We start from the raw sequence: 112,977 nt of genomic DNA on the forward strand, positions 1-112,977 counted from the left end.
CAGATGGTCCTGTTCTCCCTGTTCGATCTGCTCGACGAAGGCCAGCGGTACAAGCTACGGCTCCGGCAGGTCGTACGCAACCGGCTGAACCTGCTGCTCGACGGCAGCGAGCAACAGGTCCACCTCGACGCCGACAGTGCTTGCTACTACGTCGAACTCGACCTGATGGCCTGGGCACGCCGCGTGCACGGCGAGGAGTTCGTCCGGTACCTCACGGCCAACTACGAACCGGTCGACGTGGTGTTCCGGCTGGCGCAGCGCACCTCGGTGGTGCTGCTCAGCGGAGCCGGATTCGGCGGCCCCGACTGGTCGGTGCGGGTGTCGCTGGCCAACCTCGACGACATCGACTACCTGCGGATCGGCTATCACCTGCGGGCGATCAGCGAGGAATACGTCCAGGAATGGCGCGGGAATCGCTGACCGTCAGCCGATGAACTGCGAGAGCAACAGGCCTACGGCGACGCCCACCACGATGAACACCACCGTGGGCACCAGGAACGAGTGGTTGATGACGTACTTGCCGATCCTGGTCGTCCCGGTCTGGTCGAAGCCGACGGTGGCGATCTGGGAACCGTTGGCCGGCAACAGGTAGATCCCCATGGTCGCCGGCCACATGCCGACGATCGCCGCCGACGACAGCCCGATGCTGAGTCCAATGGGGACGATCGCGTTGGTGGCGCTGGACTGGCTGGTGGTGAGCATCGCGACCAGCGCGAGCGCGACAGCGAACAACAGCGGCGCCTGGCCGACCACACCGCCGAGCGAATGGGTGATCGCCTTGCTGTTGGCCGCGACGAACGTGTTGGCCAGCCAGGCGATGCCGAACAGCGCGATGGCGCCGACGATGCCCGCCGGGAACGTCGACTGCTTGGTGACCTCGCCGGCCTTGACCCGGCAGGCGAGGAACGTAACCGCGGCGACCAGGCCCATCACCATCTCGATGACCAGCGTGATGTCCACGCCGTGGCCGCTGCTGTTCTTGAGCGCCGGCAGGACTTTGGCCGCCAGCCCGGAAAACAGCCCGGCGGCGACAATGATCAGCACACCGGCCAGGAAGATCAGTGCCGAGGTGCGAGCCGCCGCGGGCAGCGGGGCGCTCAGATCGGTCTTCGCCGGCGGCGGCACCCGGCCCTCCGCGAGGCGCTTCTGGTATTCGAGGTCCTTCTCCAGCGGTTTGCCGATCTTCGTCATCACGAACGCGGCGACCAGCAGGCCCACCACGGACGCCGGCCACATGATCAGCAGGATCTTGCCGAGGGTGAACCCCTTCGGACCGAGGAGAGCCGTCATCGACGCGGTCGCGGCGGACACCGGGCTCGCCAGGATGCCGACCTGGGAGGCGACGGCGGACACCGCGAGCGCGCGTTCCGGGCGGATCTGCTGGCTATAGGAAACGTCGTAGATCACTGGCAACAGCGGATAGTAAATGTTCCCGGTACCCGCCCCGACGGTGAACAGAAAGGCCATGAACGGGGCGTAGTAGACGACCCGGTGCGGGTTCTTCGAGATGGCCTTCGCCGCCTGCCGCACCATCCAGTCGATGCCGCCGGCGGCTTGCATCACCGAGGCCGCCACGATCACCGCGGCGACGATCAGCACCGCCTCCACCGGCGGCGACCCGGGTTTCAACTGGAAGCCCACGACCAGCACGAGAGTGCCGACCAGACCCCAGACCCCCAGGCCGATCCCGCCGGTGCGCACCCCCATGAACAATGCCGCCGCGACCACCGCGGCTTCGAGGATGATCTTGACCGTTTCCATCCGGCCCAGTGCAGCAGCGGCACGACGGCGCCGCCACTTGAACACCCACAATGGGGGAATTCGGTTTTCTTTTCACGAAATACCGGGAAGAACGGTGCGGGCGGCCGCGCCACCCGCACCGTCGGTGATCTACAGCCGGATCTTCACGATGGTGCCCGCCGGTCCTGGGCAACCGCCGCAGTTCGAGACGTAGGCGTTGCCGTCCTTGATGGTCAAGCCGCCCGGGAGCGTGAGGTCGCGCGAAACGATCGCCGGTGCACCATGCTTGTCCACCCGCAGTAGCGCACCCGACGGGTCCGCGTCGGCGCCCAGTAACCCGTTGTGCGCGATCTCCAGCACATACAGTGTGCCGCGGTCGAACCCGATGTCGATGATGTTCGTGAACCCCTGCGCATAGACCTGCGGTGCGTGTCCTGGCACCACCCGCCACACCCTGGCCGCTCCCTGCTGGAACGGGAAGCCCGTCAGCTCACCGACGTAGAACGCGCCGTCGGGGCCGCGGACGACCGACGTCGGCACGGCCTGCATCGGGATCTGCGTGCCCGGTGGCAGGCCGAGGTCCGGCGGTGCGACGACCATCCGGTCCGGGAACCTGGCGATCGTCGTGATCTTGCCGTTGGACGCGACCCACAGCAGGTCGTTCCCGCCGGCGTCGGCCACCGCCTGGCCCCCGGGCAGCGCCGCGACCGAGTTCGGGTTCGTGTCGATCTGACCGCCGTCCGGGTTCGCCTTCACCTCGTAGCCCGAGATGTCCGAGGCCCGTTTCCCGTTGCGCAGCAACCAGCCGAGCTGCTGCCCCGCCGCCGGTAGCTGCGGCCGCAACGTCGCCGGGTTCCCGCCGAGCCCGACCGTCACGTACATGCCGCCCTCGCCCTGGAAGGAAACGTCGGACGGCCCGACCGCTTGCGCGCCGCCCGGGCCCGCCAGCGACGGCAGTCCGGTCAGCACGCGTTTCTGTCCGTGACCGATCCGCGTCACCGAGCCGGTCGTGCCGAAGCACACCTGCCCGCCTTCGGGTCCGGGCACGCACGGACCCGCGCCGCCGGTCCCGGCCTCCGCGACGTAGAGCGAGCCGTCCGGGGCGAAGGCCAGCCCCCTGGGCGCGTTCAGGCCGCTCGCAATCGTCGATTGACGCGGACCGCCGGCTTCGGCGACGGTCACCGGGATGAGCAATGCCGCGAACACGGTCACGGCAGTCACCAAGAGTCGGGTTGTCCGCATGGGCCCGTCCTTTCACGCCGTTTTGTCCCGGTTGTCGAAGACGAGCCGGTTCTCGAAAGCGTTACGGCCGGATTTCATCAGGGTGAAAGTCCGCGCTGGGCGGCAAATAACCGCGACGATCCCACGGTCCGTCATTTCTTCGCGAAGAGGTCCACTTTGGACAGTGAAAGGGTAGGCCCGGGTTGTGATCTAGCGCGGGGAGCCAATAGTGTTCCGCAATGGCCACCGAGCAGCTGACACCGGCCCCGGGCCAGGTCGAGGACACCGAGGACGCCCGGCTCGCCGCCGTGCGCCGCTATGACATCCTCGACACCCCACCCGATGGGGCGTTCGACCGGATCGCGCTGGTCGCGGCCCGGTTGCTCGGCACACCCATCGCCACGGTGTCCATAGTGGACACAGACCGGATCTGGTTCAAGGCCACCACCGGGCTCGCCGTCCGGCAGATCGGCCGCGACCCGGGGCTGTGCTCCACGGCCATCCTCGCCGATGTGCCCTACGTGGTACGGGACGCGCTCACCGACCCGCGCACGGTGGACAACCCGCTGATCCAGAGTGAGCTGGGCATCCGGTTCTACGCCGCGGCGCCGATCATCACCGCCGACGGGCACCGGCTGGGCACGGTCAACGTGCTCGACACGAAGCCACGCGGAACAGGGCCGGTCGACACGGCGACACTCGCGGACCTCGCGGCGGTCGTGATGGACGAGCTCGAGCTGCGGCTGTCCGCGCTGACGACCCTGCGCAAGGAGCGTGAGCTGCGGAAACGCAGTGAGCAGGACCGCGCCACGATCACCGCCATCGCCGCCACGCTGCGTCAGACGCTCCTGCCGCCGACGCTGCCGCGGGTGCCGGGCCTCGAACTGGCCTGCCACTACCACTCGGCGACCACGGGCGACGTGACCGGCGACTTCTACGACGTGCTGTCGCTCGGCGGTGGCCGGTGGGCGTTCTTCGTCGGCGACGTCGCCGGGCACGGCCCGCCCGCCGCGGCGGTCACCTCGCTGGTGCGCTACACCCTGCGGTCGGCCCTCTTCCGCGGGCTCGAACCCGCCGAAGCGCTCGCCGAGTTGAACGACGCCCTGCTCCGGGACGCGCACCTGCGGGAATGCTGCACACTGCTGGCCGGCGTCTTCACGGAGGACACCGCCGAAATCACGCTCGCCAGCGGCGGTCACTGCCCGGCGCTGTGGCTGCGCGACGACGTGACCCAGGTCTGGCCCGAGGGCGGGATGCTCGTCGGCGCGCTGCACGACGCCACTTTCGTCACCCGGAAACTGCGCCTGGAGCCCGGGCAGACGCTACTGCTGCACACCGACGGCCTGACCGAGGCCCGGCCGGGCGGAACGCCGTTCGGCGAGGACGGGCTGCTCGCCTTCCTCACCGAACGGAAACCGCTGGGCGCGCGGGAAACCGTCGCCGCGCTCATCGAGCTCATCGACGGCTTCGTCCCCGCGCCCACCGACGACGTGGCGCTGCTGGCACTCAGCCGGTCAGCGCGTCGTCCCGCGTTGTGAACACCGGGATCTCCTGATCCAGACCGGTCAGCTGCAGCGGCCGCGCCGTGGTGCTGCTCTGCGCGACGACCCGGAACTTGGTGCGCTCACCGGCTTCCCGGTACGCGACGACGAGCGCGCTCAACCCGGCGGAGCCCAGGAAGTCGACGCCACAGAGGTCGACGATCAGGGTGGCCGGCTGCTCGCGCACGGCACTCAGCAGGTGATCCTCGAACTCGGGGGCCGTCACCATGTCGATCTCACCGGAAACCGCGAGGACCGCCGCCTCGCCATGCTTCTCCACCGCGACGTGCACGGTCTGCCCGTTCGGGAGTTCGCCTGGACTCACCGCGCAAATATCTCACAGGTGAAGGGAGAACTCACCCTGCCCCGGGCAGCAGAAAGCCCGCTGCCCGAACCGGGTCAGCGGGCTTTCCTCGTCTCAGGCAGCCTCGGCACGCGTGCGGCGAAACAGTTTCCGTCGCTCGGTGTCCGTCGTGCCGCCGAAGATTCCGTGGTCCAGGCCGGCGTCCAGTGCGTACTGGAGACACTCGGCGCGGACCGGACAGCGTGCGCAGACGGCTTTCGCCTGCGCGACCTGCCGGGCTCCCGGCCCCATCTGGGACACGGGGAAGAACAGCTCGGGGTCCTCGTCCCGGCAGGCGGCCTGCTCCTGCCAGTCGCCCTGATATGACATTCGGTACCGCCTCCTCTCGTTGGCCAGGCATGGCTCGACCGCTTCGCGATCGGTGAGAATGCACGAGACGTGCGAACCATCCGGATGTCCAACGCGGGCCGATCCCGTTTTCTTCCCGGGTCAGCGGCCGACCACTTTCACGGTCTTCTTCGGGAAGCGGCGCTCGACGTGCTCCTTGGCCGCGGAACCGTCGTGCACGTAGATCGTTTCTTCCTTGTCCTGCAACGGCTGCAGCACCGTCCGCATGAACTGTTTGCGGTCTTCGAGATATGGCTCGAGCACGTCCTCGCCGGCCGGGCAGACCGCCATGCAGTAGGCCGCCTTGTAGTTCGCCTTGAACGACAGGCTCTGCCACATCGACGCGTTCTCGGACTCGGTCACGCGCGAACGGAAGTCGGCGGCGTCCGCGCTGTCGGCCACGGTGGCGACCCAGTCGGTGAAGCCCGACATGAACTCGCGGTAGTTGTGCGTGGCGCAGGCGCGCGCGTCGAACGCGCCGTCCTTGCCGATCGCGCCGACCGGGCACGCGGCGACGCACAGTTTGCATTCGAGGCACGGGTTGTAGTCCAGCGGCTCGCCGTGCTCGCTGACCTCGGCGTCGACGAGGAGGGTGGCCAGCAGGACGAAGTTGCCGAAGCGGGGATGGATCACGTTGCGGTGGATGCCCATCGCGCCGAGCCCGGCGGCGACCGCGACGGTCTTGTGCGCCACCACCCAGATCCGCCCGGGAAACCGGTCCATCTCCATCGGGAACGTGGCCGACGGGTTGATCACGCGGTGACCGGCGTCCTGCAGGGCGCGGGTGATGTCGTGGGCGGCCTCGTTGATGATCTCGCCACTGCGATGGAACTCCTGGTTCGCGACGCTGCGCGCGGGGCTGCGCACGTTGTCGCGGTTCATCCGGACGACGAGCGAGATCAGGCTGCGAGTGCCGGGCAGCGCCTCCTCGACGTACGGCCGTTCGCCGGCGAGATCGGGATGGTCGAGCGAGACGGCCGCGACATCGTCGGCACCCGCGGCGAGGCACAGCTCGCGCAGCCAGGCCGCGTCGATGGCACCGGGCTTCTCGGTCCTGCCGCGAGCGAGCATGTTGCGCACCGACGGGTGCCCGGCGATCTTCGACGGTAGCTCGGCCATGCGTCCTCCCCGGTAAGTTTGATTTTCCGACTTACCTTCTCACGTGCTAAGTTGGAATACAAGACGAGGAGATGGGGATGCCTGTACGGGAGTGCTCGATTGCCAACGCGCTCAGTGTCGTCGGCGAGCGCTGGACCCTGCTCGCACTCCGTGAGGTGATGCTCGGCCAGCGGCGGTTCGACCAGATAGCGGCGAACACCGGCGCGAGCCGGGACATCCTGGCGGCACGGCTGCGCAAGCTCGTCGACCACGGCGTGCTCGAGAAGGTGCGCTACGAGGAGCATCCGCCGCGCTACGAGTACGTGCCGACCGAGGCCGGCCGCGCGTTGCAGCCGATCCTGCAGGGGCTGATGCAGTGGGGTGACCGGTACGTCACCGAGGGTCCGGCGCCGACGGTGTGGGAGCACTCGTGTGGCGCCGAGCTGCATACGAAACCGGTGTGCGAGCACTGCGGCGGCCCGATCGACTCAGGACAGCTCACGCTCGTCCGCCTGGGCGGAGTCCCCCAGTAACCGACACGGGTCAGGCCGTCTTCGCGAGCCCGAGGTCTCGATAGGCCGAGAGGTCGACATTCTCCGTGCGGCGGTGATATTCCCACACGAGGCCCGGCCAGTTCGTGGAGATCCGGCCGCTCTCGTCGCGATACCAGCTCTGACAGGTCGTCCACACACTGGTGCGCAACCGGTCCTGCACCTCGTGGTCGAACTCGTCGGCAACCTCCCTGCGAACGTCCACACAGGACATTCGCCCGGCCGCCATCTCAGCCAGGATCTGCAGCACGTACCGGAACTGGTGCTCCATCATGTAGATGATCGAGTTGCCGCCGAGGTTGGTGTTAGGGCCGTAGATGACGAACATGTTGGGGAAGTCCGGCACGCTCATCCCCAGGTACGCGTGCGCGCCCTCGGCCCACTCGTCGGCCAGTTCGCGCCCGCCGAGGCCACGGATCCGCATCGGCGCCAGCATTTCCGACGCCTTGAAGCCGGTGCCGTAGATGATCACGTCAGCGTCGTGCACGCCGGACTCCGTGCGCACACCGCCCGGTGTGATACCGGTGATCCGGTCCGTCACGACGTCCACATTGGACTTCATGAGGGTCGGGAACCAGTTGTTGGAGAACAGCACGCGCTTGCAGCCGGGCCGGTAGTCCGGGATCAGCTTGGCGCGTAGTGCCTTGTCGCGCACCTGCAACCACAGCTGCGTCCGGAACGTCACCTCGACGATCTTGCCGAGCGCCTGCACCGAGGTCAGCGCCAAGGTCAGCACCTCACCGGCGGTCCAGATGCTCGCCCGCCCGGCCTGCTGGGTGAACGGCAGCGCCTTGAACATCCGGTGGTGCCAGCGCCGGTAGGTCCGGTCGGGCTTCGGGATCACGTACGGCGCGGACCGCTGGAAGACGGTCACCCGGGCGACCTCGGGCTGGATCTGCGGCACGAACTGGATCACGCTCCCGCCGGTGCCGATCACGGCGACCCGCTTGCCGGCCAGGTCGACGTCGTGCCGCCACCGGGCCGAGTGGAACGCCGGTCCGGCGAAGGTCTCGGCCCCCGGAATTTCCGGGATCGAGGGCCGCGACAGCTGGCCGACTGCGGGGATCAGCACGTCCACCTCGACCGTCTCGCCGTCGCTCGTCTCGACCCGCCACTTCCCGGTACCGGAGTCGAACTCGGCGCCGGTGACCTCGGTGTTGAGCCTGACCCGGTCCAGCACCCCGGCGTCCTTCGCGGTCTGACGAAGGTAGTCGAGGATGTCCGGCTGCCGCGAGTAGCGGCGTGGCCACGCCCGGTTGGGCGCGAACGAATACGAGTACAGCGGCGACGGGATGTCACAGCCCGCTCCGGGATAGGTGTTGTCCCGCCACACCCCGCCGATGTCCGAGCCCCGCTCGAATATCATGTAGTCGGTGAAGCCGGCCCGCTCGAGCATGATCGCCATGCCGAGGCCCCCGAACCCGGCGCCGATGATGGCGACCGACGGACGGTGCGGGGACGCCTTCAGCTCGTGCACAAAACAACGGTAAGCGTTTGGTCTGCGCGACCCAAGACAACAGCGGACAGCCGATCCATAATTTCGGCCATGATGCAGCTGGCCGAACCGGCCATCAGGCACTGGGACTTCCCGCGCGGAACGGGGAGCGTCCGCCTCCTCGCCCGGTTCGCGAACGAGTACGGAGTGGACGATGTGCTGGCCGGCAGCGGGCTGACCCCGAAGTTGCTGTACGATCCCACAACCGAGGTGGAGGCGCGCCAGGAGCTGCGCGTCGTGCGGAACCTCGCGGCGGCACTGCCCGACGCAGGGCTCACCCTCGGACGCGAGTACCGCGCCACCACATTCGGTATCTTCGGTTTCGCGTTCCTCAGTAGCCCCACCGTGCGCGACGCGGTCAATCTCGCGCTGCGCTATTTGGATCTCAGTTTCGCGTTCAGTATTCCGCGGGCGATATTGGTGGACGACCGGGTGCGAATGGAACTGGACGACACCGCGCTGCCCGACGATCTCGCCCGCTTCCTCGTCGAGCGCGACCTCGCGGCGATCTGCGGCTTGCTCGCCGAGCTGTTGCGGATCCCAGTTCCGTTGATATCACTTGATCTTCGCTATGCTCAACCATCCACTGTGGATGAGTACGAAGCATTCTTCGGGGTACGGCCCCGATTCGGCCAGGCGGCCAATGTCGGCACTTTCGACGCCACGTTCCTGGACACCCCGTTGCCGCTCGCGAACGCGCACGCCGTCGCCGTGTGTGAGGCGCAGTGCCGGGCGCTGGTCTCGCGGCGGCGCAGGCGGGTGGGCATCGCGCACGACGTGCGCGAGCGGCTGACCCGCTTCGGCGCGCTGACCGGCGGGATGCCGGCCGTCGCGCACGAGCTGGGCATGAGCACCCGGACCCTGCGGCGCAAGCTCGCCGAGTCCGGCACCAGCTACCGCGTGCTGCTGGACGAGGTGCGGGCGGCGCTCGCCGAGGAGATGCTGACGAGCGGCGCGCTGTCGATCGAGGACGTGGCGATCCGGCTCGGCTACGCGGAGGCGTCCAGCTTCATCCACGCGTTCAAACGCTGGAAGGGCACCACGCCGACCGAGTACGTCGGGCGTGTTTGACCTGTCGCGCACACTCCCATTCTGCGTAGACCCCCCGTAACAGCCGGTGTGCCCAACGCGACTACCAGGAGAAACAGGTTTCGGCGGCCAGTGTCGCGGGCATTCCGGCGTGGATCGGAATCGGGAGGAACGATGGCCAGACACCGCTTGGACGACAACGACAACGACGACAAATGGGGCGGCCCCGAGCTGGCTGAGAAGCAGGACCACCAGCCCCAGCGGCACCGCCGCGAACGCGACAAGGCGCAGTCGCTCGACGCGGACAGTGAGCGCACCCAGCCACCACCACGCTGAGGTAGCGCGCCCGGCACGTCATCGGGTGATCCGTACTGCTCCGGTTACGCTTGGTTCGTAGCCGATGGAAGGGGCAGCACGTGGCGGTCAGCACCCGATGGTGGCGCAGCGCGGCGATTTACCAGATCTACATCCGGAGCCTGACCGACGCGAGCGGGGACGGCGTCGGCGACCTCGCCGGCATCCGGTCCCGGCTGCCCTACCTGCGTGACCTCGGCGTGGACGCCGTATGGATCACCCCGTGGTACCCGTCGCCGATGGAAGACGGCGGATACGACGTCGCCGACTACCGCGATATCGACCCGCTCTTCGGCACGCTCGCCGAGGCCGAGACCCTGATCAGGGAAACGCACGAGCACGGCCTGCGGCTGATCATCGACCTCGTGCCCAACCACACCTCCACGCGGCATCGCTGGTTCCAGGAGGCGCTCGCCGCCGGCCCGGGCTCGGCGGCGCGCGAACGCTACATCTTCCGGCAGGGCAAGGAATCCGGCGCGCCACCGAACGACTGGAAGAGCGTGTTCGGCGGTCCGGCGTGGACCCAGGTGCCCGACGGCGAGTGGTACCTGCACCTGTTCGACGTGTCCCAGCCGGACCTGAACTGGGAACTGCCGCAGGTGCGCGCCGAGTTCGAGGACGTGATCCGGTTCTGGCTGGACCGCGGCGTCGACGGTTTCCGCATCGACGTGGCGCACGGCCTGATCAAACAGGCGGGGCTGCCCGACCTGGGCCTGACCGGCCACGAGCGCATCGGGGCGGCGGACCGCGTAGACCACCCGCATTGGGATCGCGACGGCGTGCACGAGATCTACCGGTCGTGGCGCAAGGTCATCGAACCCTATGGGGAGGACCGGATCTTCGTCGCCGAGGCCTGGGTGAGCACGCCCGAACGGCTCGCCCGGTACGTGCGCTCCGATGAGCTGCACAGCGCGTTCAACTTCGACTTTCTGCGCTGTGAATGGGATTCCGCCGCGCTGCGTAAGGTGATCGACACCAGTATCGGTGCGCTGCACGCGGTTGGCGCGCCCGCGACCTGGGTACTGTCCAATCACGACGTTGTCCGGCACGTAACCCGTTACGGGCGGGCGAATCCCGACGCGCCCGTGGACCTCGAAACCGGCCGGCGTCGCGCCCGCGCCGCGCTGCTGCTGATGCACGCGCTGCCCGGCGGCGTTTATCACTACCAGGGCGAGGAACTCGGCCTGGAGGAGGTCGAGGACCTGCCGGAAGAAGTGCTGCAGGACCCGACGTGGGAACGGTCCGGTCACACCGACCGCGGCCGCGACGGCTCCCGGGTTCCGTTGCCGTGGCAGGGAACCGAGCCGCCGTTCGGGTTCGGCCCGGACGGTTCATGGCTGCCGCAGCCGCCGCATTGGCGTGACCTCACGGTGGCAGCCCAGCAACGGGACGAGAACTCGATGCTTTCCTTGTACCGCACGGCTTTGCACCTGCGCCGGGAGCATCCCGCACTGGGCGAAGGCGAACTGTCCTGGTTGGACTCTCCCGAGGACGTGCTGCTGTTCCGCCGGGAGCCGGGACTGGTGTGTGCGGTCAACCTCTCCCGCACGCCGTTCCCGTTGCCACCGCACGAGCGGGTCGTACTGGCGAGCGAACCGATGCCGGACGGCAAGCTCCTGACCGACACCGCGGTCTGGCTGGAGGTTTAGGGCGCGTACGCACCGAGCCCGAACAGCTCGAACAACTGCTGTTGGGTGGCGTCGCGCGCGGTGAGAATGCGGCGGGTGCGCGGGCGGCCGCCGGTGGACGGGTAGCGCAGCACGGTCTCGCCGATGCCCGAAAGCTGGTCGAGCAGCTCGCGCACGGACAGGTCGAGCCCGGCGCGGTCCGCCTCGCGGCGCATCAGGTGGGTGACCGCCGTCGCGAGCGCGCTGACCAGTGAATGCACCGCGATCCGGTGCTCGTTCCAGTCCCAGCGCGGCGCGGGCGCGGACACGAACGAGCCGTTGAGCATGCGGAACGTCGAGTCGAGGTGGTACCGCGCCCGGTACGCGGCGACGACCTCGGCGACCGGCCAGTCGTCGTGGTCGGTGACCAGCAGCTGCTTGCCGAAGAACTCCTCGTCGACCCGCCCGCGCGCGGCCTCGTCGATGCGGTACTCCAGCCGCAGCTCCCCCGGCCGCGTGCCGGTCAGCCGCGCGCTCAGCACCCGGTCCACCCAGCGCACCCGGGTGATCCGGGCGATATCGGTGAGCAGCTGGTCCCTCGGCCGCCGGTTCGAGCCGGCGGCGAGCGCCAGCGCGAGGCCGTCGAGCTGCCGGGTCGCGCTGCTCAGCGCCTGCGCGAAGCTCCGGGCCTGCGCCGCGTGCAGCCGCGCCGAGTGCGTCAGCACCACACGCCGGCTCGCGCCGAAGACGGTGGTCCGGCTGTCGAGCGCGGTCACGCCCGGATACCGGTCCTGGTCGACCGGTCGCCGGCTCGCCGCGGGGCGGGTCAGCAGGTCCGGGAAGTCTCCAAGCGGCAGGGCGCCGACGAAATGCAGCCCCGAATCCAGATCGAGCTGCGCGTGCTGACCGGTGTCGAACACGACCGTCACCTCACCGGGACGGCGCGCACCCAGCCGGTCCACCGCGACACCGAAGGGCTCGACGCCCGGCCCGCCGCGTTGATACACCCGGGACACCAGCGGGATCGCGCCGTCACGGGTGACGATCGCGCTCAGCCCGGCGAGGGTCGCGTCGGCGGTGTCCGATTCCGCGTAGGTCGCGAAGTTCGGCACATCCACCGCGAGGGTGGTCGGATCGGGCAGATCGATGCGCGCGGAGACGGCGTCTTCGATACGTTCCAGATGTGCTTGGGGCAGCCTCGCGGTGACCCGCCAGAACTCCTCGTCGGTGACCGCGTCCGCGGCGAGGCGTGGCCGGACGAAACGCGCCGCGGCGGCACTTTTCCACCATTCCGCCAGCGGTGTGCACTCGGCTGTGGCGCGGTGCAGCACGGCGAGCGTGAGGTAGGTCGCGACTTTCACGCGGCGCGGACCGACGACTTCTTCGATCGCGCGACGCACCTGGAGTCGCTCCAGGGTCGACCACACCGCGGCGACATCACCGAACGCCAGATGTCGCGTGGATTCGGGCATACCGGCGGCACCATCGAGTGCCGCGGCCAGGTCCTCGGCCGCGCCGAGATAGCGCTGCGACACGATCTTGGGCGAGCCGTCCACCCGTTCGGACTCCACCAAGTAGTAGTAGGTCCGCCCGTTGATCCGCTTGCCGACCACCGACGCCACACTTTAGGTAATACCGCCCGCCGGCCGCCGTGGCAACGAAAGCAAGGTCACTGAGCTGCGGAAACCCGGTAAGCTCCCACCCGGGCCGCGGGGACCACCTGCGCGGTCGTGGAGAAGGTTCGCGGTGCGGACTTACGTTGGCCGTATGGCATCAGCTGAACCGCAGGACCGTCCGACCGCTTCCGCGATGCGCCGCGCGCTGGCGCGTGCGCGCGACGGGAAGACGCTGGACATCGCCGAAGCGACCGTGCTGCTGCATGCCCGCGACGAGGACCTCGCCGCACTGTCCGACCACGCCGCACGCATCCGCGACGCCGGGCTCGCGGCGGTCGGGCGCGAAGGCGTGATCACCTACAGCCGCAAGGTGTTCATCCCGCTCACCCGGCTGTGCCGGGACCGGTGCGGCTACTGCACGTTCGCGACCGTGCCGGGCAAAGTGGACGCTCCGTTCCTGTCCCCCGACGAGGTGCTGAAGATCGCCCGCGAGGGTGCGGCGATGGGCTGCAAGGAAGCGCTGTTCACGCTCGGCGACCGGCCCGAGGACCGTTGGACGGCCGCCCGCGAGTGGCTCGACGCGCACGGTTACGACGACACGCTGTCCTACGTGCGCGCCATGGCGATCCTCGTGCTGGAGGAGACCGGGCTGCTGCCGCACCTCAACCCGGGCGTGCTGAGCTGGCAGGACCTGCAGCGGCTCAAGCCGGTGGCGCCGTCGATGGGCATGATGCTGGAGACCACCGCGACCCGGCTGTGGAGCGAACGCGGCGGGCCGCACTACGGGTCGCCGGACAAGGATCCGGCGGTGCGGCTGCGCGTGCTCGACGACGCGGGGCGGCATTCGGTGCCGTTCACGACCGGGATCCTGATCGGTATCGGCGAGAACTACGAGGAGCGCGCGGACTCGCTGTTCGCGATCCGCAAGGCGGCGCGGGCCTACGGCGGCATCCAGGAAGTCATCGTGCAGAACTTCCGCGCGAAGCCGGATACGAAGATGCGCGCCACGCCGGACGCCGACCTGCAGGAGCTGGCGGCGACGATCGCGGTGGCGCGGCTCGTACTCGGCCCGAAGATGCGGATCCAGGCGCCGCCGAACCTGATCGGCGCCCAGTACGACCTGATGGTGCGCGCGGGCATCGACGACTGGGGCGGGGTCTCGCCGCTGACGCCGGATCACGTGAACCCGGAGCGTGCGTGGCCGCAGATCGACGAGCTGGCAAGGCAAACCGCCGCCGCCGGGTACGAGCTGCGCGAGCGGCTGACGATCTATCCCGAGTACGTCCTCGCCGGCGAGCCGTGGCTCGACCCGCGGGTAGCCGGGCACGTCGCCGCGCTGGCCGACCCGTCGACGGGGCTGGCACTCGACGTGAAGCCGACCGGAAAGCCGTGGCAGGAGCCGGAAGGCGGCTGGCAGCAGCAGGGCCGGACCGAGCTGCACGTCGAGGTGGACACCGTCGGGCGCACCGGCGACCGGCGCAGCGACTTCGATTCTGTGTACGGCGACTGGAACGAGCTCGCGGCGAAGGTTCCGACGGCACCGGCCCGGATGGACACCGACATCGCGGCGGCCTTGCGGCGCGCGGAAAAGGATCCGGCCGGACTGTCCGATGAGGACGCTCTGGCGCTGCTGCACGCGGACGGCGCCGAGCTCGACGCGCTTTCCGCGTTGGCCGACGGGCTGCGCCGCGACGCGGTCGGCGATGACGTGACCTTCGTGGTGACGCGGAACATCAACTTCACGAACGTCTGCTACACCGGTTGCCGGTTCTGCGCGTTCGCCCAGCGCCGCACGGACGCCGACGCGTACACGCTTTCGCTGTCGCAGGTCGGTGACCGGGTGGACCAGGCGTGGGAGGCCGGCGCGACGGAAATCTGCATGCAGGGCGGGATCCACCCGGACATGCCCGGCACGGCGTACTTCGATCTCGCGGCCGAGGTCAAGCGCCGGCAGCCGGAAATCCACCTGCACTCCTACAGCCCGATGGAGGTCGTGAACGGCGCGTCACGGACGAACCTGTCCATTCGCGACTGGCTCATGCGCGCGCACGAGTCCGGTGTGGACTCACTGCCGGGCACGGCGGCGGAGATCCTCGACGACGATGTCCGGTGGGTGCTCACGAAGGGCAAGCTGCCGACGTCGAGCTGGGTCGAGGTGGTCACCACCGCGCATTCGCTGGGCATCCCGACGACGTCGACGATGATGTACGGGCATGTGGACACCCCCGCGCACTGGGTCGGCCACCTCAAGCTGATCGCGCGGCTGCAGCGGGAGTCGTTGGAGCGCAACGGAAGGCGCGGGTTCACGGAGTTCGTGCTACTGCCGTTCATCCACCAGAACGCGCCGATCTACCTGGCCGGGCTGGCGCGGCCAGGGACGACGGTGCGGGAGAACCGCGCGGTGCACGCGCTGGCGCGGATCCTACTGCACGGGCTGATCGACAACATCCAGTGCTCGTGGGTGAAGCTCGGCGAGGACACCTGCCGCGCGGTGCTGCAAGGCGGCGTGAACGACCTCGGCGGCACGCTCATGGAGGAGACGATCAGCCGCATGGCCGGCGCGAACAACGGCTCGTACAAGACGATCAGCTCGCTGGAGTCGATGGTCGAGCCGCTGGGCCGCCCGCTCGTGCAGCGCACGACGTCCTACGGCCGGCCGAGCGCGGAGCGCATCGCGGCGGCCCGGCTGAGCGACGGCGTGGCGCAGGCGGTGCGGAACCCGCTGCCGATCGTCAGCTGAGCCGCGCCCGGCAAGTGCAGCCGCGCCCGACAGCTGAGCCGCGCCTGGCAGCTGAGCGGCGCCCGGCAGGCGCAGCCACGCCCGGCAAGCGCAGCCACGCCCGACAGCTGAGCCGCGCCCGATAGGTGCAGCAGCGCATGACAGGTGGAGCCGCGCGCGGCCGGCAGGAGAATTACGCGGAGCGTGATCAGCCGAGCGAAACGGTGCCGTCCTCGCCGATGTGCCAGCCGGGATTGTGGGCGATCTCCCAGATGAGGCCGTTCGGGTCGCGCACGTGGGCGTGGAAGATCCCGCCGAACGCGCCGGGCTGCGGTTTCTTCAGCACCGTTCCGCCGGCGGATTCCATACTGTCCACAATCGACCGGACCTCGTCCTGGCTGTCGACGTTGTGCGACAGGGTCACGCCGGAGACGGTGGACCGGTCGGCGCCGTCGGCGAGGTCCTCGTTGAACTTCGCCGCGTCGAACAGGCCGAACACCATACCTGGTGCGACCTGGAAGAAGATGATCTCGCCGGGTACGTCGAGCAGCGGCCGCCAGCCGAGCGCGTCCGCGTAGAACCGGCGCCCGGCGTCGAGGTCCGCGGTCGCGAAAGTGATGAAGTGCAGGTTCTGTCGCATGGTTCCCCTTTCGTCGTCGATCACGCTAGAGAGCCGGGGCGCCACCGGGCTTGAACGAACCGGACACGGCTGGCCGGGGACTACCGAAGGTGAAGGCAACAACAGGGTCCTTCGGCCCTGGTCCGGGTACGGCCGATCAGGGAGGGTGAACGACATCAGGAATTTCTCGGTCACGCCGGTCGCAGTGCATCGGGAAAGGCCGGGGCGGCGACTCCCACACCTCCCCGCTACCCCGGCCATCCTGAGAGAAACGCAGCAGCGCGAAGCACATCCACGTAGCGCACGTACAGCGCCGCCAGCCCGAACCGCAGCACGTCGGGCGGCCGGAAGTCGCCGATGATGCCGGACTCGCTCATCGCCGCCATGACGCGTTTCGCGTCCGGCCAGCGAATCGAGAGCTGGTTACCCCGCCGATGATCCCGCGGTGACAACACCTCCGCGCCGGGCACCTGTTCGTCCAGGCAGCGTAGGAAGAAGTCGCCCAGCGCCAACGCCTTGGCCCGCACCTGCTCGACGATCACGTCCGCCCACACGTCGAGCGCGGCGTCCAGCGCGAGCATCGACAGGATGTCCGGCGTCCCCGTCCGGGCGCGGCTGATCCCCGGCCCGCCCGCGTAGGCCTCGGTCATGCCGAACGGGTCGGCGTGCCCGGCCCACCCGCTCAGCGGCTGGTCGAACCGCTCCTGCCAGCGCACCGGCACGTACAGGAAAGCCGGCGCGCCCGGGCCGCCGTTGAGGAACTTGTATGTGCAGCCAACGGCGAGGTCCACCCCGGCGGCGTCCAGCTCCATCGGGATCGCACCGACGCTGTGGCACAGGTCCCAGACCGCCAGCGCACCCGCCTCGTGCAGGCGCCCGGTGAGCGAGGGCAGGTCGTGCACCAGACCCGACCGGTAGTCGACGTGATTGATCAGGGCGGCCGCCGTCTGCTCCGACATCGCCGCCGGCATTTCCTCCGGCACGACCCGGCGAATCTCGTGCCCGGTCAGCCGCGCCGCGCTCTCGGCGACGTACCCGTCGGTCGGGAACGTCGTGGCGTCCACCAGGATCTCAGGCCGGCCCGAGTTCAGCCGCACCGCCGCGACCAGCGCCTTGAACACGTTGACACTCGTCGAGTCACCCACCACGACCTGGCCCGCGGCGGCGCCGACCAGCGGCGCGATCCGATCGCCGACCCGCTCGGGCGCCTGCCACCAGCCCTCGTCCCAGGACCGGATCAGCCGGCCCGCCCACTGTTTCCGCACGACCTCGTCGAGCCGCGCGGCCACCGACCGTGGCGGCGCGCCGAGCGAGTTCCCGTCCAGATAGGACACCTGCGGGTCGAGATCGAACTCGGCGCGCTTGCCCGCCAGCGGGTCGCCGGCGTCCAGCTCGGTCGCAACCTGCGACAACGACATAGTTTCCCTTCCGTAGGCCAGGCCCTATCGCCCTGTGTCCTGGCTCACTTAGAGTATGTGCGGTCCGCTGGGGGCAGCCGGGCTTACAGGAGGCCAAAGGTGACCACCGATACGTCCGTCGCACAGCGCGTCGAGGGCCAGACCATTGTCAAGCTGCTGCGTCGCAACGCCGAAGAGTACGGCGACCGGGCTGCGCTGACCTCACTCGACGCCGAGGGCGAACCGACCCTGACCTGGGCCGAGGTGCGGCACGAGGTGGCCGTACGTTCCCGTGGGCTCGCCGACCTCGGGCTCCAGCGCGGCGACCGGATGCTGATCATGGCACCGAGTTCACCCGAGCACCTGCTCGTCGATCTGGCCGCCGTGCACCTGGCTGCCATCCCCTGCACCGCCTACGCGACACTCAGCCCGGACCAGATCCGTTACGTCGCAAGGCACAGCGCCGCGCCGGTGGTCGTGCTGCAGGGTCTGGAGGAGCTCAAGCGCTGGGAGCAGGTGCTCGACGACCTGCCGAAGCTCCGGCACGTCGTGATGATCGACAGCGATGCGATGCCGCCCGGCGACGACCGGTTCGTCAGCCTGGCCGAGCTCCGGCGGCGGGGCACGGAGCTGCACGAAGCCGACCCCGAGGTGTTCGAGCGGGTGCAGGCCGAGATCAAGCCGTCCGACCCGCTGTCGATGATCTACACCTCGGGCACCACGGGCGAGCCGAAAGGCGTGGTGCTCACCCACGCCAACGCCGTGCACGAGTCGTATGCGATGCAGGCACGACACGGCATGCCGTTGCACGTGGCGAACATCGCCTATCTGCCGCTCGCCCACATCGCCGAGCGGGAACTGGCGATCTACCTGCCGATCACGGTCGCCGGGCACGTGCACACGCTCGCCGACCCGACCGCCGTCGTGTCCGCGCTCGGCCGCGTACACCCGCAAGGCTTCTTCGGCGTGCCGCGGGTGTGGGAAAAGCTGGTGGCAGGCCTGAAGAACATGCTCGCGAACGCGCCGGAGGACAGGCGTACCGCGCTGACCCAGGCGAACGAACTCCTGCAGCAGGGGTACAAGTTGCGGGACGCCGGCGAACCGGTGCCGCCGGAGCTCGCGGAGAAGATCGCCGAGACCGACCACACGGTGCTCGCCCCGATCCGCCAGCTGCTCGGCATGGACCGGCTGCTCTTCTGCTCCAGCGGCGCGGCCGCGCTGCCGCTCGAGGTGCTGTACTTCCTGGCCGGCCTTGGCGTCGAGATCCATGAGGTGTGGGGGCTCTCGGAGACCACCGGCGCCGTGACCGCCAACAGCGCCGAGGCTTTCCGCGCGGGCAGCGTCGGCCGTCCGATCGCCGGCATGGAGGTGAAGGTGGCCGAAGACGGCGAGCTGCTCGTGCGCGGACCGCTGGTGTTCCTCGGCTACCTGCGGGAGGACGGGTCGATCGAGTCCGCGCTGGACGACGAAGGCTGGTACGCGACCGGCGACATCGGCGAGATCGACGCGGACGGGTTCGTCAAGATCACCGACCGCAAGAAGGAACTGATCATCACCTCCGGCGGCAAGAACATCGCGCCGTCCCGGATCGAATCGCTGCTCAAGGAGAACCAGCTGGTCGGCCAGGCCGTCGCGATCGGCAACGACAAGCCCTACGTGACCGCGCTGATCGTGCTCGACGACGAATTCCTGCCCGGCTGGGCCCAGGCCCGCGGCATCGAGTTCACCGACGTGGCGACGCTCGCAGCGCATCCGGCGGTGCGCGAGGAGATCGAGCACGCGGTGGATGCGGCCAACAGCAAACTGGCGCGGGTCGAACAGGTCAAGCGCTACCAGCTGATCACGAAGACGTGGACGCCGGAATCGGGCGAGGTGACGCCGACGCTGAAGCTCAAGCGCCGCATCATCAACGAACGCTACGCGACGCAGATCGCGGATCTCTACAGCTGACCGCGGGTGGCCGGTTCCCCATCGGGAGACCCGGCCACCCGGCTTGTGCGGGAACGGAACATTCACCACTTCATCGTGATGAACTCGTCACGAAGAAGTACAGGACAAAATCGTCGCCTGTGGATAACTGGACTTATCCACAGGGTCAGGCGCTGCGCAGCGGGGTCGAGCTCGTCTCCGTCCATTTACGCAACCGGGGCGGCACCCGCTTTTCGAGTCCGTAAGGCTCCAGGTGCGCGCTGAACACCTCGTCGAAAGCCCGCCGGACCGTCTCGGTGTCCCAGGTCTGCCGCTCGAGAATCGGCTGTTTCAGGTACGGCTGGCCGAGGATGTGCAGCTGTGGCCCATTGCAGCGGACGAGCTGCCCGGTGATGCCCTCGGCGTCGTCGGACAACAGGAACAGCACGAGCGGCGCGATCCGCGAAGGCGTCCGGTCGGGCGGGCAGTTCCGCAGCGAACGTTCCGACTTCCAGACCATTCGGGTGTGGGCCAGCGGGCACACCGCGTTCACCCGGATGCCGACGTCCTCCAGGTCCAATGCCCACGAATAGGTGAGCGAGGCCACAGCACCCTTGCTCGCCGAGTACACCCCGAGCTTGCGCTGCCCGAGCGAAGCACCCGAGGAGATGTTCACGATCGCGCCGCCGCTGCCCTGCGCGACCATCGCCTTGATCGCCGCGATCCCGGTGAACATCACCCCCAGCACGTTGACTTCGACCAGTTCGCGGATCTGGTCGGGCTCCTCCTGCCAGGGAAGTGCCTCGTAGTTGAGGCCCGCGTTGTTCACCAGGCGATCGATCGAGCCGAACTCGTCGATACACAGCTGGACCAGTTCCTGTGCCTGGGCTGGATCGGTCACGGTGTGCCCGCTCGCCACCGCCGTCCCGCCGTGCTCGCGGATGTTGGCCGCGGTCCGCTCGGCCAGCTCCTCGTCGATGTCGTTGGCGACCACCCGGGCGCCGGCCTGTGCGAGATGCACCGCGAACGCCTCGCCGAGCCCACGACCCGCACCCGTCACCACCACCGCGCGTTCCCGCAAACCCGCTAGCTGCATGTTCATCGTCCTCACTCCCCAACTGGCCAGCCCCGACGCAGCCCGGTAGCGGCTCCCACTGGCCTTGCGATCAGTCTTCGCCTGATCGACACGAGTGCCACACGGGCGACGACGAACGGTCAGCAGATTGCGCTGAACGAGTGATGAGTGACCAGTGGGGCATACCTCCGGGGCAGTAAACCGCACCTACGGTGTGCGCCGTTCGTCGTAATCCGAAGGTCGGTGTTTAGACCCGGTTGGGGCCAAACCCGCGCTACCGTCGTCCAGTGACTGTTCGCCTCCGCGCTGTAAGCGGCATACTGGCTGTTGTCTCTCCTGCCGCTTGGGTGAGTGCCCGTTTCCGGCACCCCACGGCGGACGACACAATGCGTGGGCGTGCAGGCGTTCACCCGAAAGGGGGGAGCTAGGAAGATGGTGAGGACTCAGGCCCGGCCGCGCATGCGCACGGTCTTGGCCAACGGTGAGTTCCGCACCGTCTGGCTCGCCGAAGCCCAGTCCACCATCGGTGACCAGCTCACGACCGTCGCGCTCGCACTGCTGGTCTATCACCGCACGGGCTCGGCACTGCTCTCCGCGATCGCGTACGCGCTGACCTTCCTGCCCGCGCTGGCCGGTGGCCTCGGCCTGGCGCAACTCGCCGACCGCTTCCCGCGCCGGGCGGTGCTGACCGCCTCGGCGGCCGTGCAGGCAGTCCTGGTCGGGGTGATGGCGATTCCCGGCATGCCGCTGGTGCCGCTGTGCGTGCTCGTCGTGCTCGCGCGGCTCGCCGGCGCGCCCTCCAACGCCGCGCAGAACGCGCTGACCAGGGAGATCTTCACCGACGACGAGCTGTACCTGCGCAGCCAGGACATCCGTGGCATCACCACGAACACCGCGATGCTGTTCGGCCTGGCCGGCGGCGGCTTCCTCGTCACGGCGGCCGGCACCACGACGGCGCTGGCCATCGACGCCGCGACCTTCGCGCTCAGTGCCATCGCGCTGCATCAGTGGGTCGGCGAACGCCCCGCGGCGGACGACGGCAACGGCAGCTGGTTCGGCGCGATCCGCTGGGTCGCCGGCCAGCATCGGTTGCGGGTGCTGCTGGGCCTGTCCTGGCTGGTCGGCCTCGCGGTCATCCCCGAAGGGCTGGTCGCGCCGCTGGCGCAGGAGATCGGCGCACCGGACCAGGCGGTCGGCTGGCTGCTCGCGGCGGACCCGCTCGGCTTCGTCCTCGGCGTGTTCCTGATGTCCCGCTACGTCTCGGCCGAGGCGCGGAAACGGGTGCTCGGTGTGCTCGCGATCGTGCCGACGGCCTTCCTGCTCGTGTTCTCGGTGGAGCCGGGCCTCGTGCTGTCCCTGGTGGTGCTCGCGGCCGCTGGTGGGGCCGGCGCGTACATCGTCACGGTGGGCGCTTCGTTCATCACGTGGGTGCCCAACGAACTGAGGGGCGGAGCGGGCGGTTTGTACCGCACCGGGCTCCGGGTTGCCCAGGGCGTGGGTGTCGCGGTGGGCGGTGCTTTGGCGCAGTGGCTCGGTTCGGCCACCACGGCTATCACGATCGCGGGTGCGGCAGGTGTCGTACTCGGCATTCCCCTCGCGGTGTCGTGGGCCCGCCTGCAGCGTGGCGAGACCGGAACAGCCGGTGTGTTATGAGCGGTCAGGTTGCCGACGGTCATCAGAAGTCACGGTTCGACACGAGCGGTCACCTCCAGTTTTTGCCGATGAAACAAACGCGAAGCAAGTTGTCGCCGGTTCAGAAGTCACGGTTCGACACGAAGAACACCTCTCCCACAGCAGCGAAAAGAACAAGATTTTCAGGTCCAGCGATCAGAAGTCACGGTTCGCCACGGCAGGCCACCTCCATACCCCACGCACACAAACAATCACGTACAACACCCACACCATCAGAAGTCGCGGTTGGACAAGAAGAACACCTCCGATCGGTGCTCGCCGGGCGCGGAAGCACCACAGTGGACGAGGTTCTCGTCTCCCGTGGTGAGTCGTATGCGGTGGGATGATACCTGTTGAACGAAAGTACCCGGCGTCCTTCCGGGCACAGCAAAGTTACCTCGCCACCACGGGGTCCGTCGAGAGAAGGTGATCTGGTGCCAGCAGTGCCCTCGCGCCCCGGATCACCGACGCTCCCCGACCGCTCCGGGATACCTCCGGGTCAGGGGCGGGCGGCCGCGGCGGGCAATGGCACCGGCGAGCACCCCGCGCCGGACACGTCGAGTGATTCCGCGAATACTCGGCGCTCGTACAAACCGCAATATTGGGCGTTGTGGCGGCGGCCCAAACCATTCATCGCATTCCTCGTCGTGGCCGAGCTCGCCGCCATTGCGTGGTTCGTCCACGAATTCCTGGATACCCCGGCGCCCACGCATCTCGATTTGTTGCGCTTCGCGATTCTGACGGCCGGCGCGACGGTGCACATCCAGATGACCCGACGGCAGGAAGAACGTCGGAGAAATCGTGTTCGCACGGTACTGATCGACCTCACCGCGGTGTGGGTCTTTCCCGCCGCGATTATTCTTCCGGCGACGCTGACGATCGCCCTGGTGCTGCTGATTCGCATCCAGCACTGGTTCGTCGCCCGGCGCCCGGCGCACAACTTCGTCTTTTCGTCGATCACCCATATGCTCGCGGCGACGGTGGCCCATCAGGTCTATCTGACGCTGGGCGGAGCGCACTGGGGTTCGCTCACGGTGGTCGACTCGTTCGGCGAGTTCGGGAAGCTCGTCCTCGTCGGGCTGGTCTACGAAGCCGTGCAGGTCCTCTACGTCGGCAGCATCCTGAGCCTCGCCGCGGCCAAGCCGACCATCCGCAGCGTGCTGGGCAGCAAGGCAGACAACCTGCTCGAGGCGATCACCATCGGCCTCGGCGCGGTGACCGCGATCCTGCTGGTCATCCTGCCCCCGGCGGTCGCGATCATGGCCGTGGTGACCGTGGTGTTCAACCGGCTCGCCGAACTGGACCAGCTACAGGACGACGTGCGTACTGATCCGAAGACCCAGGTCTACAACATGCGCGGCTGGACGGAGTCGGCCGAGCGGGCGCTGGCGCGAGCCGCGAAGTCGGAAGACAACCTCGGCATCCTGATGATCGACCTCGACTTCTTCAAGTGGATCAACGACACCTACGGCCATCCCGCCGGGGACGACATGCTGCGCAACCTGGCCCAGCTGCTGGACGAGGTGACGCGCCCCAGCGACGTGGTGGGCCGGTTCGGCGGCGAGGAGTTCCTGGTGCTGCTGCCCGACACCGACCAGGCCGCGGCGGCCGGTGCCGCCGAGCGCATCCGGTCCGCGGTCGCGGAACTGCGCATCGTGACGACCGACAAGCGCGGCGACCAGATCACGGTGTCGGAGCGGACGGCGTCCATCGGCGTCGCGGTGTTCCCCGATCACGGCGACTCGATCGAGAAGCTCATGCAGGCCGCCGACGCCGCCGTGTACGAGGCGAAGGAGGGCGGCCGCAACCAGGTCCGGCTGGCCGAGCACCGGCCCCACCAGGACGCGGAGACGACCCACTAGGGTGGCCGCCGATCCCGGGGGTTTTCCCGGTGTTCGTTCGCCGTTGACCCTGCCACCCTGGAGTTCATGATCAGCCGCGCCGGGACCCCGCGCCTTCGACGCCCCCTGTTGACGTCCGCCTGGCTGCTGGCGTTGACGCTGGCCCTGCTGACGTTCGGCTTCGTCGCCTCGCGGCCGTCCGTCGCGCCGCAGCAGCGCCCGCCCACCGGCCGGGCCGCCGAAGCGCAGCGCGCGATCGACGCGCTCACCCATCCCGGCCCGCAGCCGACCGCGCTGAGTCTGCTGCCCGCCGACTTCACGCAGGTGACCGGCGTCGTCCCGGGTGTGGCGACCGCGCGCGACGGCACCGTCCGGGCCGTGCACGTGGACGGCGGCTGCTCGACGCCGTGGGGCGACGACAACACCAAGTGGGACTACACCGTGCCGTGCAAGGCGCACGACCTGGGCTACGACCTGTTGCGCTACGCCGACAAGATCGGCCAGCCGCTGGGGCCCGCGGTGCGTGCGTCGCTGGACGCGCGGCTGTCGGCCGACATGCACAACGCGTGCCGGATCAACCCGATGGACTCGGCCCGCCTGTGCCAGATCGTGGCGTCGCTGTACTCGGGCGGGCTGGTGCTCAACTCGTGGCACCAGCGGTGGGGACCGCCGGTCGGCGACCCGATCGGGCCGATGCTCGCCGGGATCGCGGTGATCGGCTGCCTGCTGATGTTGCGGATGCGCGGTTGGCTGACCACGCGCCGGGCCCGGCCTCGGCCGCCGGCGCCGGCTCCCGTACTCGCGCCGGCTTCGCGCTGGGTGACGCTCGGCGTGGTGAGCCTGGTGTTGCTGATCTTCGGTGAGTCGGTGATCCAGCTGGCGAGATGGGCCGGTGTGGACGAATCGTGGCTGTGGCCGTTCACCTGGCTCGCACAGCTGGCTCCGGTGTTCTTCTTCGCCGGCGGCCGGGCGAACGCGGCGGGCTGGCAGGCGGTGCTCGACGGCGGCGGGGGCTACCGGCAGTACCTCGCGCACCGGGCGAGCTGGCTCCTGCGGCTCGCGCTGGTGTTCGTGGTGGTGGCGCTCGTCGTGCCGCTCGCGTTGGAACTACTGGGAATTCCGGCCGGTACCAACGGGACGATCGTCCGGGTCGCGCTGCATCCCTTGTGGCTACTGGGTGTTTACCTACTGACCATGGTCGCCGCGCCGGTCATGCTCGCGCTGCACCGCCGGGCCGCGGTCACGACCACGCTCACGGTGCTCGGGTTCGTCGTGCTGGCGGAGCTCGGTGCAGGCTGGCTCGGCTCGAAGATCCCGCAGTACCTCGGCGCGTTCGGGCTCGCCCTGCTCGCGCAGCAGATCGCCTTCGCGGGCCTCGGGAATCGCCGCCGGCTCGTGCTCGGCGCGCTGACCGGCGCCACCGGGCTGATCCTGCTGATCACCGTCGGCGGCACGGACCCGAACCTGCTGGGCACGCCCGGCGCCCCGTCCGCGCTGGCCGCGCCGACACTCCCGGTGCTGCTGCTCGGGACCGTCCAGCTTTCCTTGCTGGGACTGTGTTCGCGGCCGCTGAACCGGCTGACGGCGCAGCCCGTTGTCGCCGGTGTGGTCCGATTCGCCCTGCGCGCGCCGATGAGCCTGTATCTCGGGTTCCTGGCTGCGGTGCTGTTACTCGTGACGGTCGTCTACCTGCCGCCACAGCCGCAAGCCGCGCTCGCGTGGCTGACCGGGCCGCGGACGCTGATGGCGCTGGGCCTGCTCGCGGTGCCCGCGGTGATCGTGTTCTGGTGGTTCGAACGGCACGGCGACGGGCCGGCGCCGCCGCAGCAGCCGGAACCGAAGGGCTGGCTCGCGCACGCGGCCACCGCGCTCGGCACCGGCTTCGCGACGATCGGCCTGTTCGGTTTCGCGCTGACCCAGTTCGGCGGGGACACCGGCCAGACGATGGCCGGCCTGCCGCTGGACCCGATCCAGAACCTGATCCAGCTGATGCTCGGCGTCTTCCTGCTGCACGCGGTCCGCACCGGGCTGAGCGCGGCGACGAGCACCTGGGTGGTCACCGCCCTCGCCTGCGTACCGCCGCTGCTCGAAGTGGCCGACAGGTTCACCACCGACACGGTGACCGTGCTCGTGCACGGGCTCACCGCGTTGTTCGCGGTCGGGGCGGCGGCGAGCACGCTGCTACCTGCTAGAACGGCGGTGGGGACCAGGTAAACCGGGTGTTGTGAACCACATCTGCTGATCGATATGCGACGCTACGGCAACCGGGTGACCCGGTGACGCGTCCCATCGAACAGTCCTTCGCAGCCAGGAAAGGAGACGTCGGCGTGGACAATCCGCCGCGGAACCCGCGTGGGGCGCGCGGTCGTCCGGCGCCGCGGCAGGGCCGGCCCACCGACGCCCGCTACGCCGGCCCGGCCCGCAGGCCCGGCCCGCCGCCCGCGCGCCGGGAACGCCCGGGTCCGCCTCCTGGCCGCCGTCCCGCACCCCCGCCGCGGCGCCGCCGGTACGGCGCGAAGATCGCCGTCGGCGTAGTGTCGCTGCTGGTCATCAGCCTCACCGGGTACGCGTGGGCCGCGATGCAGGGCCTGGTCAGCGGGCTCACCACGGCGGACGTGATCAACGCGGACCAGCCGCCGGACGGCGCGCGCGACATCCTGCTGGTCGGCATGGACTCCCGTACCGACGCACAGGGCAACCCGCTGCCGGACAAGCTGCTCGCCCAGCTGCGGGCCGGTGTTTCCGACGGCGAGGAGAACACCGACACCCTGATCATGGTGCACATCCCGAACGACGGCAGTAAGGCCGTCGCGATCTCGCTGCCGCGCGACTCGTACGTGAACATCCCCGGCGGGTACGGCAAGCACAAGATCAACTCGGCGTACGCGCGGGCGAAGGCCGACGCGCGCAAGAAGCTGCAGGACGGCGGCGACACCGACGCCAAGGACGTCGAGGTCAAAAGCGCCCAGGCCGGCGCGAAGACGCTGATCGCGACGGTCGAGCAGCTGACCGGGTCCTCGATCGACAACTACGCCTCGATCAACCTGCTCGGCTTCTCCGACATCACGCAGGCGATCGGCGGCGTCGACGTCTGTCTCAAGGACAACGTCAACGACTCGTACTCCGGCGCGAAGTTCACCGCCGGCAAGCACACGATCTCCGGGGTCGAGGCGCTCGAGTTCGTCCGCCAGCGGCACGGGCTGCCGCGCGGGGACCTCGACCGCGTGGTGCGCCAGCAGGTGTTCCTGGCCGGGATGGCGCACAAGGTGCTCTCGGCCGGCACCCTCGCCGACCCCGGCAAGCTGAGCAACCTGACCGACGCGATCAAGAAGTCCGTGGTGCTCAACCAGGGCTGGGACATCATCGCGTTCGCCCAGCAGCTCAAGGGCCTCACCGGCGGGCAGCTGCAGTTCCAGACGATCCCGGTGATCAACCCGGACTACGACAGCCCCACCGACGGCAAGGCCGTCCAGGTCGACCCGGGCCAGGTGAAGGGTTTCGTGCAGGGCCTGACCGTGCCGCCGAACGCGCCGGCGCCCGCCGCGCCGACCGTCAACCCCAACGCGGCGACCACTGTGGACGTCCACAACGGAACGTCCAAGTCCGGCCTCGCGGCGACCGTATCCCAGGCGCTGGCCGGCAAGGGCTTCACCGCGGGCGAAACCGCGAACGCGAGTGCCCGGGTCAGCAAGACGACGATCCACTATCCCTCGGGTGGCAAGGACGCCGCACAGAGCGTGGCCGACGGGCTCGGCTCGCCGGCGACGCTGCAGCAGGACACCGCGGTCCAGTCGGGTCACGTCCTCGTCGTGGTCGGCACCAACTACGCGGGCACCGCGCAGGCGATGGAGCAGGCAGCCGCCCCGCCCACCTCGAGCGCGCCCCCGCCGGTCAACGCCGATGAGCAACCGATCACGGCCGATGGCATCACTTGTGTCAACTGAAAGCCATCTTTCGGCCTCTTCTTGTTAGCCCGATCGGCCTAATCCGCGAAACAACTTCAAACACTCGGCCCAAGTCGCGTAAGAGCAAGGCACTCAGCGACTTACATACGCGTGGACACCGCTGATGTTCGACCGGGCGTGCCGGTGCAGGGGTGCGGGCGCGGCGCGACGCAGGGCAGGGGACGAGGAGTGCACATCGACAGCGAGCTCTACCAACGGGTTCTGGGGGAGGAACTCCGGAAACTGCGCCGACGGCGGGGGTGGACTCGCAAGGAGCTGAACCAGCACCTGCAGAGCGATATCTCACTGCAGACGCTGGCCACCTACGAACTGGGCACGCGGCAGTGCTCGGTGTTCCGGCTCGTCGAGTTGTGCCTCGCGATGGACGAACTGCCGCAGGATCTGCTGGCGCGCGTGCACCAGCGCGTCTTCACCGACGAACCCGGCAAGGTACGGCTCGACCTGGCCCAGATCGTCGCCGACCGCCGGGCCGAACTGTTCCCGCTGCGCAGATGGGCCGAGGACCGGCTTCGCCAGCCCGGCACTCCCCGTGAAGTGCAGCTCGACAAGGCCGCCGTCGAGCGGATGGCCGAGCTGTGCGGCCTCACCGCGCCCGAACTTCTCGCCCTGTTACACGGGCTCGCCCCACCAGGCGGCCTGGACCCCGGTGGCGGCGGAGAACTGTAAGCGATCAGCGAAAAGCGGGACCGCCGTGAATTACTTGTCGCCTGCGGTGCCGATTAGTTCGAAATCGCTCGCGGCGACCTTGCGCGTCGCCAGCCAGTAACGCCAGGTGAAACCGGGCCACAGCGTCCGGTTCACCCCCTGCGCGTCGAGGTACCAGCTGCGGCAACCACCCCGCGTCCACACCCCTTTTGCCAGCTTTCGCTGCATCGTGGCGTTGAACCGCTCCTGCACCTCGGGCCGCGTGGCGATCCCTGCCGTCCGCGTGCGCCCGACCAGCTCGATGGCCTCGGCGACGTAACGGGCCTGCGATTCGATCATGAACACAACGGAGTTGTGGCCGAGCCCGGTGTTCGGCCCGAGGAGGAAGAACAGGTTCGGAAAACCCGCCACCGTGATGCCGAGATGGGTGCGCATCCCCTCGTCCGCCCACTCCTTGGCCAGGTTCCGGCCACCCTCGCCGACGATCTCGAGGTTCTCGAACGCGTCGGTGACATGGAAGCCGGTGCCGAAGATGATCGCGTCGACCTCGTGCTCCACGCCCGCGCCGTCGACGATGCTGTGCTCCCGCACCTCGGCCACGCCGTCGGTACGCACGTCGACGTTGTCCCGGGCGAGCGCCGGGTAGTAGTCGTTCGACAGCAGCACCCGCTTGCACCCCAGCACGTAGTCGGGGGTCAGCCGCGCGCGCAGCGCCGGATCCTCGACGCTGCGGTCGATGTTCCATTTGCCCAGCCGCTGCGTCAGCTTCATCAGCGTCAGGCCGCCGTTGTTGTAGCCGACCGCGCGTGATTCGAGCGACCAGTAGAGCAGGTCGCGGTACGCCGTCTGGAGCGCCGGCACCTTGCGGAACAGCGTGCGTGCCCAGTCCGGCACCTCGTGGTCGGGCTTGGGCAGCACCCACGGCGGCGTGCGCTGGAAGACGGTCAGCTGAGCGACCTCCGGCGCGATCCGCGGGATGAACTGGATCGCGCTCGCCCCGGTGCCCACCACCGCGACCCGCTTGCCGCGCAGGTCGTAGTCGTGGTTCCAGGTGGCCGAGTGGAACGTCTCCCCCTTGAAGTTCTCCAGCCCGTCGAGTTCGGGGATCTGCGGCAGGTGCAGCGCACCCAGCCCGTTGACCAGGTAGCGCGCCGCGAACTCGTCGCCGCCCCTCGTGGCGACGTGCCAGCGGTGCTCTTCCGGGTCCCAGCGCGCTCCGGTCATTTCCTGGCCGAAGCGGATGTGCGAGTACAGGTCGTACTTGTCCGCGACGCCGCGCAGGTAGTCCCAGATCTCCTGCTGCGGCGAGAACGCCCGCGTCCACTCCGGGTTCTGCGCGAACGAGAACGAGTACATGTGCGACTGGATGTCGCAGGCACAGCCCGGATACGTGTTGTCGCGCCAGGTGCCGCCGACGTCGGCCGCCTTCTCCAGGATCACGAAGTCCCGGTGGCCCCGCTCGAGCAGCTGGACTGCCATGCCGAGCCCGGAGAACCCGGTGCCCACGATGACGACTTCCGCTTCGGTGCGCTTGCCCATTCGCCTACCCCGCACTTCGCCGTTGTGTGTTACCGCGAGTCCACCTTACTTGAAGTAGGTTACGTCCGGTAGAGTGTCCGTCGTGAGCACCCGCAAGCGCATGCCCCGGGCCGAGCGCGAGCGACAGATGATCGAGGTCGCCGAGTCGGTGTTCGCGGAACGCGGGTACACCGCGGCCTCGATGGACGAGATCGCCGAGCGAGTGGGCGTGTCCAAGCCGATGCTCTACGAGTACTTTCACTCGAAGGAAGGCCTGCTACTGGCGTGCATCGCCGAGTCGCGGGCCGAACTGCGCAAGGTCACCGAGGAGTCGGTGGCGGGCGCCACCTCCCCCGAGGACGCGTTACGACGGGGCCTGCTGGCGTTCTTCGTGTACATCCGCGAGCGGCGACAGGCATGGTCACTGCTGCGGCACGAGATGGTCTTGATCGGTACATCCGCCTCCGACGAGATCGAGGCCACCCGGCGGCAGCAGACCGATCTGATCGCCAAGCTGATGACCGGATACCTCGATCTGGGGTCCCCCCTGCGGGTGGAAGCAGTCGCGGAATTCGTCGTCGGCGCGTGCGAACGGCTCGCAATCTGGTGTGAACGGCACGTCGAGGTGACACCTGAACGGGCTACTGACTACGCCATGGATGTCCTCTGGAGTGGGCTTCGCGGACGCGCTGGGTGAGCAGATTCGACACGCTCGTGCAGATGCGCGTGCATCTGCTAGCTAGTAGTCACACAGAGCACATTTGTGCCGAATACTTGTGACCCAGAGTCGTGTTGAGGTATCGATAGACGCGAGCGAGTTCAGTAAACGGTCGCTCGAGTTACGCCCGATCGGGGGAACCGATCGGCGTCACAAGGCGGTGACACCGGGGTCCCACTCGTGGGCCAGGCAAGCCGATGCAGGGGTGGGAGGACTGATGGCCGAACCGATCATGGCGCGCTACGTCCAGGAGAACGACGACTGGGCGATCACCGTCGACGGGCAGGGCAAGACGCTGAAGGGCAGGGCGCCCGGCATCATCGCCGCGCGCGACAACGTGGACCAGCTCGTCGAATCGCTCGGCGCGGACGCGAAGGGTGCCACCGTCGTTCACCTGCTGAACGGCAGTGCGCTCGACTTCACCGCGGCCTACATGACGGCGCGGCTGTCACGGCCCGAGCAGGCGCCGGTCGAAGTGCCGGAGCCCGCGGAGTCGCCGGAAAAAGTCGTGGCGGCCAAACCGGAGGGCAAGTCGCCGGATGACACTGAGCCCACTGCGGTGCCGGCTCAGCAGTCGGAGGAGCAGGCAGGCACGGCGAAGCCGCAGAACAAGGCCACCCGTCGTCCGAAGGCGAAGCTGACCGCGGACATCGGCGACGCGCTGGAGACCTCGTCGAAGCCGGCCGAGGTCCCGGCGACCACGGAGAAGGCGGAGGCGGCCAGCCGGAGCTGACCCGTGCCCGGGCACGCGCCCGAGCACGGGCGGCTGTCAGCGGAAGAGCTTGCGCACCAGCAGCGCGACGATGAGCACGCCGACGCCGATGAGCGGGAACTTCACCTTGGGGTCATCGAGCTTCGCGAGCACGCTCGTTTTCGCGGAGTCGGCCAGCTTCTTGGGGTCGGCCTTCTCGCCGAGCTGGTCCAGCGTCGAGGCCAGCGCCTCGCGGGCATGCTCGATCTCACGCTCGATGGTGTCGGGGTCGCGCGCCACCAGTCCTCCTCGATTTCGGCAGGGCACCACCGTAGATGACGACCGGGTGGCGCTCGTACCGGCCACGCCGGAACCACCCCGGCCCGGCGGCTAGGCTGGGCAGGTCGCGCCCGTAGCCCAATTGGCAGAGGCACACGGTTTAGGTCCGTGCCAGTGAGAGTTCGAGTCTCTCCGGGCGCACCGCTGCCCGTTTCGTCTGGTGAGCGAAAATCGACGGCGTGCTGTTGCTGAATCTCCGCTCCGGCGGCGGCAAAGCCGGACATTTCGGGCTGGCGGGCACCCGCAACCACTTCGCGGCCGACCGCGACGCGAAGATCGGGCGGAAGATCACGCGTCTTCTGCCGGGGTCGAAGCCCGCGGCCACCACCGCAGCGTCAGCGCCCCGGCGGCGACCCCGAGCGTGAGCCCGGCGAAGACGTCGCTGCGGTAGTGCGCGCCGGTCACGACTCGCGAAGCAGCGACCCCGGACGCCAGGACGGCGACGGGGACCGCCAGCGCCGGGTGTTCGATGGCCACGCCCGTGGTGAACGCGGCGGCCGAGGCGGAATGACCGGATGGGAACGAACTCGTGATCGGCGGCCGGCGCAGTCGCCGCGCGGCCGGGATCCCGTCCAGCGCCGGGCGTCGCCGGCGCACCAGGCTCTTGAGCACGACATTCGTGGTGAAGCTCGCGATGCTCAGCGCCATCAGTCCGCGCACCGCGCCGCGCCGGGCGCCCGTGTTCCCGCTTGCCGCCAGCACGCCGCCGACGGCCATCCACAACCGGCCGTGGTTGGCCCACCTGCCTAGTGTCGGTAGCACCGTGTCCCGCATACCGCCGATCACACCACCACGCCCGGCTGTTCGTCGAACCGTCCAACGTGGCCGCTTATTTCTTGACCTCGTAGCGCAGGATGACGATGCCGTTTTCGAACAGGGTGGCCTCGACCGGCGTCCAGCAGAAAACGCATGAGTTTCAAGCTCCCCCACAGCCAGATTTCCTTGCCGCTCCTCCCCTTGAGCTCACGGACGGTGGCGGCCGGGTCGCGCGTGATGGTCGCGGTGTCCTCGTCGGCGTAGGGCCAGTATCCCTTGGCCTGGGCGTAGGTGTTCGCGCCGAGGATCATCGTGTCGACCGAGTCGATGAGCCCCATCACGCTTGCCTTGAACGCGGGGGTGGTCGCCTCGGAGAACGGCTCCGCCGCTACAAAGCCGAGCGATGGTGCGGCCACCGCATCTGCCACCGGGACGGAGCCGTCAGGCCGGTCTCGACACCTCGCCGGTTCTGGGATTTCTCTGTGAGTCTCGCCGGTTCCCGGCCGGTGTTGGACAGACTGGGGGCATGGCGGAAGCTCGGATCCTGGTCGTCGACGACGACGAGTTCTTGGCGGACGCGGTGTCCACGGCGTTGCGCTACGAAGGCTTCGACACCGCGGTGGCCGGTTCGCGGGCGGGCACGCTCAACGCCGTCCGCCAGTACCGGCCCGATCTGATCGTGCTCGACATCCTGCTGCCGGACGGGTCGGGCCTCGACGTCTGCCGTGCGCTGCGCCGGGCCGCGTGCCAGGCGCCGGTGGTGTTCCTGACCGCGCGCGACGACACCGAGGACCGCATCGCCGGGCTCACCGCCGGCGGGGACGACTACCTCACCAAGCCGTTCAGCCTGGGCGAGCTGATCGCCCGGATCCGGGCCGTGCTGCGCCGGACCGGCACGACGCGAGGCCAGGCCGCCCTCGCGGTCGCCGACCTGGAGATCGACGAGGCGGCACACCAGGTCCGCAAGGGCGGGCAGCTGGTCGAGCTGACCCCCACCGAGTTCCGGCTGCTGCACTACCTCGCCGTCAACGCCGGAACAGTGCTCACCAAGAGCCAGCTGCTGGATCACGTGTGGCAGTACGATTTCGGCGGCAACGACGGCGTGGTCCAGACCTATGTCAGCTACCTGCGCCGCAAGGTCGACACCGGGCACCCTCGGCTGATCCACACGGTGCAGCGGATCGGGTACGTGCTCCGGCCACCGGATCCCGCGCCGTGAGGCGGGTATCCCTGCACACCCGGCTGGTGCTCACCGTCTGCGCGCTGGTGCTGGTCGGGCTCGTCCCGCTCGCGGTCGCCACCTTCGGCGCCTTGAACGACTGGCGCGCCGCGCACGACACCGAAACGCTCACCGACACCAGCCGCACCCTCGCCGCCGACCTCGCCCAGGGCGGCGAGCTCACCAGCACCCCGCTGGTGACCGCGCTAGCCACGCACGGCGATGTGCCGTCGTTCTTCCAGCTGCGCCGGGACGACGGGACGGTGCTGCAGACCGTGTCCGCCGGCCCGGTCCCGCCGCCGACGACCGCACCCGGCACGGTGCGGGTTCCCGGCTGGCTCGTGCATACAGAACCGGTCGGCGCGGACACGGTGCTCGTCACGGGCATGCGCACCAGCGTCAGCGACGAGCTGCTGGCCCGGATCCGGCGAGTGGTGATCTTGCCCAGCACACTCGCGTTCGTCGGCGTGCTCGGGCTCGCGGTGTGGCTGGTCCGGCGGGAGCTGCGGCCGCTGGCCCGGATCGCCCGCACCGCGCAGGCGATCGGCGACGGTGACCTGACCCAGCGCGTCGAGCCGGCCGGGCCGCGCACCGAGGTCGGCCGGCTCGGGTACGCCCTCAACGGCATGCTCAACCAGCTCGAAACCGCGTTCGAGCAACGGCGCGCCTCCGAACAGCGGCTCCGCGGGTTCCTCGCGGACGCCGCGCACGAGTTGCGCACGCCGGTCGCCACCATCCGCGCCTACGCCGAGCTGTTCCGCCGCGGCGCCGCCGACCGGCCCGCCGACCTCGCCCGCGTGACCGCTCGCATCGAATCCGAGGCCGAGCGGATGGGCGTGCTCGTCGACGAAATGCTGCTGCTGGCCCGTCTCGACCAGGGCCGGCCACTCGACCTGCGCGCGTGCGATCTCAACGATCTCGCCGCGGACGCGATCGCCGCGGCCCGCGCGACCGACCCCGACCGCCCGCTGGAGCTGCACACAGACGGCGAGCCGGTGATCCTGATCGGCGACGCGACCCGGCTCCGGCAGCTCCTCGACAATCTTCTCGCCAACGTCCGTGCGCACACCCCGTCCGGCACCGCGGCCACGCTGACCGTGCGCGCTGACGGGGACGCCGCGACCGTCGAGGTCACCGACTCCGGCCCCGGTATCCCCGCGGACGACCGACCCCGCGTGTTCGACCGCTTCTACCGCGGCGCGCACACCCGCACCGGCGGCACCGGGCTGGGGCTCTCGCTGGTCGCCGCGATCGCGCAGGCGCACGACGGCACCGCGACCGCTCATCCCGGACCGGGCGGAACCGGCACCTGCATCCGTGTCCAGCTCTCCCGGCGCATCGTCTCTTCGTAGGCGCCGATCGCGGTGTGCGGGTCGCCGGGCCGCTCAGCCAGCGCGTCGCGGAGGCGCTGCGCGTCCCGCATCGCGAGGTTGGCGCCGAAACCCGGGGCGAGGTGGATGGCATCGCCGATGAGCGTCACCGGACCGGCCGGCCAAGGCGGCACGGGCGGAATCATCGCGATGCGGAGTTCGACCGTGAGGTCCGGCCACGCCTGATCCAGGATCTGCCGCAAGGCGGGATGCCCGACCGGCGCCTGCGCACCAGGGACTGTCCACATGAGATAGTCCTCGGCGTTGTCGACCGTGGCGGAACTCAAGGCGGGCAACCACTTCCGCCGGGCGATGACCGGTGGTTCAGTGAATCGCAGCGCGGCGAGCACCATGGTCGTGCCGCGCACCTGGGCGTTGGTGGCACTGTCGCCGATCAGTTCGAGCAGCCTGGTATCGGCCACCGCGCGAAGTGGGGTCGCGCCCATCACCATGCGCTTTCCCGTGTCGATTACCTGCGCCTGCGGGAGGTACTGGCGGCGCACCGCCGAGCCGATCCCGTCGGCGCCGACGAGCACATCCGCGGTGTCGGTGCTGCCGTCGGCGAACCAGGCCCGGACGGTGCCGTCCGGACACTGTTCGAACCGGCTGATTCCCGCGTCGAACCGGACCACGTCCTCCAGCCCGGTCAGCAGCACAGCCCGCAGCAGTCGCCGGTTGACCGGGCGACCGGGGCGCGCAGCCGTGGTGGCGTCGAGAGGTTGGCTGCGCACAACGGAAAGCCGTCCATCCACTTCGGACACAACCAGCGTGCGTTCCCGTGGCGCGCCCATGGTCGCCTCGACCATGGCGAGGTGCGCGGGAGGCAGGCAGGCGCGCAGTGCCCCGGCTCCCCGATCGTCGATGTGCAGGCTGACGCCCTGTGGCCGCCCGTCCGGTCCGTCCCGCTCGTACACCGTGACGTCGATTCCGGCCTGGCGTAAGCCTTGTGCCAGCGTCAGTCCGCCGATTCCCGCGCCCGCCACGATCACACGCATTCGACGCTCCGCTCCGTGCGGAGAATGCGCCACGAGATGTAGACGCACGCGCCCAGCGCCGGCGTCTTCAGCACCGTCGACGCGAGTCCGAGCCCGAGGACCTGACCGCCGAGGTACAGCGGCGTCAGTACCGCACACGACAGGACGAACTTGGCCAGGAACACCGTGGTGCACAACTGGTATCGCCGCACCCGGGCGGGATCGCGCCGCCAGGCGAACCGTTCGCCGCGGATCGCGCCGAGCCCCAGCCCGACGATCGGCCACCGCACCAGGATCGACACCAGCGCCACGAGCGCACCGGCGTAGCCGGTCAGCACGTCGGTCAGGTAGAAGTCCACGCCGCGGCCGGTGCTTCCGGCCAGCAGCGCGGAAAGCCCGACCGCGACCAGCGCGGGCGCCGCCTGCCACCACTTCCGGCCGGTGCACACCCCGGCGATCGCGAACACCAGCACGCCGCCGACGGCGACCAGCGCGGACGTCGGCACCTGGCCGGTGAGCAGGTAGACGACGAGGAACAGCATCCGGGAGACGACGGCCTCGGCGACCGTGCGCCAGCCGCCCATCGCGGCGAACAACGACAGCGAGCGCTGCGTCAGCAGGTTCATCATGCACCCGAGGATCGGGCGCCGATCTCAAGATTCCCTGCGAGAACCCCGCGAAATCGCTGCGAACCGGGTTTCCGGCGCGCCAGAACAAGCTGCCCGGCCACCTGCCAGTGTCGTCGCCTGGCGGGAAAGGCCATCGCCATCGGTTGTGGCTAGTACGCGACGCCCATGATGGTTTGGATCGTCTCGGGGCGCTGGATGGCCTGGAGCATCAGGTGGGCGACGTCGGCGCGCGAGATTTTGCTGCCACTCTTGAGGTTCTGACCGTATGCGGTGCGGTAGCGGCCGGTCAGCGGCTTGTCGTTCAGCTGTGGCGGCCGGATGATCGTCCAGTCCAGGCCGCTCGCGCGCAGCTCGTCCTCCATCACGGCCAGGTCGGCGTAGTGCTCGCGAAGCACCCGTTTGACCATCGGGGTCAGCAGGTTCCGCATGACGAAACCTTCGCCGGGGTCGTGCTTGGGCGGGTGCGGGTTCCCCGGGGACGCCACCGTGCCGATGGGGGCGGCGCTGACGACGGCGATCCGCCGCACACCCGTCGCCTTCATCGCGTCGATCATCTCGAGGGTGCCCCGGCCCGCGACGCCCGCTTCGGCTTTGGTGCGGGCGCCCAGTCCGGAAAGGACGGCGTCGGCGCCGGACACCGCGGACTCCAGCACGGCGAGATCGGGCGACGCCAGGTCCGCGGTGACGATGTTGACCGGCGCCGACACTTTCGCCGGGTTCCGCACGACGGCGGTCACCTCGTGTCCGGCCGCCACGGCCTGCTCGACGAGCTGCCGGCCGATACCCCCGGTCGCCGCGAAGATCGTCAGTTTCATGACAGGAACGCCTCCTTGTTGTCAGTGGCCCATTCGGCGAACGTCCGGGCCGGGCGGCCCAGGATCGCCGCCACCTCGCCGGTGCTCGGTTCGGGTGTGCCGGCGGTTTTCGCCAGCAATGCCAGCAAGGCGTGGCCGAACCCGGCCGGCAAGCCGATCTCGGCGAACCGGCGCGAGGCCAGCTCGGGCGGGACCTCGTGGTAACTCAGGTTCCGCCCGAGAACCTCACCAATGGTCTGAACCATCTCCTGCTGGGTCAGCGACCGCGGGCCGGTCAGCGCCACCTTCCGGCCGACCAGGTCGTCGTGCAGCAGCGCGTGCGCGGCGACATCGGCGACGTCCCATTCGTCGATGGGCGCCCAGCTCGCGGCCGGGTACGGGCCGTACACGACGTCGCCTGCGCGGATCTGGCCCGCCCAGGTGCCGACGGCGTTCGAGCAGAACATCGTCGGCCGCAGGCTCACCCATTCCAGGCCGCTGTCGATCGCGGCCGCCTCGACCTCTTTGTTCAGGTCGCCGCGATACCGAGACGGCTGGGCGTCGAGGGGATCGTCGACATTGATCGCGGACAGCGCCACGACCCGCCGGACACCGTGCGCGCGGGCACGGGCGACCAGGTCGGCGGCGGCGTCCCCGACCGCACGCGGGTTGAGGAAGACCGACGTGACACCGTCCAGCGACGAGTCGATCTCCACGCCCGCCGGCAGGCCGGGGTCGGGGTTGCGGGTGACGGCACGGACCTTCGCGCCTTGCAGGGTGAGCGACTCGACCAGCGGCCGCCCGACGTTTCCGGTGGCTCCGGTTATCAGGATCATGCCCACACGACGGGCGGCGCGCGGAAAAAGTGACAAGCTGGACCTGTCACTTTCCGGGGATCAGTTTCGTCGTGGTGGGTATGTACGAACCGAGTGATGACCGTTTCGCCGAGGTGTGGCGCAGTAGCCGCGCCTACCTGACGGACGTCGCGTTCCGCATGCTCGGTGACATCGGCACTGCGGAGGACGTGGTCCAGGAGGCGTTCGTCCGGTTGTCGCGCACCGAGCCCGGCGAGATCGACGACGAGCGCGGCTGGCTGACCGTGGTCACCGGCCGGCTGTGCCTCGACCACATCCGGTCGGCCAGGTCACGCCGGGAGCGGACACAGGACAGCGCGGTGCTCGAGTCGATGGCGCCGGTGGCGCCGGATCCGGCGGACCGGATCACCCTCGACGACAACGTGCGCACCGCGCTGTTCGTCGTGCTGGAACGGCTCAGCCCGGCCGAACGGGTGGCGTTCGTGCTGCACGACGTGTTCCAGCTGCCGTTCGAGTCGATCGCGGAGACCCTCGGGCGGCCGGTGACGACCTGTCGCCAGCTCGCCCGCCGGGCCCGGCAGAAGATCGCCGGTGAGCCGGGCCGCGTGCACGAGGTCGTGCCCGCGGAGCACCGGCTGGTGACCGAGAAGTTCATCACGGCCTGCTACAACGGCGATTTCGGCGCGCTGCTCTCGGTGCTGCATCCCGACGCCTGGGGTATCGCCGAGCCGCTGCCGGGCGCTCCGTTCGGGCCGCAGGTCAGCCGCGGCCGCGAATCGGTGGCGCACAACCTGGTCCACTTCTATCAGGGGCTGAGCCTGGTGTCCGTGCCGCCGACCGTGCTGTGCTACGCCGGGCAGGAACTGTTCGCAGTACTCACCCTGACCGTCACCGGCGACGTGATCACCAAGTTGCACGCCACGATCGATCCGCTCGTGTGGCTGTCCGTCCGAAGAGAACAGAGCTAGCCCGGCTTCCATTGTGGACGGACTACCGGGGCGGGTACTGCTGCTGCCCCGGGTACTGCTGGCCGCCGGGATACTGCTGCCCCTGCGGCGAGTAAGGCTGCTGTCCCTGCGGCGGATACTGCTGCTGCGGGTACGAACCGCCGCCGGGGTACTGCGGCGGGTACGGCGGGTCCGGGAACCGGGGCTGGTTGCTGTTGGCACCGTCGGCACCGATGTAGCGCGCGCTGCCGAAGCCGAGGATCGGGATGCAGATCCACGGGAAGAAGACGGTCAGCACACCGAACCCGGTGCCCTTGCCGTACGCCTTCGCCAGGTCGATGTAGATGATGAACAGCAGAATGATGTCCACCAACGGGATCAGCAACAGGAAAATCCACCACCACGGCCTGCCGGCGACGCGCAGCAACACGATCGTGTTGTAGATCGGGATGATCGCGGCCCAGCCGGGCTGGCCCGCCTTGCTGAAGACCCGCCACATCGCGGCAATCATCAGCACCGCGAAGGCGAGGCCCACGAGGCCGAACGCGATCGCGGCGCCAGGACTCAGTGACGCCTGGTACTCGTATTGATACTGCTGGGTGATGAGCACGTCCCGCGTCCTTCCGATGGCCTGCACGAGCGCGGTCAGCGTAACCGCTGACATCGCGAGGTATGCGCGGATTCACCGAATAAGTCGTCCTAACGGCGCCGCCGGGCGCGGGCCAGGGCACCGAGCAGGAGCGTGACCAGGACATCTTCGAGTTTGGGTCCGAAATGGACGCGGAAGTCGGCCAGTGACGGATCGTCGGCGTAGGCCTCCAGCATGCCCGGCGACGGCCGGGCCGTGGTCCAGATCGCGCCGGTGACCAGCGTGGCATTGGCCGCCGCGGCCTCGGCGCGGTCGCGCAGCTCGGGCAGGTGCCGTCGCAACTGGACGGCCAGCGCGTCCACACTGGCCAGCGCCTCGCGCTTGTACCGTGCCGCGACGGCGGCCGACACGTTCTGCTCCAGGACCGCGGCCTGCTCGCTGAGCAGATCGCACAGCACCTCGCGTCCGGTGAGTGACCGGACGACCACGGTCGCGATCTGCGCCGCGCGGTCGCTGGGGCTCGCATCGCGGTCGACGCCCGCGTCGAACAGGCCGGGCAGCTCCTCGATCCAGTCCGTCCACTCCGCATTCAACAGCTCGAGCAGGATCGCTTCCCGCGACTCGAAGTAGCTCAGCACGTTCGACTTCGCGCGCCCGACACGGCGGCTCAGCTCGTTGAGGCTCACCGCGCGCACGGGCATCTCCTCGAGCATCTTCGCGGCGGTGTCGAGGATCGCGCGACGCCGCGTCTCCCGCTGCTCGGCGCTTCGGGCGCGCTGGAAGTCCGCCATGTCACACAGTTTACCGACCGCCGGTCCTTTGACAGCAGACCGCCGGTCTCCTATTCTCGATGGGGACAGGAGACCGGCGGTCTCCTATACGAGGAAGGTAAGCCATGTCCAAGGTTTGGTTCGTGACAGGCAGTTCGCGGGGGCTGGGCCGGTCGATCGCCGAGGCGGCGCTGGCAGCGGGTGACCGGGTCGTCGCGACCGCGCGCAAGCCCGAACAGCTCGATGACCTGGTCGCCCGGTACGGCGACAAGGTGCTGCCCTTAGCGCTCGATGTCAGCAGCGCGACCGACGCCGAAAAGGCCGTGCGGCACGGCGCGGAAACGTTCGGGCGGCTGGATGTCGTGGTCAACAACGCCGGCTACGGCGATATGGCCGCGGTCGAGGATGTGACGCTCGACGACTTCCGCGCGCAGATCGACACCAACCTGTTCGGTGTGGTGCACGTGACGAAGGCCGCCCTGCCGATCCTGCGCGAGCAGGGTTCGGGCCACATCTTCCAGGTCTCTTCGGTCGGTGGCCGGGTCGGCACGCCGGGTCTCGCGGCCTACCAGAGCGCGAAATGGGCGGTCGGCGGTTTCTCGACCGTGCTCGCCCAGGAAGTGGCGCCGCTCGGGATCAAGGTCACCGTGCTGGAACCGGGCGGGATGCGCACCGACTGGGCGGGGTCGTCGATGACGGTGCCGCCGGTCAGCGAGCCCTACCGCGGCACCGTCGGCGCGTTCGCCGACATGGTGCGGTCCGGAGCGAGCCAGGCGGGTGCCGACCCGGCCGACGTCGCCCGCGTCGTGCTCGCCCTCGCGGGCCGCGACGACGCTCCCGTGCGGCTGTTGCTCGGCCCGGACGCCCTGCAGGTCTCGGACGCGGCCGCGCACGCACTGTCCGAATCGGACACTAAGTGGCGCACCGTTTCCGAGACGCTGCAGGTGCGATAGGGAACTACGGAACCGGCGGGGTGCCGTGGGTGTGGAAGGACTCGATGGTCTTGAGCCCCCACGCCTGGCCCTTCGCGCGTTCGGCCTGGGTCCAGCTGATCGTCTTCCAGTCCGGCGCGAAGATCAGGCGGGCGACCGGGTTGCACAGCTCGATCCGGTTGCCGCCCGGCTCGTAGACATACAGGAAGAACGTCTGCTGGATCGCGTGCTTGTGCGGGCCCGTCTCGATGAAGACGTCGTTCTCGAGGAAGATGTCGGCCGCACGCAGGATGTCCTCACGGGTGTCCGTCGCGAAGGCGATGTGGTGCAGGCGCGCGTGGCTGCCCGTCCAGTCCTCTGTGTACACCAGGTCGTAGGACTTGCTGGCGAAGTGCAGCCACTGCGCGGCGATCTTGCCGTCGTCGAGCACGATCTGTTCGGTCGCCTCACCGCCCAGCAGCTCCGACACGAACTCGCCGTTGGGGCTCACCTGCGCCGCCAGGTAGTTCACGTGGTCCAGCCGCCGCACGCACACCCCGTGCCCCGGATAGGCCTGCGCCTGGTTCTTCAGCGCCGGGCGCAGCTCCTCCGGTGGTGTGTACCACTCGCTTTCCCAGTACAGCTCGAACTCGTGGCCATCCGGGTCCTTGCACAGGTACGTCGGGCCGATGCCCTCGTCACCGTCGATCCAGCCGACGCCGAGGCCCGCGGTGTCGATCGCCTTCACCCGGCGATCCAGCGCTTCCTGGCTCGACGCGCGCAGCGCCGTGCGCCGGATACCGGACGTGCTGTGCGCGGTGAGCTTGAGGCTGTGGTGCTCGTAGTCGTCCCACGTGCGCAGGTACACCGAGTCGCCGGCGCGGCCGTTTTCGGTCAGCCCCATGACATGCGTAAAGAACCACAAGCTCTTCTCGGGTTCGGGGGTGAGCAGTTCGACGTGGCCGAGATGGGCGATGTCGTGCAGCGGGGCCATCGAGCTCTCCTAGGGTCCGGTCGGGTCAGAGCCCGTACTTGTCCGCGGTCACGTACTTGACGCCGAGTTCGCTGAGCTTGTCGCGGAGTCCGTAGCGGTCGAGGCCGAGTTCGCCGTTCCGGAAGGCTTCCCGGGTGGCTTCTTCCTTGGTCGCACGCGCCTGCGCCGCTTCGAGCGCCCGGTCCACGTCCGCGCGCGGCACGACGACGACCCCGTCGTCGTCGGCGAGGATCGCGTCACCGGGCACGATGTGTTGCCCGGCAACGGTAATCGGGATGTTCACCGCGCCCGCAGTGGCCTTCACGGTGCCCTGCGCGGAGACAGCGGCCGACCACACGGGGAAGTTCATCGCGTGCAGTTCGGCCACATCGCGCACACCCGTGGTGGTGACCAGACCCCGGACGCCACGGTGCCGCAGCGCTGTCGCGAACAGTTCGCCGAACAGGCCGTCGGTGTTGGGCGACGTCGTCGTGACCACGAGCAGGTCGCCGGGCTGGGTCTGTTCGACGGCGGCGTGGATCATCAGGTTGTCCCCCGGCCAGCACACCACCGTCACCGCCGTGCCGCCGATGCGCGAACCGAGATGCGTAGGACGCAGCGCGGGGCCGAGATATCCCGTGCGGCCCATGGCTTCGTGCACGGTGGCCACCCCGTACCCGGCAAGCTTGTCCACAGTGGACAGATCCGCGCGCGGCGGGTTCGTGACGATCACGCCGGTCATGCCAGCTCCCCGGTCACCTGCGGGTACAGCCGCACGTAGGCCTCGCCCATGGTGCTGTGCGGCAGCCCGAGGTTCGGCCCGGCGTTGCGCTTGACCTGCACACCGCGCCGTTTCGCGAGATCCGTGTAGTAGTCCCACATGTGCTGCTGCGCCGGCAGGCATTCCATCGCCGCGCGCTTGGTGTCGAACACGGAGGTGATGTCCAGCAGCACGTTGGGCTTGAAGTCGCACTGCTCGGGCTGGTGGGGTTCGAAGAAGAACACCGGCGGCGCCCCCAGCGGCTCGCCCGGCGCCTCGTACCCGACGGCCTGCGCGAGCACGCGCGCCTGCAGGGCCATGCGGGCGGCGGCCGGGTGATCGCCGTTGTACGGGTCCACCAGGGGATGCGTCAGCACGACGGTCGGGACCACTTCGCGGTAGACGCGCACGATCCGGTCGACCAGCTCCGGCGACTCGACCAGCGGGTAGTCCCCGGCGTCGAGGAACTCGATCTCCGCGCCCAGTGCCTTCGCAGCGTTGGTGGCCTCCTCGCGGCGGATCTGCTTGATCTGTTCGAGGGAGTTCCCCTCCCGCCACGCCTTCGCCGACTCACCGCGTTCGCCATAGGTAAGGCACAACACGGTGGCGCGGTCCCCACGGGCCGTGGCCAACGCGATCGCCCCCGCCGCACGCCAGACGAAATCGCCCGCGTGCGCACTGACCACCAACAACGAACCCATTGCAGCTCCTCGGAAGTACTCGGCTCTAAGCCGACCCTAGGAGCGCCACCACAAGATTGTCAACAATTTGGTAGACGATCTGCTCAGGTCTTCCGCCCGGTGAAAGCCAGCAGCCGATCGCTTGCACCCGCCAGCGGCGAGACCAGCAGCGGCGGCCCGAACCGGCCCGACCGGTCGTCGCCGGTGATGAAGAACGGCGCCAGATCGAGGAGTTCCTCGGCCAGCGCCGCCGGCAGCGGGCGCTCGTGGCCGCAGGCCCGCGCGACATCCCAGCCGTGCACCGCGACCTCGACCGCGCCCGCGCTGGTCAGGATGCCCGTGGTCAGCGGGCTGCCGCCGACGGACACCGAACCCGGCGCGTCCGCGGCACTCCACGCGGCGAGCAAGCGGCAGGCGCGGTCCTTCAGAACCGTGACGGGGTCACCGGAGCCGGCCTCGGGCACGTCGAGCGTGACGTGCCCGAGGTCGGCGGCTTCGTGCAACGCGAGCAGCGAATCGTCCATGTGCGCCAGGAGTTCGCGCAGGTTCCAGTCCCGGCAAGGAGTGGGGCGCGGCAGCAGCGCGGGTGTCACGAGGTGCAGGCTGCCGAGGGTGTAGTTGACCGCGCGTTCGAGCAGCCCGATGCCGCCGACCAGCGCCGCCGCGCCCTCATCGATCATCGAGCCAGGACCTCGGGGAGGCCGAACTTCGCGAACAGCGACAGGTCGAAAAAGCACGCGACATGCTCGACGCCGGACGCCGACAACGTGAGCACCGGCAGGTTGAACGGCCGGTAGACGTCGCCGTCGCGCATGTACAGGCCGAACGCGGGCTGTCCGTTCGCCCGGGTCGGGACGAGCCGCATGTCGCCGGGACCATCGGCCGGGCACTGGGTGTCGATGAGCCGCGCGATGTTCTCCGCGCCCTGGTACCAGCCGATGAACGGCGGCATCTCCCAGACGGCGTCCTTGGTGAACAGCTCGACCATCGCGGTGATGTCCTTGCGCTCGAACGCGTCCACGTACCGGTCCAGCAGCTCACGCTGGTCCGCGGCGCTGGGCTCGACGACCTCTTCCTCGTGCGGGGTGACCTCGGCCAGCTGCGTGCGGGCGCGCTGGAGAATGCTGTTGACCGCGGTGGTCGTCGTGTTGAGCACCTTCGCGACCTCGGCGGCGCGCCACTGCAGGACGTCACGCAAGATCAGCACGGCGCGCTGGCGCGGCGGCAGATGCTGCAGCGCGGCGATGAGCGCGAGGCGGATGGTCTCCCGGGAGGTCACGATCGCGGCGGGGTCGGACTGCTCGGCGCCGACCATCGCGTCCGGCACGGGTTCGAGCCACGGCACCTCGGCCTGCTCGACCAGCTCGTCGCCGGCTTGTGCGCCCGGGTTGCCGAGTCCCGTCGGCAACGGGCGTTTGCCGCGGTTCTCCAGCGCGGTCAGGCACACGCGGGTGGCGATCCGGTAGAGCCAGGTGCGCAGCGACGAACGGCCCTCGAACTTCTCGTAGGACTTCCATGCGCGCAAGTAGGTCTCCTGCACCAGATCCTCGGCGTCGTGCACCGAGCCCAGCATGCGGTAACAGTGCGCGAGCAGCTCACGTCTGTACGGGTCGGCCTGACGAAGGAAATCCTCGTCGGCCGGTCTCTCGGTCAGTGTCATGGTCACCAGCATCGCCTCCACTCCGGTGCCTGTACAGACCAGGCGAACCGGCGAAACTCATCGGTGCTGGCGCGGCCGGTTTTCCGGCGGCAGGCCGCGCGCCGCTTCGGCGAGCACGCCACGTAACCACAGATGGCCGGGGTCCTCGTCGAAGTTCGCGTGCCACCACAACTTCTCGACGATCGGCTCAGGATTGCCGGGACATTCGAGGACCCGCAGGCCCAGCCGCCCGGCGACCTGGTGTGCGAGACGCTCCTGCAGCAGCGCGACCCGGTCGGTACCGGCGACCAGGTGCGGCACCGCCTGGTAGCTCTCGACACGCACCGCGACCTGCGGCCGGATGCCGAACGTCGTGAGCTGTCGCGCGATCGGCGCGGCCGTCGGATAGCCCTGGTTGGGCTGGTAGGGCACGACCCAGAACAGGCGCGCGAGGTCATCGAGGCTGGGCTGGTCCGTGTCCAGCTCGCGGTTGGCCTCGGCGACGACGCACACCCAGCGATCGCGGAACAGCTCCGCCGACCGCAGCCCGGGGATCCGGAACCGGCCCGCCGGCGGGGCGATCATGCCGTCCATCAGGCGCACGTTCTCCTCGACGTCGGCCGCCATCGCCTCGCGCACCAGACGCAGGTGCAACCGGACCCGCGGGGCCCGCTCGTCCAGCAGCCGCGCGAGATGCTCCCCGAGCACGGCGATCGTGTAGTCGGCGACGAGCAGCGTGAACTCGCGGCGCGAAACCTTCGGATCGAAGCTCTCCCCCGCGGCGAACAGCCGTTCCGCCGCCGCGCACACGACCTCGACCTGCTCGGCGAGCTGGGTCGCGAGCGGCGAGAGCACGTAACCGCCCTTGCCGCGGACGAGCAGCTCGTCGCCGAAATGCCGGCGCAGCCGGGAGAGCGCCGCGCTCGCCGCGGGCTGGGTGACGCCGACCCGCTCGGCCGCGCGCGTGACGTTGCGCTCCCGGATCAGCTCTCGCAGCATGACCAGGAGGTTGAGATCCAGGTTCGCCAGATGCGCCACGGGTCGATTCATGACCGTCCGAGTGTAGGTGGACAACCGGCCGTGCGACGCACCTTCAGTCGTGGACGCTGCCCGGCGGGTACGTCAGGTCTATCGCCTGCTCGGGCACCTTGAGCGACTTGTGCAGGATCCCGCGCATGATGGGCTCCGGCGCCAGGCAGTCCTCGCAGGCTTCCGGGTCGGCGACCGAGATCCGCACATCCACCCGTCCGTCCACTACGGACACATCGAGCGCGTAGCCGTCCGCGGCGAGCGTCTTCCGCATCGCCTCCAGGCCGTTCGGGTCGATCACGCTTTCCCTCCCACCGGAACGGCTTTCCCGCTCCACAATCCGAAAACCCTTACCACCATGGACATCGCGGCATTGCGGGCGCCGGCCACCACGATCGGAAGCCGCGCCGGGTCCGGCAGGAACCGGTCGAAAACCTCGTCGTCAGCCGGGGAATCAGCCGCATGCCGGACACCGTTCTCGGTCAGCCCGTTCTTCCCCGCCCGCCGCAGATCACCGCGCCGCCGACCGACGTGCTCGACGAGCCACGCCTGCACGTCCGCCTTCGAAAACCCTTCCTTCGCCAGCATTTGCGCGTGTTCCGGGCCGAGCACCAGCCCGCACGGCGCCTCGCGGAAGATCACCGCGCCGGTCCGGGCCATGGTGTCCGCGATGTCCGTCAGCACCTGCCCGGGATCCTGCGTGTGCCGATTGTCGACGTACTCGCAGGTGCGCAACAGCATCGCCGAAACGGCACTTGTCCCCTCGTCCAGTCCACATTCGACGGACAGCGGCTTCCACGGGCTCTCTTCCTCGTTCTCCGCGATACAGATCGACCACCGGCCCGGCAGCCCCTGTGTCGCCTGCTCCAGGACATGCGGCCGCACCCCGAACGCGTTGCGCACGATCAGCCCGATCGCCCGCGCGACTGTCGCGTTAGGACGGAAGCCCGGCCCGAACACCCCGCCGGTGCTGTTGAACCCCAGCTCAGCGCGCACCGGTCCGTTCACGACAATCAGCGGCGCCGGTCCACTCGTGCTCTGCCACCCGCCGCCGCGCGCGGCCCGGTCGCTCATCACCGCTTCGAAAGCCGCCAGCACCACCGGAAAGTACTCGGGCTTGCAGCCGGCCATCGCGGCGTTGATCGCGGCCAGTTCGACCGTGCAGTCGCGGCCGACCTGCTCGATCCGGCCGATGACCTCCTCGGGCGCACGCGAAGTGTGCGCAAGAAACTTGTCGACAAGTGACCGCGACGCGGGGACGACGGGCAACCCGTCAGTCCAGTCCTGCTCGTAGCAGTACTCGATGGCCTCCTGCGCCGCGCCCGGGTCGGTCATGGCTTCGTCAGAATGTTGACAATCTCCGGCAGGACGTCTTCGGCGCGCTTGCGCACCTCGTCGGGGTTGAGCACCGCGACCGGGTGCGCGGTTTTCGCGTAGTGGTAACCCTTCGCATCGCGCAACTCGGCCATCGCGTCCGCGGTGACGACGAACGCGTCGCTGCAAATCACCGCCGCGGGCACCCCGTTGCGCTCGAACGCGACCCCGTCCGCGACCGCCGAAGCGCTGCACGAACCGCAGTCCCCAACGCCGGTGATCACCGCGTCGCAGCTGTCCTTCAGCTCCGCGAGCTGATCGTCGGGCACCGGCAGCGCGAACGACTTCTTCACCACCGGCTTCACGGCGGCGACCCCGTGCCGGGAGACGAGCAGCCTGCCCAGCTCGTCGAGGAACAGGGCCGCGTTCTGCTTGGTGTTGGACAGCAACCCGATCGTCGCGCCGTCGAGCCGCGCCCGCTCCCGGGTCAGGACCGCGGTCCCGGCGGACGCCGTGCGCTGCCCGCCGGTCGGGTCGAGGATCGCCTCAGGCATGCTCGATCACCCCTCGGATGTTCTTGCCCGCCAACATGTCCCGGTACCCGTCGTTGACCTCGTCCAGCCGGTACCGGTGGGTGATCAGCTCGTCGAGCTTCAGCTGCCCGGCGCGGTAGAGGTCGAGCAGCAGCGGGATGTCGTGCAGCGGGTTCGCGCCGCCGAACAGCGCGCCGTGGAATTTTCGCTGGTAGAGCGTCATCAGCGCGCCCGGCAGGTCGTACTTCCCGACGCCGGTGATGGTGACCTGGCCGTCCTTCCCGGCCAGGTCCGCGCCGGTCCGCACGACGTCGCTGGTCATGATGCCGACGGTCAGGATCACATGGTCGGCGAGCTGCCCGCGAGTCGTGTCGACGAGGAACTCCCGCGCCTGCACGGGATCGGTGAACGTGTGGGTGGCGCCGAGCTTGGCGGCCATCTCCAGTTTGAACGGCACCGGGTCGATCGCGATCACGGTCTTCGCGCCGGCATACTGCGCGCCCTGCACCGCGTTGATGCCGACCCCGCCGATGCCGAAGATCACCACGGTCTGGCCGGCCCGCACACCCGCCGCGTACACCGCCGATCCCCAGCCGGTGGTGACCCCGCAGCCGACGAGCGCGGCCACCTCGGGCGCGATGTCCGGTTCGTAGCGCACACAGGAGGTCTCCGACAGCACGGCGTACTCGGAGAACGTGCCGAGCACGCACATCCCGCCGAGGTCGTCGCCACCGGCGTGGAAGCGGAAGGTGCCGTCGGGCAGCTTGCCGGTGCCCGCGTTCAGGCCCGCGTCGCACAGGTTCTGCCGCCCCGTCGAGCAATACCGGCATTTGCCGCAGACCGGGATGAACGAGCAGACGATGTGGTCGCTCTCCGCCACCCGGGTCACGCCCGGGCCGGCCCGCTCGACGATGCCGGCGCCCTCGTGCCCGCCGACCATCGGCAGCCGCGCGGGCGAGTCACCTGCGCGGATGTGGTCGTCCGAATGGCACAGGCCGGCCGCCTCGAACCGGACCAGCACCTCGCCCGCCTTCGGCTCGTCGAGCGCCAGTTCCTCGAGCTCCCACCACTTGTCCGGTCCCGCTTCCCGCAGCACCGCGGCCTTGGTCGTCACCATGGTCCGATCGTCGGCCCGCGGGCAGCCGGGCTCCAGCCCGTTTCCGCCTGGTGACAACAAGAGATCGCGGGCACGGAACAGGGCGATGTCGAATAAGCCCTGGCACGCCGTGATTGGCAGCGCGAGCGCCGAGATGATGTCAAGCTTTGGCCATGACGAACGATCGCAATGTGCTGGGCGGGGAGCTCGAACCGTGTGGCAGCGACCCCGTCACCGGGTTCTACCGCGACGGCAGCTGCACCACCGGCCCGGAGGACCTCGGGAGCCATACCGTGTGTGCCGTCGTCACCAAGGAGTTCCTCGAGCACCAGCTCGCGGTCGGCAACGACCTGATGACCCCGCGCCCGGAGTACGAGTTCCCGGGACTGCAGGCCGGGGACCGCTGGTGCATCGTCGCGGCCCGATGGCAGGAAGCGTACGAAGCGGGCATCGCCCCGCCGGTCGTGCTGGCCGCGACGCACGCCCGCGCGCTCGAAGTCGTGGAGCTGGAGGCGTTGCGCGAGCACGCGGCCGACGTGCCGGCGGACCCTAGCTCGCTGCTCTGATCCGGCGCCGGGTGAACTCGACGGCCCCGGCGACGAGCGCGATCGACGCGAGGAGCGCGATGATCTCGACGGCCAGGTTGTGCCGGATCGCGAAATCGGGTTCCAGCAGGCCACCCGGGTCGTCGAGCACCGCGGCCCGGGCGCCCTGGGGTTGCCGGTCGGTCGAGTCGGTGCGGATCGTGAAGGTGCCGCCCAGCGGGCACGCGACGGTGTGCACGAATCCGTAGTGCTGGTACCGCGATCGCGTGTCGACCTCTTCGCGATGGACCACCTGGCACGACTCGGTTAGCCCGAACGTGTGTAATGCGAGCCCGCGCCCGCCGACGGTGACCGCGGCGAACAGCAACGCGCTCGACGCCACCGCGATGATCAGCGCCCACCAGGGCCCGCCCGCGAACCGCACCATGCCGAGGCCGAACGCGGCGACCCCGGCGATCCCGATGACCAGCGCCGCGATGGTGCTGTGCGGCGGAAGGATGAACACCAGCGCGGCGGCGAGGATGGCCGCGAGCCCGGCCGGTGCGACCACCCGGCCGGTGCGAATTCCGATTCGCTGAGCCAAATCACCAGCCGGTGAGCCTGCCACCGGATAACTCTAGCCGGGAAATCCGCCCTTGTATTGTGACCGCGTGCACGAAGCCGGCTACTACGAGCTGCTCGGGGTGGACAGGACCGCCTCGCGGGCGGAAATCAAGTCGGCGTACCGGCTGAAGGCGCGCGCGAGCCACCCCGACGCGGGCGGTTCGCCCGCCGAGTTCCACGAGTTGCGGCAGGCCTACGAGACGCTCAGCGACCCGTACCGGCGGGCCGACTACGACCGCGGGCTGACGCCGGTGCCCGTCCGGATCCGGCGGCGGCCACGTGAGTTCGGCGAGGACCCGTCGTTCGTCGCGACCATGCCACGGCTCGATCCGGAAACCCTGGCGTGGTGGCATCGCGACGAGGACTGCACGTATGCGGCGGGCCCGCAACGACCGGGGCACGCGCCCGCCGCGATCCTGCTCGGCTGGCTGCTGCTCGTGGTGCTGCCGCTGACCGCCGGCTGGTTGCTGCTGACCGTCTGGTTGCTGCTCGCGACGGCGGTCGCGATCTGGCTCGTGCGGCGGCACCTGCTCGTCATCAAGGCACGCCAACGGTTCGCGACCGAGTTCGGCGGCACCGTGACCTTCGGGCGGCCAGGGGCCGACGCCGACCAGTGGGGTGAACGGCTGACCGCCGAGCTGCTCGCGCGGTACCTCACCCGGTTGCCGAGCGTGCGGATCTTCCACGGGCTCGCCTGGCCGGGCTCGGTGTTCGCCGATATCGACCACGCTGTGCTCGCCGGGCGCCGGCTCGTGCTCGTCGAGTCGAAGACCTGGCTGCCCGGCACCTACGGCGCGGACGACGACGGCACGCTGTGGCGCGACGACCGTCTTTTCCGCGGCGGCGCGACCCGGCTCCCCGAGGCCATCGAGGCCTTCCGGGAGTTGCTGCCCGGGGTGGAGATCCGGGGCGCGCTGATCGTGTATCCGAGCCGCGCCGGCGAAGTCACCACCGAGGAGGATTTCGACCTGCCGGCGCCGCCGATGACACCGGAGCAGTTCGTGGCGGAGATCGGCGGCTGGCTCGCCGCCCAACCGTCCACTGTGGACGTCGACGTGCTGCGGCTGGTGCGTAGCCAGGTCGTTTCCTAGGCCACGCTCCACAGGCAGATCGGCGGCTCGCGATCTCGCTTGGCGACGTACGTGCCCTTCGACTTCACCGTGACCACGAGACCGCGCTCGCGCAGGAGCCGTGTCGCGTGGCGGGCCGTACCCAGCGAGACGCCGTACTCGCGGGCGAGCTGACCTTCGGCGGGCAGCGGGGTGTGCGGGGCCAGCTCGCCGGATTCGATCCGGACGGCGATCAGCTTGGCGACCGTCTCGTAGAGATAACCGGGAGCATCACGATCAAGTTCCATGCGACAAAAAGTATCACGAAAACGACAAGCTGTCGCCCGGAACACGGGCGTTAAACTGCTGGTCTGATGACGGACGAGGAGCTGGGCGACGACGGGCTCGACGAGCGGTTGCGCGCGCTCGCGACCCGGCTCCGCAAGGCCCGGCGCGACCAGGACCTCAGCCAGGAGGACCTCGCCGATCGCGCCGGCGTGTCCCGTTCGGTCGTCGCGGAACTCGAACGGTCCCGGCTCGACCAGCCGAAGCGCAAGGAGGACCCGCGCAAGCGGCCGCCGCGCAACATCACGCTCGACAGTCTCTTCCGGATGGCTGACGCGCTCGGCGTGCACCCGGCGGACCTGCTCGACGACCGCTGACGCGCGTCATGGCCACGAGCCCGGGAGGCTGTGGCCGCGCTCACTGACCACAACTGATCACCCGTGATAGGCATGCCTGATGCGCCTGCTGTTGCTGTCCAACTCGACCGCCCCCGGCAGGCGGTACCTCGAACACGCCGCCGACGCGGTGGCCGACGTCCTCACCGGTGTCCGGCGGCTGCTGTTCGTGCCGTTCGCGCTCGCCGATCACGGCGGCTACACCGCACAGGCCGCCCGCGCGCTCGAACCGCACGGCGTCGAGGTGGTGGGCGCGCACCAGGACGACCCGATCAAGCTGTTCAACTCCGCGCAGGCGGTGTTCGTGGGCGGTGGCAACACGTTCCGGCTGCTGCGCCAGCTCTACGCGCGCGAGCTGCTGGCCCCGATCCGCGACCGGGTCGCGCACGGCACCGTCTACATCGGATCGAGCGCGGGCACGAACGTGGCCTGCCCGACCATCAGGACGACCAACGACATGCCGATCGTGCAGCCGCCCGCGTTCGACGCGACCGGGCTGGTGCCGTTCCAGATCAATCCGCATTACCTCGATCCGGTCGCCGGCGACACGCATATGGGCGAGACTCGCGAGGAACGGATCGAGCAGTTCCTGGAGGAGAACGACGTGCCCGTGCTCGGCATGCGGGAAGGAACCTGGCTGCGCCGGGAGGATGCGACGCTCACCCTCGGCGGCGAGGCGGTCGGCGCGCGGCTGTTCCGGCGGGACGCCGAGCCCGAGGAGATCGATTCCGGCACCGACCTGAGCAAGCTGCTGGAAAGCGCGGGCCGCTACCGGTGACTGCCTGGGCGCGTGCGCTTGAGACCGGTTGGGTGGTCGACGGCGCTGTCCCCGGGCCGGACGTCGACGAGTTCGCCGAGCCGGAGGAGGTGACCGTCGCCCTCGCACGGACGCCGGGGCCGAGCCTGCTGGCGGTACAACATCCGCACCGCACGCCCGAAGCCCGCGGCCGCACGCTCACCGAAGCGCTGCCCGGCGCCCGGCGGCTGCTGGACGACCTGCTTTCCGCGTCGTACCACCAAGTCCACGACGTGGTGGCGGTGTACGAGGTGGCCGGGCGCACCATCGGCGTGCTGTGCCTGATCGATCCGGCCGCTGTGGACGGGCAGGTGCGGCACAGCGAACAGGTCTACCCGGACATCGTGGCCGAGCGCGCGGCGATGCTGACCGGGCTCGGCCGCGCGACCAGCGCCGCGATGCTGGTCCCGATCGGCGACGGCGACCGGCTGACGGCAGTGGCGCAGCGCGCGGTGGTCGGACGCCCGCCGGCCGTGTGCACCCCGGACGCGCACCGGCTCTGGCTGGTCGGCGCCGGCCCGGCGCAGGACGAACTGCTCGCCGCCGTGCGGCATCAGCCGCTGCTGGTCGCCGACGGCAATCACCGGGTCGCGGCCGCGGCGGCCGCCGGTTCGAGCCTGCTCGCGCTGGTCACCGGAGGCCCGCGGCTGCACATCGGCGCCATCCACCGGTCGATTGTCAACAGTGGCTTGTCGGTTGTCGACATCGCGGCGGCGTGGCGGCGGGCCGGTCTGACCGTGCGCGACGTGCCGAACCCGGAACCACCGCGCGTGCCGGGCACCGTGACCGTTCCGGCCGGCCTGCTCGTGGTACTGCCCGAGCCCGACGGGCCGCTGCCACGAATCGACCACGGCGTCGTCGAGGACCTGTTGCTCGGCAGCGCGCTCGGCCTCGACCCGGAAGGCCCGCACGTGCGCGTAGTGCCCGAGGGCCACGACCCCGGCCCGGGCGTCGACGCGCTCCTGCAGCTCGCCCCGGTGCCGCTCGCGGACGTCCTGGCGGTGCACGAGCAGGGACGGCTGATGCCGCGCAAGAGCACCTACTTCACGCCGAAACCGCGCAGTGGCCTACTGATCGCCCAGCTTTGACCCCGGTAGCACCCGGGCCAGCGCGGGCCAGCCGACGTCATGCGCCCGTTCCGCGGCTTCCGCACGACCTCCGCCCCGCACCCCGAACAGCCGTTTCGCGTAGAGCAGGTAGATCACCACGGCCAGGTTGATCAGCAGCGTGAGGATTTTCAGCGCACTGACCCGCTGCGTGAGCTCGTAGACCTCCGGCACCAGCAGCACCGCCGTCGCCACGAACGTCAGGTACTCCGCCCACCGCTTGCCCAGCCACAGCCCGATCGCCTCGGCACCCTCCAGTACCGCATATCCCGCGACCACCGCGCCGACCAGCCATAACGTCGACGGCCGGACGTTGAGCAACCTCGTCACCTCGCCGAGCATGCCGGTACCGGAGCTGCCGGTGCGCCCGCCGAGCGCGCCCTGCAACGCGTCCAGGGCGCGGTAGAAGGACCCGGTCAGATCCTGCCGCTCGCGCGCGAAGACGAAGATGCCGACGGCCAGCGCCCCGAGCACCGCGAAGTGCAGGACGCGGTCCAGCGCGATCAGCCGCAGCACGTACAGATCGCGAAGGGGCTTGCCGCGCAACGGCAACTCCACCTCGTCGCGCCCCGGCACCTGCTCCTGGCTGGGCTTTTCGGGCAGCGGCAACGGGATCCAGCTGTCGCAGCGCAGGCACCGGTGCCACCGCAGCCCGTCCCGCTCGCGCACGACCATCGCGTCCTCGGCCCGGACCCGGGCGGCGTCCCGGCCGATGAGCTGGTGCCCGCTTCGCGCACAGCCCAGCAGCTCGTAGTGCAAACGGCGGCGCCGGGATCCGGCACCTGGCGGGACAAGGAGCTCGTCTTCGCTGGTCACTGTGGCAGATTAAGCCAAAGGTGCTCGTCACGTGTACACGGCGAAAACCCCGGTCTGCAAATTGCAGAATTGGTCGGTTTCAGTGAGCGAATCGCCAGTTTGCTACATTCCGGTGACGACCCTCGGCTCCGCCGCCCGGAGCCCCTTATGCTGCAGACAGTCGAGAAACCGGATGGTAATCATGGCCGCTCGCACTGATTTCGCCCCCGGAGACACTTGTTTCGCCTGTCTCGTTCCCAGAGAACAGACACCGGAGAACGAAGAATGGTGTTTCGACAGGCACAATAGGCCGCTCTGTGGCCAGTGCGCACGTGACGAATGCATTATCCACGAACCCTGGACCGACGAATTCCCCGACGTGGAATTCCTGCCGCGACGTGGCGGCGAACTCATGCACAGCCTTCCCTGACGCACCATCCTGTCGCAACCGGCCGCACCCACGCGGTATAACGTGGGTCGACCGACCACCGGCGACGGGAGGTGATGGCTGATGGGGGATGCCGCGGCACGCCCCACGGTGAGCAGGCGACGCGAAGTCAGCCACACGAGCGCCCGCTCGTTGCTGATGACCGTGCTCGGTGAATTCGTGCTTCCCCGCGGGCGCCCGGTCTGGACGTCCACGCTCGTCGACGTGCTCGCCGTGTTCGGCGTCGAGGAGAAGTCCGCGCGGCAAGCGCTCGCCCGCACCGCGGCCGAAGGCTGGCTGGTGTCCGAACGCGTCGGCCGGCGGGTGCGCTGGTCGCTCACACCGCCGGGGCGGCGGCTGCTCACCGAAGGCGCCGCGCGGATCTACGGCTTCGGCCGGGACGGCGGCGAGTGGGACGGGCGCTGGCTGATGCTGCTCGTGTCGGTGCCGGAGTCCAAGCGGGATCTGCGGCACAGCCTGCGAACGCGGCTGACGTGGGCGGGTTTCGGTTCGCCGACGCCCGGCGTGTGGATCAGCGCGGACACCACCAGACAGGACGAAGCGGACGACATCGTGCGTGCGCTCGAACTCGACCGCGAGGCGATGTCGTTCGTCGCTTCGTACGGCCAGATCGGCGACGAGGACGCGATGGTCTCGCGCGCCTGGGATCTGAGCGCGCTCGAGGAGCGGTACGAAGGTTTCATCGACGAGTTCACCGGTCTGAACCCGGCGACCGGCGGCGAGACGCTGCAGGCGCAGACCCGGCTGGTGCACGAATGGCGCCGCTTCCCGTTCCTCGATCCGCAGCTGCCGGTCCGGCTGCTGCCGGCGAACTGGAGCGGCGTGCAGGCGTCGGAGTTGTTCCACCGCAAGCATGTCGAGTGGCGGGCCACCGCGCAGCAGCACTGGGATCTGCTGACGGCCGAAGAAGAAGCGGCCTAGATCTCCCTCATTCTTGCCTGTTTCTCCCTAACGCGGTAAGGTGTTCGAATATCGAGCCACGAGCATTGTTCTGGCTCAATTTCCGCATCATCGCCGGCGTGAGGATTTCGGACCGAAGATGTCATCAATGGCGGGAATCGGAATCGTCGGAGCCGGTATCGCCGGTCTGCATCTCGGGCTGCTGCTGCGCCGGCACGATGTTCCGGTCACGATCTACAGCGACCGCGACGCGGAACAGATCGGCAGCGGGCGAATGCTCAACAGCGTCGCGCACCACCACGCGACGATCGAGCGCGAGCAGGCACTGGGCGTCGATCACTGGCCGGACGAGGAATACCACTACTTCGGCCACCATCATTACCTCGGCGGCGGGCCACAACCGTTGGTGTTCCCGGGTTTCTTCACCGCCCCGTCGCGGGCGATCGACTACCGCATCTACTTGCCGGCCCTGCTGGCGGACTTCGTTTCCCGCGGCGGCGAGTTCGAGGTGCGGCCGGTGCAGGCGGCCGACGTGAGCACGCTTTCCGAGCGGCACGAGCTGGTCGTGATCGCTTCCGGCCGCGGGAACATGAGCGCGATTTTCCCGCGCCGGGCGGACAAATCTCCTTACGACACACCACAACGCAAGCTGTGCGTCGGGTTGTACGAAGGCGTCGCGCCGTCGGATCCGCGCGGGGTCACGATGAGCGTGGCGGCCGGGCAGGGCGAGCTACTCGAAATCCCGATCTACTCCTCGGCCGGGCACGTCACCGCATTGCTGTTCGAGAACGTGCCGGGCGGCGAGCTGGAAATGCTCGCCGAAATCAGTTACGACGACGACCCGGTGGGTTTCGAGAAGACCATTCTGGACATGACCCGGAAATACCATCCGGCGACGTTCGAACGCATCGACCCGGCGGCGTTCCATTTGACGGGTCCGCTCGATCTTCTGCAGGGCGGCGTGCTGCCATCGGTCCGCGAGGATTACGCGCGCCTGCCGAACGGCCGTTATGTCGTGGCGCTCGGCGACGCGCATGTCGTCGTGGACCCGGTGATCGGCCAGGGCGCGAACTGCGCTTCGTATTCGGCCTGGGAACTCGGGCACGCGATCGTCGAGGACCCCGCGTTCGACGAGCGGTTCTGCCAGAAAGTGGCCGACCGGCGGCGCAACCGCGTGCACGCGACTGCGGACTGGACCAATCTGATGATCAGCGCACCCCCGCCGCCGCACCTGCTGCGGATGTTCGGCGCGATGGCGCAGAACCAGGCCGTGGCCGACGAGTTCACGGAGAACTTCAGCTACCCCGACCGCCAGTGGGACCACCTCGCCACCGCGGACCGGGTCGCCTCATACCTGGCCCGCCACGGCATGGCCTGACGCGCACGCCGGAAGGCGCGCCCGGAACTGTCGGACCCGCCGGTTAGGGTTCGGACGTGACCGAGCACCTGAGCATTCCCACCCCGGCCGGCTCCTTCGACGCGATCGCCGCCGGGCCCGCCGACGGGCGGCCTGTCCTGCTGCTGCACGGGTTTCCGGAGGCGTCGATCTCCTGGGACTACACGGTGGCGGTGCTCGGTGACCGCGATTTCCGTGCCATAGCGCCGGATCAGCGCGGCTACTCGCCGGACGTGCGGCCCGCGGCGGTCGCCGAGTACGGCATCGACTCGCTCGTCGGAGACGTGCTCGCGATCGCCGACGAGCTGGGCTGGAGCCGGTTCGACCTGATCGGGCACAACTGGGGCGGCGCGGTCGCGTGGTGGACGGCGGCCGAGCACCCCGAGCGGCTGCGCAGCCTGAGCGTGGTCTCCACGCCGCACCCGGGCGCGCTCGGCGAGGCGCTGCGCACCGACGAGGACCAGCAGCTGCGCTCCCAGTACATGCGGGACTGGCGCGAGGGCAGCACCGAGCGCCGGATGCTCGCGAACAACGGCGAAGCGCTCCGCCGCATGTTCGAGTGGCGGGTCGGCCAGAGCCGGGTCGACGAGTACCTCCAGCGCATGTCCGAGCCGGGCGCGCTCACCGCGGCGCTCAACTGGTACCGCGCTTCGCGGCCAGCCGGGAAGATCGCCAAGGTGGAGGTGCCGACGCTGTACGTGTGGAGCACCGAGGACGTCGCCTTCGGCTCCACCGCGGCCTTCGCCACCGAGCAGTGGGTGACCGGCGCGTACTCGTTCCAGATGCTGGAGGACGTGAGTCACTGGGTGCCCGAGGAGGTGCCGGAGGTGCTCACCGGCATGATCCTGGCCCACCTGACAGGCAGGTGACGCGCCCGAATTGTCGGTGCCTCGCGTTACCGTCCCGCCATGGCATATGACTTCCAAGTGACCGTGGACAGCGCGAATCCGCACACGCTCGCCGACTGGTGGGCCGACGCGCTGGGCTGGGACGTCGAGCCCAGCAACGAGGAGTTCATCCGGCGCATGGTCGCCGAGGGGCACGCCCGGGACGAGGACACGATGACGCACCGCGGGGTCCTCGTCTGGCGGGTGGGTCAGGCGATCCGGCACCCGGAATCCCGTCGGCGCGTGCTGTTCCAGCTGGTGCCCGAGCCCAAGACGGTGAAGAACAGGGTCCATCTGGACGTCGCGGTCGGCGAGAACCGCGAGGCCGAGGTGGAGCGGCTGACCGGGATGGGCGCGAAGGTCGTGTACCGCGGGCAGCAGGGACCGTACAGCTGGGTGACGATGACGGACCCGGAGGGGAACGAGCTCTGTCTGCAGTGAGAGGTTATCGGTGAAGGCCGTTGAGTACGGCCCGGGCGACCGGACTCGGTTGCTCGTCTTGCAGATCGAGGGGTTCCTTGGCGCCCAGAGGTGGTTGAGCCATGAATCGGGGCGTGCGCCCGCGGTGCGGCTGAGCGGCGTGCACCAGGAACGGGTGGCACAGGTAAACGTCGCCGAGGGTGCCTGTCGCCAGCGTGACAGCTCGATGCTCGGATGCCGGGACGGCGTCCTGGCACAGCGCCATCCACTCGCGCCCTTCGTCACCGTAGGTTTCGAGCAGCGGGGGCACGTCCAGATGGGAGCCGATGCGGATCCGCGTCGGCGCGTCGTCGGGGCCGATCTCCGAGAACAGGAACAGCATCAACAATGCGCGCTCCCGGGAGCGGAGGTTGAGTCTGTTCTCGCCCTGCGGTCCGGCGTAGCTCGCCTCCACATGCCACCCGTCGTCGCCGGGTTCTTCGCCGCTGGGGAAGCGCACCGGAAAGGTGCCGAGTCCGACGCGCGGAACCCAGCGCCCCGGGCCGACCAGCTGGTCGAACGCCTCGTGCAGCACGGCGGTGGTGCCGGCTTCCTGGAACGGGGGCGTCGCGAAACCGCCCAGCCGCACGACCGGTTTGGTCCAGGTGGCCGGATCTTCCCGTGAGCATCCGGTGGCCGCCCACAGTTCGTCCAAGCAGCGTTCGCCGGCCTCGACGGGAAAAGCCCGTTCGAGCTTGACGAAGCCATCGGTGACGAACTGCTCGACCTGCCCAGCGGTGAGCGACATGCGAGACATGCTCGCGAAGCACGAATGGGACGGCAAGGCATTTTCCGGCGCCCGCGGCGGTGCGGCTCAGCGGCCGATCGCCCGGTACCACCGCGGCGAGGTGTTCAGCGGCGGCTTCAGGCTCGCCCGCACCACGAGGACGTTCGGTTCGTCGGCGCGCACGAACTCGCCCAGCAGCCGGCGGAAGGCGCGGCCGAAGCCTTTGACCTCGTCGGCGTGCACCCCGAACGAGCGGGCCAGGCCGACGAAGTTCGGCGTGTGCAGGTCCACGCCGCGGTGCGGCACCCCGGCCCGGTCCTGGTCGAACCGCAGCATGCCGTACCCGCCGTCGTCCACGATGATCACGGTCACCGGCAGCGACTCTTGCGCCAGCGTGGCCAGGTCACCGCAGGCGTAGAGGAAACCGCCGTCGCCGCTGACGCACACGACGCGACCCGGACCGCCGGCCGCCGCCCCCAGCGACGCCGGGAAACCGAACCCGGTCGTGCCCCAGCCCATCGGGTAGGCGAACCGGCGCGGCGCGCCCGCCCGCAGATAGCCGCCGGCCCAATATCCGGCGATGCACATGTCCGCCACGACCACCGCACCCTCGGGCAGCGTTTCCTCCAGCGTGCCAAGGAAATCCGCGGCCTGCGGCTCGTCCGCGCGCATCCGCCTGCGCACCAGCGTGTCGAGACTCCGCAGCCGGGTGGCCAGATCGGACAGGCCGGGCCGCGGCGCCAGGCCGGTGACCAGCTGGCTCACCACGTCCCGGGCGTCGCCGACCAGCGTCACATCAGGCTGGTAGTTCTTGGCCGCGTCCTTCGGGTCGACGTTCACCGCGATCAGCTTCGGCGGCTTCGGCATCAGCCAGTTCTGCGTCATCGGCCCGTCGAAGTCGGTGCCGACACCCAGCACGACGTCGGCCTCGTCCCACAGCGCGCCGATCTCGGGCGCGTGCACCGGCGTCGGCGCGGCGCAGGGGTGGGTCGGCGGCAGTAGCCCGCGAGCGGCGAACGTCGTGAGTACCGGCGCGGCCAGCCGCTCGGCCAGCTCACCGATGACGGGACCCGCCTCGGCCCGGACCGCGCCGCCGCCCGCCCAGATGACCGGGCGTTCCGCGCCGGACAGCAGCGCCCGCGCGTAGTCGAGATCGGCGATGTCGACGGCGGCGAACCGTTCCGTCCGGTCCGACTCCGGCGCCCGTTCCGTTTCGGCACTGAGGAAATCGGCCGGGATGCCGACGTACACCGGGCCGGACTGCGGCTCCCGCGCCAGCCGGGCGGCCCGCTCGATCGCCGGGGCGATCTCCCGCGGCGACTCGACGGTGGTCGCGGACTTGGTGACGGGGGCGAACAGTGCGGCCTGGTCACTGGTCTCGGACAGCACGCCCCGAACGATGTTCTGCCGCCGCAGCGTCGACGGGATGTCCGTGGCGATCACCAGTACCGGCGAGGCCGAGGCCATCGCCTCGCCGATCGCGCCCAGGGTGTTCGCGGCGCCGGGCCCGGTGGTGACGACGGCGACGCCCAGTTTGCCGGTCGCGCGTGCATACCCGTCCGCCGCATAACCGGCGGTCTGCTCGTGCCGGACCCCGAACAACCGGACGCCGCTACCCGCCACGGCCTCCCAGATCGGGAGGGTGTGCTCACCCGGCAGACCGAACGCGACATCGGCACCGAGCGCGGCGAGCACGTCAACCAGGTGTTGCGCGCCGGTCTTGTTCACTCGACCAGGTTAGGCCCACACGCAGCGGAGCCACTGTGGGTGGGTGTCCTACGCGCTACCACTGCGGCGAAAGGGTCTCATCAGCGGGCGGCGGGCCCCGTGGGGTGCCGTCGCCGAAGGGCCGCCCGCCCAGCGACTCGCGCCCGTGCGCCGTGGCCCAGGCCGAGAGGTCCGGACCTTTCGGCACGATCCGGGTCGGGTTGATCCGCTCGTGCACCTGGTAGTAATGCCGCTTGATGTGGTCGAAGTCCACGGTGTCGCCGAAACCGGGGGATCACCGAGGCGGACATCCGGTTGTTCACCACGCTCGTCCGGTTCGACGCCGTGTACCACAGGCATTTCAATCGCGTCGTCGTAAGCGGACTGCTTCGTCGCGAACCCGGCTTCGTACACCGCCGCGTTCACATCCCGGTACACCGCCCGATTGATCTCGTCGATCTCGTCCCGGTGCTTTTCGGGATACAGATCAGGCGCGCCCGGCGGGTGATAGTGCGTCCATTCGGTGGAAAAATCGAGGGTGATCTGCGGGTAGTCGTTGGTCACGAGCTTGCCGCTCGGAATGTCGACCACCGCGGGCACGCTGATGCCGCCGTCGTACGCCTCGGCGAGAAAACGTATGCCCAGCACGGGATCCCGGTTGCCGGGGTCGAGGGTGAACCGCCAGCTGCGCTCGTCCTGGATCGGGTCGGCGACCGCGACCGAGATGGCCTGCTCCAGCCCGAGCAGCCGGCGCACCACCAGGCCGCGGCTGGCCCAAGGGCAGGCCCGGCTCACCACGAGCCGGTACCGGCCGGGCTCCACCGGCCAGCCGTCGCGCCCGTCCTCGGTGATCCGCGCGGCGAAATGGTTCGGCGCCCGGACATACCGCCCACTGTCGCGATCGGTCATGCCACCACCGTAGATGGGCCTAGCATTGAGCGAAACCGCTGCGCGAGAGGTGGACGACCATGGCACTGATGCCCTTCACCGACTCGATGTTCCTTCTCGTCGAAAGCCGCGAACATCCGATGCATGTGGGCGGCCTGCAACTGTTCCGCAAACCCGATGGCGCCGGCGACGATTTTCTGCGCGGACTGCGCGAAGATCTGCTCAAGGCCGACGATGTGCCGCCGCTGTTTCTGCGCCGGCCCGCGCGGCCGGTCAACACGGCCGGCTATCTCGCGTGGACACAGGAGTCGGAGATCGATCTCGACTATCACTTCCGGCATTCGGCGCTGCCGCAGCCGGGCCGGATCCGCGAGCTGCTGGAGCTGACCTCCCGGTGGCACGGCACGCTGCTCGACCGGCACCGTCCGCTGTGGGAGATCCATCTCGTGGAAGGCCTGCAGGACGGCCGCTTCGCGATGTACAACAAGATCCATCACGCGCTGATGGACGGGGTCTCCGCGCTGCGGCACATGCAGAGCACGCTCAGCGACGACCCGGATGATCACGACTGCCCGCCGCCGTGGGGCACGCGCCACGAGTCCCGCGAAAAGTCCGCGCAGGCGCCGCGGTCCGTCGTGAAGACCCTCGAACAGCTCGCGGGGCTGGCGCCGGTCGCGGTCAAGGTGGCGAACGAGGCGTTCCGCGAACACACGCTGACGCTGCCGATGCAGGCGCCGCGGACGATGTTCAACGTGCCGATCGGCGGCGCCCGCCGGTTCGCCGCGCAGTCCTGGCCGGTGTCACGGGTGCGCGCGATCGCGGCGAAGACCGGCACCTCGCGCAACGACGTCGTGCTCGCGATGTGCGCCGGCGCGCTGCGCGACTACCTCATCGAACAGAGCGCCCTGCCCGACGCGCCGCTCATCGCGATGGTGCCGGTGTCGATGCGCGACAAGACCGAGACCGAGTCCGGCGGTAACCAGATCGGTGCGCTGCTGTGCAACCTCGGCACCGACAAGGCCGACGCGGCGGCGCGCCTGACGACGATCAACCAGTCGATGCGCGACGCGAAGCGGATCTTCAAGGAGCTGACGCCGATCCAGGCGCTGCTGCTGTCCGGGCTCAACGTGGCGCAGCTGGGCGTCTCGGCGGTGCCCGGGGTTGTCAACAATACGCGGCCGCCGTTCAACCTGGTGATCTCGAACGTGCCGGGCCCGCGCAAGCAGATGTACTGGAACGGCGCGCATCTCGACGGGATCTACCCGGCGTCGGTGCTGCTGGACGGGCAGGCGCTGAACATCACGCTCACCAGCAACAGCGACAACCTCGACTTCGGCATCACCGGCTGCCGCCGCAGCGTCCCGCACCTGCAGCGGCTGCTGCTGCACCTGGACACCGCGCTCAGCGAACTGGAGGCCGCCGTCGCCTGACGTGGTGTCCCGGATAACCGGTTGACGCCCGCCGGGCGCACTCTCCACAATGGCCGGAGTGAATTCCTTGCGGCACAGGGACTTTCGCCGGCTGCTGACCGGGCGCACGTTCGGCGAGCTGGGCAACGCCGTGGCACCGGTAGCACTCGCGTTCGCGGTGCTCGACCTCACCGGTTCGGCCGCCGATCTCGGGATCGTGGTCGGCGCGAGGTCGGTCGCGAGCGTGCTGCTGGTGTTGTTCGGCGGGATACTCGCGGACCGGCTGCCGCGCTCGGTCATCCTGCAGGGCACGGAGGTCGCCGCCGCGCTCACCCAGGCGGCGATCGCCATCAGTGTCCTTTGTGGATTCGCGTCGATCCCGTTACTGGTCGTGCTGAGCATGGCGAACGGCGCCCTCGCGGCGATCTCGATCCCCGCGGCGTCCTCGCTGACCCCGCAGACCGTGCCGGAAACCCAGCTGGCGCAAGCGAACGCGTATCTCCGCGTCGGCGCGAACCTCGGCCGCTTCACCGGCGCCGCACTCGGCGGTGTGCTGGTCGCGAGCCTAGGCCCCGGCTGGGCGATCGCGGTCAACGCCTCGCTGTTCCTGTGCGCCGCAACGAACTGCGCATGCGTCAGCAGGGCCAGCGGAACGGCGTCGAACACGACGATCGCAACACCGATGAGCAGCGCGCCCCGGCTCCCAGCGTGCCGCGAGCAGACCGCCGATCGTGTGTGCCGCCAAGATGAAACCCCAAGCCTCCCGGCCGAACGTGCCGTCCGCGGCCAACGGGCCGAGCACCTGCTGCGCGCCGACGTTCACCTCGTTGACGACACAGAACAACTTCCCATGCTGGCGGCGGCTTTCGTCAACGGGGTCGCGATCGAACTGTCCACCGTGGCGTGGGATGTGTCGCTGCAGGAGAACATCCCGGCCGACCGGCTCGCCCGCGTCTACTCCTACGACATCCTCGGCTCGATCGTGGCGCTGCCCGCGGGTGCCATCGCGCTCGGCCCGCTCGCCGCGCGTTTCGGCACGGAGGCCACGCTCACCGGCGGCGCGATCCTGATCACCACCGCCACGGTGGCGGCACTGCTGAGCCGCGATGTCCGCACCCTGTCACGGAAACCGGTACCTGCCTAAGCAGCGAACGTACGCAGCCCGGCGGCGATCTCCGGCACGTCGATCTCCCCTGTCGCGGCCGCGAGCACGAGCTTCTCCGCGCCGTCGACATCGAGCGCCTCGCCCAGCCGCTGACCGTTGACCTCGAGGAAGACCCAGGCGCTCGCCCACGCGGCCCGCTTGTTCCCGTCGACCAGACAATGGTTACGCACCAAGGAATGCAGCAGGGCAGCGGCCTTCGTGAACAGGTCCGGATAGGCGTCCTGCCCGAAGACTGTCACGGACGGGCGCGCGACCGCCGCCGCGAGCAGGCCGAAGTCACGCACCTCGACCGGACCACCCACCGCGACCCCGGTCGCCGTCAGGACGTCCTCGACGTCGAGGTAGTACGGCTCGCGCACTACCGCGCCAGTCGCTCGTTGAGCTCCTCGCTGATCCCGGCGACCCGGGCCGCCGCCTCGCGGACCAGGTGCTTGCGGGAGGACACAACCGACACCACCGCGTCATGCGCCACCGCCTTGAGCGACCTGCCCTCGCGGTCGGCGGTCATGCGGAGGTCGGCCATCTCCTCATCGGTGAACTGCAGGTTGAGCGCCGTCATATCCCCAAGGTACCAAATCCGGTACCAGGCATGCTAGCTATCCGTGGCCAGCCTGCTCGGCCGCACCGGCCGGATCTCCTCCAGGAGCTTCGCCACCGCCAGCACGAGGTCGTCCGAGTGCCGCGGCCCGACGATCTGCAGCCCGACCGGCCGTCCGCCCTCGGTCAACCCCACCGGCACGCTGATCGCCGGCTGCTGGGTCATGTTGAACGGGTAGGTGAACGGCGTCCACTCCGGCCAGCTGGACAGGCCACTGCCCGGCGGCACCTCGTGCCCGGCTTCGAACGCCGTGATGCCGACGGTCGGCGTGATCAGCACGTCGAACCTGGTGTGGAACTCGCCCATCAGGATGCCCAGCGCGGCCCGCTCGGCGTTCGCCGCCAGGTAGTCCGCGGCCGAGAAAGTCTTGCCCTGCTCCCAAACCCGGCGCAGCCCCGGGTCGATCTTCGCCTCGGAACCGGGCGGGAACGTGTTCAGCCACTGCGCCGCACCGGTCGACCACAGCACGTCGAACGCGTCCTTCGGGTCGGTGAAACCCGGGTCGGTCTCCTCGATCCGCAGCCCGGCGGCATCCAGCGCGTTGACGGCCGAGCGCACGATCTGCGCGACCTCCGGGTCGACCTTCGCATAGCCCAGCGTCGGTGAGAACGCGGCGATGAGCCCGCGCACGTCACGCCGGACCGCCTCGCGGTAGGCGCTGATGAGCGGCGGCAGCGCGGCCGGGTCACGGTGATCGGGCAACGCGAGCACGTCCAGCATCAGCGCGACATCGTCGACCGACCGCGCCATCGGCCCGGCGTGCGAAAGCGGTCCGAACGGGCTCGCCGGGTACAGCGGGATGCGGCCGTGCGTCGGCTTGAGGCCGACGATGCCGCAGAACGCCGCCGGGATCCGCACCGAGCCACCGCCGTCGGTACCGACGCTCAGCTCGCCCATCCCCGCCGCGACCGCCGCCGCGCTCCCGCCGCTGGAACCGCCGGAGGTCAGCGACGTGTCCCACGGGTTCCGCGTGACACCGGTCAGCGCACTGTCGGTGACGCCCTTCCAGGCCAGCTCGGGCGTCGTCGTCTTGCCCAGCAGCACCAGCCCGTTCTCGCGCAGCCGTGCGGTGACCGGACTGTCGACATTCCACGGCTGGTCCGGGTCGATGCAGGTCGAGCCACGCAGCGTCGGCCAGCCCTGGGTGAGGAACATGTCCTTGATGGAGGTCGGCACCCCGTCCAGCCAGCCGATCGGATTCCCTTCGCGCCAACGGGTTTCCGAGGCTTTCGCGCCTTCGAGCGCGACCTCGCGGTCGACCAGGCAGTAGGCGTTGACCTCACCGTCCCGCTCCTCGATCGCGCGCAAAGCCGCTTCGGTGGCCTCCACCGGCGACAGCTCACCGGTCGAGTAGGCGGCGACGAGCTCACTCGCCGTCAACAGGGTGGTCATCTTGCTCCTCAGTGCCCCGACGGCACATAGCCCAACTCTTTGTCCACGACATTACGAAGCGGCCGGTCAGTGTGCCAGCGCGCGAAGTTGTCCGCGAACACCTCGACCAGCGTGTTGCGCCAGCCCGCGAAGTCGCCCGACATGTGCGGCGAGACCAGCACGTTCGGCAAGGTCCACAGTGGATGATCCGACGGCAGCGGCTCGGTCTCGAAGACGTCCAGCGCGGCGCCGGCGAGCTGCCCGTCGCGCAAGGCCGTGACCAGGTCACTCGTGACGACCAGCTCCCCGCGGCCAACGTTGACGAACCGCGCCGACGGCTTCATTACGGCGAACGCGGCCGCGTCGAACATGCCCTTGGTCTGCTCGGTCAGCGGCGCGACGGCGACCACGTAGTCGAACCCGGGCAATGCCCGGACGAGATCGGCGGACGCGTGCACGGTGCCGAAGTCCGGATCGTCCTCGCGGGCGCGGCGCCCCATCCCTGCGACCGCCATCCCGGCGGCCCGCAGCATCCGGGCGATCGCCCGCCCGATCGGGCCGGTGCCGACCACGAGCGCGCGGCGGCCCGCGATCCGCTCGCTCTCCCGATGCTGCCAGCGACGTTCGCGCTGCAGGTCGATCGAACGGGGCAGGTCCTTGGCGAAGGCGATCACCACGCCGAGCACGTACTCGGCGATCGAGTCGTCGAAGACGCCACGCGAATTGGTCAGGACCACGTCGCTCTCACACAGTTCGGGGAACATCACCAGGTCGACGCCGGCGCTCGCGGTGTGCACCCAGGAGATCCGGTCCGCGGCGGCCCAGGCGCCCGGCACGGCGGTGGACAGGAAGTCGTAGACGAACAGCGCATCGGCTCCGCGCAGCGCGCCGGGCAGACCCCCGTCGTCGGTGTAACGAACGTCCGCCACGGATTCGATGGAGTTCATGTCCGGGGGGTGCTGGGCACCACACAGCACCGCCAATACCGGCGTCTTCGGCCCTACCACGTTGACACGGTATGAGTCGCTCGTATGATTGTCAACAATCCGAGGGTCCACCCCGGAGGCCTTCTTCCATGCGTTACTTCGGAGCCGAGCCTTGGATCTGGATTTCCCTGCCTTCGACGGGCCGCTGGCCCAGCGGGGCATCGGCATCATCGCCCCGTTCGACCTGGCGCTGGAGCGAGAGCTCTGGCGGTGGGTTCCGATGGAGGTGTCACTGCACCTGGCCCGGACCCCGTATGAACCGGTCCCGGTGAGCATGGAGATGGCGCAGCTGGTGAGCAACAGCGCGCACCTGGCCGCCGCAACCCGCGACGTGCTGCACGTCGAGCCCGAAGTGGTCGCCTATCTGTGCACTTCGGGCAGCTTCGTCAACGGCATCGACTACGAACGCTCGCTGTGCAAGGCGATCTGCGACGCCGGCGCGCCGGACGCGGTGACCACCTCGGGCGCGCTCGCCGAGGTGCTGCACCAGCTCGACGTGCACCGGGTCTCCGTGATCACCCCGTACGACGCGGACCTGACCGGGAAGCTGCACGACTTCCTCGCCGAGATGCACGTGGAAACCCTGTCCAGCGAACATCTCGGACTCGGTGGCGGCATCTGGAAGGTCAGCTACCGGACGATCGCCGAGCGCATCTTCAGCGCGGACCACCCCGACGCCGAGGCGATCTTCGTCAGCTGCACGAACCTGCCCACCTACGACCTGATCGAGCCGCTGGAGGTCGCGCTCGGCAAGCCCGTGCTGACCGCCAACCAGCTGACCATGTGGGCCTGCCTGAAGAGAATGGAGCTGCCGATCGTCGGTCCCGGAAAATGGCTCAAGGACGTATCGTAGGATTGTCAACAACCTACGTTGGAGGTCAGGTGCCGACTGTCGGTTTCATCTACCCGGACCATGCCGCCGAGGACGACTACCCGCTCGCCGAGCAGCTGCTGGGCGAGCGGTTCTCGCTGCCCGTCGAGCACATCTACGGCACCGACCTGCACGCCGTGCCCGAACTGCTCGACCTGGGCAGCGAACAGCGGCTCGCCGAGGGAGCCGCGCTGCTGGCGAAGCACAAGCCGGACGCGGTGGTGTGGGCGTGTACGAGCGGCAGTTTCGTCTACCAGTGGGCCGGCGCGCACGAGCAGGTCGAGAAGCTCGCGGCCGCGGCGGGTAAGCCGGCATCGAGCACCTCGTTCGCTTTCGTGCGAGCAGCGGAAAAGCTGGGCCTGAAGCGGGTCGCGGTCGCGGCGAGCTACCCCGATGACGTGGCCCGGCTGTTCGTCGAATTCCTGGCCCGGGGCGGGGTGGAAATCGTCGCGATGTCCAGTGAGGACATCGACACCGCGGCGGAGGTCGGCCGGCTCGCACCCGAGGCCGTCATCGAGCTCGCGGTCGGCCACGATCATCCGGACGCGGACGCGGTCCTCATCCCGGATACTGCGATGCGCACACTGGGTGTGCTCGGCACAATCGAAGAACGACTCGGCAAGCCAGTGCTGACGGCCAACCAGGTGACCATCTGGGAGGGCCTGCGGCTGGCGGGCGAGGTGCCCGAGTCGGACAGACTGGGGGCGCTTTTCCGATGACCATAGCCAAAATCGAACCGGTGAGCCGCGAGTCGACCGCCGCGATCATCGCGCGCCAGCTGCGTGCGGCGATCATGAACGGCTCGCTGCCGCCGGGTGCGCAGCTGGGCGAGGCCGAGCTGGCCGGCCAGTTCCAGGTTTCGCGCGGCCCGCTGCGTGAAGCGATGCAGCGGCTCGTGTCGGAGGGGTTGCTGCGCAGCGAGCGGCATCGCGGGCTGTTCGTGATCGATCTGGAGCCCGCGGACATCCAGGACATCTATTCGTCGCGGATGGCCATCGAGCGCGCGGCCGTGAGCCGGATCCTGGGCAACGGCACCTGCGCCAAGGCCGCCGACCTGCTGGACGAGGTCGTGCAGGAGATGGCCACCGCGACGAAGGCCGAGGACTGGGACGCGGTTTCCGACGCGGACACCCGGTTCCACGAGGTGCTGGTGTCGGCCTCCGGCAGCAAACGGCTCGAGCGCATGACGCGGACGCTGCTGATCGAGACGCGCATGTGCCTGTCCGTGCTGCAGAACACGTATGACAAGGACGAAGAGCGCGTGACCGAACACAAGCACCTCACGAAGGCGATCCGGGCGGGCGACGAGGCGGTGGCGCTGGCGGTGCTGCAGATGCACATGGAAGACGCCGTACGCCGTCTCGCCCCGGGGAAACCGCTCTTCGCGTAACCCCGCGGCGGGTGCCGTCGATCTTGGTGCGTGCGCCCACCACTCGTCCTGCCGGCGGCGTGTCTCCTGACCGCTTGCGCCGCCGAAACCGCAACGCCGCCGGCGGCGTGCTCGCCTCGTCCATAGCTGCCAACCGCCGCCCCGGTACACAGCCGCGATCTGGTGCACGAACATGTTGTCCCGCTTCGCCGGGTTGGCGTACCACTTCGCCTGCGCGGCTCCCGAGATCCCGGCGTCGGCGAGCTCCGCGACTCCGCATGGGGTGCCCAGCGACGGACCGTGGTCTCGGTCTTGAGGACCGGAACGATTGACCGTCGCGCAGGCGCCCGGGGGCACGGCGAGTTGGCCACGATGATCTACGCGGAGGTGATCTCCACTGCCGTCGCGAGGGCCAAAACCGAGCTGTCCCAACGGATGCCGGGTCTCGTCGCCACCCTGGAATTGGTCTTGACCCGCGACGCTTGACTCATTCCCGGCCGCCATTTGCCCGTCGCTGACGGGCGGCGACCGCCGTATCTTTCGTCAGGGAACGCCTCGGCTCGACGACGTCCGGAGGGCACCCATGACGGTTGGCCGCACCGAAGAACCAGCGTCCCAGGCGGGCACTTCCGCCGTTTCCGGTTCCCTGCGGGCACAACGGCGCCGGATCCTGCTCTCGGGCACGATCGGCACCACCATCGAATGGTTCGATTTCCTGTTGTACGGGCTGATCGCGCCCGTCGTCTTCGAACCGCTGTTCTTCCCCAGGGCCAACGAACTGGTCGGCACCGTGGCGGTGTTGAGCACATTCGCGATCGGCTACGCGGCCCGCCCGCTGGGTGGCGCGTTCTTCGGGCATTTCGGTGACCGCGTCGGCCGCAAGCCCGTCATGTTCGCCACGCTGATCCTGATGGGCGCGTGCACCACGCTGATCGGCCTGCTGCCCAGTTACGCGACAATCGGTGTAGCGGCGCCGATTCTGCTGACGTTCCTGCGGTTCGTGCAGGGCATCGCGCTCGGCGGCGAAACCGTGGGCGCGGTCATCATGGCGACGGAGGGCGCGCCGCACGGCAAGCGCGGCGGCTACGCCGGGTTCATCCAGGTCGGCGCCGCGGCCGGTTCCGTGCTGGCCGCGCTGTCGGCGAGTCTCGTGGCCGGCATGGGCGACGACGCGCGATTGTCCTGGGGCTGGCGGATTCCGTTCCTGTGCAGCGCCGTGCTGGTGATCGTCGGCGTGTATGTGCGTGCCAAGATCGACGAGTCGGCGGTGTTCAAGGCCGCGACGAAGACCGCCGTGAAGCGGGTACCGCTCCTGGCCGCGCTACGCGCCGAACCGCGGGCGTGCATCACGGTTTTCCTTTGCACCATCGCGGAAACGAGCATGCTGCAGCTGTTCACTGTCTACATTCTGGTGTACGGCAAGCAAGTACTGCATCTCGAGAGCGCGGTCATGTTGCAGGGCGTGCTGATCGGTAACATCGTCGGCATCTTCTCGACCCCGTTGTTCGGCCGCCTGTCGGATTTCATCGGCCGCAAGGTGATGCTGGCGTCGTCGCTGATCATCGGGGTGCTGTACGTGCTGTTCGTGTTCTTCCCGTTGCTGCGTACGCACGACCACACACTCGTCGTGCTGGCCATCGCGATCCCGCCGGCGCTGATTCAGACCCTGCTGTTCTCCACCGAAGGCAGCTTCTACGCCGAACTGTTCCGCGACGCGGCCCGCCGCTTCTCCGGACTCGGTGTCAGCCGCCAACTCGGTGGCGTGCTCGGCGGATTCTTCCCCCTGATCGCGACCTCACTGGTGGCCGCCAGCGGTTCGATCTGGTCGGTGATCTGGTACTACACGGGGATTTCCGCGATCTCGCTGACCGCCGTGCTGTCGGCCCGCGAAACGAGCCGCGAAACCCTGGCCTAGTGGGTGTGCCAGCGGCCTGCGAATACCCGATTGGCGTGGATGCTGCCCGCTTGGTATTCTTCTCTCATCGCCCCTGCCACTAGGCGGGGGAAGTGGGCCCAGGTGCGCGACCGGACGGTCGCTGCCTGGGTCTCGCGCTATCTGGACAAGGGTCCGATATCCGTGACTCGGTCGACCATCAGTTCGATCCGGCGCCGCCAGTCGCCACCCGCGCCCCAAGCCCACGCGACGGCATCCGCGACCCACGTACACGGCTCGGTCGAAGAGGGCATGTGCTCATACGTCAGGCTGTGTTCTCCGGCGAGTGCACCCGCGATCACCGAACGGTCGCGCGCGTTGCCCGCGGCATCTCGAGAATCCAGGACCAGCCTGGTCGCTTGAATCGGTAGTGCATCCGTCACGATCCGGCCGAGAAGCGCGCACCGGACGAGTTCGTTGTTCCCTTTTCCGGTATAGACCCACGCTTTGATCTCTGCCGCGGCGAGCCGCGATATAACCAACTTTCGTCGGGAATCCGTCTCCTTGTTGAAATGGACGCGGCGCTCACCGGGGAGCAGCAATCCGCGCAGCATGGTGCGGGTGCGGTGGAGCTGGGCAGGCGAAAGAACGGCGGCGGCCAGCAGATAACCACCCCGTTGGGATTCGTCGACGAACAGGTGCATCCGGAAAGCATCCCAGAGGGCACCGACAGTAATCCGCGTTCGTCCGCGTCACAAAAGGGCGACCGTATCCGCAATGGCGTTGCCCAATTCTGCGGTTGTCGCCTTGCCGCCGAGGTCTGGGGTGGCCACCTCGCCTGCGGCGAGCACGGCTTCGACAGCCGTCGCGACGGCGCGCGCGGCGGCGGTTTCGCCGAGGTGGTCGAGCAGCATGGAACCCGCGAGGATCTGCGCCACCGGGTTCGCGATCCCTTGCCCCGCAATGTCCGGGGCGCTGCCGTGCACGGCCTCGAACATCGACGGATACGTGCGCTCGGGGTTGATGTTGCCCGACGGCGCCATGCCGAGCCCGCCGGTGACCGCCGCGGCGAGGTCGCTCAGGATGTCGCCGAACAGGTTCGACCCCACCACCACGTCGATCCGCTCCGGCTGCTGCACCATCCGCGCCGCGAGCGCGTCGATATGGCACTGTTCACTGTGGACTTCCGGGTACCCGGCGGCGATCTCCGCGAAGATCTCGTCCCAGAACGGCATCGTGTGGATGATCCCGTTCGACTTGGTCGCCGAAACCACCCGCCCCGTACGGGTTTTCGCCAGTTCGAAGGCATAGCGGATGATCCGCTCGACGCCGACCCGGGTGAACACCGACTCCTGCACCGCGAATTCGCCCGCGCCCGAACCCTGCCGGCCCCCGATCCGCGAGTACTCCCCTTCGGAATTCTCCCGGACGATCACCATCTCCAGGTCTTCGGCCGTGCGCCCGGCGAGCACCGAGCTGGTGCCCGGCAGCAACCGCACCGGGCGCAGGTTCACGTACTGCGCGAACGCCCGGCGTACCGGAATCAGCAGCCCCCACAGGGAAACATGGTCCGGCACGCCGGGGAAACCGACCGCGCCGAGCAGAATCTGGTCGAACTCCGCGAGCCGCTCGATCCCGTCCTCTGGCATCATCGTGCCGGTCTTGGCGTACCGCTCACAGCTCCAGTCGAACTCCGTCCACTGTAGACCGAATCCGTACCGTGCCGCCGCGCGGTCGAGCACCTTGCGTGCCTCGATCTGGACGTCGACACCGATACCGTCACCGGGAATGCTCGCGATGCGGTAATCACTCACAGTGCGACCGCCACGTACTTGATCTCCAGGAACTCGTCGATCCCGACCGATCCGCCCTCACGGCCCAGCCCCGACTGCTTCACGCCGCCGAACGGCGCGGCCGGGTTCGACACGATGCCCTGGTTCAGCCCGATCATGCCGGCGTCCAGGTTCTCCGACACCCGCAGCGCGCGCTTGAGATCGTTCGTGAACAGGTAGCTGACGAGCCCAAACTCGGTGTCGTTCGCCGCGGCGACAGCTTCCTCTTCGGTGTCGAACACCGAAATCGGCGCCACCGGGCCGAAAATCTCCTCGCTCGCCATCCGCGCGTCCGCCGGCACGTCGGTGAGCACGGTGGCTTGGTAGAAGTGCCCGGGACCGTCCACAGTGGCCCCACCGGTGAGCACCTTCGCGCCGCGATCGGCCGCGTCCTGCACGAGTTCGGTGACCTTCCGGACCGCGTCGGTGTCGATCAGCGGGCCGACCACGACGCCTGGTTCGGTGCCGGGACCCATCGGCAGCGCGGACATACGCTCGGTGAGGCGGCGCGCGAACTCGTCGGCGATGCCGCGCTGCACGTAGAACCGGTTGGCCGCGGTGCACGCCTCGCCGATGTTGCGCATCTTCGCCTGCATCGCGCCCTCGATCGCTGCATCGAGGTCGGCGTCGTCGAACACCACGAACGGCGCGTTGCCGCCGAGCTCCATCGACGTGCGCAACACCTTGTCCGCGCACTGTTCCAGCAGCTTGCGCCCGACCGCGGTGGACCCGGTGAACGACAGCTTGCGCGCGCGGCCGTCCCGGATGAGCGGCTCCATCACGCCACCGGGGTCGGACGTGGTGACCACGTTGAGCACCCCGGCCGGCAGGCCGGCTTCGGCGAGGATCTCCGCAAGGGCGAGCATCGACAGCGGGGTCTGCTCGGCGGGCTTGATCACCATCGTGCAGCCGGCCGCGATCGCCGGGCCGATCTTGCGCCCGCCCATGGCCATCGGGAAGTTCCACGGCGTGATCAGCAGGGTCGGACCGACCGGCTGCCGGGTGACGAGGAACCGGCCGTTGCCGTTCGGCGCGACCTGGTAGCCGCCGTCGATGCGCACGGCCTCCTCGGAGAACCACCGGAAGAACTCGGCGGCGTAAGCGATTTCGCCCTTCGCCTCGGCCAGCGGCTTGCCCATCTCGAGCGTCATCAGCAGGCCGAGTTCCTCGGCGCGCGCATTGAGGAGCTCGTACGCGCGGCGAAGAATTTCGCTGCGTTCGCGCGGCGCGGTGCGGCCCCACTCCGCCTGCGCGGCAACGGCGGCGTCGAGCGCGGCCTTGCCGTCCTCGGGCGTCGCGTCGGCGACCTCGCACAGTTTGCTCGCAGTGGCCGGATCTTCGACAGCGAACGTCCTGCCTCCGGCGGCAGGCACCCACTTGCCACCGACGAACAGCTCCTTGTGCACGGCTTCGACCACACTGACGGCACTGGTCTCGCTCACTTCAGCCTCCGCTGTTGTTTTGCGCCTCGTCGTGGGCCATGCTATGCATATTGTCAACAATCTACAACCCGCGTCGAGGAGTAGCTTCATGGCTCAGCTCTCACCTCTACTCAAGCAAGCCACTCCCGTCGTCGTCGACCATGGCGAGGGCGCTTACCTGTATGACGTCGAGGGCAACCGGAACCTCGACTTCACCGCCGGCATCGGCGTCACCAGCACCGGCCACTGCCACCCGAAGGTCGTGCGCGCCGCGCAGGAGCAGATCGGCAAGCTCATCCACGGCCAGTACACGACCGTGATGCACCAGCCGCTGCTGAAGCTCGTCGACAAGCTCGGGGACGTCCTGCCTTCCGGGCTGGACTCACTGTTCTTCGCCAACTCCGGCAGCGAAGCCGTCGAGGCGGCGCTTCGCCTCGCCCGCCAGGCGACCGGGCGGCCGAACGTGATCGTGTTCCAGGGTGGCTTCCACGGTCGCACCGTGGCGGCCGCGAGCATGACCACCTCGGGCACCCGGTTCAGCGCCGGCTTCTCGCCGCTGATGTCCGGCGTGCACGTCGCGCCGTTCCCGTACGCCTACCACTACGGCTGGGACGAGCAGACCGCGACGAAGTTCTGCCTGCGGGAGCTGGACTACCTGTTCGCGACCGGCACCGCCCCCACCGAGACCGCCGCGTTCTTCATCGAGCCGGTCCTCGGCGAAGGCGGCTACGTGCCGGCGAACACCGAATTCATGCAGGGCCTGCGCGAGCGCGCCGACGAGCACGGCATCGTGCTCGTGCTCGACGAGATCCAGACCGGCTTCGGCCGCACCGGAAAGTACTGGGGCCATGACCACTTCGACATCCGGCCCGACGTCGTGACCATCGCGAAGGGTCTGGCCAGCGGCTTCCCACTGTCGGGCATCGCGGCCTCGCAGGAGCTGATGGCCAAGGCGTTGCCCGGTTCGCAGGGCGGCACCTACGGCGGCAACGCCGTGTCGTGCGCCGCGGCAGTGGCCACCTTGGAGGTCATCGAAGAGGAGGGCCTGGTCGCCAACGCGGCGGCCCGCGGGCGCCAGTTGCTCGAAGGTGCCCGGCTGATCGGCGACAAGACCCCCGAAATCGGCGACGTGCGCGGCCTCGGCCTGCTCGTCGGCTCCGAATTCACCACCTCCGACGGCAAGCCCGACAACGCGACCGCGCAGGCCGCGCAGCGGGAGGCCGCGCGGCGCGGACTGCTGATGCTCACCTGCGGTGCGTACATGAACGTCGTCCGGATGATCCCGCCGCTGGTGGTCAGCGCCGAACAGATCGACGAGGCACTCGGCATCTGGGCCGAGACCGTCGCCGCCGTCAGCAAGAACTAAGGAGAACCGTGGCCCGCTACATCACGATCAGCCTCGACAAGCGCGGCGTGTCCTGCCGGGCCGTGCTGCTCGACCGGGAGGCGCCGCGTACCTGCGAGGCGGTGTGGAACGCCCTCCCGCAGAGCGGCTCTGCCTATCACGCGAAATACGCGCGGAACGAGGTGTACACCCTGGTCCCGCCATTCGCGGAGCCGAAACCGGGACGCGAGAACCCCACAATCACCCCTATTCCGGGCGATGTCGTCTATTTCGGTTTCGAAGCATGGGAAATCGGTAACCCGGCATACGGTTACGAGGATTCCAGTGAGGCGCACAGCGATCAGGGCGCGACCGACCTGGCAATATTTTACGGGCGAAACAATCTCTTGATCAACGGGGACGCCGGCTGGGTGCCCGGCAACGTTTTCGCCACGATTGTCGAAGGCCTCACCGAAATGGCGGCAGCGGCCCAGGATCTGTGGCTGCGCGGGGTCGAGGGGGAAACGCTGTCCTTCGCACGTGTGGAGTGACCACGGCCACGCGGGGTGAAGGTCGCCGGCACCGGCTTCCTTCACCCTTTCGCGTGAACTAGGCCAGATCACCAATCGCGCCAACGCTTTCACCCGTTCGAGAGCGCGTGGCGCCTGGATGCCGCATCAAGATCGCCATAACCGCATGTCACTGATTCGGGTGGGACTACCGGCAGTGCGGCATCACGACCGGGTCACCCCCGCGCTAAAACCCGAAAGTGTTACGTGTCTAAGCTGAAGGGATTTCAGCGCCAAACGGTATTGCGTACCGGACGCGGTGACGGCTCGTTGACAACGGATCGGCATGGGTGGAAATCTCGTCCTCGCTTTCGAAAGCAAGGGCACATTCGCAATGTACCGATTCCGTTAAGGAGCAACACCCATGCACGCCTACTGCTTCCACTACTGCCACGACATTCTCACCGGTGCCGTGGCGCACCTGGCGCACTTCCTCGGCTGGCTGATCTGATCCGCGAATAGCCTGACGCGGGGCCGGGACCGAATTGGCGCGGCCCGGCCCCGCACCTTTTCCCGACCGAACCGGCGGCCGCGGTCGTCCGTGCACCGGTTCGCGCCGCGAGGACCCCGTGCACCACGCCGTACTACGCTGCGACAAACGGCAGTGTGGTTCAGGAGAGGCGGGGTGCACGTCATGGGAGACGTCGCGGCACGGTTCGCCGGGATCGTGGGCGCAGGCAACCTGCTCACCGGTGACCAGGTGGGCGAGGACTACGCGCACGACGAGTCGCTCACCTGCGAGCCCCGCAAGCCCGCCTACGTGGCCAAACCGGGCAGCGCCGAGGAGGTCTCGGCGCTGCTGACTGCCGCTGCCGAGCACCAGGTTCCGGTCACCGCACGTGGCTCCGGCAGCGGGTTGTCCGGCGCGGCCCGGCCGCGGACGGATGGTCTACTCATTTCGTTCGAGCGCATGAACAAGGTGCTCGAAGTCGACTCGGGGAACCAGGTCGCGGTCGTCCAGCCCGGGGTCACGCTCGCGGAACTGGACGAGAAGACCGCCGCCGCGGGGCTGGCGTACACGGTGTACCCCGGCGAGCTGAGCGCGAGCGTCGGCGGCACGGTGGGTACCAACGCGGGCGGCATGCGCGCGGTGAAGTACGGCGTCACCCGGCACAATGTCCTTGGCCTGCAAGCGGTTCTGCCCACCGGGGAGATCATCCGCACCGGTGGCAAGACGTCGAAGATCTCGACCGGTTACGACCTCACCCAGCTGATCATCGGCTCGGAAGGCACGCTCGCGCTCGCCACCGAGGTGATCGTCAAGCTCTACCCGCGGCTCGCGCACGGCGCGACGCTGCTCGCCCCGTTCAACGACCTGACGCAGGTCATGGAAGCCGTTCCGGTGATCCTCGCCAGCGGGCTGACGCCGAACATCCTCGAGTACATCGACAATCTCACGATGGCCGCGATCAGCTACAACGAGCAGCTCTCGCTCGGTGTGCCGGACGAGATCCAGCAGGCGACGCAGGCGTATCTGGTGGTGGGCCTGGAAAACCGGGACGCCGACCGCCTCGATGGCGATGTCGCTCGCGCCGGGGAGCTGCTGTCCGAGCTGGGGGCCGCGGACGTCTACGTGCTCGACGGTGGCTCCGCGCGGAAGCTGATCGAGGCGCGGGAAAAGGCTTTCTGGACGGCGAAGGCCGCCGGCGCGGACGACGTGATCGACGTTGTCGTGCCACGCTCGGAAATGCCCGGTTTCCTTGCGAAGACACGGGAACTGGCGCTCGCCGCCGAGTCGGGCGCGATCGGGTGCGGCCACGCCGGCGACGGAAACGTGCATCTGGCGATCTTCTGCAAAGATCCGGAAAAACGGCGCCGGTTGCTGCACGACATCTTCGCCGCCGGAATGGCCGTCGGTGGTGCGATCTCGGGTGAGCACGGTATCGGCGCGGCCAAGCAGCAACACTTCCTCGACCTCGAAGATCCGGCGAAGGTCGCGTTGATGCGGCGCGTCAAGCAGGCTTTCGATCCCACGGACATTCTCAACCCCGGCGTCCTTTTCGGTTAGGAGCAGAATGAACGGCGCGCAATCCCTGATCCGCACTCTCGTCGACGCCGGTGTCGACGTGTGCTTCTCCAACCCCGGCACGTCGGAGATGCACTTCGTCGCCGCGCTCGACTCGGTGCCGGAAATGCGCGGTGTGCTTTGCCTGTTCGAAGGTGTCGTCACCGGCGCGGCCGATGGTTATGCCCGCATAGCCGGAAAGCCGGCGGCGACGTTGCTCCACTTAGGACCCGGGCTCGGCAACGGCCTGGCGAACCTGCACAACGCCCGCCGCGCGCACACGCCGATCGTCAACGTCGTCGGGGATCACGCGACGTACCACAAGAAACTCGACGCTCCGCTGGAGTCGGACATCCCAGCGCTCACGGGCTGGCTACAGGGCTGGTCGCGCGAGCCGGGCAGCACCGCCGATGTCGGCGCGGACGCGGCGGCTGCCGTTGCCGCGTCGATGGACCCGCCCGGCCGCGTGGCCACGCTGGTCCTGCCCGCCGATGTGTCGTGGGGCGATGGTGGTACCACGGTCGCCCCGATCCCGCCGCGCGCACCGCATCCGGTTTCGGCCGCGACGGTCAAGTCGGTCGCCGAGGTCCTCCGGTCGGGCGAGCAGGTTTCGCTGCTGATCGGTGGGCCCGCTTGTCATGAAGCGGGTCTGCGCGCGGTCAGCCGCATCGCCGCCGCGACGGGCGCCAAGCCGTTGATCGAAACGTTCCCGGCCCGACTCGAACGCGGTGCGGGCCTGCCGAACATCGAACGGCTCGGTTACCTGGCCGAGCAGGCTTCCTATCAGTTGACCGGCACGAAGCACCTGATCGTCGTGGGCACGAAGTCGCCGGTTTCGTTCTTCGCCTACCCCGGCAAGCCAAGCGACTTGGTGCCCGAAGGTGCCCAGGTGCACACGCTTGCGGAGCTCGACCACGATGTCGTCGGTGCCCTCGAAGCCCTTGCCGACGAGGTTGCGCCCGATGCCGAACCGGTTTTGCAGGAACCGGCCCGCCCCGCGCTGCCGAGTGGCCCGCTCACCGCCCAGAACTGGGTCGAGGTGATCGGTGCCGTCCTGCCGGACAACGCGATCATCTCCGATGAGGCCAACACTTCCGGCGTGCTTCTGCCCGCTGCCACCGCAGGCGCCCCGCGGCACGATGTGCTGACCCTGACCGGCGGTGCCATCGGCCAGGGCCTCCCGGTGGCCACGGGCGCCGCCATCGCCGCCCCGGACCGTCCCGTGATCGCGCTCCAGGCGGACGGCAGTGCGCTGTACACGATCTCCGCACTGTGGACACACGCGCGGGAAAACCTCAACGTGACGACGGTTGTACTGAACAACCGCGCTTACGCCATCCTCCGCATGGAACTACAACGAGTCGGTGCGGAAACCAATGGCGTCAAAGCAAATGAGCTGCTGGACCTCTCGCGCCCAGACATGGACTTCGTCAAGATCGCCGAAGGCATGGGCGTCCCCGCCACAAGGGCCACCACCGCAGAAGACCTGGCCGCACAACTTCAAGCAGCACTGTCGGAGCCCGGCCCACACCTAATCGACGCCATCATCCCCCCACTAATGTAAAAAAAGACCGCCACCCAGCACCAAAACGCAACCACCAACACCGCCCACACCCTCCCCCACCCCGATCCCAAGCCGCCCTTGCGGATGGGGGAGTTCGTCAAGGTACTCTTTCCCGCCTTGACGAACTCCCCCATCCGCGAACACTCACAGATCGGGGCGGGGGAGGGTTCACCCGGCGAGGGCGCTCCGCGCCCGGCCCCCGTAGTCCGGCAGGGCATCAGCCGCAGGTTCAAAGACAAAAGATCAAAAGAATGCCTCGCCGGCGGGCTGGCTCCGGGATGAGGGGCCCAGGGGATCTCACCTTTTCGAGGTGGTTGAGTTGGGTGGTCATCCCGTCGCCTGCGGTTTTCGAATATCACTTTGACCGGCGGCCGCAAGCTTTGGTCTGTACACGCGAGTACCGGCGCAGGTTGCGGCCACCGCCCAAAGTGATCGTTCCGGTTTCAGGCGACGGGATGACCACCCAACTCTTACCGTGGGCTTGCGCCGCCTATGCCTGGCCGCAGACCACTGTGGTCAGTAGGTGTTTTGCGCCTGCGCGTAGTTCGTCCAGTGCTGTTTCCGAGCCGCTCAGGAACCGTAGTAAGGCTTGCTCGAAAAGCCCGTCAAAAAAGGCGTATGCCATTGGGGGTGGGCAGACGGGGTCGCGGCCGGACAGGTCGGCGTAGCGGCTCACGATGCGCCAGATCATCTCCTGCAGGCCGCCGTCGATCTCCGCGACGTCGGTCCGGAAAGTTTCTTCGAACAGTGACTGCGCACGCAGGTCATACCAGAGGCGATGCATGAACGCCTCTTCCTTCAACGTCGCGGCGAGGCCGTCGCCGAACTCCACCGCCAACTGCTCGGGGCTCTCGGCGGTATCGACAATCCCGTCGTACCGCAGCACGCAGTGCGCCTTGTACTGACGCACACAGTAAGTAATCAGCTCGACCTTGTCGCGAAAATAATAGTGCAGCGTGCCGTGCGAGAACTCGGTGTGCTGCGCGATCTCCCGCAGGCTCGTCCGAGCGTAACCCCGCTCCGCAAGCGTTTGCAGGGCACCCTCGGCCAGCAGTCGACGGCGTTCCTCGAACTTGTCGACCTGTCTTCGCGCGATCCGGTCGAGCCCATCGGCGGGCTGGGTCACGGTCACCTTTCCGGCCGAAGGTACGGATTGGACACCACTGACGGTAGCCCACTTCAGCGACGTTGGTCGACTGTCCAGGTTTCTCTGGACGACTGTCCAAGAAAATCTTGACACTCGTCCAGAGGATGTCGCACGGTGGTGGTCCGCAAGGGCAGTTCCCGGAAGGACGCCAGTTGATGTCGCTCGCCGCATACTTGGACAAGGGTGCGTCGCTCGGCCTCAACGCACCCTGTCTCACCCTCGGCGGGAAGTCGTGGACCTACGGCCAGGTCGTCGACCTCAGCCGGGCAGTCGCCCGCGCGCTGCGGCGAGCGGGCGTCCAGCCCGGTGACAAGGTGGGGATCCTTTCGGCCAACGACCCGGCCGCATTCGCGTCCGTGTTCGGCATCGCTCGCGCCGGCGCCGTGTGGTGCCCGATCGCTTCCTGCGAGGGCGCAGCCGAAAAACGGGAGCTGCTCGACCTGTTCGACTGCACGGTGTTGCTCTATCAAAGCCGTTTTGCCGCACAGGTCATGGAAATCGCCGACGAGCTGCCACAGTTGACGACGCTCGTGGAGTTCGGCAGAGACTTCGCGTCCTGGACAGCGAAAGCCGCCTGGGATCTGTTCGTGGAAGCCGGTTCGCCCGACGGCGTCGTCGCGATCATGGGTACCGGCCGCACAAGAGGCGTTCAGCTCACCGACCGCAACTTCGAGACGATGACGGCCATCACCCTGATGAGCTATCCGTTCGACAGTCGGCCGGTTTACCTGGCGCTGGCCCCGCTGACAAAGGCCGCGGGTCTGCTGTGTTTTCCGGTGATGGCGCACGGCGGCGAGATCGTCATGATGCCCGAGCCGGATATCGGCGAGTTCCTTCGTCTGATCGAGCGGCATCACGTCACGCACACATTCCTGCCGCCGACGCTGATCTACCAGCTGCTACGCCATCCGAAACTGGACACGACCGAACTCGGGTCGCTGCAATGCTTCTGGTACGACGCGGCAGCGATGTCCCTGGCCCGCCTGGAAGAAGCGCTGACGCGCATCGGGCCGGTGATGGCGCAACTGTTCGGGCAACCCGAGGCGCCGATCACAGTGTCCACAATGGCCCCATCGCAACACTTCACTGTGGACGGTGCGATAGACAACGAACGGCTGTCCTCGGCGGGCCGGCCTTCTCCCCTGGTCACCGTCGCCATCATGGACGACAAGGGCCGCCTGCTCGAACCAGGTGAACGCGGCGAGATCGTGGTCCGCGGGTCACTCGTGATGGCCGGCTACTACAAGAATCCCGAGGCCACGGCGAAAGTTTCGGCGCACGGCTGGCATCACACCGGCGACATCGGCTACCTGGACGACGAGAACTTCCTCCACCTCGCCGGTTATTAGACATGGGCTTGGTTGCCCGGGTGCAGGGGACCCGGGCAACCAAGCCCAGCAGTTACTCGAAGATCTCGCCGCTCTCCGCCTTCTTCACCAGGCTCTCCGGCGGCAGGAACTGGTCACCGTACCGTTCCGCCAATTCCCGTGCCCGGGCTACGAAACCCTTCAGGCCGCCCTCGTACTGGTTCATGTACTGCACGACACCACCGGTCCACGCCGGGAAACCGATGCCGAAGATCGACCCGATGTTCGCGTCCTGCACCGAAGTCAGCACGCCCTCGTCGAAGCATTTCACCGTCTCCAGCGCTTCGGCGAACAACATCCGCTCCTGCAGATCCTTCAACGGCACCTGCGCGCTGCCGGAGTTGAACGCCTCCCGGAGCCCCGGCCACAGGCGAACACGTTTGCCATCAACGTATTCGTAGAAACCGGCCCCCGTGGAACGGCCCTTGCGGTCGAACTCGTCGATCATCCGGTCGACCACGAACTCCGACGGGTGCGCGTGCCAGGTACCACCGGCGGCCTCGACCGCCGCGCGAGATTCCTTACGGATCTTCTGCGGCAGCGTCAGTGTCAGTTCGTCCATCAACTGCAGCGGCGGCGCCGGGTACCCGGCCTGCGAACCGGCCTGCTCGATCGAAGCCGGCTCGACACCCTCGCCCAGCGCGGCGACCGCCTCGTTGATGAACGTGCCGATGACCCGCGAGGTGAAGAAGCCACGGCTGTCGTGCACGACAATCGGCGTCTTCTTGATCTGCAAGGTGTAGTCGAAGACCTTGGCGAGCGTGGCATCCGAGGTCTTCTCACCACGGATGATCTCCACGAGTGGCATCTTGTCCACCGGCGAGAAGAAGTGGATACCGATGAAGTCTTCCTGCCGCTGCACACCCTGCGCCAGACCGGTGATGGGCAGCGTCGACGTGTTCGAGCCGAGCACCGCATCCGGGTTCACGATGTTCTCGATCTCGCCGAACACCTTGTGCTTGAGGTCCTGGCTCTCGAACACGGCCTCGATCACGAAGTCGACGCCCGCGAAATCCGCCGGGTCGGCGGACGGCTTGATGCGCGCCAGCAGCGCGTCCGACTTCTCCTTCGTGGTCTTGCCCCGGGAAAGCGCTTTCTCCTCCAGCTTGACCGCGTAGCCCTTGCCCTTTTCGGCGCCCTCGAGCGACACGTCCTTGAGTACGACGTCGATCCCGGCCTTCGCCGAGACATACGCGATCGCCGCGCCCATCATCCCGGCACCGAGCACACCGACCTTCTTCGCGGTGTACTTCTCGAAACCATCAGGCCGGGAGCCACCGGAATTGATGTGCTGCAGATCGAAGAAGAACGCCTTCGTCATGTTCTTCGCGACCTGCCCGATCGCGAGGCTGACGAAGTACCGCGTCTCGATCTTCGTCGCGGTGTCGATGTCGACCTGGGAACCCTCGACCGCGGCAGCAAGAATCGCGCGCGGCGCGGGCATCGGCGCGCCCTTGAGCTGCTTGCGCAGGTTCGCCGCGAACGACGGGTTCGACGGTGTGCCACCGGGAATCTTGTAGCCCTTGACATCCCACGGCTGCACGGCCTCGGGGTTGGCTTTGATCCACTCTTTGGCCTTCGGCAGCAGTTCGTCCACAGTAGACACTAGCTCGTGCACCAGGCCGAGTTCCCGCGCCTTCGCGGGCTGGTACCGCTGCCCCTGCCCGAGCCAGTTCAGCACCGCGTTCTGGATACCCACCAGCCGCACGGTCCTGGCGACGCCGCCACCGCCGGGCAGCAGACCGAGGCTGACCTCCGGGAAGCCGATCTGCGCGCCGGGCACGTCCGCGACGATCCGGTGCTGCGCGGCCAGCGCGATCTCCAGGCCACCGCCGAGCGCGGCGCCGTTGATCGCGGCGACGACGGGCTTGCCGAGCGTCTCCAGCCGGCGCAGCTGCCCCTTCAGCTCGTTGGTGCTGTTGGTGAGCTCCTCGGCGTGCGCCGGCGTCGCCCGGATCAGGTCGTTGAGGTCACCGCCCGCGAAGAACGTCTTCTTCGCCGACGTGATCACCACCCCGGTGATCGAGTCCTTTTCGGACTCCAGCCGGTCGACGGTCTGCGCGAAGGACTCCCGGAAATCGGCGTTCATCGTATTCGCCGACTGGTTCGGATCGTCCAATGTGAGCACGACGATACCGTCGGAGTCCTTGTCCCACTTGATGGTCTTGGTCATGCTCACACCCGCTCGATGATCGTGCCGATACCCATGCCGCCCCCGATGCACAACGACAGCAGTGCGCGCCGCTGCTGGCGCCGCTCCAGTTCGTCGACCATGGTGCCGAGGATCATCGCACCGGTCGCGCCGAGCGGATGCCCCATCGCGATCGCGCCGCCGTTGACGTTGACCTTCTCCTCCGGCAGCTTCAGGTCCTTCATCCACTTCAGCACGACCGACGCGAACGCCTCGTTCAGCTCGAACAGGTCGATGTCGTCGACGGTCAGGCCCGCGTTGGCGAGCACCTTCTGCGTGGCGGGCGTGGGACCGGTCAGCATGATCGTCGGGTCGGACCCGGTGATCGCGGCCGAGACGACGCGCGCCCGAGGCGTGAGCCCGAGCTCCTTGCCGACCTGCTCGTCACCGATCAGCACGATCGCGGCGCCGTCGACGATGCCCGACGAGTTGCCGCCGGTGTGCACGTGCTCGATCTTCTCGACCCAGTGGTACTTCTGCAGCGCCACCGCGTCGAAACCGCCGAACTCGCCGATCGCCTCGAAGGCCGGCTTCAGCTTCCCCAGGCTCTCCACCGTGGTGCCGGGGCGGCGATGCTCGTCGTGGTCGAGGATCGTGACGCCGTTGATGTCCTTCACCGGGACCACGGACTTCGCGAAGTAGCCGCCGGACCACGCCGCTTCGGCCTTGTCCTGCGAGCGGACCGCGAACCGGTCGACGTCCTCGCGCGAGAAGCCCTCCATGGTCGCGATCAGGTCGGCGCCGATGCCCTGCGGCGCGATGTAGTGGTCGTACCCGGTGGCCGGATCGATGAACATCGCGCCACCGTCGGAGGCCATCGGCACCCGCGACATCGACTCGACGCCACCGGCGATGATCAGACTCTCCCAGCCCGAGCGCACCCGCGCCGCGGCCTGGTTGACCGCCTCGAGACCGGAGGAACAGAACCGGTTGAGCTGCACGCCCGCGACCGTTTCCGGCAGCCCGGCGACCATCGCCGCGGTGCGCGCGATATCGGCGCCCTGGTCACCGACCGGGGTCACGACACCCAGGATGATGTCCTCGATCCTGGCCGGGTCCAGCCCCGGGTGACGGGCCTTGAGCTCGTCGATCAGACCGACGACCAGGTCGAGCGGCTTCGTCCCGTGCAGGGACCCGCCCTTGTTCTTGCCACGAGGCGTACGGATCGCCTCGTAGATGTATGCCTCGTTGCTCACACCGACGGCCCTTCCTTGATTCAGGCTAATCGCTACTAACATAATCCGCCCATATCCGCAGGTGTCAACTGTTTGCGGCGTGATCTGGAACGGCTATCGTGGGCTCACCATGCAGCATTCCCGAAGCCGTCAGGGCGACCGCAGGAACCAGCTGGCCGCGATCGCGGCCGAGCTGTTCCGCGCCCGCGGGTACCACGGGGTCGGCATCAACGACATCGCCGCCGCGGCCGGGATCACGGGCCCGGCGCTGTACCGGCACTTCGCGGACAAACAGGCCGTGCTCGCGTACGTGCTGCTGTCCGGCGTACGCGACATCGAGGTCGAGACGACGACAGCGCTGTCCTCACTGGAGAAGCCGAGTGGCTTGCAGGTCGACCGGCTGCTGAACCGGATCGCGACGGCGTCGGTCGAACGCCGGGAGGTCGCGGCGCTGTGGCGCTGGGAGGGGAAACATCTCGCCGCGCAGGACCAGCGCGAGATCGGGAAGCGCTCGTCGACGATCCTGACCGCGTGGGCGAAGGTCCTGTTGGAGATCCGGCCGGAGCTCGCCGCCACCGACGCCGAGCTGCTGTGCTGGGCCGCACTGAGCGTGTTCGGCAGTGTGTCCGTGCACCACACCACGGTGGCCAGACGCCGGTTCGTGCAGTTACTCAGCGAACTGGCCAAGCGCGTGCTGAGCGCCGACCTCCCACCTGCTTCGGACGTCCCGTCGCGAGTGCCCGCCCTGGGCATCGGCACACCGCCGTCACGGCGCGAGCAGCTGCTGTCCGCGGCCACGGATCTGTTCCGGCAGCACGGTTTTCACGACGTGAGCATGGAAGACATCGGCGCCGCCGCGGGCATCGCCGGGCCGAGCGTGTACCGGCACTTCGCCAGCAAGGCGAGCTTGATCCACGCGATCGCCCGCCGCGCCGCCGACCGCCTCACGCTCGGCGCCGACGAGGTGCTGCGCGACAGCTCGGACGAGCGGGAAGCGTTGCGGCGCCTGGTTTCCTCGTACGTCCAGACACTCACCGGATCCGGCGAACTGGTCGTGTCGTTCTCCATCGACGGGGTGAACCTGGCCGATAAGGAGCGCGCCGAACGGGTGAGCGTGCAACGCGACTACGTCGCGCGCTGGGTGAACCTGCTCCGCGCCATCCAGCCCGCGCTGAGCCCGCGCGAAGCCAAGATCATCGTGCACGCGGCGCTGACGATCGCGAACGACCTGGTCCGCACGCGGCGGCTCAACGCGCGCCCGAACCTCCCCGCGGAGCTGGAAACGTTGTTGCGGGCCGTGCTGCAGTTGGCCTGACGGACCGCCGCCCTCCATGTTAACCTACTGGCGAGTAGGTTCCGGTCTGATAGGAGTGCGACGTGGGAACACCCCAGCGCAAGCGAGACCTGATGGGCGCCGGTCTCGCCGCACTGACCAAGCTCGCCGGCAGCAGGACGCTGGCCCGGGCTGGTTTGCGCGTGCCGGTGCAGAACCTGGTCGGCGCGGCGACGAAGGGCGGCTTCCGCGCGGCGGGCGCAGCGTCGCGGGTCTTCTCATCCGCGCGCGTGTCCGGCGATCCGGCGAGGCCCGCGGCCCCGGCGGACAAGGACCTGTTCGATCTGACGCCCAGCGAAGAACAGCAGATGATCGTGGACACGGTGTCGGAATTCGCGGCCGAGCAGTTGCGCCCCGCCGCAGCCGAGGCCGACGCGAAGCTGTCGCCGCCGGACGGGCTGCTCACGCGTTCGGCTGAACTCGGCGTCACCCTGATCGGTATTCCGGAGGAGCTCGGCGGCGCGGGCGCGGAGCGGTCCGTCGTGACGAGCGCGCTGATCGCGGAAGCACTGGCGCACGGCGATCTCGGGCTGGCGGTGGCCGTGCTGGCGCCGTCGGCGGTGAGCACGGCGCTCGTGCTGTGGGGCGACGCGCAGCAGCAGGCCGACTACCTGCCGGCGTTCGTCGGCGAGAACGTGCCGGCCGCGGCGCTGGCGCTGCAGGAGTCGCGGCCGCTGTTCGACCCGTTCAAGCCCGCGACCCGCGCCCGCCGGACACCGTCCGGATACCAGCTGGACGGCGTGAAATCGTTGGTACCGCGGGCCGTGCAGGCGGAGCTGTTCGTCGTCTCGGCCGATCTCGAAGGCCGCGGGCCCGCGCTCTTCCTGATCGAGTCGTCGACGGCCGGCGTGTCGGTCGAGGCCGAGCCCGCGATGGGCCTGCGTGGCGCGGCGACCGGGAAACTGTTCCTGGACAAGGTGAAAGTCCCTGCGGGCGCACTGCTCGGCTCCCCGGACACGTTCGCCGACGTGGTCCGCCTTTCGCGTCTGGGCTGGGCGGCGCTCGCGACCGGGACCGCGAAAGCCGTGCTGGACTACGTGATCCCGTACGTCAACGAACGGACGGCGTTCGGCGAGCCGATCAGTCACCGGCAGGCGGTGGCGTTCTCGGTCGCCGACATCGCGATCGAACTCGAAGGGATGCGCCTGGTGACGTTGCGCGCGGCCGCGCGGGCGGAGCAGGGCAAGCCGTACGCGCGGGAGGTCGCGCTGGCGCGGAAACTCGCCGCGGACAAGGGAATGCGGATCGGCAGCGCCGGCGTGCAACTGCTCGGCGGGCACGGGTTCGTCAAGGAGCATCCGGTGGAGCGGTGGTATCGCGACCTGCGCGCGGTCGGCATCGCCGAAGGCGTCGTCCTTCTCTAGAAAGGGTTTGCTGTGATCAACCTCGAACCACCGAAGAAGGCCGGCGCCCTGATCAACCAGGCGTACCAGGCCGCGTCGCAGGTACTGCGCCCGATCTCGCGGAAGTACGACCGGGCGGAGCACGCGTATCCGAAAGAGCTGGACATGTTCGCCGCGGTGCTCGACGGGCTGAACTCGTCGGGCCAGGGCGGCGCGGGCGCGGCGGGCGTCCGGCGAGAATCTTCCGCGAAAGACTCTTCCGGCAACCGCAACGGCGGCAATCTGAGGACGGTCCTCGGCACCATCGAAATGTGCTGGGGTGACGTGGCTCTGCTGTTGTCGATGCCGCGGCAGGGCTTGGGCAACGCGGCGATCGCGTCGGTGGCGAACGACGAGCAGCTGGCGCGGTTCGGCAAGCTGTGGGCGGCGATGGCGATCACGGAGCCGGACTGCGGCTCCGACTCGGCGGCGATCACCACCACGGCGGTCGAAGACGGTGACTCCTATGTGCTCAACGGCGAGAAGATCTTCGTGACGTCGGGCCAGCGCGCGGATGCCGTGGTGGTTTGGGCCACTTTGGACAGATCGGCCGGACGCGCGGCGATCAAGTCCTTTGTGGTCGAAAAGGGCACGCCGGGCTTCGAAGTCGTTCGCCTCGAACACAAACTCGGCATCCGCGCGTCCGACACCGCCGTGCTACGGTTCGAGAACTGCCGGGTACCCAAGGAAAACCTGCTGGGCTCGGCGGAGGTCGACACCAAGAAGGGCTTCGCGGGGGTCATGCAGACCTTCGACAACACCCGCCCTTTGGTGGCCGCGATGGCGATCGGCGTGGCGCGCGCGGCACTGGAGGAGACCGCGCGAATCCTGGCCGACGCCGGTGTCGTGGTGGACTACGACAAGGCGGCCAACATCCAGCACGCCGCGGCCGCCGCGTACCTGGAATTGGAAGCCGACTACGAGGCTGCGTACCTGCTGACCTTGGAGTCGGCCTGGATGGCCGACAACCGCAAACCGAACTCCCTGCAGGCTTCCATGGCAAAAGCGAAGGCGGGACGGTCCGTTGTGGACATCACGCTGCGCTGTGTCGAGCTGGCTGGTGCGTATTCGGAGGAGTCGTTACTGGAGAAGTGGGCCCGCGACGCGAAGATCCTGGACATCTTCGAAGGGACACAACAGATCCAGCAGCTGATCGTGGCACGCCGCGTGCTGGGGAAGACGTCCGCGGAACTGAAGTAGCTCCTCAGCGGTGCTCGTTGCCCTCTTCTTCGCGTGGCGACCGCAGCGGATCCGCATCCCAGTCGATCGGTCCGGACCCGAGCGCTCCCTGCGACCGCCGGGCGCCCCAGCGGGGCATCCGGATCCGGCGTTCGCCGCCGCGGCCGCGATCACGGATGTCGACGACCGCGGCGGCCACTAACAGCGCCACGATCACCACCCCGATGACGATCCACATTGTCACCATCACGCACCCCCAAGCGCGCTCAGCTCACAAACGAGTCGATGTGTGCCCAGGTGGTCGTGCGTGCGCGACGGCCGGTGAGCACACCCAAGTGTCCACCCGGCGCGACTTCGAAGTCCACCCTCGGCGACGACGGCAATAACCCCGTCAGCCGCCCGACCGCGCGACGTGGCGCGATGGTGTCGTTCTCGCCGGCGATGACCAGTACCGGGACCCGCACGCCGGACAGTGAGATGACCCGGCCGCCCAGTTCCAGTTCGCCGTCCGCGAGATCGTTCGCGCGGAAGAACCGGTGGTACAGCTGGCCGAAGGTGCGGCCGGGGTAGGCCATCATGTTGTCCATGAAATGGTCCACCGCCTCGAGCTGCGCGAGAAAATCGCGATCGTCGAGGTTGCGCAGGATCGCCAGCGGTTTCGTGATCTCCTTGTCGATCCCCGTCGCCCAGAATACCCGGCCGACCACATAGGACGGTGCGCCGCCGAGCAGCCGGTAGAACGGGGTGAGCAGATGCCCGCCGGTCGCGGCGACGAGCGGGCGGAACGGGGCGATCAGCGGGATCGCGGTGAAATCCACCGGCGACGCGATCGTCACCAGCGACGAGATCGGCAGCGAAGGCTGGTCGGCCGCGGTCAGCAGCGAGAACAACCCGCCCAGGCACCAGGCGACCACCTGCACGTCCTGCCCGCCCGCGTCCTCGCTCACCTTCCGGATCGCGCGCGGCAGCACCTCCTCGATCCAGTGCTCCACGCCGAGCCGCCGGTCGGCGAACGCGACCGCGCCGTAGTCCACAAGGTACGTCTGCCGCCCCTGGTCGACCAGGTGCTCGGCCAGGCTGCAGCCACGCCGCAGGTCGAAGCACAGCGCCGGCGCGGCGAGCGGCGGCACCAGCAGGATCGGCGGACCCGACGAGCCGCCGTGAAACCGGTACACCGACCGGTTCGGGCCCTGGTCGATCAGCGTGCGGGGCATCGGCCGCAGGTCCGCCAGCCCGCCCCGGCACTTGCCGACCACGTTCGCCGCCGCGGCGGCGAGGCTGACCGGGGACAACGAAACACTCAAGACCGCCGCACCTTTGCTTCGCGCTGCGTATGCGCGAATTGCGCCCGCGCGATCACCTTACCCCGGCGGCCGGTCTTACAGCGCCGTGAGAATCCGCCGCGAGTTCGTCGAGCTCGAGCGGACTTTCGCGTGCGGGCGCTCGGCTTGCAGTACTTTGGCCACGAGCCGGCCCGCCTCGCCCTCGGTCTTCACCTCGATCGGTATAATCATACCGATATTTCATCGCAGGGGACCGGGCGCGGCAACGCCGCGGAACGGCTTACGTATGGTCTGTGTGAACAGCATTCAATGGAGACCACGCCGTGCCCGATACGCCGCCCCGAAGGATCTGGCGCTTCAGGCTGCTCGGCCGATTCTCCGTCGCGGCTGACGGCGAGGCGGTGAGCATCCGGTCGAAGCTGCACCAGACCCTGCTCGCGACCCTGCTCGCCCATCCCAACCAGGTGGTGCCCGCCGACGATCTCGTCGACGCGATCTGGCAGCGCCGGCCGAAGAACGCCAGCAACAGCCTGCACGTGCTGGTCAAACGGTTGCGCGCGGCGCTCGGTGACGCCGACCGGATCCGCGCCGAGTCCGGCGGCTACCGGATCGTCATCGCCGAGGACGAGCTCGACATGCTGGAGTTCACGTCGCTGCTGTCGTCCGCGAGGAACGCCGGGGACCAGCTCGCCGAGCGTGAGTGCCTCGCCGCCGCGCTCGCCCTGTGGACCGACGGGCTCGCGCCGCCGCCGCTCGCCGAGCGCGATCTGACCGAACTCGACGAGCTCCGGCTGACCGCGCTGAGCCGGCGGATCGCGCTGGACCTGGAGACCGGACGTGAGGCCGAGGCCGTCCCCGAACTGCGCCGGCTGACCCAGCGGTACCCGCTGCGCGAGGGCTTCTGGGCGCAGTTGATGCGCGCCCTCTACCAGGCGGGTTCGCAGGCGGAAGCGCTTGCGGTGTATGCCCGCGCTCGCGCCGAGCTGGCCGACGAACTCGGCGTGGAACCCGGCGTCGAACTGCGGGAGCTGTACGCCGCGGCGCTGTCAGCCGACGGCTCCGGCGGGTGGGCGCCGGTGTGCCAGCTGCCGTCCCGGATCGACGACTTCGTCGGCCGCGACGACACGCTGGCCCGCCTCGAACACCTGCTGGAACCCGGCGAGGCGACGCGGGTCGTGGTCGTGTGGGGCCAGCCGGGGGTCGGTAAGAGCACCCTCGCCGTGCAGGCCGCGCACCGGCTGCGCGACCGCTATCCGGACGGTCAGTGGTTCGCCGCGCTCTACGACCGGCACGCCGGCCGGACCTCCGCGCACGAGCTGCTCGAACAACTGCTGCTCGCCAGTGGGTTGCCGGCCGGGCAGATCCCGGCGCAGACGGGTGCGCGCTCGGCGGCCCTGCGCGCCCGGCTCGCCGACCGCCGGGTGCTGCTCGTGCTGGACGACGCCGGAGAGTCCGCGCAGATCGAGCCCGCACTGCCCGGGACCGGCCGCTGCGCGGTACTGGTGACCTCCCGCCGGTCCCTGCTCGACCTGCCGAACGCGCGCCGTACCCGGATCGAACCGCTGCGCGGGGACAGCGGGCTGCAACTACTCGGGCAGATGATCGGCGCGGACCGGGTCGAGGCCGAACGGGCCGACGCGGACGAACTCGTCCGTCTGTGCGGCGCGCTGCCACTCGCCTTGCGGATCGCGGGCGCGCGCCTTTCGCTGCGGCCGGAGGCCCGGTTGAGCGCGCTGGTGCAACGCCTGCGCGACGAGCGGACCCGGCTCGACGAGCTGGCCGTCGAGGGGATGGAGGTCCGCGCGAGCCTGACCCTGAGCTACCGCGGGCTCAACCCGGGCGCGCAGGAAGCCTTACGCCGCACGGCAATCCTGCCGCGGACGGGATTCCCGGCGTGGGCGCTCGGCGCGGTCACCGACGGTGGGGACGGCGAGCGGCTGATCGAGGCGCTGACGGCGTCGGCATTGCTGGAGCCGTGTGGGGGCGACGAAATCGGGCAGACTCGTTACCGCACCCACGACCTTGTCGCGCTGTACGTGCGGGATCTGGCCGGCGAGGAGGAGCAGGTGCCGTCGTTGCGCCGGCTACTCGACGTGTTGCTCGCGCGCGGTGAAGAGGTCTATCGCGAAGCCTCGCGGTGGACGGAAGAGCTGCAGCCGTACCAACCTCCGGGCGCGGTACCGTCCGAAGTGGACTTGCCACCGCTCGAATGCCCGGCCGAATGGGCGAGGGCCGAGCGGAACCTGCTGCTGGCCGTGATCGACCAGGCGTGCTCGGCGGGCTGGCATGCCGACGCCGCGCGGCTGGCGGATCTCGTCATCCCGGCGCTGCACCTGGGCGGCGGCTTCGATCAGCTGGTCGCGATCCGGCAGCGGATCGCGGAGGCGGCGCGTGCGGCCGGTGACGAGCTCGTCGCGTGGCGTGCGGACTACGGGCGCGCGGAGGCTTCGCTGGCCGAAGACGTCGCCGAGTCCGAGCGGACTTTCGTGGCCTGCGCGGAAGCTTTCGAGCGGCTGGGCGCGACGACCGAGCTGGTGTTCAGCCTGACGGGTGTGACGTTCTGCCGGATGATGCGCAACAAACCCGATCTCGAGACCGCCGAACGTGCGCTGCGGATCGCCGAAACCGGCGAGGACCGGATCGCGTACTGCACCGCCGCCCGCACCCTCGCGCAGGTGCTGCAGCAGCACGACCGGACGCGGGAAGCGGTGTGGCTCCTGAAGAAGACCAGTCGGGAGGCCGCGACGCTCAACGTCGGGTCCCTCAGCTCGGGCCTGTATCGCGAGCTGGCCCGCGCGGCGTTGCTGCTGGGCGACATCGAGACCGCAGCGGCCGCGTGTGCGGACGCGGCGCCGCTGCTGAGCGAAAATCCGCACGACGAGGGCTGGTTGCTGCAGCTGCGCAGCCGGATCGAGACGGCGCAGAACCGGTTCACCGAAGGCGCCGAGTCGGCGCGCCGGTCGCACGAGATCTTCACCGACCTCGGCGACCGGCGGGCGGCGGCGAGTTCGTTGATCTGGCTGGCGGATGCCTTGTGGCGCTGCGGTGAGCACGCGGAGGCGGCCACCCTCGCCGAGCAGGCACGGGACGCGCTGGAGGCGATGGGCTCGACGATCCTCGCGCCGCAAGCGGAACGGATCCTGGCCCAGGCGACGCGCAGCGCCTGACGCCGTGTTCGCCGGTCGCGTCGGCGTGTTGGCCGCGCGGGCGGCAAAGTCACCGACGGGAGGGCAAACTCACCGACGCAGGCGGCCAACACGCCCGGGGGCAAGCTCACCAACGCAGCGGGCCAACCCACCGACACGGGCGGCCACCGCAGCCACGCAGGCGGCCGCCCCACCGGCGCGGGCGGCAAAGTCGCCGATGCGGGCGGCAAACCCACCAACGCAGGCAGCCAACACGCCAACGCAGGCAGCCACCCCACCGACACCCGAGGCCACCCATCGACACGGGCGGCCAACTCACCGACGCAGCGGGCCAATCCACCGACGCAGGCAGCAAACTCACCGACGCAGGCGGCCAACACGCCCGCGCAGGCAGCCAACCCACCGACGCAGCGGGCCAACTCACCGACGCGGGCGGCCAGCCCACCGACGCAGGGGGCCAACACGGCCGCGCGGGACGGCAGACACGGCGGCGGTGAAATGTCAGCGGGGTGTCAGCGGGGGTTTGGGATCATCTCGGCGGGGCTGGACCGTGCCTTGGGGGTCGGCCCAGCGAACGTTGCAGTCGGGCGGCGCCAGCGCCGTCGCCGCCGGACTTCAACCTCAGCGAAGGCCCAGCTCCCAAAACCTCAGCGCAAGCTCAGCTCCGGGAACCTCAGCGCAAGCCCAGCTCCCGGGCGATGAGCATCCGCTGGATTTCGCTCGTTCCCTCGCCGATCTCCAGGATCTTCGCGTCGCGGTAGAACCGGCCGACGGGGAACTCGTTCATGAAGCCGTAGCCGCCGAAGATCTGCGTCGCGTCGCGGGCGTTGTCCATGGCCGCGTTGGAGGACACCAGCTTCGCGATCGAGGCCTCCTTCTTGAACGGCTCGCCGCGCAGCATCTTCGCCGCCGCTTCGTAGTACGCCAGCCGCGCGGTGTGCGCCCGCACTTCCATGTCCGCGATCTTGAACTGAATGGCCTGGTAGGCCCCGATCCGGCTGCCGAACGCCTCACGCTCGCCGGCATACCGCAGGCACTCGTCGACACAACCCTGCGCCAGCCCGACGCTCAGCGCGGCGATCGCGACCCGGCCTTCATCCAAAGTGGACAAGAACTGCGCATACCCGCGACCCCGTTCCCCGAGCAGGTTCTCGGCCGGCACCCGACAGTCCGAAAAGGACAGACCGTGCGTGTCGGAGGCGTTCCAGCCCACCTTCGAATACTTCGGCTCGACCGTGAAGCCCGGCGTACCCGACGGCACGATGATCGCCGAAATCTCCTTGCGGCCATCGTGCTGCCCCGTCACGGCGGTAACCGTCACCAGACGCGTGATATCCGTGCCCGAGTTGGTGATGAACGACTTGCTGCCGTTGATCACCCACTCCTCGCCGTCGAGCTTCGCCGTCGTGCGGGTGGCGCCCGCGTCGGACCCACCGCCCGGCTCGGTCAGGCCGAACCCGGCCAGCGCCTCGCCCGCACACAGCGCCGGCAGCCACCGTTCGCGCTGTTCCTTGCTGCCGAAGCGAAAGATCGGCATCGCACCGAGCGAGACCCCGGCCTCCAGCGTCACCGCGACCGACGAGTCGACCCGCGCCAACTCCTCCAAAGCGAGGCACAGCGCGAAATAGTCCCCGCCCATCCCGCCGAACTCCTCTGGGAACGGCAGCCCGAACAAGCCCATCCGGCCCATCTGCGCCACCAGGTCGTACGGGAACTTCTCGCGTTCGTAGAACTCGCCGATCACCGGCGCGACCTCGCTCTGGGCGAAGTCGTGCACCGTCTTTCTCAACGCCTCGTACTCTTCGGGCAGTCTGAAGTCGATCATCTCTCAGCCTCCGGGGTCACCACGGCCAGGGTTTCGTCCAGCGCGACCTGTTGGCCCGCCTGGACACGTAGTTCACTCACCACACCGTCGACGGGTGCGACCACGGTGTGCTCCATCTTCATCGCCTCCACCACGACCAGCGGCGCGCCGGCCGCGACCGGCTCGCCCGCCGACACCTTGACCACCAGCACGGTCCCGGGCATCGGGCTCACGACGGGCCCGCCTTCGATCGTTTCCCCATGCGCGGCAAGCAGGTTCGGCCGTTCGCGGATCGCGACCGCGCGACCGTCGCGGGCGAGCCAGTCCCCTGCCCGCAGGTACCGGCGGAACTCGCCGGCGCGATGCACTTCGAGCCGGTTTCCCAGGCGTCGTGCGGAAACCTCCACCGCGGGGCCGTCATCGACGGTGACCGACGCGCCTTCGACCCGCACGAGCGCCTCGGTTTCCCCGGCCTGCAACCGCATCGTCACGCCACCCGGGCCGCCCAGCCGCCAGCCGGTCGGCACGTCCCACGGGTCCACCACGTCACCCACGGGCTGCAGGCCGATCACCCGGTCCAGCGCAGCCGCGACGAAGAACTCCTCGGGGACCTCGCCGGAAACCAGGGAATCCAGCCGCCGCTCGACCAGTTCGGTGTCCAACTGTCCGCTTTGGACGTCCGGGTCCGCCAACAGTGCCCGCAGGAACGAGACGTTCGTGGTCAGCCCGAGCACGGCGGTGCCGGCCAGCGCGCGGTCGAGCCGGTGCAGCGCCGCCGCCCGGTCCGGGCCCCACGCGATCACCTTGGCCAGCATCGGGTCGTAGTCCGAGCCGACGACGGTGCCCGGCCGCAACCAGGAATCGACCCGGGCCCCGGCGGGTTCGGCCAATTCGAGCACCGTGCCCCCGGTGGGGATGAATCCGCGACTGGGATCCTCCGCGTACACCCGTGCCTCGATCGCATGCCCGTTCAAGTGGATGTCTTGCTGGGTAAGGGAAAGTGGCTCGCCGGCGGCGATCCGCAGCTGCCACGCTACGAGGTCGAGCCCGGTCACCAGCTCGGTCACCGGATGCTCGACCTGCAGCCGGGTGTTCATCTCCATGAAGAAGAACTCGTCCGGTGCCTTGTCCGACACGATGAACTCGACCGTGCCCGCGCCGGTGTATCCGACCGACCGCGCGGCCTCGACGGCGGCCGCGCCCATCCGCTCGCGCGTCGCCTCGTCGAGCAGCACCGACGGCGCCTCTTCGATGATCTTCTGGTGCCGCCGCTGCAGGCTGCACTCGCGCTCGCCGAGGTGCAGCACCGTGCCGTGCGCGTCGGCGAGCACCTGGATCTCGATATGCCGCGGCGTGGTGACGAAGCGTTCCAGCAGCAGCCGGTCGTCACCGAAGGCCGAGCGAGCCTCGCGTTGCGCCGACTCGACCGCCGCGGCGAGGTCCGCCGGGTCGGTCACCAGCCGCATACCCTTGCCGCCCCCGCCCGCGGACGGCTTGAGCAGCAGCGGGTAACCGACCTCGCCGGCGGCCGCGGCGAAATCGTCCACATCGGACAGGCCGGGGACGACGGGGACACCGGCGGCCGAGACGGTCGCCTTGGCGTGGATCTTGTCGCCCATCGCCTCGATCGCCTCGGCGGGCGGGCCGATGAACACCAAACCCGCGTCCGCACAAGCCCGGGCGAATCCGGCGTTTTCGGCGAGGAACCCGTACCCCGGGTGCACCGCCTGCGCCCCGGTTTCGAGCGCGGCCCCGACTATGTCCGAAGTGGACAGATAGCCCGAGATCCGGACCGCGATGTCGGCGTCGTGCACATGCCGCGCGTCGGCGTCCGCGTCGCTATACACCGCGACCGAGCGGACGCCCAGCTCGCGCAGCGTACGGATGACCCGGACGGCGATCTCACCGCGGTTGGCAACCAGAACTGCGTTGAACACGCTCATCACATCCTGAAGACGCCGTAGCCGACGGGTTCGAGCGGCGCGTTCGCCGCGACGGACAGGGCGAGCCCGAGCACCGTGCGGGTGTCCGCCGGGTCGATCACGCCGTCGTCCCACAGCCGCGCCGTCGAGTAATAGGGATTTCCCTGTTCCTCGTACTGCGCCCGAATGGAATCCTTGAACTCTTCCTCGCCCTCGGCGTCCCGGCGGACCGCCGAAAGCACCGAAGCGGCCTGCTCGCCGCCCATCACGGAAATCCGGGCGTTGGGCCACATCCACAGAAAACGCGGCGAATAGGCGCGGCCGCACATGGAATAGTTGCCGGCGCCGAACGAACCGCCGATGATCACGGTGAACTTGGGTACCCGCGCGCAGGCGACGGCGGTCACCATCTTCGCGCCGTGCTTGGCGATCCCGCCGGCCTCGTACGCCTTGCCGACCATGAACCCGCTGATGTTCTGCAGGAACACCAGCGGAATCGAGCGTTTGTCGCACAGCTCGATGAAATGCGCGCCCTTCATCGCCGATTCGGAGAACAGCACGCCGTTGTTCGCGATGATGCCCACGGGATGCCCGTGGATATGCGCGAAACCGGTGACCAGCGTGGCCCCGTATTCCTTCTTGAACTCCGCGAACCGGCTGCCGTCGACGATCCGGGCGATCACCTCGCGCACGTCGTATGGGGTGCGGGAATCCGTTGGCACCACACCGTAGAGCTGCCGCGGGTCGACCGCGGGCTCTTCGGTGGGCAGCACGTCCCACGGCCGCGGGCCGCGCGGGCCGAGGGTCGACACGATGGACCGGACGATCTGCAGCGCGTGCGCGTCGTCGTTGGCCAGGTGGTCGGTGACACCGGACTGGCGGGCATGGACGTCGCCGCCGCCCAGTTCTTCGGCCGTGACGACCTCGCCGGTCGCCGCCTTCACCAGCGGCGGGCCACCGAGGAAGATCGTGCCCTGGTTGCGGACGATCACGGCCTCGTCGCTCATCGCCGGCACGTACGCGCCGCCCGCCGTGCACGAGCCGAGGACGGCGGCGATCTGCGGGATACCGCGCGCGGACATGGTCGCCTGGTTGTAGAAGATGCGGCCGAAATGCTCCCGGTCGGGAAACACCTCGTCCTGCCGGGGCAGGAAGGCACCGCCGGAGTCGACCAGGTAGATGCACGGAAGGTTGTTGTGCAACGCCACTTCCTGCGCGCGCAGGTGCTTCTTGACGGTCATCGGGTAGTAGGTGCCGCCCTTGACCGTGGCGTCGTTCGCGACGATCACGCATTCGCGGCCGGAAACCCGCCCGATTCCGGTGATGATGCCGGCCGCGGGGGCCTCGTCGCCGTAGAGGCCGTTCGCCGCGAGCGGCGACAGTTCGAGAAAAGGTGAGCCCGCGTCGAGCAGGGCGTCGACCCGGTCGCGCGGCAGCAGCTTGCCGCGTTCGACGTGCCGGGCGCGGGACTTCTCCGGCCCGCCCAGCCTGGTCGTCGCGAGCCGTTTGCGCAGGTCCTCGACGACCTCGGCGTGCGAGGTGACGTTGCGCGTGTAACCCTCGCTCCGCGGGTCCGCGGCGGTGGTGAGCGTCGGTGTGTCCATACCAGCCCAAGTTAGTCGTCGTTAACTCCGGTTTCGATGTTAACGACGACTAACTGAGCTGTCCAGTGCTAGAGCGCCCCGGTGAAGGTGGCGTAGTAACCGCTGGCCTGACCGGTCGCGGTCGGGTGATAGGACTCGTCGACGGGCCAGGTCACGCTGTTGAGCCAGGCCGAGCCGGAACAGATCTCGTGGCCGGTGAAGGCGGGGCGGACGTCGGCGAAGGTGAAACCGGCGTTCGCGGCCTCCTTGGCGATGGTGACGTCGAGCGCGTCCGCACCACCGTTGATGTAGCCGCGGGAGGTGTCGGACAGACCGACCGAGCAGGAGCCGCCGATCTTGTAGAAGTGCGGGTAACCGAGCACGACGACCGTCGCGCGCGGAGCCTTGCCACGGATCGCGCTGAACACGTTGTCCAGCAGGCCGGGCAGGCTGGTGTGCACGAAGTTGACCGCGTTGTCGACCGCGGACTTGCAGCCCGAGTCGCCGCCGAGGATGCAGTTCTCCATCACGCTGGTGAACCCGGCGTCGTTGCCGCCGACGCTGATCGACACGAGGCTGGTCGACGAGCTGAGCGCGGAGACCTGGCTGTTGAGCACGTCCGTGGTCTTCGCGCCCGAGCAGGCCTGGAAGCTCAGCGAAGCGCCGGTGGCGTTCTTGTACAGCTCGGGGTAGGCCTTCGCGCTGCGCTTGCAGCTATTGGAGTCGAGATAGGACCCGGCGCCGACGCCGGAGGAGTAGGAATCGCCGAGTGCTACGTAGTTGATGGTCGCCGCACCGGCGACCGCGGTCAGGCCGAGCGTCGCCAGGACCACGGCGACGATGACTGTCAGGGATCTCATGGCTGCACGTACGGACATCTCAGGCCCTTCTGTGAGTGACAGACCGCCTCTAGATGTAGCAAGGTCAGCCTTCACGAGGACCCGCCGTTAGTCGGTAAGAAGGTAACGAGACGGCGAACGTTAGCGGTCGCTAACTGGCACCCGATAGCATGACGGGATGTCGAGCACGACCCCGCTGGTCAACGGCGAGAAGGCAAGCCGTCGCGAGCAGATCCTCACCGCGGCCGCCGAACTGTTCGCCCAGCACGGGTTTCACGGGGTCGGCATCGACGACATCGGGGCGGCCGTGGGCATCTCCGGTCCCGCGCTGTACCGCCACTTCCGCAGCAAGGACGCGATGCTCGGCGAGATGCTGAGCTCGATCAGCCAGTTCCTGTTCGACGGCGGTAACGCCCGGGCCGACGCGACCGAGGACCCGGAGCGGGTGCTGGCGGAACTGGTGGACTTCCACGTGAACTTCGCGCTCTCCCAGCCCGCGCTGATCACCGTGCAGGAGCGGGATCTCGCCAACCTCACCGATGCCGACCGCAAGCAGGTCCGCGCCCTGCAGCGGCGGTACGTCGAGGTGTGGGTGCGCGCGATCCGCGACGCGGTGCCCGGGGTGAGCGAGCGCCGTGCGCGCTCAGCCGCACACGCCGTGTTCGGTTTGATCAACTCGACGCCGTACAACCGCTATCTGGATGACACCGAACTGGCGGACCTCCTGCGCCGGCTAGCACTGGGTGCGTTGCACGCGCTCGGCTGACTCACCCGATTTTCCCACTAGCGCAATGCTTTTTCACCACGCGGCCGGCTCGCACCGCTGCGGGTTCTGAGGTGGTTCCTGGCGAGGACAGCGCCGACGTGGTGTATCGGCATACATGAGGAGGCGATCCCGGAGCCAGGAGCCGCCTCAGGTTCTGCCACCCGCACCGCCACCCAAACGTTCTCTAGCGCGGATGCCACCCCCCTGGTGTTTGATGGGGTGCGTGACTAGCGGGCCGAACGTGGTGGCGAAGGCGCAACGCGCCCTCGTCGCGATGCGGCTTGGGCGGGACGACGAGGCGCTCGACCAGGTGGCGCCGTCCGCGGCCGACGAACCCGGCCGCACGGCCGAGATGCGCGAGCTGATGCTGCTGCTGTTCGGCGAGTGCAGCACGATGGTGTCCGTACTCGGGGACGGCGGCAGCGCGCCGGTCAAGGTGCAGGTCTTCGACGAAGCCGGTGAAGAAGTGCCGATCGACCAGGCCGACCCACCGGTCCGCACGGCCGTGCGGACGCTGCTCGCCGAGGTGCACGGCAACACCGAAGCCGCCGAGGAACAGGTTGAGATCGCGCTCGCCAGCGCCGCGCCCGACGAGGTGGACAGCCTTGTCCTGCAAGCACTGCGCTGGACGATCCGGCTGTCCACCGAATGCCTCGACCGCGACCTGCCCGTCACCGAATGGGTGCACGACGCGCTCGCCGACTGAGCAGGTCTGGACAATTCGGGCGTCAGCCCAGCAGGGATTTCACCAGCGCGGCGATCTGCAGGGTCTCGATCAGGAAGGAATCGTGCCCGTACGGCGAGGAAATCACCACCGCGTCCCCGGCGCCGGGGATGCCCGCCGCCAGGTCGTTCGACTGGTACAGCGGGTACAACCGGTCACTGTCCACTCCGGCCACCACCGTGCGCGCCGTGATCCGGGAAAGCGCTTCCCCGACGCCGCTGCGGTCCCGGCCGACGTCGTGGGTGTTCATCGACTCCGTCAGCAGCAGGTAGCTGTTCGCGTCGAACCGCCGGACCAGCTTGTCCGCATGATGGTCCAAATAGGACTCGATCGCGAACCGCTCGTCGGCGGCTGACTGCCGGCGGCGGCCGAAGCGCCGGCCCAGCTCCGGTTCGCTGCGGTAGGTCACATGCGCGATCCGCCGCGCGATACCGAGCCCGCGGTGCGGCCCGTCGCCCGGCGCGGCGTCGTAGTAGTCGCCACCGCGCCAGCCCGGATCGGACCGGATCGCGTGCAGCTGCGGCGAAGCCCACGCGATCTGCTCCGCCGAAGCGGCCGCCGGCGCGGCGACCACGAGCAGCGACTCCACACGCGCGGGCAGCGTCACGGCCCATTCCAGGGCGCGCATCCCGCCCATCGAACCGCCGACCACCAAGGCCCATCGCTCGATGCCCAGCGCATCGGCCAGCTCCGCCTCCGCGTGTACTTGATCACGCACGGTCACCTGCGGAAACCTGCTGCCCCAAGGCTTTCCGTCCGGATCGGGCGAAGCGGGGCCGGTCGTGCCCTGGCAGCCGCCGAGGATGTTCGGCACCACGACGAACAGTTCGCTCGTGTCGAGCGCGCGGCCGGGCCCGATCAGTCCGTCCCACCAGCCGGGCGTGGGATGGCCCGGTCCGGCCTCGCCCGCCGCGTGCGAGTCACCGGTCAGCGCGTGCTCGATCAGCACCGCGTTGGACGCGTCGGAGTTGAGCCGGCCCCAGGTCTCGTAGGCGAACGTGTAGGCGGGCAGTACTCCCCCCGCATCCAGGCGCAACGACCGGTCCACCGGGAGCCACTGCCGTCGTCCCCGCGGATCTCCTGGCCGCCACGCACCGGTGACGGGCGGGAGGCCGGCTGGCGCCGCCTTGCTCGTCATGAAGACCGACGGTAGTCACACCCCGCCCACCGGCCCAACCGCTCCCAGTCGCTGAAAACCTCTTGACGACTAAATCTCTTAGATTCTAAGATACTTTTCATGAGCGAAGAACAGACGGACGTGCTGATCACAGGCGCCGGGCTGGCCGGCCTCACGGCAGGGATGTTCCTTGCCCAGCAGGGGGTTTCGGTCTTGGTCGTCGAGCGGCATCCGGGCACGTCACTACATCCACGGGCGTCGGGCCAGACGCCCAGAACCATGGAGCTGTACCGCTGGGCGGGCATCGACGGCGAGGTGCTCGGCGTCAGCAAGCGCGCCTCGCAGGGGCTGCGCATCACGATCGCGTCGAGCCTCGGCGGCCAGGTCTTCCACCGGATCCTCGAAGACATGTCGGAGCTCGACCTCAGTGCGGCGACCGGGGTGCCCTGGGGGATGGCCGGGCAGGACGTCGTCGAGCCGATCCTGCTCGCCCGCGCCCAGAAGTTCGGGGCCCAGGTCCGGTTCTCCACGACACTGGTCTCCTTCGAGCAGGACGATGACGGGGTCACCGCGGAGCTGTCGGACGGCCGGCGGATCCGGGCGAAGTACCTGGTCGCGGCCGACGGCGGGCGCAGCGGAATCCGCGAGCAGCTGGGCATCCCGGTCGACGGGATCGGCGCGATCGGCCATTCGATCGGCGTGGTCTTCGAAGCCGACCTCGGCGACCGGCTGACGCCGGACGTCACCGACCTCTACTACCTGCAGAACCCGCGGTTCACGGGCGCGCTGGTGAACACGGACGTGCCGGGCCGCTACGTCTTCGCCACCGACTACCACCCCGAGCGCGGCGAGACCGCCGACGACTACCCGCACGAGCGGCTGGTCGAGCTGATCCGCGTCGCGACGGACTTGCCCGAGCTGGAGCCGGAGATCCGCTGGACCGGCGCGTGGGAGATGGCGGCGCGGGTGGCGCGGCGGTTCCGGTCCGGGCGGGTGTTCCTCGCCGGCGACGCGGCGAAGGTGACCCCGCCGACCGGCGGCATGGGCGGCAACACCGCGGTCGGCGACGGGCACGACCTGGCGTGGAAACTCGCCGCCGTGCTGCGCGGCGAGGCCGGTCCTGGCCTGCTCGACACCTACGACGCGGAACGGCGGCCGATCGCGCAGCTGGTGGTGAACACGTCGCTGCACAATGCGAAACAGCGGATGGCGCCTGAGCTGGACCTGTCCGGTGTCGGCGAGCCGGTCGACCAGACCGCGCTGACGCTGGGCTTCCGGTACCGCTCGACGGCCGTCCGGACCGAAGACGACGACGCGCGCCCGACGGAAAACCCGAACCAGCCCAGTGGCCGGCCCGGTTTCCGCGCCCCGCACGTGCCGATCGTGGTCGACGGCGTACCCAAGTCCACTGTGGACCTGCTCGGCCGCGGCTGGGTCCTGCTGGCGAACGGTCCACAGTGGACGTCGGCGGCACGGGAGGTGTCGGCGTCGACCGGTGTCCCGCTCACCTGCCTGGAAGTCGGCACCGACTTCGGCGACCCGGAAGCGCTTTTCGCCGCTCGCTACGGGCTGGAGCCCGGCGGGATGAGCCTGATCAGGCCGGACGGCATCGTCGCCTGGCGCACGACGGGCCCGATCGAGGACCCCGCCGGCAGGCTCTGGGACGTACTGGGCGACCTGCTCAGCCGTTAGCTTCTGGCGCCGTATGCTGCGCAAATGGTGTCAGTTCGCAGCGTCGTCGAGCGGGTCGGCCCGACGCTGCTGCACGCGGTGTCGGTGCCCGACGCGTGCCCGGCGGTGGCCGACGTGGTGATCGCCGAGCCCGGGGTCGCGGTGTCCGTCGCGGCGGGCGACCTGGTGCTGGGCGTCGCGGCGGCGAACGCTGACGAAGCAGCTGCGCTCGTCTCGCACAGCGCGGAGCGCAAGGCCGCCGCGGTGCTGTTGAAACCGCCGCTCGCGATGAAACCGACCGTGCGGCGCGCGGCGCAGACGGCGGACATCGCGCTGATCGAGGTCCATGCGGCAACGGCGTGGGCGCAGCTGGTTTGGCTGCTACGCACGGTCCTCGACGCCGACGACGATGCGGTCGGCGACTCGGGTCCGGGCGACCTGTTCCGCCTCGCCGACGTGGTCGCCTCGGTGGTCGACGCGCCGGTCACAATCGAGGACACGAACTCGCGCGTGCTCGCCTACTCCGCGCGTCAGGACATCACCGACCCCGCGCGGGTGTCCACGATCATGGGCCGGCGCATCCCGGACGACGTGCTCGCGCGGTTCCGGTCGCGCGGGGTGTTCCGCGAGCTTTCCCGCGGCAGGCAGACGGTTTTCGTGCCCGCACAACGGGATGGCACGCTGCCGCGGCTGATCGTGCCGATCCGGATGGGCGGCGAGCTGCTCGGCTCGATGTGGGCGGTGGTGACCGGTCCGGTGCCCGACGAGCGGGCGGCCGCCTTCGCCGACACCGCACCGGTGGTCGCGCTGCACCTGCTGCGCCGCCGGGCGCATGCGGACGCCCAGCGCCGCGCGTCGGCGGAGCTGCTGCGGGGTCTGCTCGAAGGGAAAGTGGAGGCACGTAAGGCGATCGCCGAGCTGGAGCTGTCCGAGGAGCCGCACCGGGTGGTCGTCGTGGACGCGCCGGGCGAGGGGCTGCGACTGGCCCTGCTGGAACGGATCTCGCAAGGCATCGGACCGCGACCGGTCGCGACTGAGCTCGGCAGCCTGCTGTACGCGATCGTGCCGGACGGCGACGGCCCCGGGTCGTGGCCGCAGCTGCGAAAGGCGTTGGCGGGCCTAGACGCGCGGGTCGCGGCGGGCAGTCCGGTGGGGATCGGCGAGCTGACCCGGTCCCGCGCAGAGGCCGAGGAGACGCTTGGTCTCGTGCGCGCGGGGCTGCTGGACGGGAACGTCGGCAGCTACGACCGCGCGTGGACCGCGCTGGTCCTGCACCGCGCGGCGACGGCGGCGGACCGGGCCCGGATCTCGGAGGTCGGCCCGCTGGAAACGCTGCGGGCGCACGACGTGGCCAACCACACGGAGTACCTCGGCACGCTGTACGAATGGCTCCGCTTCCCCGGCGATCCACGCGCGGCGGCCAAGGCGCTTCGCATTCACCCCAACACTTTCCGGTATCGCATGCGGCGGCTGCTGGAGCTGGTGCCGCTGGATCTGGACGATCCGGACGTGCGGCTGGCACTGATCACGCAACTCGTCGCGCTCCGGTGGTCGTGAGCCCGGCCTACGATGGACCGATGTTCTCCGGATCCGTGGCGCAGCTGCATCGCTGGCCGGTCAAGTCGTTGCGGGGCGAGGAAGTCGACGCCGCGCGGTTCGACGACCGGGGTATGGCCGGCGACCGCGCGCACGCGCTGATCGACCTGCGCCCGAAGCGTGCGGGCAAGGTGCTCACGGTGCGCCAGAACCAGGAACTGCTGTCCTGGCGCGGTAGCTATCCCGGAGGGCCCGAAGAACCGCCGACGCTGTCCGCCCCGGACGGCACCGAATGGTCGTGGCGCGACCCGGCGCTGCCTGCCGCACTGAGCGAATCCCTTGGCCTGCCACTGGAACTGCGCGCCGAGGAGGGTCAGCAAGATCGCGGACCGACCGTGCTCGTGACGGTCGAGGCCTCCCGCCAGGCGCTCGAGAACGAACTGGGCGGGCCGGTCGAGCTGGCCCGGTTCCGCCCGAACCTGCACGTGGACCTCGACGCCCCTGCCTTCGCCGAACAGGACTGGGGCGAGGGCACGGCGATCACCGTCGGCGACGTGGTGCTGGAGATCGTCGGCGCGCGGGCCGGCCCGTGCATCCGCTGCGCGGTACCGAGCTGGGACCCGGCCGGCCGCGAGCGGTGGCCGAAGCTGCAGACCTGGATCATCGAGCAGCACGAGAACAAGTTCGGCCTGATCATGCGCGTGACCAGGCCCGGCACGATCCGCACCGGCGACGCCGTCTGGGCGCGGCCCGCGTAGCTCAGGGCACCAGCAGGGTTTTGCCGATCGTGGCGCGGGTTTCGATCGCGCGGTGGGCGTCGGCGGCGCGGTCGAGCGGGAAGCGCTGGCCGATCACCGGGGTCAGGCGACCGGTGGCCCCGTCCTCCAGCGCGCTCTCGGTGAAGGCACGCAAATCCTCCGGGGTACCGGAGATGCCGCGGCGGATGGCGACGCCGCGTGCGGCCGCGTCGTCGTCCGACACCGGGGTCCACGCGCCGCTCGCCAGGCCGTACACGACCATCCGGCCGCCGGGCTCGAGCAGCGGGAACGCGGTGGCCCCGAGTTCGCCTCCCACCCCATCGAAGACGACGTCGACCTGCCCCACCTCCGCTGCCCAGCCCGCGGCCGAATAGTCGACCACCCGATCGGCGCCCAGGTCCGCCGCGACCGCGCCCTTGCGCGGCCCTCCCGCGGCGGCGACCACCTTCGCCCCGGCGTGCTCGGCCAGCTGCACCAGCAGGCTCCCGACCCCGCCGGCCGCCGCCAGGACGAGCACGCGCTCCCCCGCACCCACTGTGGCGGCCCGCATCAGCAGTTTGGCTGTCCGGCCGTCAGCCAGTAGGGCGACCGCGGCGTCCAGCGCGAGCCCGTCGGGCACGATCAGCGGCGACGCGGCGGGCACGACCGCTTGTTCGGCGTAACCGCCGGTCCCGCCGGTGCTGGCCACGACCTGCTGACCGACCAGGTCGTGGTGGACGCCCGCGCCGACGCTGGTGATCACCCCGCCGACCCCGTTACCGGGAATGACCGGCGGCTGGACCTGGAAGGGGTTCATCCCGCCGGACCGGAACTGGGTCTCGACGAAGGTGATGTTGGCGAATGTCACGGCGATCAGGGCCTGCCCAGGACCCGGTACCGGATCGGGTGCTTCGCCGGGCTGCAGCACGTCGGGTCCGCCGAACTCCTTCAACCACACGGCTCTCATGAAGCCAGCCTGCATCCTCCAGTTAGGTGGAGGTCAACACGCTGTCGTGCGGCAACCATCCACCGGAGCGAGGATTGTCGTGGGCGAACGATGACACCGCCATCCGAGTGCATCACCGTAGGTATCCGACGCCCACAGCGACCAGGAGGCCCCGTGCGTATCGCCATTCCCAAGGAGATCAAGAAGCACGAATACCGGGTGGCGGTCACCCCTGCCGGAGTCCACGAGCTGACCCGGCGCGGCCACCAGGTGTTCATCGAAACCACCGCAGGCCTCGGCTCGGCGATCACGGACGACGACTACGCCGCCGCCGGCGCGAAGGTACTGGCGACCGCCGACGAGGTGTGGGCGGAGGGCGATCTCGTGCTGAAGGTCAAGGAGCCCATCGCCGTGGAGTACCCGCGGCTGCGCGCGGACCAGGTGCTGTTCACGTATCTCCACCTGGCGGCCGACCGTGCCCTGACCGAAGCCTTGCTCAACGCGGGCACGACCGCCATCGCCTACGAAACCGTGCAAACCGCAACCGGCGCTCTGCCATTGCTGGCGCCGATGTCGGAGGTGGCGGGCCGGCTGGCGCCACAGGTGGGCGCCTATGCCCTCATGAAGCCCTCCGGCGGCCGCGGCGTCCTCCCCGGCGGCATCCCCGGTGTCCTTCCGGCGCGGGTGGTCGTGATCGGCGGCGGTGTGGCGGGCCTGAACGCGGCACGGATCGCCCTGGGGCTCGGGTCCGATGTGGAAATCCTGGACACCAATGTGGACCGTCTGCGTCAGATCGACCAAGACTTCAACGGCCGCATCAAGACCGTCACTTCCACGGCCTTCGCCATCGAACAGTCGCTCCTGCAAGCAGACCTGGTGATCGGCGCCGTCCTCATCCCAGGCGCCAAGGCACCAAAGCTCGTCTCGAACGACCTGGTCTCGCGCATGAAACCAGGCAGCGTCCTGGTCGACATCGCCATCGACCAAGGCGGCTGCTTCGCGGACTCCCACCCCACCACCCACGACGCCCCCACCTACGCCGTCCACAACTCGATCTTCTACTGCGTCGCCAACATGCCCGGCGCCGTCCCCACCACAAGCACCCAAGGCCTAACAAACGTAACCCTGCCTTACGCGGTCGCACTCGCAGACCGAGGCTGGCAAACCGCTCTCAACAATGACGCGTCATTGGCAAAGGGTTTGAACACCCATCAAGGCGCCCTGACAAATGCCCCCGTCGCCACCGCCCACGAGATCCCCCACACACCCCTGGAAAACATCCTGACCTAACGCCGTACAACAGGAATTCCTATACACAGCAACACAACCACACAAACCGGCACCGAAGGATGGGGGTCCGGGGGAAGCCCCCGGGCGGGGTTTGGGGGTCGCACCCCCAAAAAAGACGCGAGGTTGAGCAAACAGGAAAGGCGCAGCAAAGCGCGACGAACAGGGGCGGCCCGCTCAACCAGCCTGGGGGTCACTGGGAGCGGGCCGCCAACCACTAGCTTAGGTGGTCTTGGCGGACTTCGCTGCATGGGGTTGGGGTTTTATCGAAATACTTCTTCACGGTCAGTCACGGAACGTCGTGATTCACCGACCGACAGGTAGTTTCCCCCTTCGGTGCCCATGGCGGACATCGATGAGGCAGGATGTCGGCTTGCGCCGAGTTCACCCATTCGCCGGATCGAGGGGGAAGTGATGCAGAACGACGGTAGCGGCCGGATAGTCGTGCAGGGGTTGAGCAAGACGTTCGGGCCGGTCGCGGCTGTGCAAAACCTGAGTTTCGTGGTGGAACCGGGTGCGGTTACGGGGTTCCTGGGCCCGAACGGTGCCGGGAAGACCACGACGTTGCGGATGATCCTCGGGCTGGTGACGCCGACGGCGGGGGTCGCGACGATCAGTGGTCTGCGTTACGACCAGCTGGGTTATCCGGCGCGGATCGTGGGCGCGGTGCTGGAGAACGAGGGCTTCCATCCGAAGCGGACGGCGCGCAATCACCTGCGGATCTACGCGGCGGCGATCGGGATGCCGGATCAGCGGGCGGACGAGGTGCTGGCGCTGGTGGGCCTTACGACTGCCGCGAACCGGAAACCGGGCGAGTTCTCGCTCGGTATGCGGCAGCGGCTGGCGCTGGCGACGGCGCTGCTGGGCAATCCACAGGTGCTGGTGCTGGACGAGCCGGCGAACGGGCTGGACCCGGAGGGGATCCTTTGGCTGCGCAACTTCTTGCGCGCGTACGCCCGGGAGGGCCGGACGGTGCTGGTGTCGAGTCACCTGCTGTCCGAAGTGGAGCAGACGATCGATCAGGTGGTGATCATCAGCCACGGCGTGACGCGGTACTTCGGTTCGCTGGAGCAGTTGCGGGCGGGCCAGCAGTCGCGGGTGCTGGTGCAGGCGGCTGATCCGAACGCGCTGGTGAAAGCGTTGCAGGAAGCGGGCTTCACCCAGTTGGAGACGACGCCGGACGGGCGGGTCGCGGTGCTGGGCGCGACGCGGGAGCAGATCGGTGACCTGACCGCGAAGGCGGGGCTCGCGGTGTACGGCATGGAGGAGGACCGCGCCGATCTGGAGAAGTTGTTCTTCCAGCTGACCAACGGCGGGTACTCGGCGGCGCAGTATCAGCCACAGCAGCAGCAGTATCCGCCGCCTCCGGCCGGCGGCTGGGGTCCGCCACCTGCGCCACCGCAGGCCGGTTATCCCCCGCAGCAGCCGTATCAGACACCGCCTGGCGGCTACCAGCAGCCGGGGCCGTACCAGGGTTGGGGAGGGCAGCGCTGATGGGCCGGTTGCTCGTCGCGGAGTTCCGCAAGACGTTCACCACGAAGCTGTGGTGGGCGCTGATGATCCCGGCGGTGCTGCTGGCCTTCGGGTTCGCGCTGGGCTGGGGCGCGTTCGCCAACGAGATCGGCGACGTGCTGACCAGTTCCGAGACGCAGATCATCGCGCAGGCGCTGGGGATCCAGACCGGGAACCTGCCGATGGGGTTGCTGGCGATCGGGCACGGGATCAACATCGGGCTGACGTTCGCGGTGATCTTCGGGGTGTTCGCGCTGGCGGGCGAGTACCGCAGCAAGACGATCACCACGACGTTCCTGACGGCGCCGAACCGGGTGTCGGTGCTGACCGCGAAAATGCTCACCTACGCCGTCTGGGGTGCGATCTACGGGCTCGCGGTCGCCGCGGTGTCGAGTCTCGGCATCGCGATCACCGTGGACGGCTCGCGGTTGCCGACCAGTGGCCAGTGGCTCGGTGTGATCGGCGCGAGCGTGCTGGCCGGTGTGCTCTCGACGCTGTTCGGTATCGGTGTCGGCGCGGTGTGGAACAGCGTCGTCGGCAGCGTGGTGACCCTGGTGATCTACCTGTTGATCATCGAGAACGTGCTGGTGCTGCTGTTCTACGGGCTGTGGCGGGTCGACTGGCTGGGCGCGGTGCTGCCGAACGGCACGATGAACGGGATCGTGGGCGCGATCGGGGCGCAGGCGTTCGGTGCGGCGGGCGTGAAGCTGCCTGGTCTGGACGCGGAGACGCAGTGGTCGCTGCAGTACATCGCGGGTGCGCCGGGCGCGCTCTCGTGGTGGGCTTCGGCGCTGGTTTTCTTCGCCTGGACCGCGGTCTTCTTCGCCGGCGGCTGGGCCGTCAACCAGCGACGCGACATCACCTGAACAAACCGGCATACGCTGGAGCGTGTGACCGCTGCTGCCTCCACCACCACTGAACCCCGGACCGGCTGGATCCGGAGACTCGCCGCCGCCTCGTGGCGGCATCCGTGGCTCGTCGTGCTGTCGCTCGGCGCGGCCGTCGTCAGCGTCGGCTTCCAGGCCGCGAGCCCGCTGCTGGTGAAGGTCGCGGTCGACGACGCGGTCGGCGGCCGCACGGCCGGCCTGGGGATTCTCGCCGCCGGGCTGGTGGGCGTGCAGGTGCTGATGTTCGCGACCG

General features: G+C 69.0%; 105 protein-coding genes, 1 tRNA gene and 2 pseudogenes (2 of these 108 only partly in view). 53 read left to right on the plus strand and 55 right to left on the minus strand.

The genetic code is table 11. From position 1 onward, the window contains the following. On the plus strand, positions 1–420 hold the end of the coding sequence (locus LOZ83_RS05560; protein ID WP_236789090.1) for a bifunctional aspartate transaminase/aspartate 4-decarboxylase. The gene continues 1,203 nt to the left of window position 1, outside the view; only the last 420 of its 1,623 coding nucleotides appear in the window; its start codon lies beyond the left edge, outside the window; it ends in the stop codon at positions 418–420. Between the two features lie 3 nt (positions 421–423). Here the strand turns inward: LOZ83_RS05560 and LOZ83_RS05565 are convergent, their stop codons facing one another. Both LOZ83_RS05565 and LOZ83_RS05570 read right to left on the minus strand, forming a co-directional pair. Further along, on the minus strand, positions 424–1,761 hold the full coding sequence (locus LOZ83_RS05565) for an anaerobic C4-dicarboxylate transporter family protein (RefSeq protein ID WP_236789091.1): 1,338 nt from the start codon (positions 1,759–1,761) through the stop codon (positions 424–426). 129 nt (positions 1,762–1,890) lie between these two features. After that, entirely contained in the window at positions 1,891–2,982 is a 1,092-nt protein-coding gene (locus tag LOZ83_RS05570; protein WP_236789092.1) for a ScyD/ScyE family protein, read from the minus strand. Positions 2,983–3,200: 218 nt separating this feature from the next. Here LOZ83_RS05570 and LOZ83_RS05575 point away from each other — a divergent pair, with 218 nt between their 5' ends. Further along, positions 3,201–4,499 (plus strand): PP2C family protein-serine/threonine phosphatase, encoded by a 1,299-nt coding sequence (locus LOZ83_RS05575; RefSeq protein ID WP_236789093.1) that lies wholly within the window; start codon positions 3,201–3,203, stop codon positions 4,497–4,499. Here the strand turns inward: LOZ83_RS05575 and LOZ83_RS05580 are convergent. From LOZ83_RS05580 to LOZ83_RS05590, 3 genes are all read right to left on the minus strand, one after another. Beyond that, the gene (locus LOZ83_RS05580; protein WP_236789094.1) at positions 4,468–4,827 is read right to left on the minus strand and encodes an STAS domain-containing protein; all 360 of its coding nucleotides are present in this window, start codon (positions 4,825–4,827) and stop codon (positions 4,468–4,470) included. The genes LOZ83_RS05575 and LOZ83_RS05580 overlap by 32 nt on opposite strands. 93 nt (positions 4,828–4,920) lie before the next feature. After that, the gene (locus LOZ83_RS05585) at positions 4,921–5,175 is read right to left on the minus strand and encodes a WhiB family transcriptional regulator (protein WP_236789095.1); all 255 of its coding nucleotides are present in this window, start codon (positions 5,173–5,175) and stop codon (positions 4,921–4,923) included. A gap of 120 nt (positions 5,176–5,295) precedes the next feature. Then, positions 5,296–6,312 (minus strand): epoxyqueuosine reductase, encoded by a 1,017-nt coding sequence (locus LOZ83_RS05590; RefSeq protein ID WP_236789096.1) that lies wholly within the window; start codon positions 6,310–6,312, stop codon positions 5,296–5,298. Between the two features lie 71 nt (positions 6,313–6,383). On the opposite strand from LOZ83_RS05590, the gene LOZ83_RS05595 reads away from it, so the two are divergent. Beyond that, complete coding sequence (locus LOZ83_RS05595) at positions 6,384–6,824, plus strand: helix-turn-helix domain-containing protein (protein WP_236789097.1); 441 nt, start codon at positions 6,384–6,386, stop codon at positions 6,822–6,824. A gap of 10 nt (positions 6,825–6,834) precedes the next feature. Here the strand turns inward: LOZ83_RS05595 and LOZ83_RS05600 are convergent, their stop codons facing one another. Beyond that, positions 6,835–8,319, minus strand: coding sequence for an NAD(P)/FAD-dependent oxidoreductase (locus LOZ83_RS05600; RefSeq protein WP_308190187.1), 1,485 nt, complete (start codon positions 8,317–8,319; stop codon positions 6,835–6,837). 69 nt (positions 8,320–8,388) lie between these two features. Between LOZ83_RS05600 and LOZ83_RS05605 the strand changes: the two genes are divergently transcribed. From LOZ83_RS05605 to LOZ83_RS05615, 3 genes are all read left to right on the plus strand, one after another. After that, entirely contained in the window at positions 8,389–9,408 is a 1,020-nt protein-coding gene (locus LOZ83_RS05605; protein WP_236789098.1) for an AraC family transcriptional regulator, read from the plus strand. Positions 9,409–9,540: 132 nt separating this feature from the next. Next, positions 9,541–9,702, plus strand: coding sequence for a hypothetical protein (locus LOZ83_RS05610; RefSeq protein ID WP_236789099.1), 162 nt, complete (start codon positions 9,541–9,543; stop codon positions 9,700–9,702). An 80-nt stretch (positions 9,703–9,782) separates the two neighbouring features. After that, entirely contained in the window at positions 9,783–11,369 is a 1,587-nt protein-coding gene (locus LOZ83_RS05615; protein ID WP_236789100.1) for a glycoside hydrolase family 13 protein, read from the plus strand. Here the strand turns inward: LOZ83_RS05615 and LOZ83_RS05620 are convergent. Then, complete coding sequence (locus LOZ83_RS05620) at positions 11,366–12,949, minus strand: transposase (protein WP_236789101.1); 1,584 nt, start codon at positions 12,947–12,949, stop codon at positions 11,366–11,368. The genes LOZ83_RS05615 and LOZ83_RS05620 overlap by 4 nt on opposite strands. 145 nt (positions 12,950–13,094) lie before the next feature. On the opposite strand from LOZ83_RS05620, the gene LOZ83_RS05625 reads away from it, so the two are divergent. Beyond that, positions 13,095–15,683, plus strand: coding sequence for a bifunctional FO biosynthesis protein CofGH (locus LOZ83_RS05625; protein WP_255823086.1), 2,589 nt, complete (start codon positions 13,095–13,097; stop codon positions 15,681–15,683). Positions 15,684–15,870: 187 nt separating this feature from the next. Here the strand turns inward: LOZ83_RS05625 and LOZ83_RS05630 are convergent, their stop codons facing one another. Continuing rightward, complete coding sequence (locus tag LOZ83_RS05630; RefSeq protein WP_236789102.1) at positions 15,871–16,302, minus strand: VOC family protein; 432 nt, start codon at positions 16,300–16,302, stop codon at positions 15,871–15,873. Positions 16,303–16,529: 227 nt separating this feature from the next. After that, positions 16,530–17,699 carry a kynureninase gene (locus LOZ83_RS05635; protein WP_236789103.1) on the minus strand — a complete coding sequence of 390 codons (1,170 nt, stop codon included), beginning with the start codon at positions 17,697–17,699 and terminating at the stop codon, positions 16,530–16,532. A gap of 99 nt (positions 17,700–17,798) precedes the next feature. On the opposite strand from LOZ83_RS05635, the gene LOZ83_RS05640 reads away from it, so the two are divergent. Next, on the plus strand, positions 17,799–19,628 hold the full coding sequence (locus LOZ83_RS05640) for a long-chain fatty acid--CoA ligase (RefSeq protein WP_236789104.1): 1,830 nt from the start codon (positions 17,799–17,801) through the stop codon (positions 19,626–19,628). 145 nt (positions 19,629–19,773) lie between these two features. Here the strand turns inward: LOZ83_RS05640 and LOZ83_RS05645 are convergent, their stop codons facing one another. Then, positions 19,774–20,688: an SDR family NAD(P)-dependent oxidoreductase gene (locus LOZ83_RS05645; RefSeq protein WP_236789105.1), complete on the minus strand. Its 915-nt coding sequence runs from the start codon at positions 20,686–20,688 to the stop codon at positions 19,774–19,776. A 432-nt stretch (positions 20,689–21,120) separates the two neighbouring features. Between LOZ83_RS05645 and LOZ83_RS05650 the strand changes: the two genes are divergently transcribed. From LOZ83_RS05650 to LOZ83_RS05670, 5 genes are all read left to right on the plus strand, one after another. Continuing rightward, positions 21,121–22,314, plus strand: coding sequence for an MFS transporter (locus LOZ83_RS05650; protein ID WP_236789457.1), 1,194 nt, complete (start codon positions 21,121–21,123; stop codon positions 22,312–22,314). A 626-nt stretch (positions 22,315–22,940) separates the two neighbouring features. Further along, a complete protein-coding gene (locus LOZ83_RS05655) occupies positions 22,941–24,194 on the plus strand; it encodes a diguanylate cyclase (protein ID WP_236789458.1) in 1,254 nt (417 codons plus the stop codon). Between the two features lie 66 nt (positions 24,195–24,260). Continuing rightward, complete coding sequence (locus LOZ83_RS05660; protein ID WP_236789106.1) at positions 24,261–26,387, plus strand: phospholipase A2; 2,127 nt, start codon at positions 24,261–24,263, stop codon at positions 26,385–26,387. 113 nt (positions 26,388–26,500) lie between these two features. Then, a complete protein-coding gene (locus LOZ83_RS05665) occupies positions 26,501–28,117 on the plus strand; it encodes an LCP family protein (protein WP_236789107.1) in 1,617 nt (538 codons plus the stop codon). Between the two features lie 189 nt (positions 28,118–28,306). Then, positions 28,307–28,804, plus strand: a complete 498-nt coding sequence (locus tag LOZ83_RS05670; RefSeq protein ID WP_236789108.1) for a helix-turn-helix domain-containing protein — start codon at positions 28,307–28,309, stop codon at positions 28,802–28,804. Between the two features lie 30 nt (positions 28,805–28,834). Here the strand turns inward: LOZ83_RS05670 and LOZ83_RS05675 are convergent, their stop codons facing one another. After that, entirely contained in the window at positions 28,835–30,322 is a 1,488-nt protein-coding gene (locus tag LOZ83_RS05675; RefSeq protein ID WP_236789109.1) for an NAD(P)/FAD-dependent oxidoreductase, read from the minus strand. A gap of 100 nt (positions 30,323–30,422) precedes the next feature. On the opposite strand from LOZ83_RS05675, the gene LOZ83_RS05680 reads away from it, so the two are divergent. Both LOZ83_RS05680 and LOZ83_RS05685 read left to right on the plus strand, forming a co-directional pair. After that, on the plus strand, positions 30,423–30,998 hold the full coding sequence (locus tag LOZ83_RS05680; protein WP_236789459.1) for a TetR/AcrR family transcriptional regulator: 576 nt from the start codon (positions 30,423–30,425) through the stop codon (positions 30,996–30,998). Positions 30,999–31,236: 238 nt separating this feature from the next. After that, entirely contained in the window at positions 31,237–31,752 is a 516-nt protein-coding gene (locus LOZ83_RS05685) for a hypothetical protein (protein WP_236789110.1), read from the plus strand. A 36-nt stretch (positions 31,753–31,788) separates the two neighbouring features. Here the strand turns inward: LOZ83_RS05685 and LOZ83_RS05690 are convergent, their stop codons facing one another. Continuing rightward, entirely contained in the window at positions 31,789–32,010 is a 222-nt protein-coding gene (locus LOZ83_RS05690; protein ID WP_236789111.1) for a DUF3618 domain-containing protein, read from the minus strand. A 106-nt stretch (positions 32,011–32,116) separates the two neighbouring features. Here LOZ83_RS05690 and LOZ83_RS05695 point away from each other — a divergent pair. After that, positions 32,117–32,190, plus strand: a tRNA-Leu gene (locus LOZ83_RS05695). A 147-nt stretch (positions 32,191–32,337) separates the two neighbouring features. On the opposite strand, the gene LOZ83_RS05700 is transcribed toward LOZ83_RS05695, so the two are convergent. Then, entirely contained in the window at positions 32,338–32,823 is a 486-nt protein-coding gene (locus LOZ83_RS05700; RefSeq protein WP_236789112.1) for a phosphatase PAP2 family protein, read from the minus strand. An 8-nt stretch (positions 32,824–32,831) separates the two neighbouring features. Next, positions 32,832–33,233, minus strand: coding sequence for a hypothetical protein (locus tag LOZ83_RS05705; protein WP_236789113.1), 402 nt, complete (start codon positions 33,231–33,233; stop codon positions 32,832–32,834). 98 nt (positions 33,234–33,331) lie between these two features. Here LOZ83_RS05705 and LOZ83_RS05710 point away from each other — a divergent pair, with 98 nt between their 5' ends. Both LOZ83_RS05710 and LOZ83_RS05715 read left to right on the plus strand, forming a co-directional pair. After that, positions 33,332–34,024: a response regulator transcription factor gene (locus tag LOZ83_RS05710; protein ID WP_236789114.1), complete on the plus strand. Its 693-nt coding sequence runs from the start codon at positions 33,332–33,334 to the stop codon at positions 34,022–34,024. Further along, positions 34,021–35,376: a cell wall metabolism sensor histidine kinase WalK gene (locus tag LOZ83_RS05715; RefSeq protein ID WP_236789115.1), complete on the plus strand. Its 1,356-nt coding sequence runs from the start codon at positions 34,021–34,023 to the stop codon at positions 35,374–35,376. The genes LOZ83_RS05710 and LOZ83_RS05715 overlap by 4 nt, the downstream gene beginning before the upstream one ends. On the opposite strand, the gene LOZ83_RS05720 is transcribed toward LOZ83_RS05715, so the two are convergent. From LOZ83_RS05720 to LOZ83_RS05735, 4 genes are all read right to left on the minus strand, one after another. Then, positions 35,307–36,389 carry an NAD(P)/FAD-dependent oxidoreductase gene (locus LOZ83_RS05720; protein WP_236789116.1) on the minus strand — a complete coding sequence of 361 codons (1,083 nt, stop codon included), beginning with the start codon at positions 36,387–36,389 and terminating at the stop codon, positions 35,307–35,309. The two genes, LOZ83_RS05715 and LOZ83_RS05720, sit on opposite strands and share 70 nt — an antisense overlap. Further along, positions 36,380–36,997 (minus strand): DUF3159 domain-containing protein, encoded by a 618-nt coding sequence (locus LOZ83_RS05725; protein ID WP_236789117.1) that lies wholly within the window; start codon positions 36,995–36,997, stop codon positions 36,380–36,382. Before LOZ83_RS05725 ends, LOZ83_RS05720 begins: the two co-directional genes overlap by 10 nt. A 149-nt stretch (positions 36,998–37,146) precedes the next feature. Next, a complete protein-coding gene (locus LOZ83_RS05730) occupies positions 37,147–37,812 on the minus strand; it encodes an NAD(P)-dependent oxidoreductase (RefSeq protein WP_236789118.1) in 666 nt (221 codons plus the stop codon). After that, positions 37,809–38,627: an SDR family oxidoreductase gene (locus tag LOZ83_RS05735; RefSeq protein ID WP_236789119.1), complete on the minus strand. Its 819-nt coding sequence runs from the start codon at positions 38,625–38,627 to the stop codon at positions 37,809–37,811. Before LOZ83_RS05735 ends, LOZ83_RS05730 begins: the two co-directional genes overlap by 4 nt. Positions 38,628–38,707: 80 nt before the next feature. On the opposite strand from LOZ83_RS05735, the gene sigI reads away from it, so the two are divergent. Then, positions 38,708–39,574, plus strand: a complete 867-nt coding sequence (sigI, locus tag LOZ83_RS05740) for an RNA polymerase sigma factor SigI (protein WP_236789120.1) — start codon at positions 38,708–38,710, stop codon at positions 39,572–39,574. A 22-nt stretch (positions 39,575–39,596) separates the two neighbouring features. Here sigI and LOZ83_RS05745 read toward each other — a convergent pair whose 3' ends face one another. Continuing rightward, positions 39,597–40,217, minus strand: coding sequence for a DUF5684 domain-containing protein (locus LOZ83_RS05745; RefSeq protein ID WP_236789121.1), 621 nt, complete (start codon positions 40,215–40,217; stop codon positions 39,597–39,599). A gap of 35 nt (positions 40,218–40,252) precedes the next feature. Then, positions 40,253–40,933: a TetR/AcrR family transcriptional regulator gene (locus LOZ83_RS05750; protein ID WP_236789122.1), complete on the minus strand. Its 681-nt coding sequence runs from the start codon at positions 40,931–40,933 to the stop codon at positions 40,253–40,255. Positions 40,934–41,037: 104 nt separating this feature from the next. Here LOZ83_RS05750 and LOZ83_RS05755 point away from each other — a divergent pair, with 104 nt between their 5' ends. Then, complete coding sequence (locus tag LOZ83_RS05755) at positions 41,038–41,865, plus strand: SDR family NAD(P)-dependent oxidoreductase (RefSeq protein ID WP_255823089.1); 828 nt, start codon at positions 41,038–41,040, stop codon at positions 41,863–41,865. A 4-nt stretch (positions 41,866–41,869) separates the two neighbouring features. Here the strand turns inward: LOZ83_RS05755 and LOZ83_RS05760 are convergent, their stop codons facing one another. The 10 genes from LOZ83_RS05760 to LOZ83_RS05805 form a co-directional block, all read right to left on the minus strand. Beyond that, positions 41,870–42,817, minus strand: coding sequence for a catechol 2,3-dioxygenase (locus tag LOZ83_RS05760; protein ID WP_236789124.1), 948 nt, complete (start codon positions 42,815–42,817; stop codon positions 41,870–41,872). A gap of 25 nt (positions 42,818–42,842) precedes the next feature. After that, positions 42,843–43,538, minus strand: coding sequence for a 4-carboxy-4-hydroxy-2-oxoadipate aldolase/oxaloacetate decarboxylase (locus LOZ83_RS05765; protein ID WP_236789125.1), 696 nt, complete (start codon positions 43,536–43,538; stop codon positions 42,843–42,845). Further along, positions 43,535–44,257 carry a PIG-L deacetylase family protein gene (locus LOZ83_RS05770; protein WP_236789126.1) on the minus strand — a complete coding sequence of 241 codons (723 nt, stop codon included), beginning with the start codon at positions 44,255–44,257 and terminating at the stop codon, positions 43,535–43,537. The genes LOZ83_RS05765 and LOZ83_RS05770 overlap by 4 nt, the downstream gene beginning before the upstream one ends. An 83-nt stretch (positions 44,258–44,340) precedes the next feature. Beyond that, complete coding sequence (locus tag LOZ83_RS05775; protein WP_236789127.1) at positions 44,341–44,916, minus strand: TIGR03086 family metal-binding protein; 576 nt, start codon at positions 44,914–44,916, stop codon at positions 44,341–44,343. Beyond that, positions 44,913–45,896, minus strand: a complete 984-nt coding sequence (locus LOZ83_RS05780; RefSeq protein ID WP_236789128.1) for a sigma-70 family RNA polymerase sigma factor — start codon at positions 45,894–45,896, stop codon at positions 44,913–44,915. Before LOZ83_RS05780 ends, LOZ83_RS05775 begins: the two co-directional genes overlap by 4 nt. 57 nt (positions 45,897–45,953) lie before the next feature. After that, entirely contained in the window at positions 45,954–46,925 is a 972-nt protein-coding gene (locus tag LOZ83_RS05785; RefSeq protein ID WP_236789129.1) for a LysR family transcriptional regulator, read from the minus strand. 43 nt (positions 46,926–46,968) lie between these two features. Next, entirely contained in the window at positions 46,969–47,205 is a 237-nt protein-coding gene (locus LOZ83_RS05790) for a hypothetical protein (protein ID WP_236789130.1), read from the minus strand. Continuing rightward, complete coding sequence (locus LOZ83_RS05795; protein WP_236789131.1) at positions 47,202–48,239, minus strand: hypothetical protein; 1,038 nt, start codon at positions 48,237–48,239, stop codon at positions 47,202–47,204. Before LOZ83_RS05795 ends, LOZ83_RS05790 begins: the two co-directional genes overlap by 4 nt. Further along, a complete protein-coding gene (locus LOZ83_RS05800; protein WP_236789132.1) occupies positions 48,236–48,772 on the minus strand; it encodes a UGSC family (seleno)protein in 537 nt (178 codons plus the stop codon). The genes LOZ83_RS05795 and LOZ83_RS05800 overlap by 4 nt, the downstream gene beginning before the upstream one ends. Beyond that, the gene (locus LOZ83_RS05805; protein ID WP_236789133.1) at positions 48,765–49,868 is read right to left on the minus strand and encodes an NDMA-dependent alcohol dehydrogenase; all 1,104 of its coding nucleotides are present in this window, start codon (positions 49,866–49,868) and stop codon (positions 48,765–48,767) included. The genes LOZ83_RS05800 and LOZ83_RS05805 overlap by 8 nt, the downstream gene beginning before the upstream one ends. 152 nt (positions 49,869–50,020) lie before the next feature. Here LOZ83_RS05805 and LOZ83_RS05810 point away from each other — a divergent pair, with 152 nt between their 5' ends. Beyond that, a complete protein-coding gene (locus LOZ83_RS05810; protein ID WP_236789134.1) occupies positions 50,021–50,413 on the plus strand; it encodes a DUF2237 family protein in 393 nt (130 codons plus the stop codon). On the opposite strand, the gene LOZ83_RS05815 is transcribed toward LOZ83_RS05810, so the two are convergent. Next, positions 50,397–50,999 carry a hypothetical protein gene (locus LOZ83_RS05815; protein WP_236789135.1) on the minus strand — a complete coding sequence of 201 codons (603 nt, stop codon included), beginning with the start codon at positions 50,997–50,999 and terminating at the stop codon, positions 50,397–50,399. The genes LOZ83_RS05810 and LOZ83_RS05815 overlap by 17 nt on opposite strands. A gap of 43 nt (positions 51,000–51,042) precedes the next feature. On the opposite strand from LOZ83_RS05815, the gene LOZ83_RS05820 reads away from it, so the two are divergent. Then, the gene (locus LOZ83_RS05820) at positions 51,043–52,086 is read left to right on the plus strand and encodes a DnaJ domain-containing protein (protein ID WP_236789136.1); all 1,044 of its coding nucleotides are present in this window, start codon (positions 51,043–51,045) and stop codon (positions 52,084–52,086) included. Here the strand turns inward: LOZ83_RS05820 and LOZ83_RS05825 are convergent. Then, positions 52,083–52,352 (minus strand): winged helix-turn-helix domain-containing protein, encoded by a 270-nt coding sequence (locus LOZ83_RS05825; RefSeq protein ID WP_236789137.1) that lies wholly within the window; start codon positions 52,350–52,352, stop codon positions 52,083–52,085. The genes LOZ83_RS05820 and LOZ83_RS05825 overlap by 4 nt on opposite strands. Before the next feature lie 66 nt (positions 52,353–52,418). Here LOZ83_RS05825 and LOZ83_RS05830 point away from each other — a divergent pair, with 66 nt between their 5' ends. From LOZ83_RS05830 to LOZ83_RS05840, 3 genes are all read left to right on the plus strand, one after another. Then, positions 52,419–52,706, plus strand: a complete 288-nt coding sequence (locus LOZ83_RS05830; RefSeq protein WP_236789138.1) for a helix-turn-helix domain-containing protein — start codon at positions 52,419–52,421, stop codon at positions 52,704–52,706. A 79-nt stretch (positions 52,707–52,785) separates the two neighbouring features. Next, entirely contained in the window at positions 52,786–53,502 is a 717-nt protein-coding gene (gene pepE, locus LOZ83_RS05835) for a dipeptidase PepE (RefSeq protein WP_236789139.1), read from the plus strand. Beyond that, entirely contained in the window at positions 53,499–54,608 is a 1,110-nt protein-coding gene (locus tag LOZ83_RS05840; protein ID WP_236789140.1) for a DUF1015 family protein, read from the plus strand. Before pepE ends, LOZ83_RS05840 begins: the two co-directional genes overlap by 4 nt. On the opposite strand, the gene LOZ83_RS05845 is transcribed toward LOZ83_RS05840, so the two are convergent. Beyond that, complete coding sequence (locus tag LOZ83_RS05845) at positions 54,588–55,442, minus strand: DUF2127 domain-containing protein (protein ID WP_236789141.1); 855 nt, start codon at positions 55,440–55,442, stop codon at positions 54,588–54,590. The two genes, LOZ83_RS05840 and LOZ83_RS05845, sit on opposite strands and share 21 nt — an antisense overlap. A gap of 490 nt (positions 55,443–55,932) precedes the next feature. Here LOZ83_RS05845 and LOZ83_RS05850 point away from each other — a divergent pair, with 490 nt between their 5' ends. The 4 genes from LOZ83_RS05850 (at position 55,933) to LOZ83_RS05865 (ending at position 59,493) form a co-directional block, all read left to right on the plus strand. After that, entirely contained in the window at positions 55,933–56,790 is an 858-nt protein-coding gene (locus tag LOZ83_RS05850; RefSeq protein WP_255823095.1) for a PaaX family transcriptional regulator C-terminal domain-containing protein, read from the plus strand. A gap of 127 nt (positions 56,791–56,917) precedes the next feature. Continuing rightward, the gene (styA, locus tag LOZ83_RS05855) at positions 56,918–58,147 is read left to right on the plus strand and encodes a styrene monooxygenase subunit StyA (protein WP_236789142.1); all 1,230 of its coding nucleotides are present in this window, start codon (positions 56,918–56,920) and stop codon (positions 58,145–58,147) included. 56 nt (positions 58,148–58,203) lie between these two features. After that, complete coding sequence (locus tag LOZ83_RS05860) at positions 58,204–59,034, plus strand: alpha/beta fold hydrolase (protein ID WP_236789143.1); 831 nt, start codon at positions 58,204–58,206, stop codon at positions 59,032–59,034. A gap of 39 nt (positions 59,035–59,073) precedes the next feature. Beyond that, positions 59,074–59,493 (plus strand): VOC family protein, encoded by a 420-nt coding sequence (locus tag LOZ83_RS05865; protein ID WP_236789144.1) that lies wholly within the window; start codon positions 59,074–59,076, stop codon positions 59,491–59,493. 4 nt (positions 59,494–59,497) lie between these two features. Here LOZ83_RS05865 and LOZ83_RS05870 read toward each other — a convergent pair whose 3' ends face one another. From LOZ83_RS05870 to LOZ83_RS40710, 3 genes and pseudogenes are all read right to left on the minus strand, one after another. Next, on the minus strand, positions 59,498–60,259 hold the full coding sequence (locus tag LOZ83_RS05870; protein WP_236789145.1) for a phytanoyl-CoA dioxygenase: 762 nt from the start codon (positions 60,257–60,259) through the stop codon (positions 59,498–59,500). Positions 60,260–60,325: 66 nt separating this feature from the next. Then, positions 60,326–61,966 (minus strand): thiamine pyrophosphate-binding protein, encoded by a 1,641-nt coding sequence (locus tag LOZ83_RS05875; RefSeq protein WP_236789146.1) that lies wholly within the window; start codon positions 61,964–61,966, stop codon positions 60,326–60,328. A 55-nt stretch (positions 61,967–62,021) separates the two neighbouring features. Beyond that, a pseudogene (locus tag LOZ83_RS40710) lies at positions 62,022–62,854 on the minus strand (glutathione S-transferase family protein). A 59-nt stretch (positions 62,855–62,913) separates the two neighbouring features. Between LOZ83_RS40710 and LOZ83_RS05885 the strand changes: the two are divergent. Next, the gene (locus LOZ83_RS05885; protein ID WP_236789147.1) at positions 62,914–64,263 is read left to right on the plus strand and encodes a wax ester/triacylglycerol synthase family O-acyltransferase; all 1,350 of its coding nucleotides are present in this window, start codon (positions 62,914–62,916) and stop codon (positions 64,261–64,263) included. A 49-nt stretch (positions 64,264–64,312) separates the two neighbouring features. After that, positions 64,313–65,386, plus strand: coding sequence for an MFS transporter (locus LOZ83_RS05890; RefSeq protein ID WP_236789148.1), 1,074 nt, complete (start codon positions 64,313–64,315; stop codon positions 65,384–65,386). On the opposite strand, the gene LOZ83_RS05895 is transcribed toward LOZ83_RS05890, so the two are convergent. From LOZ83_RS05895 to LOZ83_RS05910, 4 genes are read right to left on the minus strand one after another with little or no spacing between them, the layout of a single operon-like run. Next, on the minus strand, positions 65,383–65,766 hold the full coding sequence (locus LOZ83_RS05895) for a type II toxin-antitoxin system death-on-curing family toxin (RefSeq protein WP_236789149.1): 384 nt from the start codon (positions 65,764–65,766) through the stop codon (positions 65,383–65,385). The genes LOZ83_RS05890 and LOZ83_RS05895 overlap by 4 nt on opposite strands. Next, on the minus strand, positions 65,766–65,966 hold the full coding sequence (locus LOZ83_RS05900; RefSeq protein WP_236789150.1) for a hypothetical protein: 201 nt from the start codon (positions 65,964–65,966) through the stop codon (positions 65,766–65,768). Before LOZ83_RS05900 ends, LOZ83_RS05895 begins: the two co-directional genes overlap by 1 nt. Positions 65,967–65,999: 33 nt before the next feature. After that, positions 66,000–67,397, minus strand: a complete 1,398-nt coding sequence (locus tag LOZ83_RS05905) for an amidase (RefSeq protein ID WP_236789151.1) — start codon at positions 67,395–67,397, stop codon at positions 66,000–66,002. Between the two features lie 8 nt (positions 67,398–67,405). Next, positions 67,406–68,323: a D-2-hydroxyacid dehydrogenase gene (locus LOZ83_RS05910; protein ID WP_255823365.1), complete on the minus strand. Its 918-nt coding sequence runs from the start codon at positions 68,321–68,323 to the stop codon at positions 67,406–67,408. Positions 68,324–68,474: 151 nt separating this feature from the next. Here LOZ83_RS05910 and LOZ83_RS05915 point away from each other — a divergent pair, with 151 nt between their 5' ends. From LOZ83_RS05915 to LOZ83_RS05930, 4 genes are all read left to right on the plus strand, one after another. Beyond that, on the plus strand, positions 68,475–69,215 hold the full coding sequence (locus LOZ83_RS05915; RefSeq protein WP_236789153.1) for an Asp/Glu/hydantoin racemase: 741 nt from the start codon (positions 68,475–68,477) through the stop codon (positions 69,213–69,215). Between the two features lie 29 nt (positions 69,216–69,244). Then, on the plus strand, positions 69,245–69,952 hold the full coding sequence (locus LOZ83_RS05920) for a maleate cis-trans isomerase (RefSeq protein ID WP_236789154.1): 708 nt from the start codon (positions 69,245–69,247) through the stop codon (positions 69,950–69,952). Beyond that, on the plus strand, positions 69,949–70,623 hold the full coding sequence (locus tag LOZ83_RS05925) for a GntR family transcriptional regulator (RefSeq protein WP_236789155.1): 675 nt from the start codon (positions 69,949–69,951) through the stop codon (positions 70,621–70,623). The genes LOZ83_RS05920 and LOZ83_RS05925 overlap by 4 nt, the downstream gene beginning before the upstream one ends. Positions 70,624–71,185: 562 nt before the next feature. Next, positions 71,186–72,517, plus strand: a complete 1,332-nt coding sequence (locus tag LOZ83_RS05930) for an MFS transporter (protein ID WP_236789156.1) — start codon at positions 71,186–71,188, stop codon at positions 72,515–72,517. Between the two features lie 137 nt (positions 72,518–72,654). On the opposite strand, the gene LOZ83_RS05935 is transcribed toward LOZ83_RS05930, so the two are convergent. The 3 genes from LOZ83_RS05935 to LOZ83_RS05945 are packed head-to-tail and all read right to left on the minus strand — an operon-like array spanning position 72,655 to position 75,749. After that, positions 72,655–73,179, minus strand: a complete 525-nt coding sequence (locus LOZ83_RS05935) for a hypothetical protein (protein ID WP_236789157.1) — start codon at positions 73,177–73,179, stop codon at positions 72,655–72,657. Between the two features lie 48 nt (positions 73,180–73,227). Beyond that, a complete protein-coding gene (locus tag LOZ83_RS05940; RefSeq protein WP_236789158.1) occupies positions 73,228–74,289 on the minus strand; it encodes a tartrate dehydrogenase in 1,062 nt (353 codons plus the stop codon). Then, entirely contained in the window at positions 74,286–75,749 is a 1,464-nt protein-coding gene (locus tag LOZ83_RS05945; protein ID WP_236789159.1) for an NAD-dependent succinate-semialdehyde dehydrogenase, read from the minus strand. The genes LOZ83_RS05940 and LOZ83_RS05945 overlap by 4 nt, the downstream gene beginning before the upstream one ends. Positions 75,750–75,837: 88 nt before the next feature. Between LOZ83_RS05945 and LOZ83_RS05950 the strand changes: the two genes are divergently transcribed. The 4 genes from LOZ83_RS05950 (at position 75,838) to LOZ83_RS05965 (ending at position 81,190) form a co-directional block, all read left to right on the plus strand. Continuing rightward, entirely contained in the window at positions 75,838–77,094 is a 1,257-nt protein-coding gene (locus tag LOZ83_RS05950; protein ID WP_236789160.1) for an aspartate aminotransferase family protein, read from the plus strand. A gap of 8 nt (positions 77,095–77,102) precedes the next feature. Continuing rightward, positions 77,103–77,603, plus strand: a complete 501-nt coding sequence (locus LOZ83_RS05955) for a DUF3830 family protein (protein WP_236789161.1) — start codon at positions 77,103–77,105, stop codon at positions 77,601–77,603. 652 nt (positions 77,604–78,255) lie between these two features. Further along, positions 78,256–79,629, plus strand: a complete 1,374-nt coding sequence (locus LOZ83_RS05960) for an FAD-binding oxidoreductase (RefSeq protein WP_236789162.1) — start codon at positions 78,256–78,258, stop codon at positions 79,627–79,629. Between the two features lie 7 nt (positions 79,630–79,636). Further along, positions 79,637–81,190 carry an acetolactate synthase large subunit gene (locus LOZ83_RS05965; RefSeq protein WP_236789163.1) on the plus strand — a complete coding sequence of 518 codons (1,554 nt, stop codon included), beginning with the start codon at positions 79,637–79,639 and terminating at the stop codon, positions 81,188–81,190. Between the two features lie 490 nt (positions 81,191–81,680). On the opposite strand, the gene LOZ83_RS05970 is transcribed toward LOZ83_RS05965, so the two are convergent. Further along, positions 81,681–82,316: a TetR/AcrR family transcriptional regulator gene (locus LOZ83_RS05970; RefSeq protein WP_236789164.1), complete on the minus strand. Its 636-nt coding sequence runs from the start codon at positions 82,314–82,316 to the stop codon at positions 81,681–81,683. A gap of 176 nt (positions 82,317–82,492) precedes the next feature. Between LOZ83_RS05970 and LOZ83_RS05975 the strand changes: the two are divergent. Next, positions 82,493–83,674 (plus strand): annotated as a pseudogene (locus LOZ83_RS05975) (AMP-binding protein); the annotation flags it as partial. A 64-nt stretch (positions 83,675–83,738) separates the two neighbouring features. Here LOZ83_RS05975 and LOZ83_RS05980 read toward each other — a convergent pair. After that, positions 83,739–85,883: a 3-hydroxyacyl-CoA dehydrogenase NAD-binding domain-containing protein gene (locus tag LOZ83_RS05980; protein ID WP_308190188.1), complete on the minus strand. Its 2,145-nt coding sequence runs from the start codon at positions 85,881–85,883 to the stop codon at positions 83,739–83,741. Then, positions 85,880–87,091 carry an acetyl-CoA C-acetyltransferase gene (locus LOZ83_RS05985; RefSeq protein WP_236789166.1) on the minus strand — a complete coding sequence of 404 codons (1,212 nt, stop codon included), beginning with the start codon at positions 87,089–87,091 and terminating at the stop codon, positions 85,880–85,882. The genes LOZ83_RS05980 and LOZ83_RS05985 overlap by 4 nt, the downstream gene beginning before the upstream one ends. Before the next feature lie 109 nt (positions 87,092–87,200). On the opposite strand from LOZ83_RS05985, the gene LOZ83_RS05990 reads away from it, so the two are divergent. The 3 genes from LOZ83_RS05990 to LOZ83_RS06000 all read left to right on the plus strand — a co-directional run bounded on the left by LOZ83_RS05990 (position 87,201) and on the right by LOZ83_RS06000 (position 90,985). Beyond that, complete coding sequence (locus tag LOZ83_RS05990) at positions 87,201–88,385, plus strand: TetR/AcrR family transcriptional regulator (RefSeq protein WP_236789167.1); 1,185 nt, start codon at positions 87,201–87,203, stop codon at positions 88,383–88,385. Between the two features lie 92 nt (positions 88,386–88,477). Next, positions 88,478–89,767 carry an acyl-CoA dehydrogenase family protein gene (locus LOZ83_RS05995; protein WP_236789461.1) on the plus strand — a complete coding sequence of 430 codons (1,290 nt, stop codon included), beginning with the start codon at positions 88,478–88,480 and terminating at the stop codon, positions 89,765–89,767. Positions 89,768–89,779: 12 nt separating this feature from the next. Next, positions 89,780–90,985: an acyl-CoA dehydrogenase family protein gene (locus tag LOZ83_RS06000; protein ID WP_236789168.1), complete on the plus strand. Its 1,206-nt coding sequence runs from the start codon at positions 89,780–89,782 to the stop codon at positions 90,983–90,985. 4 nt (positions 90,986–90,989) lie between these two features. Here LOZ83_RS06000 and LOZ83_RS06005 read toward each other — a convergent pair whose 3' ends face one another. The 3 genes from LOZ83_RS06005 to LOZ83_RS39700 all read right to left on the minus strand — a co-directional run bounded on the left by LOZ83_RS06005 (position 90,990) and on the right by LOZ83_RS39700 (position 92,478). Next, positions 90,990–91,211 carry a hypothetical protein gene (locus tag LOZ83_RS06005; protein ID WP_236789169.1) on the minus strand — a complete coding sequence of 74 codons (222 nt, stop codon included), beginning with the start codon at positions 91,209–91,211 and terminating at the stop codon, positions 90,990–90,992. Positions 91,212–91,230: 19 nt separating this feature from the next. Next, entirely contained in the window at positions 91,231–92,268 is a 1,038-nt protein-coding gene (locus tag LOZ83_RS06010; protein ID WP_236789170.1) for an alpha/beta fold hydrolase, read from the minus strand. Positions 92,269–92,343: 75 nt separating this feature from the next. Continuing rightward, the gene (locus LOZ83_RS39700; protein WP_255823096.1) at positions 92,344–92,478 is read right to left on the minus strand and encodes a hypothetical protein; all 135 of its coding nucleotides are present in this window, start codon (positions 92,476–92,478) and stop codon (positions 92,344–92,346) included. A gap of 92 nt (positions 92,479–92,570) precedes the next feature. Here LOZ83_RS39700 and LOZ83_RS06015 point away from each other — a divergent pair, with 92 nt between their 5' ends. Further along, positions 92,571–95,414, plus strand: a complete 2,844-nt coding sequence (locus tag LOZ83_RS06015; RefSeq protein WP_236789171.1) for an AfsR/SARP family transcriptional regulator — start codon at positions 92,571–92,573, stop codon at positions 95,412–95,414. 652 nt (positions 95,415–96,066) lie between these two features. Here LOZ83_RS06015 and LOZ83_RS06020 read toward each other — a convergent pair. The 4 genes from LOZ83_RS06020 to LOZ83_RS06035 all read right to left on the minus strand — a co-directional run bounded on the left by LOZ83_RS06020 (position 96,067) and on the right by LOZ83_RS06035 (position 101,562). Further along, positions 96,067–97,218, minus strand: a complete 1,152-nt coding sequence (locus LOZ83_RS06020; protein WP_236789172.1) for an acyl-CoA dehydrogenase family protein — start codon at positions 97,216–97,218, stop codon at positions 96,067–96,069. Beyond that, the gene (locus LOZ83_RS06025) at positions 97,215–99,134 is read right to left on the minus strand and encodes a biotin carboxylase N-terminal domain-containing protein (RefSeq protein ID WP_308190189.1); all 1,920 of its coding nucleotides are present in this window, start codon (positions 99,132–99,134) and stop codon (positions 97,215–97,217) included. Before LOZ83_RS06025 ends, LOZ83_RS06020 begins: the two co-directional genes overlap by 4 nt. Positions 99,135–99,139: 5 nt before the next feature. Beyond that, positions 99,140–100,723 carry a carboxyl transferase domain-containing protein gene (locus tag LOZ83_RS06030; RefSeq protein ID WP_236789174.1) on the minus strand — a complete coding sequence of 528 codons (1,584 nt, stop codon included), beginning with the start codon at positions 100,721–100,723 and terminating at the stop codon, positions 99,140–99,142. Between the two features lie 68 nt (positions 100,724–100,791). Beyond that, positions 100,792–101,562 carry an SGNH/GDSL hydrolase family protein gene (locus LOZ83_RS06035; protein ID WP_374202625.1) on the minus strand — a complete coding sequence of 257 codons (771 nt, stop codon included), beginning with the start codon at positions 101,560–101,562 and terminating at the stop codon, positions 100,792–100,794. A gap of 157 nt (positions 101,563–101,719) precedes the next feature. Here LOZ83_RS06035 and LOZ83_RS06040 point away from each other — a divergent pair, with 157 nt between their 5' ends. Both LOZ83_RS06040 and LOZ83_RS06045 read left to right on the plus strand, forming a co-directional pair. Next, entirely contained in the window at positions 101,720–102,307 is a 588-nt protein-coding gene (locus LOZ83_RS06040; RefSeq protein WP_236789176.1) for a TetR/AcrR family transcriptional regulator, read from the plus strand. Between the two features lie 274 nt (positions 102,308–102,581). Next, entirely contained in the window at positions 102,582–103,013 is a 432-nt protein-coding gene (locus LOZ83_RS06045) for a hypothetical protein (RefSeq protein WP_374202635.1), read from the plus strand. A gap of 22 nt (positions 103,014–103,035) precedes the next feature. Here LOZ83_RS06045 and LOZ83_RS06050 read toward each other — a convergent pair whose 3' ends face one another. Then, complete coding sequence (locus tag LOZ83_RS06050) at positions 103,036–104,169, minus strand: homoserine O-acetyltransferase (protein ID WP_236789178.1); 1,134 nt, start codon at positions 104,167–104,169, stop codon at positions 103,036–103,038. 99 nt (positions 104,170–104,268) lie between these two features. Between LOZ83_RS06050 and rdmE the strand changes: the two genes are divergently transcribed. Genes rdmE through LOZ83_RS06065 form a run of 3 tightly spaced genes read left to right on the plus strand, consistent with a single transcriptional unit; the run spans position 104,269 to position 108,113 of the window. After that, positions 104,269–105,840, plus strand: a complete 1,572-nt coding sequence (gene rdmE / locus LOZ83_RS06055) for an aklavinone 12-hydroxylase RdmE (RefSeq protein ID WP_236789179.1) — start codon at positions 104,269–104,271, stop codon at positions 105,838–105,840. A 24-nt stretch (positions 105,841–105,864) separates the two neighbouring features. Next, positions 105,865–107,376, plus strand: coding sequence for a CdaR family transcriptional regulator (locus LOZ83_RS06060; protein WP_236789180.1), 1,512 nt, complete (start codon positions 105,865–105,867; stop codon positions 107,374–107,376). A 20-nt stretch (positions 107,377–107,396) separates the two neighbouring features. After that, a complete protein-coding gene (locus LOZ83_RS06065; protein WP_236789181.1) occupies positions 107,397–108,113 on the plus strand; it encodes an MOSC domain-containing protein in 717 nt (238 codons plus the stop codon). Position 108,114: 1 nt separating this feature from the next. Here the strand turns inward: LOZ83_RS06065 and LOZ83_RS06070 are convergent, their stop codons facing one another. After that, the gene (locus LOZ83_RS06070; RefSeq protein WP_236789182.1) at positions 108,115–109,059 is read right to left on the minus strand and encodes a zinc-binding dehydrogenase; all 945 of its coding nucleotides are present in this window, start codon (positions 109,057–109,059) and stop codon (positions 108,115–108,117) included. Between the two features lie 153 nt (positions 109,060–109,212). On the opposite strand from LOZ83_RS06070, the gene ald reads away from it, so the two are divergent. From ald to LOZ83_RS06090, 4 genes are all read left to right on the plus strand, one after another. Continuing rightward, on the plus strand, positions 109,213–110,328 hold the full coding sequence (ald, locus tag LOZ83_RS06075; RefSeq protein ID WP_236789183.1) for an alanine dehydrogenase: 1,116 nt from the start codon (positions 109,213–109,215) through the stop codon (positions 110,326–110,328). A 411-nt stretch (positions 110,329–110,739) separates the two neighbouring features. Beyond that, a complete protein-coding gene (locus tag LOZ83_RS06080; RefSeq protein ID WP_236789184.1) occupies positions 110,740–111,819 on the plus strand; it encodes an ABC transporter ATP-binding protein in 1,080 nt (359 codons plus the stop codon). Then, positions 111,819–112,703, plus strand: coding sequence for an ABC transporter permease (locus tag LOZ83_RS06085; RefSeq protein ID WP_236789185.1), 885 nt, complete (start codon positions 111,819–111,821; stop codon positions 112,701–112,703). The genes LOZ83_RS06080 and LOZ83_RS06085 overlap by 1 nt, the downstream gene beginning before the upstream one ends. Before the next feature lie 15 nt (positions 112,704–112,718). After that, positions 112,719–112,977 carry the start of an ABC transporter ATP-binding protein gene (locus tag LOZ83_RS06090; protein WP_236789462.1) on the plus strand. Its footprint extends 3,479 nt past the window's final position, so only the first 259 of its 3,738 coding nucleotides appear in the window; the start codon lies at positions 112,719–112,721; its stop codon lies beyond the right edge, outside the window.

The organism is Amycolatopsis sp. GM8 (assembly GCF_021653975.1).
Taxonomy (GTDB): domain Bacteria; phylum Actinomycetota; class Actinomycetes; order Mycobacteriales; family Pseudonocardiaceae; genus Amycolatopsis_E.

What these genes read in the sequence shown, in the direction of transcription:
- LOZ83_RS05750 (WP_236789122.1), bottom strand. Translation starts at nt 40,933, where the DNA reads ATGGCGGACTTCCAGCGCGCCCGAAGCGCCGAGCAGCGGGAGACGCGG.
- LOZ83_RS05805 (WP_236789133.1), bottom strand. Translation starts at nt 49,868, where the DNA reads ATGGTGACGACCAAGGCCGCGGTGCTGCGGGAAGCGGGACCGGACAAG.
- LOZ83_RS05965 (WP_236789163.1), top strand. Translation starts at nt 79,637, where the DNA reads ATGAACGGCGCGCAATCCCTGATCCGCACTCTCGTCGACGCCGGTGTC.
- LOZ83_RS06005 (WP_236789169.1), bottom strand. Translation starts at nt 91,211, where the DNA reads ATGGTGACAATGTGGATCGTCATCGGGGTGGTGATCGTGGCGCTGTTA.
- LOZ83_RS05925 (WP_236789155.1), top strand. Translation starts at nt 69,949, where the DNA reads ATGACCATAGCCAAAATCGAACCGGTGAGCCGCGAGTCGACCGCCGCG.
- LOZ83_RS05960 (WP_236789162.1), top strand. Translation starts at nt 78,256, where the DNA reads ATGGGAGACGTCGCGGCACGGTTCGCCGGGATCGTGGGCGCAGGCAAC.
- LOZ83_RS05565 (WP_236789091.1), bottom strand. Translation starts at nt 1,761, where the DNA reads ATGGAAACGGTCAAGATCATCCTCGAAGCCGCGGTGGTCGCGGCGGCA.
- LOZ83_RS05935 (WP_236789157.1), bottom strand. Translation starts at nt 73,179, where the DNA reads ATGCACCTGTTCGTCGACGAATCCCAACGGGGTGGTTATCTGCTGGCC.
- LOZ83_RS05635 (WP_236789103.1), bottom strand. Translation starts at nt 17,699, where the DNA reads ATGTCGTTGTCGCAGGTTGCGACCGAGCTGGACGCCGGCGACCCGCTG.
- LOZ83_RS05730 (WP_236789118.1), bottom strand. Translation starts at nt 37,812, where the DNA reads ATGAAACTGACGATCTTCGCGGCGACCGGGGGTATCGGCCGGCAGCTC.
- LOZ83_RS06065 (WP_236789181.1), top strand. Translation starts at nt 107,397, where the DNA reads ATGTTCTCCGGATCCGTGGCGCAGCTGCATCGCTGGCCGGTCAAGTCG.
- LOZ83_RS05950 (WP_236789160.1), top strand. Translation starts at nt 75,838, where the DNA reads ATGGCTCAGCTCTCACCTCTACTCAAGCAAGCCACTCCCGTCGTCGTC.
- LOZ83_RS05850 (WP_255823095.1), top strand. Translation starts at nt 55,933, where the DNA reads ATGGGGGATGCCGCGGCACGCCCCACGGTGAGCAGGCGACGCGAAGTC.
- LOZ83_RS06050 (WP_236789178.1), bottom strand. Translation starts at nt 104,169, where the DNA reads ATGACGAGCAAGGCGGCGCCAGCCGGCCTCCCGCCCGTCACCGGTGCG.
- LOZ83_RS05645 (WP_236789105.1), bottom strand. Translation starts at nt 20,688, where the DNA reads ATGAACATGCAGCTAGCGGGTTTGCGGGAACGCGCGGTGGTGGTGACG.
- LOZ83_RS05910 (WP_255823365.1), bottom strand. Translation starts at nt 68,323, where the DNA reads ATGAACTCCATCGAATCCGTGGCGGACGTTCGTTACACCGACGACGGG.
- LOZ83_RS05590 (WP_236789096.1), bottom strand. Translation starts at nt 6,312, where the DNA reads ATGGCCGAGCTACCGTCGAAGATCGCCGGGCACCCGTCGGTGCGCAAC.
- LOZ83_RS06060 (WP_236789180.1), top strand. Translation starts at nt 105,865, where the DNA reads ATGGTGTCAGTTCGCAGCGTCGTCGAGCGGGTCGGCCCGACGCTGCTG.
- LOZ83_RS05775 (WP_236789127.1), bottom strand. Translation starts at nt 44,916, where the DNA reads ATGATCGATGAGGGCGCGGCGGCGCTGGTCGGCGGCATCGGGCTGCTC.
- LOZ83_RS05745 (WP_236789121.1), bottom strand. Translation starts at nt 40,217, where the DNA reads ATGTCAGCGGTTACGCTGACCGCGCTCGTGCAGGCCATCGGAAGGACG.
- LOZ83_RS05680 (WP_236789459.1), top strand. Translation starts at nt 30,423, where the DNA reads ATGCCCCGGGCCGAGCGCGAGCGACAGATGATCGAGGTCGCCGAGTCG.
- LOZ83_RS06040 (WP_236789176.1), top strand. Translation starts at nt 101,720, where the DNA reads ATGTCGAGCACGACCCCGCTGGTCAACGGCGAGAAGGCAAGCCGTCGC.
- LOZ83_RS05900 (WP_236789150.1), bottom strand. Translation starts at nt 65,966, where the DNA reads ATGACGGCGCTCAACCTGCAGTTCACCGATGAGGAGATGGCCGACCTC.
- LOZ83_RS05570 (WP_236789092.1), bottom strand. Translation starts at nt 2,982, where the DNA reads ATGCGGACAACCCGACTCTTGGTGACTGCCGTGACCGTGTTCGCGGCA.
- LOZ83_RS05720 (WP_236789116.1), bottom strand. Translation starts at nt 36,389, where the DNA reads ATGCGTGTGATCGTGGCGGGCGCGGGAATCGGCGGACTGACGCTGGCA.
- LOZ83_RS05890 (WP_236789148.1), top strand. Translation starts at nt 64,313, where the DNA reads ATGGCCGGAGTGAATTCCTTGCGGCACAGGGACTTTCGCCGGCTGCTG.
- LOZ83_RS05990 (WP_236789167.1), top strand. Translation starts at nt 87,201, where the DNA reads ATGCAGCATTCCCGAAGCCGTCAGGGCGACCGCAGGAACCAGCTGGCC.
- LOZ83_RS05765 (WP_236789125.1), bottom strand. Translation starts at nt 43,538, where the DNA reads ATGACCGGCGTGATCGTCACGAACCCGCCGCGCGCGGATCTGTCCACT.
- rdmE (WP_236789179.1), top strand. Translation starts at nt 104,269, where the DNA reads ATGAGCGAAGAACAGACGGACGTGCTGATCACAGGCGCCGGGCTGGCC.
- LOZ83_RS05605 (WP_236789098.1), top strand. Translation starts at nt 8,389, where the DNA reads ATGATGCAGCTGGCCGAACCGGCCATCAGGCACTGGGACTTCCCGCGC.
- LOZ83_RS06085 (WP_236789185.1), top strand. Translation starts at nt 111,819, where the DNA reads ATGGGCCGGTTGCTCGTCGCGGAGTTCCGCAAGACGTTCACCACGAAG.
- LOZ83_RS06030 (WP_236789174.1), bottom strand. Translation starts at nt 100,723, where the DNA reads ATGGACACACCGACGCTCACCACCGCCGCGGACCCGCGGAGCGAGGGT.
- LOZ83_RS05630 (WP_236789102.1), bottom strand. Translation starts at nt 16,302, where the DNA reads ATGCGACAGAACCTGCACTTCATCACTTTCGCGACCGCGGACCTCGAC.
- LOZ83_RS06045 (WP_374202635.1), top strand. Translation starts at nt 102,582, where the DNA reads ATGCGGCTTGGGCGGGACGACGAGGCGCTCGACCAGGTGGCGCCGTCC.
- LOZ83_RS05755 (WP_255823089.1), top strand. Translation starts at nt 41,038, where the DNA reads ATGTCCAAGGTTTGGTTCGTGACAGGCAGTTCGCGGGGGCTGGGCCGG.
- LOZ83_RS05825 (WP_236789137.1), bottom strand. Translation starts at nt 52,352, where the DNA reads ATGGAACTTGATCGTGATGCTCCCGGTTATCTCTACGAGACGGTCGCC.
- LOZ83_RS05760 (WP_236789124.1), bottom strand. Translation starts at nt 42,817, where the DNA reads ATGGCCCCGCTGCACGACATCGCCCATCTCGGCCACGTCGAACTGCTC.
- LOZ83_RS05780 (WP_236789128.1), bottom strand. Translation starts at nt 45,896, where the DNA reads ATGACACTGACCGAGAGACCGGCCGACGAGGATTTCCTTCGTCAGGCC.
- LOZ83_RS05810 (WP_236789134.1), top strand. Translation starts at nt 50,021, where the DNA reads ATGACGAACGATCGCAATGTGCTGGGCGGGGAGCTCGAACCGTGTGGC.
- LOZ83_RS05870 (WP_236789145.1), bottom strand. Translation starts at nt 60,259, where the DNA reads ATGTCGCTCACCGCTGGGCAGGTCGAGCAGTTCGTCACCGATGGCTTC.
- LOZ83_RS05700 (WP_236789112.1), bottom strand. Translation starts at nt 32,823, where the DNA reads ATGCGGGACACGGTGCTACCGACACTAGGCAGGTGGGCCAACCACGGC.
- LOZ83_RS06020 (WP_236789172.1), bottom strand. Translation starts at nt 97,218, where the DNA reads ATGATCGACTTCAGACTGCCCGAAGAGTACGAGGCGTTGAGAAAGACG.
- LOZ83_RS05610 (WP_236789099.1), top strand. Translation starts at nt 9,541, where the DNA reads ATGGCCAGACACCGCTTGGACGACAACGACAACGACGACAAATGGGGC.
- LOZ83_RS05795 (WP_236789131.1), bottom strand. Translation starts at nt 48,239, where the DNA reads ATGACCGACCCGGGCGCGGCGCAGGAGGCCATCGAGTACTGCTACGAG.
- styA (WP_236789142.1), top strand. Translation starts at nt 56,918, where the DNA reads ATGGCGGGAATCGGAATCGTCGGAGCCGGTATCGCCGGTCTGCATCTC.
- LOZ83_RS05595 (WP_236789097.1), top strand. Translation starts at nt 6,384, where the DNA reads ATGGGGATGCCTGTACGGGAGTGCTCGATTGCCAACGCGCTCAGTGTC.
- LOZ83_RS05575 (WP_236789093.1), top strand. Translation starts at nt 3,201, where the DNA reads ATGGCCACCGAGCAGCTGACACCGGCCCCGGGCCAGGTCGAGGACACC.
- LOZ83_RS06070 (WP_236789182.1), bottom strand. Translation starts at nt 109,059, where the DNA reads ATGAGAGCCGTGTGGTTGAAGGAGTTCGGCGGACCCGACGTGCTGCAG.
- LOZ83_RS05650 (WP_236789457.1), top strand. Translation starts at nt 21,121, where the DNA reads ATGCGCACGGTCTTGGCCAACGGTGAGTTCCGCACCGTCTGGCTCGCC.
- LOZ83_RS39700 (WP_255823096.1), bottom strand. Translation starts at nt 92,478, where the DNA reads ATGATTATACCGATCGAGGTGAAGACCGAGGGCGAGGCGGGCCGGCTC.
- LOZ83_RS05930 (WP_236789156.1), top strand. Translation starts at nt 71,186, where the DNA reads ATGACGGTTGGCCGCACCGAAGAACCAGCGTCCCAGGCGGGCACTTCC.
- LOZ83_RS05725 (WP_236789117.1), bottom strand. Translation starts at nt 36,997, where the DNA reads ATGATGAACCTGCTGACGCAGCGCTCGCTGTCGTTGTTCGCCGCGATG.
- LOZ83_RS05800 (WP_236789132.1), bottom strand. Translation starts at nt 48,772, where the DNA reads ATGCCTGAGGCGATCCTCGACCCGACCGGCGGGCAGCGCACGGCGTCC.
- LOZ83_RS05995 (WP_236789461.1), top strand. Translation starts at nt 88,478, where the DNA reads ATGGGCGCCGGTCTCGCCGCACTGACCAAGCTCGCCGGCAGCAGGACG.
- LOZ83_RS06080 (WP_236789184.1), top strand. Translation starts at nt 110,740, where the DNA reads ATGCAGAACGACGGTAGCGGCCGGATAGTCGTGCAGGGGTTGAGCAAG.
- LOZ83_RS06035 (WP_374202625.1), bottom strand. Translation starts at nt 101,562, where the DNA reads ATGAGATCCCTGACAGTCATCGTCGCCGTGGTCCTGGCGACGCTCGGC.
- LOZ83_RS05585 (WP_236789095.1), bottom strand. Translation starts at nt 5,175, where the DNA reads ATGTCATATCAGGGCGACTGGCAGGAGCAGGCCGCCTGCCGGGACGAG.
- LOZ83_RS05710 (WP_236789114.1), top strand. Translation starts at nt 33,332, where the DNA reads ATGGCGGAAGCTCGGATCCTGGTCGTCGACGACGACGAGTTCTTGGCG.
- LOZ83_RS05685 (WP_236789110.1), top strand. Translation starts at nt 31,237, where the DNA reads ATGGCCGAACCGATCATGGCGCGCTACGTCCAGGAGAACGACGACTGG.
- LOZ83_RS05865 (WP_236789144.1), top strand. Translation starts at nt 59,074, where the DNA reads ATGGCATATGACTTCCAAGTGACCGTGGACAGCGCGAATCCGCACACG.
- LOZ83_RS05785 (WP_236789129.1), bottom strand. Translation starts at nt 46,925, where the DNA reads ATGAATCGACCCGTGGCGCATCTGGCGAACCTGGATCTCAACCTCCTG.
- sigI (WP_236789120.1), top strand. Translation starts at nt 38,708, where the DNA reads ATGTACGAACCGAGTGATGACCGTTTCGCCGAGGTGTGGCGCAGTAGC.
- LOZ83_RS05905 (WP_236789151.1), bottom strand. Translation starts at nt 67,397, where the DNA reads ATGACCACCCTGTTGACGGCGAGTGAGCTCGTCGCCGCCTACTCGACC.
- LOZ83_RS05770 (WP_236789126.1), bottom strand. Translation starts at nt 44,257, where the DNA reads ATGGGTTCGTTGTTGGTGGTCAGTGCGCACGCGGGCGATTTCGTCTGG.
- pepE (WP_236789139.1), top strand. Translation starts at nt 52,786, where the DNA reads ATGCGCCTGCTGTTGCTGTCCAACTCGACCGCCCCCGGCAGGCGGTAC.
- LOZ83_RS05660 (WP_236789106.1), top strand. Translation starts at nt 24,261, where the DNA reads ATGATCAGCCGCGCCGGGACCCCGCGCCTTCGACGCCCCCTGTTGACG.
- LOZ83_RS05830 (WP_236789138.1), top strand. Translation starts at nt 52,419, where the DNA reads ATGACGGACGAGGAGCTGGGCGACGACGGGCTCGACGAGCGGTTGCGC.
- LOZ83_RS05625 (WP_255823086.1), top strand. Translation starts at nt 13,095, where the DNA reads ATGGCATCAGCTGAACCGCAGGACCGTCCGACCGCTTCCGCGATGCGC.
- LOZ83_RS05735 (WP_236789119.1), bottom strand. Translation starts at nt 38,627, where the DNA reads ATGATCCTGATAACCGGAGCCACCGGAAACGTCGGGCGGCCGCTGGTC.
- LOZ83_RS05885 (WP_236789147.1), top strand. Translation starts at nt 62,914, where the DNA reads ATGGCACTGATGCCCTTCACCGACTCGATGTTCCTTCTCGTCGAAAGC.
- LOZ83_RS05675 (WP_236789109.1), bottom strand. Translation starts at nt 30,322, where the DNA reads ATGGGCAAGCGCACCGAAGCGGAAGTCGTCATCGTGGGCACCGGGTTC.